A 115,343-nucleotide genomic window follows, 5' to 3' on the forward strand; every position below is an offset into this window, starting at 1 on the left:
CCTCGCTGCAAGGGATGGATACGACTGAGCGTGTCATTTATGTGGGCACTTTCAGTAAGGTCATGTACCCGGGGCTTGGGCTGGGTTACATGGTACTACCTGCTTCCCTGGCAGATGCTTTTCGCCGGGCCTCCACACGTTTAATGCGTGAGATTCATTACCCTTTACAAGCCGCTGTTGCAGATTTTATTGCCGACGGCGCCTTTCGGCAGCATATCCGGCGTTGTCGTCGCACTTATGAAGAGCGACAGTCATTATTGCGACAGTGTCTGCAACCTGCAGTTGATCGGGGGTTACGTTTGTCTGCAGGAAAGGCGGGTATGCATTTGCTGGCGACTCATGATGAAGGACTTGATGAGTCTGCTCTGATTAAGATGGGTAACGCACATAATGTACATTTATCACCGTATTCTTCCTACTTCATGGCTCCCTCGAATCCTCTCGATTCGGATTTACCTTTGGACTCTACGCCAGCCAAAACCGGCACAGGGTTAGTACTGGGTTACGCAGCCGCAGACGAGCAAGCACTGGAACAGGCCAGTCATTTGTTAAACCAATGGCTTAAGCAAACTGGCCGTTAATATGCTGGGCTTGAGAAATACTTTCAGGCTGGGTCGCACTGGCACAAAACCAGTGCTTTTTCCTGTGGGTTTGAGGATGGATCTGCTTCTACTTCAGATATTATTGCGCTGTTATCCCCATGACACGGGCTACAATCTCGTAGGAATGGAGTCTCGTATCCAGCGAGTAAGCATCGGATGAAATCATGAGTTCATCTACTCCCGTGCGTTCAATAACCTCATTCAGCCCCTGTCTGACTTGCGTCTCATCGCCAATAACGGCTGCGCCCAAAAACTGCCTGACATTGGCTTCTTCGATCGGAAGCCATTTCATTTCATCCACAGGGGGTTGCAATCGAATGGAACGTCCGCGGACAAGATTCAAGACACGCTGATATGACACGGTCGCATGGTAATGTGCCTGCTCTTCAGTATCAGCAGCAATTACCGGGATCGTCGCCATGGCATAGGGTGTTTCCAGATAAATGGACGGACGAAAGCGTTCGCGGTAAAGCTGGATCGCATCCATTAGATAAGCGGGAGAAAAATGGCTGGCATAGGCAAACGGTAAGCCCATCTGTGCCGCGAGATTGGCACTGAACAGGCTCGATCCCAACAACCACACAGGCACATTCGAATTCTGCCCCGGATAGGCATGAATACGTTGGGTTTCATAGGGTTCGCCGAGGTATTCAAGCAGCTCTTCCACTTGATCTGGAAAATCTTCCGCTGAACGTGGATCACGTCGCAGTGCTTTCATGGTTGTACCATCGGCACCGGGGGCTCGTCCCAAACCCAGATCAATTCTCCCCGGATAGAGCGTTTCGAGAGTACCGAACTGCTCGGCGATGACAAGAGGAGGGTGGTTAGGTAGCATGATGCCGCCACTACCTACTCGGATACGGGACGTATGGGAAGCCACATGGCCAATAAGAATAGAGGTGGCAGCACTCGCAATACCATCGATATTGTGATGTTCCGCTAACCAGAATCGGTGAAAGCCCAGGGCTTCGGTATGTTTTGCGAGCGAGACGCTATTGGTGAAGCTTTCAGCAAAGGAGCCCCGATCCCTGACGGGCGCAAGATCCAGTACTGAGACAGGAATATTGGACATGCTCAATGTTTCTCCGAAAGTGCGGTCGTCCATTGAGCGATATCAGGATGACTACTCTTCGCCATCTCCGCTTCTAATATGAACGACGCCGTCTATTTCACTCAGTTTGGTTGTCAATTGTGCCAGTGAACTCTTGCCACGCATATCCAAAGAGATGGAATACAACCGTTCACGTGATTCATCCGGTGGCTGATCCACGTTGACACGTTCAATAATAAAATTGAGATTTGAACACGTGGTCAGAATCTTGCCCAGCAGGCCCGGTTCGGTTCGATAAGTAATCGAAACCCGCAGGGGAAACCATTGGCCCTTTCCCTTGCGTAATGAGCGCACCAGCCGGGGGAAGAGCAACATGGCGACAAAGTGGCCGACGGTCACAAACAGCGCAATGCTGAACAGGCCAGCTCCGCAGGCCATCCCTACAGCAGAGGTAAACCAGACTGATGCTGCTGTTGTCAGGCCTTGCACAGCATCGCGTCGCATGAAGATAACACCCCCACCGATAAAACCGATGCCGGAGACAATCTGGGCCGCTACACGCGAAGGGTCCAGCGCAATATGATCGCTGAACAGCATGTCATTGAAGCCATATTTCGATACCAGCATGATCAATGCGGATGAAAAGCCGACAACAGTACAGGTACGTAGCCCCGCACTTTTATGATGCAATTCTCTTTCAAGACCGATCAGTGCGGATAGAAAGAAGGCGAGTGTGAGCGCAATCAATTGGACGCCCCATCCCATCTGGGTTGTTTCCATCTTTGACTCCAGAGGTGCCGTTAGTGCCATATGATCGACTGATCAGCAAAGATGATTCCTGTTCCTCTTCTGATACACCTTCATTCGAGTGTACCTTCTGTTTGAGTTGCTTTTTATCTGAAAAGGTCGTGGGAACAGTGCAGTGCGTGACTTGTAAGACCCGTAGGGTGTCAACGCTGATCAGTGGATGTTTGCATACCTAACTATGATTAGAACATGAATCGGATTTGGTTATTGTTTCTCAACACAAGCATAGCTTATCAAGTGTGGTGAGAGGGGCATACATTGTAAAAAAATCATTTTAGCATCCAAAACGATGACTGCTCACTAGAAAACGTACATCTCCATGTTCATTTAAATGTTTGGGGAAATGGTTTCATACTGGCGTGCCTGTGCTTTGACTAATCCATACCTCCGCGACCAACCCACGGTGCATCACCCGATGCTATTGATAAATTGGAATGCGTCGAGACGTTATATTCCTGCCGCAGCAATAAACAATCGAAAGCCGAGGGTGGATCATACATGGCATATGCGCAGAAAACCGAATAGCATTCCCATGAGCCATGAGCCATGAGCCATGAGCCATGAGCCATGAGCAATGAGCCATGCACGACTACTGATAAAATTCACCCTTGTGTGTTTATCTGAGTTGGACTTTCATCGAAAGAAGTGGTCGGGCAAAACAAAGATCGGAGCGAGAAAGGGGGAACGGGAAAAGCGATAAAAAAAGAGAGTATTGGGATATTATATTCAGTGCCGAGAAACAGGGTAGAAACACCAGCTGTTTCTCAGTATTCCCTTTTTGGGAAATGCCACTGCAATGAGAGTGACGCCTCACATGAAGGCAATTAGGGAAGTTCGTCGTTTGCAGGTTCATTGGCCGCGATAGCCGCTTTTCTTTTCTTGGCTGACCGGCTGACTTTGGCTGCACTTTCCCCGGGGATATCCTTGCGCTTGGCAGCGCCCCAATCCGCGGCATAGCTGTGATTCATTTGAGCGTAATCGAGCCGTTTGTCGATAAAGTAAAGTACGACCAGCTGAATTACCAGGACGGCTATGCAAATGCCGATACCCTCAATCATGTCGAAACCTCAGAAACGTGATGAATATGATAATAAGCACATGATGACAATATTCAGGCGAAATTGATACCCCTGCCACTGCCCCTTCACACCCTGATTCTTCAGCGTGACTTTATTTTTGTCATCTTTGATACCATATACGCCAGAAGTCTTACCGCAAATTGTATCGTAATGTGGTAAAAATACGTATATCAAGAGTATTGGCCCAATGAGCGTTTTTGGTGTTGGGAGTACAAACTCGTTTTTTTGAATACTGCTACCCACTGGATTTGTTTCGTTCGTATGACATCGTTCATATAGCGGGTGGTTTTTATCGGCATGGACTGTGGATTTATTCGCCCGGGTGGTAGTTTACCCACAACTGTTTGTACTACCATGAATCTCATACGATACTGGCGAAATCACGAATTTTTGGCCGGTTACCCTTGTTGGTGATGTATGTTGCAGTTGCTGACTTGGCAGGTAACGCAGTCAGGTGGAATGTATTGTTTTGACAGCTATAACCCCTGACCGCTTCACACGTAGCCAAGACTTACCGCCGGGATACGACGTAAAGGTCGCTATAAACGCTTAATCATCGCAGTGGTCTGATCTCTCATCAGGCCATTGGATCAAACCAGGAGACATAGATGACTACGCAGCTGGAAGGACTCAAAAAGTATTCCAAAGTGGTTGCTGATACAGGCGATCTGGATGCAATCAAGAAATATCAACCGGTTGATGCAACAACCAACCCTTCTCTTATCCTGAAAGCGTTCGATTTACCCGGATATCAGGAGTTGATTACCTCCACGATCAAGGAAGCGGCGTCTGAGGTTAGCGGTGAAGAGCAGGTGAGCCATATTGTTGATCGCCTCTCCGTAGCAATGGGGACTGAAATTTCCAAGATCGTTCCCGGCCGAGTTTCTACCGAGGTGGCTGCCAAGCTTTCCTACGACAAGGATGCGAGCATTGAAAAGGCCCGTAAACTGATCGGTCTGTATGAAAAAGCCGGTGTGTCCAAGGACAAAGTATTGATCAAACTGGCTTCTACCTGGGAAGGTATTCAGGCTGCCGAGCAGCTCGAAAAAGAAGGTATTCAGTGTAACCTGACGCTTCTTTTCAGTGATGCTCAGGCACGTGCATGTTTTGAAGCAGGTGTTTTCCTGATCTCACCTTTCGTTGGCCGTGTCACTGACTGGTACAAGAAAGAAACCGGCACCAAGGAATACTCTGTAGATGAAGATCCGGGTGTCAAATTCGTTCGTGGTGTAACCAAATATGCCGGTGAACGTGGTTATGAGACTATCGTAATGGGCGCCAGCTTCCGTAATACCGGGCAAATCCTTGGTTTGGCAGGCTGTAACCGTTTGACTATTTCTCCTCAGCTACTCGAAGAGCTCAGCTCAACGGAAGGCGATGTCACTAAAGGTATTCCTGATGTGACTAATAAGGTTGAACGTGGTCCTCGCTTGACTGAAGCTGAATTCCGCTGGCAGCACAGTGCTGATCCCATGGCCAATGACAAACTGGCCGAAGGTATCCGCAACTTTGCCAAGGATACTGACAAGCTCGAAGGGTTGATCAAGGAAAAACTGTAAGTCTTTCCTGTAATCTCAGAAAAAACCGGTCCTTATTGAGGGGCCGGTTTTTTTATGGATGACACTCTTTTTATTGGACTGAATGACATGGCCCGCCATATCCGTGATCCCGACCCGCTAGCGATTAAATGATACGGAGCGTATTCGTGGGGCGACGTTGTAAAAATTCTTTTTCGATATGACGTAGGCTCTGGCGCTGACAAGGATAATTCAGTCGAGCATATGCCTCTTCAATAGCCAGCCACTGGTAGTCATAGTGTTCTTCGTTCAGCGTGATTGTGGCATCCCTTTCAATATAAGAGACAAACACCGGCGCAACTGTAATGAGGTTTTTACGCTGCCGATAGTATTGTTCACAGATATCAGCCGTATAGAGATTGGTGAGGACAATCCCCGTTTCTTCCTGAGCTTCGCGTAGGGCTGTTTGCCATGCGTTTTCCCCTTCTTCCATTCCACCCGCCAAATGGGACCATTCTTTATCCAGGTGTCCCCCTTTCCGTTGTAAAAGCAATACTTGATGAGCCCCTTGGTAAAGGCGGACAAGATAGAGAACAATGGATGAACATCGAACGGGTATCGAATAGCTCACAGGTATCCCTTAAGGTTGAGAGTGATGAAATAATGTGCCAATTTTTTGCCATTTGTAAGTAAGTTTACGGATACAACTTTTGTTCAATACCTTTAATACCTGACATGTATCAAGCTGATGCGATTTTGAAGCTCTTGGTATCAGGATAAAAAACGCTGGTATTTGGTGTTTAAAAGATAATAAGCTCCGCACTAATGTTATCCTTACGGATTCGTCCAGCAACGTCAAAACCATTTGGTCAGGTCAAGGATGTAGCCTGAATGAATGGTCCCGCTTTCGTTGAATATGTGTAAAGGCAAGAAAATGAGTTCTTCCGCAGTAGGTAATTCCCCAAAGAAGGGGCTGAGTGGTTCCGCGCTGGTTGCTGTTATTTCTGTAGTGGCGGCATTGGGGGGATTACTGTTCGGTTATGACACCGGCATTATTGGCGTAGCCCTTCTTGGGTTGAAAAGCGAATTTACCATGAGCTCCTCTACGCAGGAGATTGTGACAGGTGCCATTATCTTTGGTGCTTTGATTGGCTGCTTTGGTACCGGGCCCATTTCAGACAGGATTGGGCGACGTATTACCACCTTCCTTGTCGGAGTGGTCTTTGCTGTCGGTTCTGTCATGTCTGCATTGGCACCTTCCATCGGCTTCCTGATCTTCGCGCGTTTGGTGCTTGGTCTTGCTGCGGGTAGTGCGACCCAAATCATTCCGGTTTACATCGCTGAAGTCACTCCCCCTGAACACCGCGGCAAAATGGTTGTCATGTTCCAGTTCATGGTGGTGTTTGGCATCAGTTTTGCCTACTTCTGGGGATATATGCTGGGGGACCAATGGCGTGTCATGTTCGCGCTGGGTGTAATCCCCGCTATTATCCTGATGCTGGGGATTATTCTATTGCCTGAAAGTCCCCGTTGGTTGTTAAGCAAGGGGCGTGTGCCCGCGGCTGAGAAAGTACTGTTGCGTGTACGCAAGACCCGCGAAGAGGCTGTAAACGAACTTCAGGAAATCGAAACCGTTGCCAATCGCCCACAGGGTACATGGAAAGACCTGACCAAGCCTTGGTTGCGCCCTGCGATCATCGTTGCAGCGGGTATGGCCATGTTCTCCCAGATCACGGGTAATAATGCCATTATCTATTATGCACCCACGATTCTGACGGATGCTGGCTTCGGTGATAAAGCCGCGATTCTGGCCACGGGCGGGGGCAGTATCCTGATGATTATCACAACCCTGCTAGGCTCCTGGATGGTCGACAAGGTAGGGCGTCGCCGTTATTTGTTAACCATGATCCCCGGCTCTATCATTGCGTTGATTGTCATGGGGGCCGTCTTCATGACCGGCACGGGGCATTTCTCACCGACCCAACAGATATTGATTGTGTTGTGCCTCGTGCTGTATCTGGCCTTCAATGTGGGAAGTTTCGGGGTTTGCCTATGGCTTATTATTTCCGAAGTATTCCCTCTTTTCATTCGTGGGAAAGGTGCGAGTCTGGGGGCCTTCAGCCATTGGACCTTTGATTTGCTGGTGAGCATGACGACTCTCAGCATGATCAATGCAATCGGGCTGTCCTATGCCATGTGGCTATATGCTGCAATATCCTTTATTGCCATGTTGTTTGTCTTCTTCCTTGTACCAGAGACAAATGGCCGTTCTCTGGAAGAGATCGAAAAAGCACTGCGTGACCATCACTTTTATCCCTTCAAAGAGAAGGAGTCCGCATAGTGTCTTTCGCTTCACCTGCTCCGTTGGTTTTGTCCATCCAGTCGCACGTGGCCTATGGTCACGTGGGTAACTCTGCTGCGGTTTTTCCGTTACAGCGGATGGGGATCGAAGTCATTCCTGTCAATACGGTGCAGTTCTCGAATCATACGGGTTACGGTGAGTTCAGGGGGGAAGTGTTTTCAGCCATTCATATTCAGGAAGTGATCGCCGGCTTACGTGCCCGAGGTGTTCTTGAACACTGTAGTGCAATCCTTTCCGGCTATCTGGGAGATGCGGGTACGGGTGAAGTGATTCTCGATGTGGCAAATGAGATTCGTCGTCATCAACCTAAAGCACTTTATCTCTGTGATCCCGTGATGGGGGATGTCGGTCGCGGGATGTTTGTCCGCCCCGGTATACCTGAATTCATGAAGCGCCGTGCCGTTCCTCATGCAAATATCATTACGCCAAATCAGTATGAATTCGAATATCTGGTAGGGCATTCCCTTGTTGATACAGAGGACGCGATACGAGCGGCGCGCCAGCTACTGGAGCAGGATAATGAACTTCAATGTGTAGTGATTACCAGCTTGGCAACGCCCGATGTTTCAGAAGAGCGTTTGCGTACCCTGGCAGTGAAACGTGATAGAGCCTATTACGTTGAAGCACCTCGTATTTCCCTTGAGCCTTTACCAAACGGAATGGGAGATACCTTTTCAGCCGTTTTCCTGGGTGATTATTTGCAGCATGGGAGTATTTCTTCCGCACTTCTTCATGCCACCGGGACCTTGACCGAACTGCTCCAACAGACCCGTGCCGGGAGTCGTGATTTGCCTTTGGTTGCTGCCCAGACACATCTCGTTGCGCCATCGAATCACTATACCTTGCAGCATATTGAGTAATATCACCGCTTAGGTGAATGGCGCCAATGGTAATATCGCCAGCATGACCATCGGTAGAACGCAAATATAGTCGCCTTGGGGAGCAATGTCCCTGAAAACTGCATCCAGCGGGCAACGATACTTTAAACCCAACTTCTCTTGTTGGGTTTTTTTATGGCCTGATTTTTATATTTCTAAAAAGAATATGGAGATCGCTTTTTATTTCTTAATTCCGAGGGAGAATACGCGTTTAATAGAAGGGGTGTTGATATTCCAACAGTTGATACTCCAATTGATATCCCACCCTGATATTTCAACAACAGGTATTCTATGAATTCATATGATGATCGGTATTTTGGCTTTGACGGTGCATCTCTTGCCCTGGATGCTGAAGTATCTCCCCCCACGGTCGGGTCACATCGTTCAGGTGCAGTCCTGGAGTTGAAAACTGCGCAAAATGGCTCTTCGCCACCCAGTATTCGTGCGACTGCCCTCGTTTTTGAGGACCCGCGTTCACGCGCTCTGGAAGAGCGTATCCGGCGTTTTGCCAAGAGCGATGCCAGTGTACTGATCATCGGGCAAACCGGCACAGGAAAAGAACTTGTTGCGCGTCATGTTCATGCTCACTCGGATCGCGCCAAAGGGCCTTTTGTTGCCATCAATTGCGCTGCACTGCCGGAATCATTGGCAGATGCAGAGTTGTTTGGGCATGAGAAAGGGGCCTTTACCGGAGCAACGGAAGCTCGACAGGGGTATTTCGAAGCGGCTCAGGGGGGAACACTGTTTCTGGATGAAATTGGGGATCTTAGCCTCCCCATGCAGATCAAGTTATTGAGAGTGCTTCAGGAACGGACGATTTTTCGGCTGGGTGCCCGTAAACCAAGGATGTTGGATGTTCGTATCATTGCCGCCACAAATGTGGATCTCGAACGGGCCGTTGCTTCCGGTCGATTCCGGGAAGACCTCTATTTCCGTATTAATGTCGCTCGTCTGGATGTTTTGCCTTTGGCGAAAAGACCACTGGATATCCCACCCCTGGTTGAGCACTTCCTGCAATTGTATGCACAGCGCAGCAATCTGCCGATACCCGAGTTGACGAATGAAGCAAAACAACGGCTCCAAACCTATAGCTGGCCCGGGAATATACGTGAGCTTGAGAATGCCATTCATCATGCCATGTTACTGGCACAGCATAATATCATTCAGCAGGATGACCTTATGTTGGCAGAGGGAGCTACGCCACGGGATGAACCTTCGCATGAGGATAATCTTGAATCCTTGCTTAATGGGATGATGGATCAGGCGAAAGCGACGGAGAGTCATTCTCTGGATGAGCAGTCCGAAAAAACGGGCATTTTCGAACATGTCATACAGCAAATGATTAGCCTTGCCATGAAACGCACGCGTGGTAACCAGGTTCAGGCAGCAAAATTATTGGGTATCAGTCGCAACACTTTACGTACGCATTTGACACGTTTTGGCTATTTACCATCTCCAACCAAGTAGCGGATATCTGAATATTGCTCAAAGCATGTTGTAGGGTCTGGTAAGGCAGTTTTAGTAATGCTGAAAAGAAGAATTGAGGTACATACTAAAGTATAGTAATCGTTATTTAATAACATGTCGCAAGTTTCCCAACTAAGCGTAGAATTCAGTTTCGTGCAAGAAATATGAAAAACAAGCGCAAAACAAAGAAACTGAAAACCACGCTAAATAAACTAAATAGTTGGGGACTATTCCGCATGCGAACACATGCTATCTGGCCGGTGAAAATACTGAGTATTATCGTATTTTTATTGGGATTAACACTTCTTGTCGGTGGGATTGATCTGATTTCTGCCGGTGGCTCCTGGTATTACGCAATATCAGGTATCTTCTTACTGGTATCAGCTATTCTGCTATGGGCTAACAAAAAATCTGGTGCCGTTATCTATGGCATCTTTTTTATTGGTACCCTCTTTTGGACATTGTATGAGTCCGGATTCAATATATGGGGTTGGATCCCCCGTGTCGGGTTGCCGGCTATATTGGCTCTATGGTTGGTACTTTGCCTTCCCCGGTTGGGGGCAGGTGTTAGCAAACGAATGACTGGTTCTCTTGTGGGAATCATCGTTATCTGCTTTGCGGTTGCCATTTATGCTGTCACTGGCACACAGTTCTCCTTCACTTCCGGTACACCTGCGCCCAATCAGCCGTTGGTCAATAATGGCACGACCACGACGAACCAGCCCGATAGTGACTGGCAGGAGTATGGCCGTGATGCCAATGGCACTCGTTTTTCTCCACTGAACCAGATTACGCCTAAAAACGTCACCCACTTGCAGGTGGCATGGGAATACCGTACCCATGACCTTCCTCCCAAGGATAAACCCAATAAGTGGGCGGAAGAGAATACGCCGATTAAAGTGGGCAATGGTCTTTTTGTTTGCTCAGCGACGGATGACGTCATTCGTCTGGACCCTGCAACAGGTCAACAGGTGTGGCGTTGGAATTCAGGCGTAAAATACGACAGTGTGCCTTATACAGCTGCTTGCCGAGGGTTGACCTATTTTACTTCCAAAGTCGTTCCTCAGGGGCAAATGTGTCATAACCGAATTCTGGTCGCTACGCTGGATGCACGACTGGCGGAAGTGGATGCCGAAACCGGTAAACCCTGTGACCAGTTCGGTAACCATGGTCAGGAAAGCGTTATGCAGGGTATTGGCGAGTCTGTTCCGGGCTGGTTGGCCATGAATGATGCGATGCCGATTGTAAACGGTGTGATTGTCACCAACCATGAAGTACTGGATGGTCAGGCTCGTTGGGCACCTTCCGGCGTCATTCGTGGTTGGGATGCTGAAACCGGTAAATTCCGTTGGGCCTGGGATGTCAATCGTCCTGATGACCATGGATTGCCGCCGGCAGGTAAAACCTACAGCCGTGGTACCCCTAACAGCTGGACCACCATGACGGCTGACCCCCAGTTGAATCTGGTCTATGTACCGACGGGTAATTCCGCGGGTGACTACTACAGTGCTGAACGTTCGCCACTGGAGAATAAGGTCAGCTCTTCTGTTGTCGCATTGGATGCTACTACTGGTCACGTACGTTGGGTTTTCCAGACAACTCACAAGGATGTATGGGACTACGACATGGGGTCACAGGTTACCCTGTTTGATTACCCCGGCCCAAACGGTACGTCTATTCCGGCAATGCTGGTACCGACAAAACGTGGAGAGAACTTCATTCTTGATCGTCGTAATGGTAAACCGCTGAGTCCTGTGGTTGAAAAAACGGCGCCTGCTGGGCATATCCCGGGCGATCCGCGTGCGCCGACTCAACCATTCTCTGTGGGTATGCCTCAGTTCCGCAAATTTGCTCGCATCACCGAGTCGAAAATGTGGGGGCTGACGCCTGTCGATCAGATGATGTGTCGTATCATGTTCCGTCATTCCAATTATGATGGTGACTTTACGGCACCTAGCCTTAAACGCCCATGGCTCGAGTATCCCAGCTATAACGGTGGTTCGGACTGGGGGAGCATCGCATACGACCCGCAGACAGGTATCATGGTAGGCAACTGGAACAACATGGTCTTCCGTGACCAGTTGGTGACGCGTGAGTACGCGGACAAAGCGCATATGTTTGCCATCAATGATCCGCGTTACCGTCCGGGTACAAGTAGTGCAGAAGGGGCCGGCGCTCAGGCCCAGACACCTTATGGTGTATTGGTGAGCCCATTCTATGCACCTTTCACCAAAATGCTGTGTGATGAACCGCCTTATGGAATGATCACTGCGGTTAACATGCATACGCATAAAGTGATCTGGCAGCATGCTCTGGGGACTGGTCAGTACAATGGTCCTTTCGGTATACCGACCCATACACCCGTTAATGTTGGTGTGCCCAACAATGGCGGTCCGATCATTACGGCTGGCGGTTTGATCTTTGTATCAGCGACGACTGACCGTGAGCTGCGCGCCTTTGATGTACGCACAGGCAAGGAAGTATGGCATTACGTGCTTCCCACAGGTGGTCAGGCAACGCCAATGACATATTCCGTGAATGGTCAGCAATACGTGGTCATAACAGCAGGAGGACACCACTTCATGGGGACTCCTCCGGGCGATTACGTTATCGCTTTCAAACTTCCTTCTCAGGGGGATGAACAAGGGAAATAAACAATAGAGTGCTCACTGGTGTCAGAATCGGGTTGGTGTAAAACCGGGCCTCGGTAAAGCATAGAGGGTACTCGTTGTTCCAAGTGTTAAACATTGCCGCAACCTTCATGTTAGAAGACATGGGTGTTGCGGCTTTTTTTATGTTCACGGCCAGGTCAGAAGCACTGTTTTCAACCCATGTGAAGGGAAGGTGCTGTTGTCTTTCCAACTCATGGAATGGCATTAGTTGAATATCCGACAGGAAGAAAAAGGATTCTTGAAAAATAACAATAAAAATCAAATAGTTATTATCTGGTTCGAAAATTGCTGTTCTCTGGTTATTGATAACACTGGTTGATATCACTTATTGGAGAGCCTTATGAGCACTGCAGACGCCAACGTTGAACAACCTGCTTTCACAAAACGTCCTCCTGCCAGGCGTATTGTTTCAGAAGAAGAGGCTATTCGTGTTGCCCATGAGCTGGCAGCAGAATTCAAAAAGGGAGCACAAGCCCGCGACCGCGATGCCCTTCAGCCAATAGCTGAACTGGATGCTTATTCTTCCAGTGGATTATGGGCGATTACAGTACCGAAGGAATATGGGGGTATTGGCGCTTCGTATGTCACTGTGGCACGCATTTTCGCCATCATCAGTGCAGCCGATTCTTCTCTGGGACAATTGCCTCAAAACCATTTCGGTTACGTCAATATCATCGAGGCGAATGGGTCTGATGCGCAGAAACGGGAGCTCTTCAGCCTTGTATTACAAGGGGCCAGAATCGGCAATGCACAGAGCGAAAAACGTAACGCACGTAATCAATCATCGCGGGCTCATGTGGGTATTTTCGAAACATTGATCACTCGGCTGGATTCACAGCGCTCACGTGTCGATGGCACAAAATTTTATTCGACCGGCGCGCTGTTTGCTGACCTTATACCCGTCCCTGCCACCAATAATGAGGGTGAGGTCGAAATTGCCTTTTTTGATGCCAATACTCCGGGGCTGACGGTTATCAATGATTGGAGTAGCTTCGGGCAGCGCACCACCTTTAGCGGTACTGTTGAGTTGGATGGTGCTGTTATCCCCAATCGCCGAGTATTGCCCGGCAAGATTCCCGATGATCTTTCACCCAATGGCCCGATTTCGCAATTGATGCAGGCTGCTATTGATCTCGGTATCGGGAATGCGGCACTGGAGGATACGTTGACTTATGTGCGGGAGCGTGCCCACCCATGGATAGATAGTGGTGTTGAGAAAGCGGTGGATGACCCCTTGTCGCTGTCGCTGATCGGGCGTCTGGATACACAGCGTGATGCTGCCGATGCACTGGTGGAACGTGCTGCACGTCGCATCGATGAAGCCCGCCGGACACCGAGTGAAAAGGCGTTGAATGAAGCCTCGGTAGCGATTGCCCGCTCCAAAATAGCCACCACTGAATATGCACTGGAGGCTGCTCAGCGATTGTTCGAATTGAGTGGCACCAGTTCCACGCTGGGCGAATTCGGCTATGACCGCCACTGGCGTAATGCGCGTGTACATACCTTACATGACCCTGTGCGCTGGAAATTCCATCTGTTAGGCAATTACCTGCTCAATGGTGTGCCTCCCAAACGCCACGCATGGAACTGAATGCAGTTACCAATAGAAGAACATTCAGGAGGGCATCATGGCGAATGAAATTCTGTTCAATGCATTTGACATGAATTGCATCGTACATCAATCACCGGGGCTGTGGCGGCATCCCCGGGACCACGCACGTGGTTATAAACGACTGGACTACTGGCTTGACTTGGCAAAGACCCTGGAAAGGGGGCGTTTTGATGCACTCTTTCTAGCTGATGTATTGGGCGTCTATGACGTTTATAAAGGCGGTCCTGAATCGGCGCTTAAAGGGGCGGTGCAAGTCCCGGTCAATGATCCATTGCCACTTGTATCCGCCATGTCAACGGTGACAGACCATCTGGGATTTGGTTTAACGGCTTCTCTTTCATTCGAACATCCGTATCCCTTTGCACGACGTCTTTCTACGCTGGACCATCTGACAGAAGGGCGTGTGGCCTGGAATATCGTGACTTCCTATCTGAATAGCGGGGCACTGAACATCGGGCAAAAAGCGCAATTGGATCATGACCAGCGCTATGACCTGGCGGAAGAGTATCTGGAGGTTTGCTACAAACTGTGGGAGGGCAGTTGGGAAGATGATGCGGTGGTCAATGATGCTGACCGTGGTATTTACACAGACCCTACCCGGGTACACGGCATCCATCATAAAGGGCGCCATTTTGAAGTGCCGGGGTTTCATTTGAGTGAACCTTCTCCTCAAAGAACACCGTTGCTGTTTCAGGCAGGCGCTTCCAAACGGGGAACCGCCTTCGCTGCGCAACATGCCGAATGTGTTTTTGTCTCAGCTCCCTCTAAAGTCGTCCTGCGTAAAGTAGTAGAAGGGCTACGGCATCAGGCTGAATTGGCAGGGCGTGATCCCCATGCCATCAAAATATTCAATCTGCATACTGTCATCGTCGATGAGACGGAAGAGAAAGCCGGGGCACGTCACAAGGACTATCTCCGATACGTAGATCTGGAGTCAGCACTGACCTTGTTCTCTGGCTGGACGGGGTTGGATATGTCGACATTCCCACCACAGGCCCCTTTGAAGCATGTCTCAACCAATGCAATTCAGTCAGCGATAGAAGCCTATTCGACAGCTGACCCCGGACGTGTGTGGACGCCGGAAGAGATTGCGCATTGGGTCGGTATCGGTGGGCAGGGCCCTTTAACGGTGGGTAGCGCCGAACAGGTGGCCGATGAATTGGAGGAGTGGGTGGCGGAGACGGGTATCGATGGTTTTAATTTTGCCTATGCCGTTACCCCTGAAACGTTCGAATCCATTGTTGACCTACTGGTGCCAGAGCTGACTCGACGTGGCCGCTACAAATCGCACTATCAGGACGGTACGCTGCGCCACAAGCTGTTTGGGGGCGGTGATCGTTTGCAGGCTCCCCATCCCGGGGCTGGGTACCGTTACCAGAGCTAACGTATAAATCGATAATACAAGGAGCTGTGCCCGTGTTCAGAGTGTCTCTATGGTCTACAAGGAAGTCCACTGTCACCTTCTTGCCCAAACATGTGATGGTGAAATCCACGAGAGGGGAAGATACAGAGATAGGGGGGAGGGGATACATCCCCACCGTTCTGGTACGGCGAGCCATCGTGGCCCTGAGCCTGTTGGCTGCCCCGCTGATGGCATGGCAGGCTTTTGCGTCTCCGCTCCGTTTGGCTATCAATAGTGATCCTACTGATAGTGCGATCTATGCGGCTGTTGCGGTTGCCAAAAAGGAAGGACTCAATGTTCAGGTGACTGAGCTGAACGATTGGGTGACCCCCAATACCGGGCTGGCGAATGGCGATTTTGACTTCAACTATTTTGAACACCGGCCTTTCCTTGCCAATGCGAACCAAAACCTTGGTTTACACCTTGTCCCGGTAGGCTTCGGTATTGAAGATAAAACCTGCCTGTATTCCAGTAAACATGCTACCGCCAGTCAGATTCCTGACGGTGCGCGTGCGGCGATAGCCGATGACCCGGTAAATGAATCGCGAGGGCTCTCGCTTTATCAACGGGCGGGGTTGATCACGCTTAAAAAATCCACAAAAGGGTTGGCATCATTGCAGGATATTGCCGCCAATCCCAGGCACCTCAAATTTGTTGAAATGCAGGGCCCCATGCTGGCACGTGCCATTTCGGATGTTGATATCGCTCAAAGCTACCCTATCTATGTCAAGGCCGCCGGGACGTTGGATCCAAGTCATTATCTGGTCTGCAGCGATGATAAGACGGGCAAGTATGCGCTGGTATTCGTTTCTCGGGAAGACAATCGTAATGACCCTCGCATTCAGAAATTCATTCACATTTACCAAACGGCACCGCAGGTGAGAGCCGCCCTTGATAAGGTATATGGCGATGCTTCCCTGTATGAGCTGGCCTGGCAGAAATATTCGTTGGACGCTTCACCTTCATCCTCTTCAGGAGGGCATCATGAGTAAACGTATTATCCTCAATGCCTTTGATATGACCTGTGTTAGCCATCAGGCTGCGGGTACCTGGCGTCATCCCAACAATCAGGCGTGGCGTTACAAGGATCTGGATTATTGGACCGAATTGGCGCAACTACTGGAACGCGGCGGATTCGATTCGCTCTTCATCGCCGATGTCGTGGGTGTCTACGATGTCTTCCGAGGGTCTGTTGCCGGTGCATTGGAGGATGCCGATCAGGTACCGGTCAATGATCCCTTTATGCAAATTTCGGCCATGGCTGCTGTTACCAGGCACTTGGGTTTTGGTGTTACGGCGGCCGTCACCTACGAACAGCCTTATTTGTTGGCCCGAAAATTCACTACACTGGACCACCTGACGAAGGGGCGTGTTGCGTGGAATGTGGTGACGTCCTACCTGAATAGTGCCGCTGTTAATTTGGGGCATCAACAACAGATTTCACATGACGAACGCTATAACATCGCTGATGAATTTCTCGATGTCACTTATAAGCTGTGGGAAGGCTCATGGGAAGATGGCGCCGTTATTCGCGATCGTGAGCGTGGTATTTTTACCGATCCCGGCAAAGTGCACCCTATTCATCATCAGGGCCACTACTATCAGGTGCCCGGTATCCATTTGTCGGAACCTTCTCCTCAGCGGACACCGGTGATTTTTCAGGCGGGAGCATCCTCTCGTGGGCGTGCTTTCGCTGCAAAGCATGCCGAAGGTATCTTCATTAGCCCCGCGACACCTGAACAGGCACGCGAGGTAACGCAGGATATACGCCAACGAGCCAACGCCGAAGGCAGACATGAAGGGGATATTCGGATATTTACCCTGTTAACCGTTATTACGGGCGAAAGTGATGCGGCAGCACAGGCCAAGTACGAAGAATATCAGCGCCTGGCCAGCGGCGAAGGTATGTTGACCTTCTATGGTGGTTGGACGGGGGTTGATTTTTCCACATTCGACCCGGACGAGCCTCTTGAAGCAATTGATAATGACAGTATTCGTTCCGTTCTGGAGTTGCTTGCCAAGGCAGATCCTGAGCGCCGCTGGACGGTTCGCGATATCGTTGAAAGGCGAAGTATCGGTGGCTTGGGGCCTGTGTTGGTCGGCGGGCCGCAAAGGGTGGCTGACGAACTTGAGCGTTGGGTCGATGTGGGCGGCGTAGACGGTTTCAATTTGGCCTATGCCATTACTCCGGGAACATTTGCTGATTTTATCGATTTCATTGTGCCGGAACTGAAACGCAGAGGGCGCGTACGCGATCAGTATACCTCGAATACATTGCGCGAAACGCTCTTGGATACGGACTCCCCAAAAGTCGCGGAAAGCCACCCCGCCGCACGTTATCGGGGGGCCTACGTAGGCAAGACCAGTGCAGCAGAAGGCACGCGCCCATCCGTTATTCTGGATAATTCGGCTAATGAAGGGGGCTTCCATGAGTGATCAGGACCAGTATCAAACGGCAGCAAAGGAAAATAGGGCTTATTCAGCTCACACGCCTTATTCGGATGAGGCATTGCTTTCGGAGTTCGCTCCCCTCTTTGAAAAAATAAAAGAGGGGCAGAAAGCTCGAGAGGAGGAGCGTCAACTACCCTATGAAGGTATTCAATGGCTGAAAGAGGCACGCTTCGGTGCTGTTAGAATTCCTCAGGAGTTCGGTGGGTTCGGTGCTACCATTCCCCAATTGGTACGCTTGTGGATCGCATTGGCGACAGCCGATTCAAATCTGACCCAAGCCTTGCGCGCGCATTTTGCTTTGGTTGAAGATTATCTGAACCGCCCCCCGAGTGAATATCGGGATCGCTGGCTTCGCCGCTTTGCTGAAGGAGATTTGGCGGGTAATGGCTGGAGTGAAATTGGCAATGCCAAAGTAGGTGAACTACAGACCAAAATATCATCCGACGGTGATGGCTGGCGTATCAATGGTGCCAAATACTACAGCACCGGTAGTATTTATGCGGACTGGATCGATGTGCTGGCTGATGATATCGAGGATGGTCATAAAGTGAACGCGGTGGTCTCCACTCACCAAACCGGGGTGACCCGCCGGGATGATTGGGACGGCTTCGGACAGCGCACCACAGGGACCGGTACGACGTTATTCGAAGATGCCTGGGTGGAGGGGGATGACCGTATTGATTTTACTGATAGATTCGTTTATCAGACGGCCTTCTATCAGTTGAATCTTGTCGCTGCACTCACGGGGGTAGGCAAAGCCATTGAGCGTGATGTCGCTCAGGAAGTGGCATCGCGTACGCGCGTTTACAGCCACGGTAACGCGGATCGGGTGGCGGATGATCCGCAAATTCTGCAAGTGGTTGGGCGTATTTCTGCACAGATATTCGCTGTGGAAGCGGCTGTTTTAAAAGCAGCTGAAGAATCTCAGCGCACCTATGAAGCGCAGGTGGCAGGGGATCTCTCAACCCGCGATAGCGCTAATATCGAAGCAGAGCTTTCTTCGGCGCGTGCGCAAATTGTAGCTGCTGATCACGTATTGAGCGCAGCAACGTCTCTTTTCAACGCGTTGGGCGCCTCTGCAACACGGGCCGACAAACAGCTGGATCGACATTGGCGAAATGCACGGACATTAGCGTCTCACAACCCCTTGATTTACAAGGAGCGCATTATTGGAGACTGGGTCGTGAACAAGCGTCTGGCCGACTCTTTCCGCTGGAGTATAGGTCAGGGCAAATAAGCTTGGCTCCTGGCCGGTGACTGCCTTTAAAGGTTCAGAACAAGGCTTTCAATGTAAACACGCAGGAAATGTAAAGCTATAGGGGGGAGCCCGATGAATAAGGCTCCCCTTTATTTTGGACGGTCGCATTGATTTCAGAAGAAACAGGTTTTGGAGGTCATGTTTCAAGGGGAGAATATCCAGAACAGCCTTTATTCAACACAGTTGTCCTTGCTAAAAGCCATTTTTGTCTTAAATCAATCTGTTGGTTGTATAGCCTTCTCCACGCTTATCTCTATACTATCATTCCCTGAAGAAAGAGCCCTAACCGGCTTGCTGTGTTTGCATGCGACTACACGAATGCAATGAATGACACATCCTTCTTCCAGCGTAATCAAAGCATGCACTATTCACGTAAATATATATTTTTTGCTCGTCGTGAAAGGGTATTTTAATTTTTCAATTTTGTAGAAATGCATATCCGTATTACAGTATCTGTCAGTGAAAAGGTGTGTATTTTCTTGAGTTTTTTGAATTTTTATCCGGACAATGAGGATATCCATGAGCCAACCCCGTATTGTGATCGTAGGTGGTGGTGCCGGTGGTATTGAACTGGCGACGCGGCTGGGGCGTAGTCTTGGCCGTCGTGGTAAGGCAGATATTACGCTGGTTGACCGTAACCCCATGCATATTTGGAAACCTCTGTTGCACGAAGTGGCGGTAGGGGCAATTGATACGGATATAGATCAGGTATCCTATCTTAGCCATTCACATGCCAACGGGTATCGTTTTCAGTTGGGGAGTCTGGATTCATTGGATCGCGAGGGGCAGCGCATTGGTCTGGCGCCCATTTACGATAACGATGGCGAGCTGATTCTGCCGGCGCGTTACGTTGACTATGACTATCTGGTGCTGGCTCTGGGCAGTATTTCGAATGATTTCGGCACCCCCGGGGTACGTGACAACTGCTTTATGCTCGATAGCCCTCAACAGGCCGAGAAATTCCGCCAGGAGATGCTGAATACCTTCCTGCGCAAGACATCCAACGTCTCGGGCAAGGAAGATGAAGAGCTATCGGTTGCGATTGTAGGGGCTGGTGCCACTGGGGTGGAGCTTTCTGCCGAACTCTTCAGTGCCATGGATATGTTGAGCAGTTACAACGGTCATGATTTCCCGCGCAGTCGTTTGCGTGTACATATCATTGAGGCCGCCCCCCGCATTCTTCCGGCGCTTGGGGAACGTATCAGTGAAAACGTGTATCGTCAGTTGGAAGCGCTGGGCGTTAAAATCCACACGAATACGATGGTCTCCAGTGCTGACGAGAAAGGCTTCGTTACGGCAGACGGTGAGCGTGTTGATGCGGATCTGATGGTATGGGCTGCGGGCGTGAAAGGGCCGGAGATTCTATCCAAACTGGGCTTGTCAACTCGACCGAATAACCAGATCAACGTTGAGCAATCGCTTGTCAGTGTAGATGATCCGCGTATTTTTGCGATTGGTGACTGCGCTGCCTGTCCGCAACCGGGTGATAAACTGGTGCCCCCTCGTGCGCAGTCTGCTCACCAGATGGCGAGTCAACTGGTCAAGAACCTCAAGAATGCAATAGCGGGTAAAGAGCTCGTACCTTATGTATATAAAGATATGGGGTCTCTGGTATCGCTCTCCCACTTCCAAACCTTTGGTAGCCTGATGAATGGCCGTTCATTGCGTGGCCTGTTTGTTGAAGGATGGGTCGCCAAGCTTTCCTACACGTCTCTTTATCGCATGCACCAGCTCGCCATTTACGGATGGCCTCGTACTGTAGCCAAAGTAATTGTGGATCGCCTGAACCGTTGGCTACGTCCGAAACTGAAATTGCACTGAGGCTGGCAAAAGTGTAGCGGATAAAAAGGGAGTGATGCCTGGGGGGAATAGCGGTTGAGAAGGGCTACCGCCTTTGTAAAAGGGTGTCAATGCGGGGTGTTGATGGAAAAAGTCGCTTTCTGACCATTGTCACGGAATAAAGGCTGTCATGCAGCCTTTCTAATGACTTCGTCATCTTGGCTCTTGGCTCTTGGCTCTTGGCTTTTCTATATAGCTTCGAAAAGCCATCAGGGCCTCAGAAGCTCAGCATCATAAAAATCTATCAGTGCCTTAAGACAAAGCGCCTGCCGGTATTACCCGACAGGCGCTTTTTCATGCTCAAGCATGCAAGAGGCAATGCTTAACGGTTTGGTGGGGCCATGAATTCAGGCCCAACCGGCTCTTTGATGTCACGTGTGAGCAGCTCATTGATCTCTTGTTTGTCCTGATCGCTCAGGCTCCAACCAAAGACACCCTTAATACCCTCAATTTGACCGGGTTTACGTGCACCCCAAAGCGCAACCATTGGGCCTTGATCCAATACCCAACGAATCGCCAGCTGAAGCACACTCTTGCCATGACGATCAGCAATGGGGCGTAGATCATCAACTGCTTTCAGATACTGTTCAAAGCGCGGAGACTGGAATTTAGGATCGTTGCTACGAAGATCCGAGTCGGGGAAGTGAGAATCTGCATTCATTTTCCCTGCCAGCAGGCCGCGGCATAATGCTCCATAGCCGAGTCCCACCAACCCATTACGTTCCATGTAGGGTAGGATTTCCGCTTCAATATCCCGTTCAAACAGATTGTAGGGAGGCTGCACCGTACTGAGCGGCGCATGTGCCTTGAAGCGATCCATTTGCTCAATTGAATAGTTGGAAACACCCAGGGCGCGTACTTTACCTTCCTTGACCAGTTGATTCAGCGTATCTGCGGTTTCTTCGATAGGCGTTTTTTCGTCAGGCCAATGAACCTGATAAAGGTCGATATAATCGGTTTTCAGTCGGCGCAGAGAGTCCTCGACTTCCTGACGAATACGCTCTGGGCGGCTGTCACGAAAAGGGGATTCATCTTTCCAGTTGAGACCAAGCTTGGTGGCAATAACCACCTGATCCCTTTTTCCTTCCAACGCCTTGCCAACGACCTCTTCGGAATGCCCAAAACCATAAACCGGAGCTGTGTCGATGAAATTGACACCCTCTTCCAGGGCACGGTGGATGGTACGGATTGAATTGTCATCATCCGGTCCACCCCACATCCAGCCGCCGATAGCCCAGGTTCCCAGAGCTACACGCGAAACCGGTGAAGAGATTCCTTTGATCTGAATGGTGTCGTTCGCCATATGGGTACCCCTTGTTTCGGTAAATGAAGAAACGCGCCAACGTTTGCCCTTGGCGTATCTTTGCTCACCCATATGTGGGCAAATCAGCTGTCAGCGAGTTTCTGTGTTCGTCTTCTTATTAACTTGTATCAGCGCCAAGCGAATTCAACCCCCTCTTGCTTATTTTATAGCCTACTTTTTAACGCCTGCTTTTGTTGAATGAGCCGGCGCGGGTTTTCTAAAGGGGACTCGGCCCTGATGTGCAGTCTGTCTTCACCCGGCAGGAAGAGAGGTTATATAAGCCGGCCAAGCAAATTGTTGAGTTGTTCCTGTTCCTGTTTTGAAAGCTTATCGAGGAAAAGTTGATCAATGTATCGAGCAACAGGTTTTGTCTCGTCTAATGCCTGTTTTCCTTCGTGAGTGAGGTGCACATAACTTTTCCGCCTGTCCATCTCATCTTTTACCCGATAAATCAGCTGACGTGCTTCCAGACGCCGTATGAGATCTGTCAGCGTCGCTTTGGTGACAACAGCCGGCTCTTGCAGGAGTGATTGTTCGACGCCATCGTTCTCTTCGATGGCAATCAATAAAGAAAATTGAGGTTTTGTCATATCCGGCAAGTGTTTATGCCACATGGCGGTGTGCGCCTGTATCAGACGTCTGATCTGATGGAAGGGGGTATGTTCCAGCATAGTGCGCATGCTTCCGATTAGCGAAAGAGTAATATTGTCATCATTGTTTCAAATAACAGGTAACAGGGGAGAGTGTACTGCTGTCTCTACCGTTTGTGGACATCTTATCCCTTTGGAGAGTAGACGTACGAATTGAAAAAGCATACTGTTCGTATACGAACTAAATAAACATCATAATCATCACTCACTGTTAATGCCCTTTTGTTTATCAGAACCGTTTTTGATGAATTTCGATGCCTTGAAGCTTTGAAATTCGTGCATCCATTCAGTTCTCTTGAGATCAACAGGCCTTTAGCAACCTGATAATTAAAGCGAGGACATCTCCATGAGTTATGACAGTCTCCGGGATTATCTGACAGCGCTGGATGAAGAAGGGCAACTCCTTCGTATTGAAGAAGAGGTCAAGGCCGAGCCGGATCTTGCCGCCGCTGCGAATGCAACAGGGAGAATAGGTGAAGATGCCCCCGCTCTCTATTTCAATCATATTGAAGGGTTCGAGAAAGCACAGGTGGCCTTGAATACGATCGGCTCCTGGAAAAATCACGCTATTGCCCTTGGTTTGCCGGCCAATACGTCTACCAAGGATCAGATATTCGAATTTATCAAACGTTGGGAAACCTTTCCTGTTGCGCCTGAATATCGCGAAAAGCCACCCTGGTCAGAAAATCAGCGTGAAGGGGACGATATCGATCTGTTCGATATTTTACCGCTTTTCCGCCTGAATGATGGCGATGGTGGATTTTATCTCGACAAGGCATGTGTTATTTCCCGTGACCCCACGGATCCAGAAAGTTTTGATAAACAAAATGTCGGTATATATCGGTTGGAGGTTAAAGGGAAACGTAAGCTTGGACTACAACCTGTCCCCATGCATGACATTGCCTTGCATCTACACAAGGCAGAAGAGAGGGGAGAGGATCTGCCCATCGCGATCAGTTTGGGGAACGATCCCATCATTACGCTGATGGGGGCTACTCCCCTTAAGTACGACCAATCCGAATATGAGATGGCGGGTGCACTTCGAGGTTCCAGCTATCCCATTGCCAAAGGGCCTCTTACCGGTTTTGACGTGCCCTGGGGGTCAGAAGTGTTACTCGAAGGGGTTATAGAAGCACGCCAACGTGAAATAGAGGGGCCTTTCGGTGAGTTTACCGGCCATTATTCAGGCGGCCGCCAAATGACAGTGGTGCGTATTGACCGCGTATCATTTAGAACCCATCCAATTTTTGAGTCGCTCTATCTGGGAATGCCCTGGACAGAGATCGACTATTTGATGGGGCCAGCCACCTGTGTTCCTTTATATCAGCAACTGAAAGCCGAGTTTCCAGAGGTACAGGCTGTCAATGCCATGTACACCCATGGCCTGTTAGCCATTATTTCAACCAGGAAACGGTATGGTGGATTTGCTCGCGCAGTGGGGCTGCGAGCGATGACAACACCTCATGGGCTAGGGTACGTAAAAATGGTCATTATGGTGGATGAGGATGTTGATCCTTTCAATCTGCCGCAAGTGATGTGGGCCTTGTCCTCAAAAGTAAACCCGGCGGGTGATTTGGTTCAGCTACCCAATATGTCTGTTCTGGAATTGGACCCCGGTTCCAGTCCGGCCGGGATTACCGACAAATTGGTGATCGATGCCACCACACCTGTGGCACCTGACAATCGTGGTCACTATAGCCAACCGGTCCACGACTTGCCTGAAACGTCCCAATGGGTTGAAAAACTGACGCGTATGATGGCGAATAAGGGATAAGGAGGAAGATATAATGCAGTGTCCACGTTGTGGTGATCATACAATAGAAGTATTGGCCGTTTCCCCCGTTAAAAATGTGTGGGAAGTTTATCAATGTCAACGTTGCCTTTATACGTGGCGTTCAACAGAGCCTGAACGGCGGACTTCGCGGGAGCATTATCCTGAAGAGTTCAAAATGACACAGGCGGATATTGATAATGCCCCGATAGTCCCATCCATTCCTTCACTTCTTCCTTAACGCTCTTTCTTCTCAGGATGAAATCAATCTGTTTCCGGGTTGATTTCATCCTTCTTGTTTTCTTCTCTGGCGCAAGTCGGGTCTGCGCGCATAAAATAGTCTCTTTCAGATGGTTGCTCCATTGGAGTAGCTACATCGCACGATCTACAGTTTTGGATATATGTTATGCGTTGGCAGGCAAGTGATGACTATGCTGCTGTCCCCATGCGTTCAGTCGGGCCGGTAAAAATCAAGGGAACCGAGGTAAATGCTGAGTTGCCACTCCCCATGGCAACCTACGAGACACCTCTTTGGCATTCCACCCATCGTGGAGCACTGGCCTGTAACAAGGCGGGCGGCATCAATGCAGTCGTAATGGATGACCGCATGACGCGCTCCGTCCTGCTTGAAGCGCCTGATATTATTGCTGCCCAACGCTTTGTTCAGGCACTTCCGGGTTATCGGCCTGACCTTGAAAAGGCAGTGGGGGAAACCAGCCGTTTTGCACGTTTGCTGGATATCCACACACAAGTAGTGGGAACGCTGATTTATATTCGTTTCGAATATCAGACAGGCGATGCCTCGGGCCATAACATGGCGACACTGGCATCCGATAATCTGATGAAATGGCTACTTGCGCGCCATAGTGAGCTTGGCTACGTCACGGTATCTGGCAACTATTGCTGTGATAAAAAGAATTCTGCCGTCAACGGCATTCTGGGGCGTGGCAAATACGTCATCGTGGATGTCTTGCTACCCAAAAGTACGGTGAAGCGTATTCTCAAGGCTGAACCTGAAGCCATAGTTAATCTAAACATCAAGAAGAACCTTATTGGTAGTATTATCTCCGGTGGTGTTCGTACAGCCAATGCTCACGTTGCCAATATGCTGTTGGGCTATTACCTGGCAACGGGGCAGGATGCCGCCAATATAGTGGAAGGATCACAGAGTATTGTGCATGCAGAAATGCGTGGTGAGGATCTGTACTTCTCCGTGACGCTCCCCAATCTGATCGTCGGTTCTGTGGGAAATGGCAAAGGGCTGGATTTCGTTCAGCATAATCTGGAAGCGCTTGGATGTACTGATCGTGATGTGGCGCCCGGCACCAATGCCAAACGATTGGCAGTCGGTGCGGCTGCCTGTGTACTCTGTGGTGAACTCTCCTTGTTGGCCGCGCAGTCAGTCCCCGGTGAGTTAATGAACAGCCATGTACAGTTGGAAAGAAAGTCCCCAGAGAAGGGCGAGTGAAGACAAGGAAAACAGGTTATGAAACTAGGTATTGAAGGCATGGCATTTGCCACGTCGCGCTATTCACTCGAACTCTCGGCATTGGCTGAAGCCCGGGGAATTGACCCGCGCAAATACGCAGTAGGGCTGGGCATTGATGCCATGTCGGTTGCTCCTCCCGATGAAGATATCATCACGCTTGGCGCCGCAGCAGCTGAAAAAGCGCTTGAAGGCATTGATCGGGAACAGATCGAAATGGTGCTGTTCGCGACTGAATCAGGCGTTGATCAATCGAAGGCTGCCAGTACTTTCGTACATGGATTACTGGGTTTGCCACGCCGTTGTCGGGTGATGGAACTCAAGCAGGCCTGCTATGCGGGAACGTTTTCCATGCAGTTGGCTCTTCCTTTTCTGATGATGAACCCAGACAAGAAAGTGTTGGTCATCGCCTCGGATATCGCCCGCTATGGGCTGGGCACCCCGGGGGAGCCCTCTCAGGGCTGTGCGGCTGTTGCGCTCGTACTCTCTGCTCAACCCCGTTTGATCGAATTCGATCGTGAATACGGTGTGGCTACCGATAATGTCATGGACTTCTGGCGTCCAAATTATTCGGATACCGCTTTTGTGGAAGGTAAGTACTCTTCACGGCTCTACCTGCAGATTCTGGAAGAAGTCTGGCAGCAGTACACAGAACAATCAGGCCGCTCTTTCGATGATATCCGCCACTTCTGCTATCACACGCCTGTACCTAAACTGGTCGAGAAAGCACATCAGAGCCTTGCTTCTTTGGCTGATAAGGGGCGAATCGATAAGGCGACCATGGAAGCTCAGCTGGGAGGCTCCCTGGATTATGGTCGTCAGCTGGGTAACAGTTATACGGCCACTCTGTTCATTGGGTTATGTGCCGTGCTGGACAAGAATGATGATCTGACAGGTGAACGTATAGGCTTCTATAGCTATGGTTCAGGCTGTATTGGTGAGTTCTTTACGGGTACGGTTCTTCCTGGGTATCAAGAGTATCTCCACACGGATTATCATCGCCGTCAAATCGATGAACGTGAGGTCATCGATGTGCCTACCTATGAAACATTCTTTGAAGCGCCGCGGTACGACATATCAGGTGACATCTCTATCCCGACGCATGCTACTGGCCCATTCCGTTTTGCGGGAACGGAACAGCATCGGCGGATTTATCAGCGTGTCACTGATGAATGATGCTCGAATGTGGGCGGTTAACAGTGCTTGCAGTGAGTACGGAGGTAAACCCATATTCACATGCAAATCATCATTGGCATGACAGCCCCATTGGGCTTGGACACACTATCTGGCACTTGAATAAAGGTTGACCAAAAAGTGGCTATAAAAGGCGCGCTCAAAGTACGACTACGCCTTTAAAGCAGGGCTGGCGCTTGTTGGTCACTGTTGTCAGCCACGTCGTCGGGTGATATGCAGCGGTAGGTATCAGGCAAAAGGGGGCAGGGCTGGTAGCCCTTTTTGCTGGATTCTTTGTACCAGCCACGTGCCTGCCGGGCCAAGCCCTCGCTGTCGATGCCAGCCGACTTCCAGCTCAATACTCTTTTCGATTCCCGGCGCACCGGGTGTGGCCAGATAAGGGTACGTGGGGGAGGAGGCTATAACGTGATCCGACATCATCGCCCAGCCTACACCATGCTTGACCAGCTCCAGCATGGCGAAATGGCTCTCTACCCACCAAAGGTCGCTTGAGATTCTCTCGCTATAGTGCAATGTACGCCTCCCGCGGGTGGCGACGATCAATTGTCGAAAGTGGGTGAGACGCTCATAGTCCACGGTGTGTTGCGCAAGTGGATGATTCTTCGCACAGACCAGTTTCAGTGGCACCAGGCCCACCCGGCGTGTTTCGATAACATCACCACTCTTGCCTTGTGGGCGCCACAGCACACCAATGTCCGCTTCCCCTTGCAAGATCATGTCACTGACATCGTCGAGTAGTGGAAAGAGCAACGTTACTTCAACACTGGGAAATTCCTGCGCAAACTCCGCCAGCAACCCTCCAATCAAATGTTCTGGATAAAATTCATCCAGCGCGACCTTTATTTGTGCTTCGACCCCTTGATCCAGCCTGTATGCGACACCCTGAAAATGCTCACGTTGCATTATTACCCGATGCGCTTCTTGCAACATACGCGTGCCTGATGCGGTCAATTGGGGGGTACGGCCGCTGCGGTCGAAAAGCTCAAAACCCAGCTCTATTTCCAGATGCGAAATTTGAGTACTGACATAGGATTGAGCACGTCCCATTTTTCTGGCAGCTGCCGAAAAAGAGCCACATTCCGCCGCGATGGTAAACGTATGAAGTTGTTCAAAGGTGAGGTTCATGGTGCTTTTTCATGAGTGGCGCGATCAGTAGGAAACCCCGGTTGATGAGAACATTTTTGATGGGTCCCTACGTTTGTATAGCGGTGCATCTAGTTGTTCGCGTCAATATTGGGTCTTGTGATTCTCAATGTATCTCAAAATGAGATGGATACAAACTTTTTATATCTCATTTCTTGTAGCAAAGTGCTTTTCAATCAGTGTTGCCACAGAGGTTTTGCTCTTGGGTAACAAAAGCAGCCTCTCTATTTTTGGCATGAATTTTGAGAAGGAGTCGTGTTATGCGTACCATGGCAGACCGCTTGCGGCATGCGATCCTGTTTGAAATATTCGGTTTGGTTCTGGTTGTGCTTTTTGGCCCTCTTTTGTTTGGAATAAGCGTAGAGCACATGGGCGTCGTCGCGATCATCAGTATCATCGTCGCCGCAGGTTGGAATTATATCTACAACCTTGTCTTCGATATGATGCTCAAGCATTATCAGCATAGCGTTCACAAAAAACTGTGGCAGCGCATTATTCATGCTGTCTTGTTTGAGCTTGGCCTTTTGGTGATTCTGCAGCCCCTCATTGCGTACTACTTGGGACAGAGCATGTTTGGGACGTTGTGGCTTACATTTTCCCTGGCTGTGTTTTATATGGTCTATGGTTTTGTGTACAACCTGATCTATGATCGTGTTTTCCCGGTCGTGGAGTAGTGCTTACGCCTCCTGGCGCATACTGGTGGGCTATGTCACCTATTCGCTCATCAGCACATGCTCGGCGCGCTATGAGTGGACAATGATTTTCATCAGACCGAAACTGTTGTCGATAAATGTAATTTGCGCCAAATAGATTTCAGTCATGATGTATAATATTGCTATAGTGGGTGCAGGTTGAATGAATAACCAACGCGGACCAGCCATTTATGGCATGTCCGTTTTTGATTGATCTATGGAGGGAATCATGATTCTTAATATCATTATCGGCATCATCATCGGATTGGTGGGCGGTTATTTCACACGTGGCGGCATTTCAACTGAAAAAGGTCAAATCAGTGTCGTTCAAGCATTCATTGCAATCATCACGACAGCTTTTCTGACCGCTGCGTTCCTGTGGAGCGGATGGGCCGGTATTCTGGCAATCATTGAGCTGGTCGTAGGCTACATTATTGCCAAAAAACTGGCGTCTTAAGCGCCGGTCACACCCTGATGCTGATACCACAGGGACGTTTATGACTTTCACAGCCAACGTTCATTGAGTGATCGCATTATTGGTTGATGAAAAACGGGGGAGTGATTTATTTCACTCCCCCGTTTTTATAGGCTGGCTGTCCTTCAGAAGTGCATGTTCAGGGCGTGTCCACTACAGCTAACGATTGCTCTCACTGGCAGAATATATGGGGTTAACTCGTCATATCGACATCACTTTCAGTCGGTTCAAACTTGACCACTAGCAAGAAAATGATCGGAATGATCGTTACCGGCGACACCACCCAAAACATATTCGTACCTATCGCAGCCTGCACCATGGGAAGAACGAATAGTGCCACCCCCGCCGCAATGCAGGTGAAGGCGCGCGCGAAGCCAACACCCGTTGCGCGGATGCCCGTTGGGTATGAGAGCGTCGGATATACCATCATCTGTGCACCAGGACCAAACCCCTCTGCGAATAACCACAACCCCAACAGGATCAATGCGATGATGGTTCCTGTTTGACTTTGAGGTTGCCCCACAATGGCCAATCCAATAAACGAGATAAACTGAAGGCCAAAGCCCACGATAGCGATTGATCGGGAGCGGCATTTCCATGCCAACCTCATCCCCAGAAAGGCGGCAGGTATACCGAATAGAGCCGTGAGCACCAACGAGGCTGTGATTGTTCCGAAGACGCCGACATGCAGAAATTCAGTCAGTCTCGAGGGCAGGAAAAAGTTGATCGCCGTATATTCGAAGGAGATACAAAAACTCATGACGGCCGCAACGATGGTTCTTTGCCGGTATGGCGGCTCAAACAACCGGTGTATTTCTACCTTTCTGGTCGGGATCGCTGAATGGGTGTTGGCCTCTTTTGGATATCCGGTTTCTTCAAGAGTACGTCTGCCTATGGCCTCTTCATGCTGTGGTGCGGCATGGGCCTCTATTCCATAGGAATGGGTCAGAATATCAGCCGCTTTATTGAAATCTCCCTGGTTGGCGGCCCACAGAGGCGATTCGTTCATGAATTTGCTGCGGACTGAAATAATGATCAGTGCCGGGACTGCTCCGAAAATAAGTGAAGCACGCCACAACCAGTCAATATGTTGAGCGGGGAGTAAAAAATAAAAGCAGAAAATGACTAAAAAGCAGGTCGTTGCCGCCAAATACCACATGGGGTTCCATGCGGCTAACCTGGATGCCTTGTTCCCTTTTCCACTGAATTTGGAAAATTCAGCCAGATAAGACATCGCTACGGGTAAATCTATACCCACCCCCAGGCCCATCAGGAAGCGCGCGACAATCAGTACCCAGACATCTGGTGCAAGCCCGGCAGCAATGGCAGAGACCACAAAAAAGGCCATATCTGCCATGAAGATGGAGTAACGCCCGAATTTGTCTGTCAACCAGCCGCCCAGCAGATTACCCACAAAAGTACCGACCACAATCGCGGAAGCAACGATACCGGTTAATACGGGGCCAAGATGAAATTCCTTTGCGACATCCTGCAAACCATACGAAAGTGTCGTGAGATCATAGGCATCCAGAAAAACGCCCCCCAAGGCCAGCAGGACAATCATTTTGGAGTAGTTGTTTCGTACGCCTCGTGAATTAATCAGATGGGCAACATCACTTGTTTTCGTGATAGGAATGGATGTCGCGGTCATGGGTATATCCGACACAACAAATAGCCTCTCATGAGATGAAATAAAGTTTCATTGTGAGACTGGAAAAATTTATCGCGAAATATTGATGCGGAATGTCGATATACGCGCTCACGTTGTGTCGTTATGCCTATTACGTGTTGAGGCTAACTCACGATTTCAAGGGCCATTCGCAAGGCACCCCGTTCACACTGGCATGTTTGTACCTGATCGGATCTCAGGAATATTATTTTGGTGAAAAGAATAGATGGGAAAGAAAGGAGGGAGGCAGGGAAAATCCCCTCGTTTTGGTACAGAGCAAATGCCGGAGCATTTGCTCTGCCATTTCATCACAGCCTGTAGACAGGCAGATTCAGGTAGGGCATAAGCTGTCTTGAAAGTGGCCTTTACGGGTACATTAGTTACCGCCGCCCGAAATTCGAATATTAATACCTGAGATGTAGCTTGCTTCATCACTCAGCAGAAAAGAGACAGCGCCGGCAATTTCTTCGACAGAACCATAGCGATGCATGGGAACGCTATTGATCATCTGTTCCGCAGTTTTTTCAGGATCTTCCGGGAAATACTGCGAGCCCGCCTGTGACTGCAATTCAACCTGACGCGTCCACATGTAAGCAGGACCAATAAGGCCCGGGCTCACTGCATTCACACGAATATTATGGGGCAATAAGTCTTTCGAAGCGGTTTCAGTCAAACCAATGACAGCAAATTTGGATGAGCAGTAAGCTGCCATATTGGGCACACCACCAACACCCGCCATGCTGGCAGTATTGACGATCGCACCCTGCTTTTGTTCCACCATATGGCTGGAAATGACCTTGAGTACGTTGAAGACACCGACCACATTGATGCTCATTACTTTTTCGAAATCTGCAGTGGGAAACTGATGAATGGGCTTGAAGTCCCCCTGATAGCCGGCATTGTTGAAAAGCAACTCAATACTACCGAAGGTTTCGATGACGGCATCCCGTGCTTTTTCAACCGAATGACAATCTGTGACATCACACACAAAGCCTTTTACTTTGGCGCCACTCTTTTTCAGCGCTTGAACGGCACTTTCCAATTTACCTCCATCGATATCGAGGAGAGCAATGGCAGCGCCTTCGGAGGCTAATCGTTTGGCTATTGCCTGCCCAATGTCTCCACCACCCCCTGTGATAACAGCCGTCTTGTTGGTGAAACGAAGGGAAGTACTCATTGTTTGGAATCCTTCTTGTCTATCTCTTGTCTATCTTGGGCGAGTGAAAATTTCTATCTGCCTGTGATTAACGCATGTTCAGAAAACGCTATAGCCACCATCAATCGTAACGATGGCACCCGTCATGAAGGTAGAGGCCTCACTGGCAAGGAATACGGCGAGGGGGCCCAGCTCTTGTGGATCACCTGCGCGTTGCATGGGGGTGTCTTCGATCCAGTAGCGCTTGAATTCAGGGTTATCAATAGGCGACATATCCGTCGCAATATATCCGGGAGCAATGGCGTTGACGCGAATATTGTAAGGGGCCCATTCTGCCGCCAATGAGCGCGTCAAATGGTGCACACCTGCCTTGGAGGCATTATAGGCAGGCTGCCATTGCGGGCGGTTAACGATATCGGCCGACATGGAACCGATATTGATAATCGCCCCATGCTTCTGTTCGATCATGCGTTTGCCTACTGCCTGAGCACAGAACCAGACACCATTCAGGTTCACATTGATGACTTCTGTGAAGCGCTCGGGGGTAATCTCGATAGAAGGCTCGTGGTAGCAGATGCCAGCATTGTTCACCAATATATCGATATTGCCTTCAATGTCATCAAGGGCTTTACTGATACCTTCAGGCGACGTTACATCCAATGAAATGGCGGATGCCGTGTGCCCGGCTTCCTGAAGGGCCTTGGCTGCCTGTTGGCTTCGTTCCAGATTACGCGCGGCAATGATGACACTGGCGCCTGCTTCTGCCAAAGCCCAACTGATGGCCTTGCCAATTCCCTGATTGCCACCTGTTACGATGGCTGTTTTCCCTTCAAGTTTGAAACTGTCCAGTACATTTTTGGTAGGCATGATGTAGTCTCGTTTACTGTGTTTTTAGAGTGTATGCATAGCTATGCAAAATAGGCAGTGAAAAAGGTTGCATCAATACACCAATGGTCGAACTGTCTGATTTCATATGAACTTTTTTGCGCCTTTGGCGTATATCAGTATCTTCATTTATAGATATAAATGATTTATAGATGTGGGTAATTTATAGATATGGCTGATCGCATCATGCCGCCCAGGATACATTGGTCCTGATATGTGACAGGACGAAACGATAAAATGACAATGAATGAATTTATGCCCCCAAAGACCGAGACCTGCTCATGAAAAAGAGACATCGTTTGGCGTCATCCTCGGATGTGGCTCGCTTGGCAGGTGTGTCTCAGTCCGCCGTTTCGCGTACTTTTTCAGCTCATGGAAGTGTGTCAGAAAAGACACGAGCACGAGTATTGGCGGCTGCCAGCCAATTGGATTATCGACCCAATGCCTTACCTGCCATCATGCAAGGGAAGGGCTCCAATATGGTAGCTGTTGTATTGGGTGGCATGCATAACCCTTTTTATGCGCGTGTTCTGGAGTCGTTAACCCAGCATTTGCAGCAACGGGGCCAGCAGGTACTCGTAACTCATGTAGAGAGCGATCACGCGCTGGATGGTGCAATCGAGCAGCTTATGCGCTATCGGGTCGACGCTATCGTCAGTGCCTTGGCTGTCATTACTCCAGAGATTGCTCAAGTGCTTTCTGCCACTCACATCCCGGTCGTGGCCTTCAATAACCTGCAAAACGCCCCCGGGGTCAGTTCAGTCAATTCAGATAATCATGCGGCAGGCCAACAGATAGCCCATTATTTTATCGAAAGAGGTCACCGGCACTTTTGTTTTATTCATGGCCCTGAAGGGAGTCCCGCAGAGCAATTGCGTTTTCAAGGATTTGCTCATGTAGTGAAAGAGTGTATGCCAATAGCGGAAAAGGGTACGACGTTAAGCGAGGCCTGGGGGCATTACGATTATGCGGGAGGGCAAGAGGCCATTCGCTCCCTGTGGGGGGCTGGGCAACGTCCCACCGCTATTTTCTGTGCCAATGATCTGATGGCCTTGGGCGTTATGGATACATTGCGTTATGACTTTGACGTTCATATCCCTGACGAGATAGCGATTGTCGGATATGACAATATTGAAAGTGCGGCCTGGAAAGCTTATGGACTCAGCAGCTTTGATCAGAATGTAGAGGCCATGGTCGAGGGTACACTGGCCCTTCTGGATGAGCATAATGATGGGGCACCCGGGCAAGTGCTGACGATACCTCCTGTCTTTCATGAACGAAAGAGTTCATGCTCTAATCAACAAGCGAGTAAAAGTATGCTTTAGAAATAACCTTGCCTTCACCTTGTGGCTTTTGCTGTTTTGGATGCGTGATCGTTTGGGGAAATAATGAATTGAAAAAGCCGCCTTTGAAAAGGCGGCTTTCTTGTTTGCAAGGTAACACGATATGTAAACGAGGGTGGGTTACTGTGACAGTTTGAATGCCACTACGCTATCGCCCAGTTTTGTCCCCAGACTGCCGTGCCCACCCGCAGCGACGACAATGTATTGGCTACCGTCTGCTCCTGTATACGTGGCTGGCGTCGCTTGCCCGCCCGCCGGAAGCTCGTGCTGGTAGAGCACTTTGCCGTTGTTCAGGTCATACACACGGAAGTAGTCATCCGCAGTCGCTGCCTGAATAAACAGGCCTCCCCGCGTAATGATGCCGCCACCATGTGCCACCATACCGACCGGGAAGCCAATGGGGAATCGACCTGGCAGGAAGGCCGTTTTCAGGTTTTTGGTTGTCCCGATACGACGATCCCAAACCACCTTGCCGGTTTTCAGGTTAACGCCAGCCAACGTACCCCACGGCGGTGCCTGACATGGAATACCCAACGGTGATGAGAACGGTGCTATTTTGATGGCATAGTGACCACCGAAGTTCTCGTTCCAGTATCCCTGTTTGGGTGTGGTAACAAGGCGACGATTTTCATCAGAGGCTTGCCTTGGCACAAGATGATAGTAATAAGCCAGGCGCACTGGTGCTGCGACCATAATTTGTCGAACAGGGTCGACGGCCACCGAGCCCCAGTTAAAGACACCGATATTACCCGGATTGATGATCGATCCATGTTCGGTGGACGGTGTCCACGGGTTACCATCGTACCGTGCTGATTTGAAGGTAATTCGGCATGACATTTGGTCGAAGGGCGTCATCCCCCACATGCTCGATTCCTTCAGCGGGTGTGGAATGAAACTCAAGGCAGACACAGGTTGTGACGAGGCATAGTGTTCCCCGGGAATGCCTTTGGTCGATGTCTTGTATTCATGGACCGGATAGATGGGTTGCCCCGTTAAACGATTCAATACGAAAACATTACCTGTCTTTGTAGGAAGCACCATGGCCGGTTGTGAATGCCCATCATAGGTAATATTCAACAATGATGGTTGGGATGGATTGTCACGATCCCACAAGTCATGATGTGAAGTCTGGAATGCCCATTTCATCTGGCCGGTCTGCAAGTCCAGGGCTACGATGGTGTCCCGCATTTTTTCTGTATTGCTGTTGGGATCACGATCAATACCGACTTCATCGGGTGAAGCATTGCCAAACGGGACGTAAACCAGATTGTTCTTGATATCCGCACTGAGAGTTGCCCAGGCGACAGGCGTGTCGTGGGGATAGGTGGCTCTATGGGCGAGTGGTGCTGTCTGATTAGGCTGGGAAGCATCAAAATTCCATACCAATTTGCCAGTATGAACGTTATAGGCACGGATGACGCCCGATGGGTTGCCACGTTGGTAACCATTATCCGTGACTGAGCCACCCACAATCACCAAATCACCTGCTACCAGTGGTGCTGCTGTTTCCATATAGGCATGTGGGCGTACCTGCCCCAGCCCGGCCAGCAGATCGACCTTCCCATGATTGCCAAAGTCTTCGCATGGCTTACCGGTATTGGCATCCAGTGCAATCAACTGTGGATGGGTGGCGGTGGTAGAAAAGATACGTTTGATACATTGGCCGCCATTTAACGCCGTGGAAGTAGCGGTATCCGACATGGGGGCCGAAGAGGATGCATCGGTCTGAGGGGATGTGCTTGCCTGTCCAGTAGGTGTATTCTCAGCGGCCTGATTCTGTCCTGTGGAAGCATTGGCATTGGCTGAATTGTCAGCCTGCGTTGGTTCCTGATAATAAGCGACACCGCGGCATGTCTGGTGCTGTTGGTCAATAGAGGGATCAGGCAAAGGGGAGTACTGCCACTTACGCTTGCCCGTATCAGGATCCAGTGCCACCACGCGTCCATGTGGCGTACATAAATACAAGCTGTTATTCACCTTGAGAGGCGTGGCTTCGAAAGTATATTCGGTGGCATCCTTTTGTGGATTGCGAAGATCGCCAGTGTGGTATTGCCACGCCACCTTCAAATGAGCAGCATTTTTCGTATTGATCTGATTCAGGCCTGAATAGCGCTGCCCCATATCGTTACCGCCATAGGCGACCCAATTGTTGTAATCCTGACCTGCGTCGCTTGTAGCCGTAGTCTCATCATTACCAAAACTTCCCTCAGTGGGGTAGGGATCATAGAAGCATAGCGCAATCACCATCACGAGCATGATGATGACTGTTCCCCCCAAAAAGGGATGAAAACCGCGATTAGACTGATGCAGGCGGTTCAGTGGCCTTGTCATCCACGGAAGAGCCAGCCAGAGCCCGATCAACGCGACAATATCCCCACGGGGAATCCATTGCCATTTATCGAAGCCCACTTCGTAGATAATCCATGCGAGTGTTATCCACATGAAGATCGCGTAAAGCGTTAAAACACTACGCTTTTTCAGCACCAAGAGTACCGCGCTGATAATAAAAGCCAGTCCCATCAGGACATAAAACGGTGACCCTCCGACCATAACCAGCCGGATAGCCATATAAAGTGTCGCTACCCCTAAAAGGAGCAGGATGACACTGGTTATCTTGTTAAGCATGTCGTGTCTCGACAGTGAGGGTTAGCGGAAAGATATTCTTGTATCAAATGGCACGTTATTACATATCATCGTGCTCCATAACTACTATAGGGCGTTATGATGCATGTCAGTATTATTCCAATGGATAGGGGACTTATTGGCTTTTTTATGAACGTATTTTGTTTCCCTGCCCTCAATGACATTCCTATTACATAGCAATGATTCACGATAACGATATTATAGGTATCCTCTCTGATGGCTATTGATATTCGTCGGCATGGAATGTTTGCAGTGATGATGAATGGAACGAGTATTACGTTATTTCATCACCCACTTTTCTTTGTTAACGTGAAATCAATACGTTGGTCTTGAATTTAGCGCTTCCGATAATTCATACAAAAACAAGAAGGATCGAATGAATGGCAATTGATATCAATGCAGCACGCCTGTGGGAAACTATTCTCGAAACAGCCCGGGTCGGGGGTACCGATGAAGGGGGAGTAAGACGACTGGCCCTTTCACAGGAAGATAAAACTATTCGCGATTGGTTTTGTGCTGAATGTGAAAAGCTTGGCGCTCATGTGGAGGTGGATACGTTGGGCACTATTTTCGCCCATTACCCCGGCCGCTCGTCCGATGCCAAGCCTGTCGCAATGGGCAGCCATCTGGATACTCAACCCACGGGTGGCAAGTTCGATGGCATTTTGGGTGTGCTTGCCGGGCTTGAAGTGTTACGTACATTGAGCGAAAACAACATTACGCCCGAAAAGCCCATTGTTCTGGTGGACTGGACCAATGAAGAAGGTGCGCGATTTGCGCCCTCCATGGGGTCATCGGCAGCGTTTGCGAACGTATTGCCGGTTGAGGAGATTCTTTCGGCAAAAGACCGCAACGGCATTACCTTCGAAGAGGCGCTGGAAGAGATAGGCTATCGTGGGGATTTACCCTTGGGAAAAGTTGAATTCGATTCCATGTTCGAGCTTCATATAGAACAAGGCCCCATTCTTGAAGCCGAGGAGACAACCATTGGCATCGTGACCGGTGCGCAGGGTATGCGGTGGTATGACATTTCCATTAAGGGGATGGCTGCTCATGCAGGGACAACCCCCATGCATCTTCGCAGGGATGCCTTCATGACAGCGGCAGAGCTTTCCCTTGAGCTCCGGCGAATGGCATTGGATGCAGGGGCCAACGTCACCATTGGTGAGTTTTCGATCCCACATGCGTCACGTAATGTTATCCCCGGTGAGGTTAACCTGACGCTGGATATTCGCCACCCCGAAGAAGCGGTACTAAACAGGCTTGAACAGGCTCTCGACAAACTGTGCTCATCAGAGATTACTGCCACCACCGATGTTACGGTCAGGCGTATCCTGGATAGTGCACCCATTGTATTTGATGAAACCTGTATCGATCTGGTTGAACAAGCCATCGAACAACGCCAGTTTTCTTCACGACGTATATTATCTGGAGCCGGGCATGACTCAGTGAATATTTCCCGAATTGCGCCCACCGTCATGATCTTCGTACCTTGCATGAAGGGGATCAGCCACAATCCAGCAGAATCCATAACGGCTGAAGATGCGGCGGCAGGGGCTCAGGTATTACTGGATGCAGTGTTGTTACGGGCGGGTATATAGTGCTTTTATAGATGGGCTACGTAGAGGAGGCTACTGCGAACCGCTAATAAAAAAGCTGAGTGAACGTAGAGCCAAGTATGTGAACCATTTTCTTCAAAGGATACACACATGGGCGATTTGATGTTATCGCCCCGTGGTTCACACAGAAAGGCTGTGCAGCTGAATGCCCAAAGGGGGCTGGCAGAATATTGTTTTGACAGCCCTCATTTACTGAAGCCTTAAGCGCCCGGCCTAAGGTTTTTTGAACGTGTGCCTCTGTTCGAAGAGGTAATCAGGCTACACCTGATCCGTGAGAAAAGGGACTTCTTTCTATTCCCTTCCTATTTCCCACCACAGTTTATCCAGTGGGTAATAGCGGTCATGTTCTTGTTTCGATTTCTCAATATCGATCTTCCAGGGTTTTTCCAGAATATAGTGGATGTTTTTTACCTCTTCCTGATGCCATATTTTGGGATGTTGGAACATCAGTGTTTTCAGCGCATTGTAAATATAGGGAAGAGGTAACCAGCGCTCGGAAAAGACTTCATTGAGAAAGTCCTGTTCGGCGAAGGGGTACTTTTTCAAGTCATCGATGGCGGCCAGTTTTTCCTCAAACATTTGCAATACAGCATTATCGGGTTCGAGTACCAGAAAACCACCATTCAGATAGAGATCCAGAGAAGCAGGTGGTTGCTCCCCCCGTTCCTGCCAGGTGTAATGACAATGCTCTGGGTTCCAGTCAGCGGGGTAGCTCTTCAGCTTTCTTGGATTACAACGACAGGCATGGCAAGCCGCTATGGTGTTATCCCCAAAATCCAGCGTAAAAAGCTCATCCATATTTTGTAGCACTAACATATCCGCATCCAGAAAGACCACGCGTTGGTAGTCGGTCAATCCCCAGATACGAAGTTTGTTCCAGACTTCACCGAATTGAGGCAGCGCATAATGCTGTGTCAGTTCGGCTTGTGGCGCCAAATGTTCGACAGGATGAACAATACAACCATCCTGTACCAGAGCATCGCGGACGTCCTGTTCAACGTTGCTTGTCACCATAACGACCAATGGCCATTGGGTGCCGCTTTTTTGCAGGGAGCGATGGAGAGCTTTCACACCGACGAGATAGCTCGGCTGTGTCAGCAAAGTGACCCATGCGAACATATGAGTAGCATCCTTCAGGTAATAAGAATTGTGATGAAAAAGCAGACGTGATGGCTGATGAAGTTTCGTATGCTTGCCAATGAGAAACTACGTTAGCAAACATACTCTCATTTTCCTAATGCAGACGACTGTTGTTCGTGACGGTTGTCTTTTCTTGAAACGATTCCTTATCTATACGCCTACATTGCGACAAGGGATGTGCTATACATAGCTGCATGCTGATGATTCGAATGCATATGCAAGAGAGAAGAGGGCCTTCAGAGCGTGTAGGCCCATACAGATATCATCTACATGAACGCAAAGTGGCTTTTGGACCTATCGAAAGCGCTTATATAGCCTTGATGCAATGGCAGACCACCTCGGTTATTATCCGCGCTCGTCAATAGTGTGGTAAGGCGAAATGACAATGAGCGGGATATTCAACATAGTCTTTTGAGGTAATTGCCTCCCGTTTGAACGTTCCAATAGGGGCGTATGCGCCGCACACTACAAGGGATAAATCCGGATGTTCTCTCCGGATGAGTACCGCCTTCCAAAAAAGGATACAGATGAACAGCCAGCGACTGGGTATGATTGAAAAGATCGGTTATGGCATGGGGGATGCTGGCTGCAACATTGTGGGCGGCGCTGTTTTCCTGTTCCTGAATTATTATTACACCGATGTCTATGGACTAACGGCATCCTCTGTAGCCCTCGTTTGGCTGGGGGTCAGAGTACTTGAAGCCGTCTCCGATCCTGTCATTGGCATGTTGGCTGATCGAACGCATAGCCGTTGGGGTAAATTCAGGCCTTATATTCTATTCTTTGCATTTCCATACGCGGTGCTCTGTGTATTGATGTTCACAGTGCCTGCTGTTAGTTATAGCGGGAAGGTGATCTATGCCTTCGCGACCTATTTATTAATGTCAATTACCTATTCCTTCATCAATATTCCCTATACCTCGTTGGGAAGTGCCATCAGTTATGACCCGCAGGATCGTGTCGCCTGTCAATCCTACCGCTTCATGGGCGTGGGGGTGGCTACACTGATTCTGACGATCAGCCTGTTACCGATGGTGCAATGGTTGGGAAAGGGCGATCAGGCCATGGGGTATCACCGGGCTGTTTGCATCCTGACTTGCATCGGGTTCGTTTTGTTAGTGTCTTGTTTCGCACTGGTGAAAGAACGTGTGACTCCCGTCCATTCAGATAAACATCATCGCTTGCGGGATGATTTAAAGCTGGTACTCAAGAATGATCAGTGGGTAAAGACGGTGTTGCTGACGTTTATCAATGTGCTTCCCGGTTTTATCCGCATGGCAGCTGCACTTTATTTTCTGAAATACGTCGTTAAAGCAGACGATACCTTCACGACGATATTCATGAGTATCGGTGTGGTGGGAATGATTATCGGGAGTGCTCTTGCGAAACCCTTGAGTGATCGTTTCTGCAAATTGAACATCTTTTTCTGGATCAGTATTTTTCTGTTTGTCTGGTCGGCCGGGATGTTTTTTATTGACCCTGAGCAGCGTCTTCTGCTGACAGTGGCATATTTTATTCTGAATCTGGTGCATCAGATTGCTCAGCCACTGGACTGGGCAATTATGTCTGATGTGGATGATTACAGCGAATGGCGTTCGGGTAAACGCTTAACCGGGATTACCTTCGCTTGTAATTTTCTCGCATTGAAAATGGGGTTGGCGTTGTCGGGAACACTGGTGAGTTCTGTATTGGCCTGGAGCCATTATCACGCTGACCAGCCTGATCAGACCGCTACCACGCTGATCGTGATAAAGGTCGTATTTTTGGTATTGCCAGCCATTACCTATCTGATGACAGCAGGGTGTGTGAAGTTGTTGCGGGTTGATCGTGCAATGATGGATAGGGTGACGGAAGAGCTTTCCAAGCATAGGGAGAGGGGTAGGGAAGTGGTGGCGGGTTGAGTTGGGGTGTTTTTGCCGACCTTGGAACTACCCTTCAAACTGATTGATAAGCGTCTTTTCCCGAAGATCTAGGTAAAAGTATAAAAAATACAATTAAAAAATATCCACTCAAGTGAATGCCATGGAAGAGATAACGTCGAGTGATTTAAAAACCATCCTTCACTCTAAACGCGCACAAATCTATTACCTTCAGCATTGTAGAGTGCTTGTTAATGGTGGGCGGGTTGAATATGTCACAGATGAAGGTGCCCGTTCTCTTTACTGGAATATTCCAATTGCCAATACCACCTCTCTTTTGTTGGGTACAGGTACATCCATCACCCAAGCGGCTATGCGTGAATTAGCCAAGGCCGGAGTTCTGGTTGGTTTTTGTGGCGGGGGAGGAACGCCTCTTTTTTCAGCGACTGAAGTCGAAGTAGATGTTGCCTGGTTAACGCCACAAAGTGAATATCGGCCTACAGAGTATTTACAACGCTGGGTAAATTTTTGGTTTGAAGACCATTTGCGATTGGAAGCCGCTCGAACATTTCAATTAAAAAGATTAGATAATATCGAAGCTCGGTGGACGCACCGTGACCTGACTGATATGGGGTTCAATATCGATAAGGCCTTTCTGAAGCGTACTCTGGATATTCATCGTGAGGCGATCACCGCTGCACCCAATACTACTGACCTATTGTTGTTTGAAGCTCGGTTAACCAAAACGTTATTCAAGCTTGCCGTTAATGCTGTGGGCTATGGTGAGTTCAAGAGAGCCAAACATGGTAGCGGTGCGGATTCAGCCAATCGTTTTCTGGATCACGGCAATTATCTGGCTTATGGCCTTGCCGCTACTGCCACCTGGGTTTTGGGAATACCACATGGCTTGGCTGTCCTTCATGGTAAAACAAGGCGCGGTGGACTGGTTTTTGATGTTGCTGATCTGGTCAAGGATGCGGTGATCCTGCCACTGGCGTTTATATCTGCCATGAAAGGAGATGAAGAGCGCGAATTCCGGCAAGCTTGCATTGATCAGTTGACGCGTACGGAATCGCTGGATTTCATGATCGATACCTTGAAGGAGACATCCACGGCATTGGGGATACAAAAAGCATGAATGTGCTCTTGATTTCCCAGTGTAATAAAAATGCGCTCAAAGAAACTCGTCGTATCCTGGACCAATTTGCAGAGCGTTGTGGTGACAAAGTGTGGCAAACGGCCATTACATCCGAAGGTCTGACTACTCTACGCAAGTTATTACGTAAACGTGCGAGAAAAAATACCGCTGTTGCCTGCCATTGGATAAAGGGAAGAAACCGCAGTGAGCTTTTGTGGATTGTCGGTAACGCAGCCCAGTTCAATGATAAGGGAACCGTACCCACCAATATGACACGCCGCAATATTGTGCGATCCGATGATGAAAATGATTGGCACAGTGGGCAGTTGATTCAATTGCTGACGACCTTGGCTGCTCTTTTTCATGACATGGGGAAGGCGAGCAAAGCCTTCCAAAGCCGACTGCTGGGGCATCTTGAAGGACGTAATCTTTACCGTCATGAATGGGTGTCGTTACGTTTGTTTGAAGCCTTTGTTGGAACGGATGATGATGATAGTTGGCTGACCCGTCTTGAAAATCTGACGCCTGAAGATGACGAATGGATAACATTACTCAAGCGCGATGGTATAGATAGCCTCAAAGAGCAGGATCTTTATCCATTTGCAAATTTACCGCCTTTGGCTGCAGCGATCGGATGGCTTATCTTGAGTCACCATCGTTTACCTGCCTTGCCTGTCAGGGATGATAATTTACAACAAAAATGGGTGGGTGCTCGTACTAGTCTGAATACAGGCAATATACCCGAACTTCCCATGGATATTTCTGCCGGATGGAATGAACGTGTTGAAGAAAAGCCTGGGAATGAAGTAATACCCTACTGGCAATTTCCTGATGGATTGCCCATGTTCATGGACGCTTGGCAAACCCGTGCGCGACGTGCAGCACGACAACTGAAGTCACTCCATCACCCCATATTACCGATGGCATCTCCTTATGTTATGCACCTTTCGCGTATGGCATTGATGCTGGCTGACCATCATTACTCAAGCCTGACGAATGAAGGGCGACTTCGTGGGCCGTGGTCGAGCCGCCTGTTCGCTAATACGGATTGTTATAAAGAGCGCTGTCAGTCATTGGATGAACACCTGCTGGGTGTTACCAGAACGGTGGGCGACATTGTACACCGTATGCCTGACATGGTTCGTAGCCTTCCGCGTATTGCGCGTCACAAGGGCTTTAGTCAGCGTAGCAAGGATTCTCGTTTCCGCTGGCAGGATAAAGCCTTCGATTTGGCTACAAGCTTGAGAAGCTGTAGTCATGATCATGGCTTTTTCGGTATCAACATGGCATCCACCGGTTGTGGGAAGACTATTGCCAATGGCCGGATTATGTATGCACTGAATGACCCTGAGATCGGGGCCCGTTTTTCAATAGCGTTAGGGCTGAGAACGCTGACATTACAAACCGGGCAAGCCTACCGAGACAAGCTGGGTCTTGATAGTGATGACATGGCTATTCGCGTGGGTGGGAGTGCTGTACGTTCATTGTATGAGCATGCTCAGTCCACATGGAATGGCTCTGAGTCGAGGGAGGCATTGCTTGATGAGCAAAGCCACGTACTTTTCGATGGACAACTGGGTGAACATCCGCTGTTGTCACGAGCAGTGCGTGATCCAGATTCACGGTCGTTGTTAAGTGCCCCAGTTCTGGTTTGTACTATCGATCATTTGATGCCTGCTACAGAGAGCCTGCGAGGAGGCTCTCAGATTGTGCCCATGCTGCGCTTGATGTCGAGCGATTTGATATTGGATGAGCCCGACGATTTTGGGCTTGAGGATATCCCCGGGCTCACACGCCTTGTGTATTGGGCAGGCATGCTCGGATCACGGATACTTTTATCGTCGGCAACTCTGCCCCCAACCATGCTACAAGGCTTGTTCTCGGCCTATCACGAGGGTAGAGCCGAGTATCAACGCCACAGGGGAGTCCCGGGTATTCCAGTCGCACCGTGCTGTGCGTGGTTTGATGAGTATGGCTGTTCACAGGTGCAATGTGCAGATAGTGCGGCATTCACAAGTGCACATGACGCCTTCGCCCAAGAGCGCGCTGCCAGACTGCAAAAACAGGATGTCTTGCGTAGTGCGTATCTCGCCTCACTCGTATCGTCTTCTTCCCGCGCTAAAGATATTACTCATGCCTTGGGGCATGTATTACTGACGCAATCCAAAGCATTACATGACAACCATCATTCCATTGACCCTGTCAGTGGAAAGCGTGTTAGTTTCGGGTTGGTCAGAATGGCGAATATCGAACCTCTAGTGGATCTTGCACAGTGGTTATATCGATCAGAGCGCTTGAGCAATTTCCACATCCATCTCTGTGTTTACCATTCCCAATTTCCTCTATTACTCAGGTCTCGACTTGAATCCACGCTTGATCATGTGCTGGATCGGCATGATGAATATGCTGTATTTGATTTCCCTGATATTCGCCAGCGCATTGATCAGTGCGATATGCAGGATCAATTATTTATTGTATTGGGCTCTCCGGTAACAGAAGTAGGGCGTGATCATGATTATGACTGGGCGCTGGTTGAGCCTTCATCCATGCGTTCGATTATTCAGTTGGCGGGGCGTGTCAGGCGACATCGCCACACTGCAGTATCGACACCCAATATTGCGCTCTTGTCCACAAACATTCGGCACCTGAAAAAGTCAATGCCGGCTTTTTATCGCCCGGGGTTCGAATCGGAACCGTTATTGGCGTCATATCAGTTGGAGTCGCTGCTTAGAGAAGAAGAGTATACCTGTATAGATTCACGCCCCAGACTCATTCCTGCTGAGCCGTTAACCCCAACTCAGCGGCTGGCTGATCTGGAACATTCGCAATTGGGGCAGTTAATGATTGAAGGATACAAGGTAGAAACGACAGGAAGACAGCGGAAACGAAGAGGTGAGCCAAAGCGGAAGCGTTTGGGGGCTTACCTTTTCTTTAGACCGGCAAGTTTGACACTTTCTGCCTTGGCCACTCAGCAGCAACCCTTCCGCCGGGATGATCTGGCAGAAGACGAGTTTGTATTGTTACCCGATGAGGACGAAGAAAATTACTCTTTTCTACGCATTAATTATTGTTCTGGGAAAGCAGAGCCGATTCATGCCGAGAGTCAATTTACCCGTATTTCCGATGAGTCCTTGAAACATCCTGACATCACCCCCTGGAACGAAACCGATTATATGGATGCCCTTGAAGATCAGGCCTCTGCTATGGGGATGTCTCTCTTGCAATGTGCTTCACGCTTTGGACGGATAAGCCTGAAGAGTGAATATGCCCGACATGGATGGTACTTCCACCCAGCGTTGGGGTTTGTTGGCAATAAGTGAAAAGCCGACCATAGGGCCGGCTTGAGAGGGCTACCTGTGCGGTAGCGGATGAGGGTTTACCCTTAAGAACATATATTTCTAAGCAACCTATACGGTTGAATGGACATGGCAAAAAGATTCCAGGAGATGTTATGCCCGAACCTGCCCCACCTTCATCATTGCGTGAAGCCATCGAAGGCTTCATCCATGAGCGTTTTTCAGCCAAGGCGGAAAAGCTATCCCCTGATGATCCCCAATATCTGAAACTTCAACAGCAATATGAGCCTCAAGCCTGGCTGGCAGACGCTGCCAAGCGTGTATCTCAATTGCAGGTCGTAACACATTCGCTAAAAGCCATTCATTCTGATGCCAAGGGGACCAACCTCTATGTTGATCCATCGGTATTGGATCAGGCCGGATTAGTGGGGAGTCATTGCCTTCCATCTAACTTCGGTGCAGATGTTGTGGGAGACGCAAAAGTACTTTATGTGTACAAGTTTCTCAAAACTGTTTGGGAAGAGAAAAGTCTATTGGAACGAGCGCTGGAAAACGATGAAGAATTGATTCAAGCGCTCAGTCATGATTCCGATCAAGCCAGTGAGTGGGTTAAGTCATTCGCCGGTATCATGGATGCGAAAAGGATTAAAAGCTCCCACACGAAAGGGAAACAGATGTATTGGCTGGTGGGGGATGAACCCACCAATGATCAGGAATATCGGATATTGGCTCCTCTTTATTCGACCGCTTTAATTCATTCTGTACACGCCAATATTAGTGAATCACGTTTCGGCGAAGATGCAAAAAACGGTAGAAAAGCGCGTAAGGATGGCAAATATTTTGATGGAAGCTATACGGATTATCCGCGTTTGGCTCTTCAGAAACTGGGTGGAGCTAACCCGCAAAATGTATCTCAATTAAATAGTGAACGCGGAGGGCAAAACTATCTATTGGCTTCCCTTCCTCCTGAATGGCAATCCCGCCATGTGTATGCCCCCATGCGTGATGCCTTTCAAAGTTTTGGTAGACGCCCCATGGTGTGGCGGGCATTGAATGAACTGGTGCGCCTTCTGGAGCGCGCGACTATCAGCAATATGCATATTCGTGATGCTCGCGATGATTGGGTTGCCATATTGGTGGATGAACTGATGTTATTCACTTTTGACATTCATGGGCTGGCACCGGGTTGGAGCAATGATGAAAAATGTGAATTGGTACCCGCTGAACAATATTGGCTGGATCCCGGGCGTGCTCTGCATGATGTGGAATTCAGAGAAGCCCGGAATCAGTCCGACTGGCATTCCAAGGTAAGTTTACGTGCGGCCAATTGGTTGAATGAACGAATGAACAAGTTGAGCTCGCTTGGTTTCGGCGATGCAGAGCATAAGCATTGGAGTAAGGAGTTTTCTCACATTATCACCGCTTTCCGGCGTCAACTTGATGATCTGGAGGAAGTATTGATCACTGAGGAAGAGGAGCTGGACGATGTTCAAGATTGATCACTTATTGGTACTCCCCAGGCTCTACATCCAAAACGCTAATATCATATCGAGCCCTATGACGTGGGGCTTCCCTGCCATGAGTGCCTTTGTGGGTTTTATGCACGCGTTGGAGAGAAAGCTACCGGATGATATTGGCCTTGTCTTTAATGAAATTGGTGTGGTTTGCCACCGTATCGAACCACAAGTGACCACTGGCACTTTTGTGAAAGGGTTCCATCTTACACGCAACCCAGTTGATAAATCGGGGAACGCCTCCGCTATCGTTGAGGAAGGGCGGGCTCATCTTTGTATCTCCCTATTGATTAGTGTTGGAGCGCAGGAGGGGAGCGATGACCTTCGCTTGGAAGAACGGCGCCAACAACTTGCCGACCAGATTCATGAGTTGGTTCAGGGAATGCGTATTGCAGGGGGAAGCGTCCTGCCGGTAGCGAATCCGAAAAGTAAACGATCTCGCCCAAAATTGGTTAGTTTTGACAGTGACGAATACGAAAAACGAGCACATGCGTGGCGCGTTCTCAAGCGCCAATTATTACCGGGATTCGCTTTGGTACTACGTGATGATGCGCTGCAACAACATACGGCAGCTCTCAAGTTGGAAAAGAGCTCAGCCACAGCGCTGGATGCCTGGTTGGATTTGTCTCGGTTGAACCATGAATGCCAGCGGGTAAGCGTGGAGACTGATGACGGGGATACGCGGGAACGGATTGAATGGACGGTTCGTAGGCCATTTGGCGGATGGTTAGTGCCGATTCCTGTTGGCTATGGTGCGATTTCGCCGCTCTATGGTCCGGGTGAGGTCGATAAGGCTCGCGATAACAGTACGTCTTTTCAGTTTGTTGAAACACTTCATTCCATTGGTGAGTGGGTAAGTCCTCATCGAATAAAAGATCCGTCCCAACTTCTTTGGTTTGTCGAGAACGAATTGGATCGCGGTATTTATCGCTTAAACAATACATAGTCTGACGCACTTAATTGATTTACTTCCAGGGGAATAACCTATGTCGACTAACGATAAGCCACTCAAAACAGCCTCTGTACTTGCCTTTGAACGTAAACTTGACCCTTCCGATGCACGTTTCAGCGCCGGATACTGGAATGACCGCGGCGCCTACACAAGCTGGCCAGCTGTGCCTGTACGGGAAAAGTCTGTTAGAGGAACCATTTCCAATCGCCTGAATGCCAAGAATCCAGACCCGGCAAAGCTGGATGCAGAAGTCGAAAAACCCAACCTGCAAACGGTTGATGTAGCCACCTTGCCGCACGATGCAGACACCTTGGCTGTTCATTTCACACTACGTATTCTTCCCGGTACAGGCCAGCCTTCTGCCTGTAACAATGCAGACTATCAGGCCAAGTTGAGCCAGACGGTGAATGGCTATATCAATGAAATTGGCTTTAATGAATTGGCGCACCGCTATGCATGTAACCTCGCGAATGGCCGTTTCCTTTGGCGTAATCGTATAGGCGCCGAGTCTATTGAGGTGATCGTGAGCCAGTCGCTTCAGGGGGAAGCAAAGCAGCAGTGGCGTTTCAATGCACAGGATTTGTCGCTCCGTGACTTTAATGGTAATGAGGATACCCGTGCCTTGGGAGCTCTTATCGAAAAAGCACTCACTGGGCAGCATTATTTATTATTGGATGTTGTAGCATTCGTACGTATTGGTGAAGGGCAGGAAGTATTTCCATCGCAGGAACTGATTCTGGAACGCTCCCGTGGAGACAAGAGCAAGACGCTTTATCGAATCGGGGAAGAGAATGCAGCGGCGATTCACTCCCAGAAAATTGGCAATGCGCTGAGAACCATTGATACATGGTATCCCCAACCGGAGAATAATGACGAGTTGGGGCCCATTGCAGTCGAGCCCTATGGATCAGTTACCACGCTCGGCTCGGCTTTCCGCCAGCCTAAACAGAAAATGGACTTCTATAACCTGCTGGATAACTGGATTTTGAAGGATAAGGTTCCCTCTGTAGAGCAGCAGCATTTTGTTATGGCCGTTCTGGTTCGAGGTGGTGTCTTTGGTGAAGCGGGGTAACTCATGGATCACTACCTGGATATCCGAATACTTCCAGATCCTGACTTCGTTGAAGGGACATTGATGGGAGTACTTTATTCCAAGCTTCACCGAGCCCTGTTTGATCTTGATGCTGACGATATTGGTATCAGCTTGCCGGATCACCGCACGGGTATCAAGGCGAGGACTCCCGGCAACCGATTGCGAGTGCATGGTCGACGTGAGCGACTTGAAGAATTGATGAATATGCCTTGGTACTTTGGGATGAGAGATCATATTCATGTGGGCGAGCTCAACCTCGTCCCTTCATCAGTGAGCTATCGCACGGTATCGAGACGTCAATTCAATACAGGTAGCCCTAGTAGAGTCAGACGTTTAGCCAAGCGCCATAATCTGGATATTGATGAAGCTCGGAAGTTGCTGGAAACACCCGCATCACGGAAGATCCCTTTGCCTTTTCTGCAAGTGCCGAGCCGATCAACCCGACAGCGTTTTGCCCTCTTTATAGAGCATGGTGAAGTACTCGAGAACCCACTCCATGGGAAATTCAATCACTACGGTTTGAGTCGTGAGGCGACAATTCCCTGGTTTTGACCCTTTTTTTGACGTGTGAAAAATATCCCCTTTTATCAATAGGTTATAAATTGGCTGGTAAAAAGGGGAAAAGTCATAATAAAGGGTATTTCTATTTGTTAGTCAAAGAGTTACTGTTTTTTCGTTCTAGTGAGCTGCCGCACAGGCAGCTTAGAAAAGCCAGTAATCGGAAAATTGACATCGATAATCGTGAGCTGCCGCACAGGCAGCTTAGAAATTGGCCGCCTACCAATAATCATCTAACTCTCGGTGAGCTGCCGCACAGGCAGCTTAGAAATTGCCAGTTTCAAGATCACGCCAGCGTTTAATGTGAGCTGCCGCACAGGCAGCTTAGAAAGTAGCGTGAATTGTTTGCAGGCACTGTTTGCAGTGAGCTGCCGCACAGGCAGCTTAGAAAGCCGGATAACGCCGTGGCGTACTACACATTTTGTGAGCTGCCGCACAGGCAGCTTAGAAAGTTATCGCTCCCCATTTTCGGCTTGCGTGATTGTGAGCTGCCGCACAGGCAGCTTAGAAACAGTTGGCACCATCGTATATCTCAGTCCAACGGTGAGCTGCCGCACAGGCAGCTTAGAAAGACACGCTGACCATAAGCCAGGTGGTCACTTTGTGAGCTGCCGCACAGGCAGCTTAGAAACTGGGTAATCAACACCTGTGCGCCGGATTCTTAGTGAGCTGCCGCACAGGCAGCTTAGAAATTGATCGGCATACTGGTTGGCTGATTTTAGGGGTGAGCTGCCGCACAGGCAGCTTAGAAAGCACAGCTGGTCTACAAGGCGCACCTACGGACGTGAGCTGCCGCACAGGCAGCTTAGAAAACCGCTCCCGGCAGCTGCAACAATTTTTTGTCGTGAGCTGCCGCACAGGCAGCTTAGAAATTTACCTTCGAAAGCTACACCCGTACTGCACAGTGAGCTGCCGCACAGGCAGCTTAGAAAAATGGAAACGGTGTCTGCCTCGTTTGCAACACGTGAGCTGCCGCACAGGCAGCTTAGAAACACTGAAATCCGCTAATCAGTACGCGGATCAGGTGAGCTGCCGCACAGGCAGCTTAGAAAAGCTCAATACCGAAGATACTGCAAAGCCTGAAGTGAGCTGCCGCACAGGCAGCTTAGAAAACTTAACTGCTAAAGCAATGCTTGACGGTCTCGTGAGCTGCCGCACAGGCAGCTTAGAAAAGCTCGTTGCTGCGATCATTGAGTGACTCCACGTGAGCTGCCGCACAGGCAGCTTAGAAACTCCCAAGAATCACGAGCCTTTCAAGTGTTATGTGAGCTGCCGCACAGGCAGCTTAGAAAATCGATCAGATAAACGCCTAGCACATCTGGAAGTGAGCTGCCGCACAGGCAGCTTAGAAATGTACTTCGAAGGTGTGGGAGGCTCTGACCGCGTGAGCTGCCGCACAGGCAGCTTAGAAATTCCAGCTCGGCCAAGATGATGATGGTAATGGGGGAGCTGCCGCACAGGCAGCTTAGAAAGCGCTCTCCACGCCCACGCTCACGGCGCAAGTGTGAGCTGCCGCACAGGCAGCTTAGAAAATTAGAATCATGAGTAAACGTTAAACAAAAAAGTGAGCTGCCGCACAGGCAGCTTAGAAAACGTTACCCGATCAGAAAAATATTGCATGATTGTGAGCTGCCGCACAGGCAGCTTAGAAAGGAGAGTACCAGCGCGCAAAGCGGCAATAGTAGTGAGCTGCCGCACAGGCAGCTTAGAAAGGGCAGCAGTAATGACGCCTATTGGGCATTACGTGAGCTGCCGCACAGGCAGCTTAGAAAAACGCGAATACAGCACATCTGAAACTGTATCTGTGAGCTGCCGCACAGGCAGTAAGGTTGAGCAACCAGATTTATTCATCTAAAAAACAAAAAAAGAGATCACGCTTTCACATGATCTCTTTCAAAAAACTTGGTAGCGGGGGCTGGATTTGAACCAACGACCTTCGGGTTATGAGCCCGACGAGCTACCAGACTGCTCCACCCCGCATCAGTGGATGTGCATACTACGCGCTGATGGTACAAACGTCAAGATCCAGGGAAAATAAAGTTCGTAAAGTCACCATGTTACGCTGCACTTGAATATAAAAATTGTTACCCTAGCCCTTACGTATGTGAGTCTGAGCTTTGGCGCTTGCAATGCGATGCCTTTATCAAGATGCAGTTATAAAGACATCATCATAAAGACGTTGTCACAAAATAGTGTGATGAGATGTTTTTATGGCTTTGCGGCTGTACAAGAGCTGATACACTCATACTCTAACAAGAGACAGGATGAGTTTACCCCAAGTGTGGAGCAATCAATGAGCGTAGAGCTGGATGCTGAGTCCGCCGCTTTTACCTTTAAGGGTGGCATGCTACCCATGACGGTACTTGAGCTGGCGACCAGTGACATTGCGCATATCGAAGCGCAATTAACAGGCAAGATCAGTCAGGCACCAGCTTTTTTCCAGCATACACCGGTGGTGTTGGGGGTTGAGCGCTGCCAGGGAGAGCCATTGGCGCTGGATCAACTCTGCGCGATGCTACGTCAGCATAAATTGCTACCTGTTGCAGTAAGAGGTGGTAATGATGATGTCAAACAATCTGCCTGGGCGCTGGGACTGGGATGGTTCCCACCGAATGAAGCGCGTACTCCAGCCATGGCTGAGCCGGTCGAGCAAGTGATTCCGGCCTCTCGGCGTGAAGAAGCCTCGCCCTCCCGTGAAGCACATGGTGCACGAGTATTCCGGGGTACAGTGCGCTCGGGGCAGCAATTAAGCTCACCCGAAGGGGATCTGATCGTTGTGGGTGCTGTTAATGCGGGGGCAGAGGTGCTTGCGGCAGGCAGTATTCATATCTATGGTGCCCTGCGTGGGCGCGCACTGGCAGGCATTCATGGGAATCTGGATGCCGCTGTATTTTGCCAGGAGCTGGAAGCCGAGTTATTGGCGGTTGCCGGTAACTATAAACGTTTGGAAGATATTCCGAGAGAGCTGATTGGGCGCAGTGTTCAAGTTCATATGGTGGACGATCAGCTCGACATCAGTGCTTTTGAAGAGTAAATGCGAACGCTTGTCAATGGTCATAATGCACGGCAACGCTTGACGCTTGGATACATAAATTAACCATTTATGCTCAACAAAAGCATTAATAATGTATACAGAGTCGTGAATTACTTGGACAATTGATAAAATGGATCTATAACTGGCTATAGCTAAATTAAAAAGCAGCTATTTGGTCATAAGCGTTCTGGATTAGCCCTGATTATAGGGCAATCACGAATCGATTTAGCAGCATCCAACGGGATTTCTCTTTCGAATCCTATCAGGGCCCTCGGCAAAGATGCCGGTCGCGGCCATGAGTCATGAATAGCGTCATACAGGAATCTAACCTTGGCCAAGATATTAGTAGTTACATCGGGAAAGGGCGGTGTTGGCAAGACCACCAGTGCAGCAGCAATCGCTACCGGGTTGGCTCAGCGCGGTAAAAAGACGGTAGTCATCGACTTCGACGTGGGGTTACGTAACCTGGACCTCATCATGGGGTGCGAGCGTCGTGTCGTTTATGACTTGATCAACGTCATTCAGGGGGAAGCCGGTCTTTCACAGGCATTGATTCGCGACAAGAGAATCGAGAATCTGTACATTCTTCCTGCGTCCCAGACGCGTGACAAGGATGCGCTGACGCTTGAAGGCGTCGAGCGAGTGCTTGAAACACTGGATGAAGATGGATTCGATTACATTGTTTGCGATTCACCTGCAGGGATCGAACGTGGTGCACAACTGGCCATGTATTTCGCTGATGAAGCTGTGGTAGTGACTAACCCCGAAGTCTCATCAGTACGTGACTCTGACCGCATTTTGGGGCTGTTGAGCTCTAAAACCCGTCGTGCTGAAAATGGCAAGGACCCGGTTCGTGAGTATCTGCTGATCACCCGTTATTCGCCTAACCGTGTAACTAGCGGTGACATGCTGAATCTTGATGATATTCAGGAAATCCTCTCTATTCCTCTGGTTGGGTTGATTCCTGAATCTGAAGCAGTATTGCGTGCCTCCAACCAGGGTGTTCCTGTCACCCATGATCTGGACAGTGACGCGGGGCAAGCCTATTCGGATACAGTTGATCGTCTGCTGGGTGAAGATAAACCCTTGCGTTTCCACGAAGAACAGAAGCGTGGATTCCTGAGCCGTATGTTCGGGGGAGGTCGTCGGTGAGACTGCTGGATTTCTTTCGTGGTGAGAACAAGAAGACAGCGTCTGTTGCCAAAGAGCGCCTTCAGATTATCGTCGCGCATCAGCGGGGACAACGTGGTCAGCCCGATTACATGCCGATGCTTGAGCGTGAGCTGCTGGAAGTGATTCGTCGGTATGTTGAAGTGGATCGTGATGCCATCAGCATCAATCTGGATCGAGATGCGGACTGCTCTGTTCTTGAGCTGAATGTCACGCTGCCTAATCAGGAAGATTAGGTAAACGTTTCCAAAGGATTCTAAAAATCAGGAGCAGGCTTTATTCTGTTCTCTCGTTGCCGATAAGTAAGGTATTCGCGATGCCTGCTTGTCGGCTTCGTCGTATTTGATACTCTTCATTTTTGTATTTCATCCAAGGCAGGTAGCGCTCGTGTCTGATATCAGTTTTCTTTTCCATGATTATGAAACCTTTGGAACGGATCCCAAGCGAGATCGCCCGGCCCAGTTTGCAGCTATCCGTACCGATGCCGAATTTAATGTTATTGGTGAGCCCGAGACACTGTATTGCCGTCAGGCCGAGGACTATTTACCACATCCACAAGCATGTCTGATTACGGGTATTACCCCGCAAACGGCTAATCGACGCGGTTTGCCAGAGGTTGAATTCGCACAGCGTATCAATGAATTGATGAGTGTGCCCGGCACCTGCTCGTTGGGTTACAACACGTTGCGTTTCGATGATGAAGTGACGCGGTTCATGCTTTATCGAAACCTGTTCGATCCTTATGCCCGTGAGTGGCAGAACGGCAATTCACGTTGGGATTTGATCGATGCTGTACGAGCCTTTTATGCGTTGAGGCCTGAGGGTATCCAGTGGCCGATGCGTGAAGATATCAATGGTAATAAGGTACCCAGTTTCAAATTGGATCAACTGACGGTTGTCAATGGTATTGAACATGGGGATGCGCACGATGCGACGGCGGATGTGTATGCCACCATCGAGATAGCGAAGTTGTTACGCACTACCAATCGCAAGTTCTTCGATTATCTACTGGCACTGCGCAATAAACATCGTGTCAATGAGCTGTTGGATATTGGCGCGCGTAAACCGATGGTTCATATATCGCGCCGTTATCCTGCTGCGAGTGGCTGTTGTTCATTGATTGTTCCGCTGGCTCGGCATTCAACCAATCCCAATGCGGTGATTGTGATGGATCTCACGGTTGACCCTCAACCCTTGATCGATTTATCGGTCGATGAGATCAGGTCTCGCTTGTTTGTGAGTCGTGAAGAGCTGGCAGAAGGCACAACCCGCATTCCCCTCAAATTGGTACATGTAAACCGTAGTCCAGTGGTGCTTCCCATCAAGGCGCTTGATGACGCGGCAGCAAAACGTTTGCATATTGATAAAGCACAGGCTCAACAGCACTGGCAAAGGTTGGTTCAGGCCGATGGTCTGGCTGAAAAGGTGGCGGCTGTCTTTAATGAAGGAAATCCGCCTTCCTCCAATGATCCTGACCTGATGCTTTACTCGGGAAACTTTTTCTCCTCTGCCGATAAACGTGCCATGGCTGAAGTGCACAAGTATGCAGGCTGGGATCTGGTCGGGTTGAATGTGCCCTTTCAAGATCCACGTTTGGAAGAGATGCTCTTTAGGTTACGGGCACGTAGTTATCCCGAGACACTGGAGGGTGAAGAGCGCGAGCGGTGGGATGCAATGCGTTGGGAGCGTTTCAATTCACCGGAGCTTTCTTCACTGACACTGCAAGGTTTTGCTCGTGAAATTGAGCGCCTGAATCAGGAAGTACAGGATGATAAAAAGCGCGCATTACTGGAAGAGTTGGTAATGCATGTAGAAGCGATTATGCCTGCGCAGGCGTTTGAATAACCCTATAAATGTAATCGGCCGTCAGTAGGGTGTAATAACAAAGGGAGCCTTGTGTGCTCCTTTTGTTATATAAAAGTTTGTTTTTAAAAGTGTTTCATTGGCGTGCTATTTTAAGCGTACTTCTGTCGATCCGTAGGCTGATATAGTGTGATATCAAGATTGTGATGGCTGATGGGTGAAGTAGGCTACCCCATGATGATTGATCATGCAGACTCCGAGTGTTCAACGGATGATACCGTACTGCCTTCCGATGAAGGTTCAGGATCATGGGTAATGAGTAGGGAAGGCGAGCGAATCAATTCTTCCCACGCTGATTGGACCTCTTTGGTATCAATGGTTTTGAGCGCGTCGTATAGCTGATATGGCAAATCGAACCCAATGTTGCCCAGTTCCAGCAACTGGGTCTGTTTGTCGGCTAATTCGCTCAAACTATCCTGACGCTGAAACCATTGTTGCACGACTGCTTTCCTGGCGAATTCCAGTTGTTCGTATGTGAGTGTTTGTAGTTGCCTTGTCATTAGTGCCATGAAGTCCAGCATCTGCTCGTTCAACGTATTGCTGGGGAAGTCGGATGATTCGATGAGCATTAATAATCCAGCTCTTGAGAAAACCGGATAATATTCAGCATTAACGACGTAGCCCAATTGTCGGTTAGTTCGCATGATGGTGTAAAAATTGGCTTGTATAAGCTGTTCAATCAATCTGGTTAACGCGCGCGATCGTAAATCCGTCTGTGGTGGCTGAAAATAAAGCAGTGCAGCGGAATCGGTGTATCCTTTCAGTGTCGGTTGCAGATGTATTTGTGAAGCGGGTAAGCTTACCGCTTCCAATACAGGAATATTTTTTAAAGGTACGCTTGGCTTTAAGCGCTTGTGTAATGTATTTGCTGTATGTATGACTGATTCCGATGTCACGTTTCCAATAGCTAATACCTGTACGTGTAGAGAGTTCAGCCATGCCCTTCTGAACTGCTCAAGCTCTTTTGGCTTCAGACTCTTGAGTTCAGCCAAAACGACTTTGTCTTCATCCCTATATGGGTTTAGCCTACGATCCAGCTCGCCAAGTAAAGCATTGTAGAGTTGTGGCTTTACCTTACCCTCTATTGACTGCCTATAGGCCGCCCGTGCTTCCTCGAATCCTGAGGGTGTGACAGGGGTGTTGATCAATGCATCCGTGAAGGTCGTGATGAGTTGTGATGAGCGGTCATTCCATACAGAGAAGGAGGTGGCGATACCGTCTCTATCTGTCCCGATATTCATGAATTGCAGCGCAAGTTGGGCGGGATGGTTATTTTTTTCCAGCGTTTGATTCAACCATTGCACCAACAGGGCAGTGAGCGCTCTATCATGTGGTGAGCGATGCGTATTCGGATTCATGAAACGGATACGCCATTCCACACGGGGTGAGTGGTAGTGATTGTCCCCTTGATACCAGACATCCATGCCTTCTTGATTGATCAACCGGCGAGGGCGGTAATCCTGTACTGACAGCATCGTAAGCCGTTGTGGGATAAATTTATTCTGCTTCGGTAAATTGAGGGGCGTAATGTGTGTGCCTTGTGGCCATTGTTGGACCTTCTCCCACCGGTAGCCTACATGATATCGGGGCGAATAATGCGCCACTTCAACATTCGGCCCATTGTAGAGTTGAAGCATGTTTTCAGGTGTTAGATATCGCATGAATGTCGCCAGGGACTCTGCTGTTGTGGTATGGCTTCTTAACGTTGTGATATTGATTTCACTTGCTGGTGTATAGGAAAGTGTGCTGCTCAGCTCACTGGCTGTCTCCATATCACTGTGTGGTTGATATAAGGAAAAATGGAGTGCGGCCAAGCGCGCATTTTCTGCATTTCGTGATGAAGTCACAGAGTGCGTTTGGATCAGTTCCATGTAGTCGAAGAATGTCGTGCGAATGTCATCAATGTGAGTAATGCCTTCTTCTGTCAATTGAAAGTCGACATACATTAATGCTTGTTGTTTGTCTCTCACGGGAAGATCAACGTCCAGCTGTGATACCCAGCCTTTTTCCATTAAACGAGTTGTAAGCGTACCTTCCCCCTGATGACTGATCAGTGCACGGACAAAGTCGTACGGCACATGTTGCGGTTGTGACGTGGGGTCGGGAATCGGGAAATAGAAAACAAGATGATGACTTCCTGTCTCTGATTCGATGCTCATGCGTGCAGGTAGCCTGTCAGGAGAAAGAATAGGGGGGAATGGGGCGCGTTTGGGAAGATGATGATTCGGTATTTCTGCAAAATATCGTTTCGCATACGCTGTCATTTCTTCCAGTGTATGAGCGCTCATGATGACCAACTGCATTCTATTGGCACTGTAATGCTGTTTGAAGAATTGCTTTAAAGCCTTCTTGAGGTGCGAGGGTGAACCGCTCAACGTGGTCATATCACCTACCACGGATTGAGTGATGGGGTGCTTCCTTGAGCTTGCCTGCCATAGGGCATCGTAGAAACGATAACTGTTATCACTAAAGGAAAGCTCGTACTCGGACTTCACTGCGAACCGTTCACGTTCAATGAAGTGTTCGCTCAACAGCGGAGCGATGAAAAAACGAGAGAAACGCGCCAAGGCTCCAGATAGGCCATCTCGAGCCACTTCAAGTCGATAATTAGTACGATCAAAGTCGGTATAGGCGTTATCGCGTCCGCCATATGCATGAATATAATCGCTAAACTCGGATGCTTCGGGATAGTGATCGTTTCCTAAAAACAGCATATGTTCGAGGAAATGTGCGAGCCCCGACTTGTTCGTTGGCTCATCGGCACTTCCTGCCTCAACATTCATGGCGACAGCGCTTTTCTCTGCGGTAGGGTCTCTGACCAATAGAACCTTTAGTCCATTTTGCAATGTCAAATAACGGTATTCACGTGGATCATTTGCGCTTTTATGTATGTAGGGGGATGCTATATCCATCGGAGGAAGAGCAAGCATGTTCCCCTCCGCAAAGGGTGGGATTGAAGATCCCGCATCCTGAATATCTTCAGCGCTCACATATGGAGGAGCAAAGCAGCTTGCCAGGTAGATGCCCAGTCCGCCCAGTAAAAGGCGAAGACTATAAAAGAAAATAGGGTTAATTGAGCTGGTCATGCATATACCCGTAACAGAGCCGCGGTAGCTTCTAACAGTTAGCTTCAAACAGTTGGCCCCAGGTAGTTGGTTTCTGACAGGCGGCACCCCTAGGGAGTGCTTTCAGGAGCTCACTGTTGGAAAGAGTTGCTGTAGTAACTATTGAAAAAAGGAGAAAGAGGGAAGGAGCTAGTGCTGCTTGTGGCACCCATCCGTATTTGAATGGTGCGTTATAGCAGATACATCTTTACGTAACCTAAAGCGAAACTTGCTTCTTCGGCGTGTCAAATGACTATGGTCACTTTTTCTTTTCAGGCTTTTCATTTGGTAACACTTGCTTTGCGCCGTGCGCTTGCGGGAACGGTTCTTCATATAGAGAACAACATTTATCGCCCAATGGTAATTGGGGCTTTTCGATTACGTCGAACCTGTATACCGGGTCAGCTCGTCTATCAATGATGATTGTCTTGTCGACGAATTTGTGCTGAATAAATTCTTTTTGAATATGGAATAAACGTTAAAAGAGATTGTATCTTGCGTTTCGTTTGTGTATCTATATGATACTGAACACTGTTTTTTAAATTTGCATTTTCATTGATAATCGGGAGAAAGCCATGGCACGACCGCGTCAGCGAGCACCTGAAGAGCTGCATGCGCAGGTGATGGCGGCGTGTGATGAATGGTTGCAAACGCAACCTGTTCAAACACTTTCCCTGCGTTCGATTGCCCGCTCACTAGGGTGTGCTCCCAGTACATTGCTCAAGCTCTATGGCAGCTTCAATAATTTGCTACAGTTTGTGAATGTCGATACGCTCAAATTACTCAGTGAAGGTATTGAAAGCAGTACGGACGCCAGCCCCGAAGAACGTATGGGGGTGTTGGCACATAGTTACTGGAATTTTGCCAAGCATCATCCTCATCGCTGGCAGTTGCTATTTGAATTTCCGTTGGCGCAGGAAGGGGAACTTGATCAACGTCAGAATTCAGCAATCGAGGCCCTGTTTATCCGGGTGGAAGCGACACTCAAGGAGCTTCGTCCCGAATTAAGCAGCCGTGATGCGAACCGTTTGGCACGTACCTTGTGGGGAAGTGTGCATGGTTTGGTTCAACTTGGCATGACTGAACGTCTGGGCGTTTTTGAAGGGCAGCCGGTCAAGGTGGAGGTCCTCCTTGATCAATTGATCGCCATGACGCTCGCGGCGCTCGGAAATCGCACGTTGATTTAATGAAGAAAAGGCCTTTTCCTGTACCTTCCTCTGAAGGCTTGATGCAATCACGCTTTTTTGCCCCTTTTTTCTGGGCTCAAGCGGCCAGTGCGTTCAACGACAATTTTTTCAAGCAAATTCTGCTGCTGTCGGTTACCTATGTGGCTGTTCCTGACAAGGGGTGGAATGCCGGATTTGTTAATAATCTGGCAGCAGCCCTCTTTATCCTACCCTTCTTGCTCTTCTCGGCGACCGGTGGGGTACTGGCTGACAGCATGGAGAAAACCCGTCTGATTCGCCTTCTAAAATGGGTAGAACTGGTTGCCATGTGCCTGGCCGCGGGAATGCTTCTGATTCACGCTTATATCCCTCTATTGGCGCTGTTGTTGGTAGCGGGTATTCAGGCAGCCCTCTTTGGTCCCGTCAAATACGCCATACTCCCCCAGCATGTGCCGGGTGGATTGCTGGTGAGTGCCAATGCCTGGATCGAGATGGGGACATTCCTTGCCATCCTGTTGGGTACGCTCCTCGCTGGAGGGCTGTTTTCCTCATCAGAGGGGGCCTCCCTCCTTATGGGCGGAGGAATGATCGTTGTTTCCCTAATGGGACTTCTGGCGGCCTATCGCATTCCTGAAGCACCGCCAATACATTACAGCCCTTTAAAATGGCAACCTTTCAAGCAAAGTGTGGATGTCATGCGTTCGGTTTGGGAGCAGCCGCTCCTTTTTCGCGCAGTGCTGGGTATTAGTCTCTTTTGGTTATTGGGAACCAGCTATCTCACCCAGCTGCCTCTTTGGGCCGCAACAATTGCGCATGGTGACAGCGCGACAGTCAGCTTCATGCTGGCGGCATTCGCACTGGGTATCGGTGTTGGGGCACTTTGGTGCTCACGGCTTTCCGCAGGACGTACCGAGGTCGGGATTGTCCCCTTCGGTGCTTTGATTATTGGTTTTGCCGGTTTTGATTTTGCGCATCATAACGCCTTCATTCATAACGATCATATTCGTGCCCTGAGTGAGTTATTGGGGCATTGGCGTATCTGGTGGTGCTTTATTGATTTAGCACTCGTGGGTGTGGGTGGGGGGCTCTATATCATTCCGCTCTATATGATCCTGCAAACGCGTAGTGCCTATTACGAACGTTCACGCATTATTGCCGCCAATAACATCATGAATGCTCTCTTCATGATTTTGGCGACAGGCCTTGGTGTGTTGGTATTAAGCATTATGGGGGCCTCAATCAATGTCTTTTTTTCATTGATTGCGTTTATTGCGTGGGTAATATGTGCGGTTATTGTGGTCAATAATCCGCGTCCCGGTATCCGTATTTGCATGTTTATTGCGTTAAGGTGCTGCTATCGGTTGCGCCTTACCGGGCGGCAGAATATCCCGTCGGAAGGCGCTGCGCTTGTTGTATGCAACCACGTGAGCTATATGGACGCCCTTTTGCTGGGGGGGACCAGCCCGCGATTGCTGCGTTTCATGATGGATGCACCAGCCTATGAATCACCCTGGTTGAATTGGTTCTGCCGTTTGGCGGGGGCCATTCCGGTAGACTTGTCAAAACGCAATCCCAAAGATGTGCGTCGAGCGCTCAATGAAGTCAGTGCAGCCCTGCGTAATGGTGACGTGGTGATGGTATTCCCTGAGGGAAGGTTAACGCGCGATGGCGAGGTGGGGGACTTCAGACGCGGGATTGAAAAGATGTTGGCTCAGGATCCGGTGCCCGTGATCCCGGCTGCCACCAGCGGGTTATGGGGATCATGGGGTTCTTACAAGGCCGGCAAACCTTTCATGCGCTGGCCAACACGCTTGAGGCGACGCGTACGCATCGGCTTTGGTGCTCCCATAGACCCGCGTACACTGGATCGGTTCGAGCTTAGGCGGCGTGTCATTGAGTTGAAAAAAGAGTTGGGCGGCGGCAAATAGCGGTTATAACTGTTTCAAAGCTTAATAGGGGAGCGAAACAACCACTTTCAAACCGCCCAACTCACTATCATCCAGCACTAGTTGCCCTTGATAATAGCTAATTACCTGTTCAACGATTCCCAGTCCCAAACCATGTCCAGCTACCCGCTCATCCAGCCGTGTTCCCCGATTCAGTACACCTTCACGCTGGGCCTGTGGAATACCCGGGCCATCATCTTCTACTTCAATCGTTAAGTGATCGCGATGATCACAAAGGCGGATCACCACACGGGAGTGCGCCCATTTTCCGGCATTGTCGATCAGGTTACCCAATACTTCCAGCATATCTTCATGTTCCCACGGGAGGGTAGATGGAATGTTGTTCAGGAAGTGATTGAAGGTGATATGCGGATAGAGTTCCTGCAGTGTTGTGAGCAGTTCGGGAAGTGCATCATCCGGTTTGAATTTCGTTTTTGAAGACGAGTCGCGTGTATCCAGCCGTGCGCGCTGTAGCTCACGTTCTACCAGTCGATGAATTTCATTTAACCGTTCACTCAATGTTGTCCGTATTTCAGGTAACGCATCCAATTCACGACGGGCAATGACGGCTTCCATCACCGCAATGGGCGTTTTCAGCGCATGTCCCAGGTTACTAGTACCATCCCGTGACCGGTTCACCACATGTTCGATACGCTCAAGCTGGTGATTGAGCTCAGAGACAACCGGAGCGATCTCTTCTGGAACACGTGTCTCGATCTTCATCCGGCTTCCATCATTCAGCTGAGTAAGCTCCTGTCGAACACGCTGAAGAGGGCGTAGGCCGATACGAATGACTTGCTGTTGCACAAAGACCAACAGCAATGCCATGGCCCCTCCCAGTAGCCAAATTGACATGCGTAGCCAGTTTAGGCGCGCAGACACGGCGGTATAGTCGAGTGCAGTAGTCACATCAATTTGATGGCCATGGCGGGTAAACTTGCCCCGCCACACCAGCAGCTGCTGTTTTTCAGGCCCCGGGTGCAGTTTATGTGAAAGCCCATAGCCCAGTATGGGAAGCCGTTGATCCCAAAGTGAACGAGAACGAATCTCTCGATGGCCATCTATTCGAATACAATAGTAATAGCCGGAATAGACTCGATTGTAGGCATCCATGAAGGGAATGACGCCCGCATAATGATCCGATTGGGTGTCCAGCAATTCAGTCGTGACACCCACAGCGGCATCCTGCAGGCGTTCCCCCAGATAGCCGCGTATGGCATGGTCAAAGAGAAGAACGCTCCCATGCGCAAGCAAGAGCATGACCGCCAGCCCGGCGATCAGAAGCCCCAAACCGAGACGACGTGTGAGTGAGATCACTCGGCGACGGGCTCGGTATTACCGCCGAAACGATATCCCTGGCCGCGCTGCGTGACGATAATGCTGCGCCCCAGCTTCTGGCGAAGGTGGTTGATATGCACTTCGACCACATTTGGATTTCGTTCGTGTTCGCTATCGTAGAGATGATCCAGCAGCCTGTCCTTGGGGATGACATGTTCCGGATGTAGCATCATATAGCGCAAGATCGAGAATTCCGCGCGCGTCAGGCTTACAGGTTCCGGATGGGATATGGTCGATACGCACTGGCTGGCTTCATCCAGAATGACACCCGATACCGACAGACGGGGAGTCGGATGTTGTCCATGACGGCGGCGCATAAGCCCTTGCAGACGGAGTAGAAGTTCATCCGGATGGAAGGGTTTCGGCACATAATCATCCGCGCCGGCACGCAGACCGGTAATGCGCTCGCTCCAACTCGAACGTGCCGTCAGAATCAGTACTGGGGTGTCCAGCCCCTTGGCTCGCCACTCTTCCAGTAGCTGCATACCCGGGCGACCGGGCAGCCCAAGGTCAAGGACGATAGCATCAAAGGAAATGTTGGTGGCCATAATGGCGGCATCGCGCCCATCAGTACACCAGTCGACTGCATATCCATGCTGGCTGAAGAGAGAATTCAACTCGTCAGCAAGAGGAACGTTATCTTCCACCAATAATAAACGCATCTCGTAACTTCCTGTTTATTGCCTGATCAACTCGCCTGTAGCTGCATCGATAAGCACATCATGGACCTGGTCTTTTGCATCCAGTATCTCTAAAAGGTAGACATAACGTAGGTGGCAGCGTTTCAACGACGCCTCTAGCATTTTGTCGGATAATGCCATATGCGCTCTTTCGAGCACTTTCTCCAGTGGGAGAATATTTCCATTTTGCGTAAGCTGTAATGCCTCATTCTGATTCAGGAAAAGATAGTGCGCGTTGCTCTTTATGTCCTGGGCTCCCACCGTATACGAGGCAAGAAAAAAGCACAGCCCTGTAATGCACGGGATGGGTCGCCAGGGCAACATCGATAGCGGCATATGACACTCCTTCCATTGACAACAATTTTGGACATAAGTGTCCGAAGGAAAGAGGCCTTGTATGTGCTTCGACTATTACCTAGAAAACGCGGCAATAGGCATGTGCGATCAGGTTTTCCTTCAATTCGGTTACCTCAATGCAATAGTCGCCCAAATGCAATGAGACAGGCCCCTGAGGAATGGTTTCCAGTGTTTCGGTAATCAATCCATTCAGGGTACGTGGCCCCTCTGTGGGTAAGTGCCAGCCCAGTAATCGATTGATTTCCTTGAGCGACATCCTGCCCTCAATGAGATACCCGGCTTTGTAAGGCTTCAGCTCACCGCTGGATGGTTGTGTCTGGGAGGTGAAATCGCCCACGATCTCTTCCAGAATATCCTCAAGCGTCGCCATGCCGACTACATCGCCGTACTCATCTACCACTATGGCCAGGCGTTTGTGCTGGGTCTGGAAGTAGTGGAGCTGAGTGTGCAACTGTGTCGATTCCGGAACGAAATAGGGTTCCGAGACAACATCTTTCACGTTCTTTTTCAAATCACCGGGCGTACCCAACAATTCAGCCAGTTTCCGGCAATGCAGAATGCCGACAATATTATTGATATCGCCTTCGTATACAGGAAAGCGTGTATGTTTCATGTGCAAGAGCTGATGGCGAATCGTCTCTTCATCATCATGCAAATCAATGCCTTCCACATCATGACGATTGATCATGATGTCATTGATGGTCGTCTTGTTCAGGTCGATGATCGACATCAGCATGGCTCGGTGACGGGAAGGAATCAGGCTTCCTGCTTCCCCGACAACGGTTCTCAGCTCCTCCGGTGACAGCGCTGATTCATCCGGCTTGATCTTGCCGAGCCCACACATCTTCAACAGCGCATTTGAAATGCCATTGACCATAATGACCAGCGGTTTGCAGATGCTAAGCATGGGGGCCAATACGCGTGCACAAGGATATGACACGCGCTCGGGCTGCACGGCGGCCCATGTCTTGGGAATCACTTCCCCGAAGATCAGCATCACGACGGTCAAGACAATCGTTGCGATAACGGGCGCCGAACTGCCTGACACAAAACGCATGACGAGTACCGTCGCCAATGAGGCAGCAAGGTTACTCACCAACGTATTGCCTATCAAAATCACGCCGAGCAGCCTGTCAGGTTGCTTGATCAGTGAAAGCACTCGCGCCGCCGCTTTGTTCCCCTTCTTTGCCAAGTGGTTCAGGCGATACCGGTTGACGGCCATCATGCCTATTTCGGAAAAGGAGAAAAACGCACAGGCAGCAATCAACAAAATGACGTAGAGCGTTAGTAGTGGTGTTCCGCTCATGCTGCAACTCCCTCACTGAGGCAGGAAGCAGCAGTTGTTGTCGTGATGTGCCAGTCAGGCCCATACATGTTCATTGGCATTATTTCCTCACAATGCGATGTTTTAAGGGGGCTGCACTTTCGGGTCAAGTAAATGCCCGTAATCTTAAGGCTGAATAAATATTCATGATGTTATGTGCAGAGGTTTTGGCATATAAATGCAGCGTATTCAGGGCTGCCATAATCATTAATGATATTGGCTATTGAACGAAAAGCAGTTGACTACTGATAAAGATCAACAAAATGACCGCAACGCCGATAAGTGTCCAATAGACCGCTTGTCGACCACGCCAGCCTTTGTAGCGGCGCCAGATCAGTAAGCCGGCGAAGATCACCCATGCGAGCAGGGAAAGTAGTGCCTTGGAGGTAGAAAAATGCCCCGGAAAGTCAGGGTCAAATACCGCGCCGGACACAATAGAAATCGTCAGGAAGATGATGCCCAGCCCCAATAGCGCTGAAAGCAGGTTTTCCATGCGTGTCAATGGGGGTAAAACCTGAATGATGCCACGGAATTTACCGCTTTTCAGTGCGCGATATTGAAGCGCTATCAGACATGCTTGTGCAGCGGCAATGGCAAATAGGGCGAATGCGAGTATTGAGCCGGCAATATGCGCCAGCACACCTATAGGATACTGGCTGTAATTCAGCGAAGCCGGCAGCGCGATCTGTGCAAGTAGGCAAATGGCGCTCAGTGGCAGTAATACGGAAGAGGCCGCAATCAAGGGAACGAACAAACTGGTCAAGAGCAAAAGCAGTGTGGTGAGCCAGCACACCAGGCTCAAGGCTTCGAGTATCCCCAGATTCAGAAAGCCATGATGATGATAGACCATAAGGTAAATGACGATGCCGTGAAAGAAGGTGCCGGCAAGCCCTGATATACGAATCAGGGCCGGATGAGGTTCTGAGGTCCGCATCAGCACACACGCCTGCCATATGCCGCTTGTCAAATAAAGCAGCAGGGCGATGAGAGCAAAAGGTAGCGCATGGCTGAACGTCATCACGGTCTCGCAAAGGGCAGTAAACGAAGGGGGAGCCTCGATGTATCATATGTTCCGGCAAAGAGTCGCTATGCCGTGAAGTCAAACAGAAGTCTTGACCTATTATAAACATTTGCTGGCAGATCTTCGAGGTTATGGATGGAGTAAGGCGCCTGTAGTGGTTATAATGCTGCGTCTATAGTTTTATGAATTTATTTGCGGTTTGATCCGCCCTGTTTTTACTGGGTGTGTTGATAACGGCACATCCTCGGGAGAACTTCATGTTCGAGAGTTTGTCCGATCGTTTATCGAAGACTCTTCGTAGTATAACGGGCCAGGCCCGCCTCACTGAAGAAAATGTGAGCGAAACCCTGCGCGAAGTGCGTCGTGCCCTGCTGGAGGCCGATGTTGCCCTGCCAGTCGTTAAGGCGTTTGTTGAACGTGTGCGTGAACGTGCTGTTGGGCAGGAAGTATCCAAAAGCCTGTCGCCCGGGCAACAGTTCGTCAAGATCGTACGTGATGAGCTGGAAGCGGTCATGGGTGAGGGGAACGCTCCTCTTGACCTTAAGCATCCGCCATCTGTCATCCTGATGGCGGGCTTGCAGGGGGCGGGTAAAACCACCACTGTGGCCAAGTTGGGCCGCTTCCTGCGTGAGCGCGAGAAGAAAAAGGTATTGGTAGTGTCTGCTGACGTTTATCGTCCGGCGGCCATAGATCAGCTGGAGCGTCTTGCTGAAGAGGTAGGCGTTGATTTCTTCCCCTCCAATTCACAGCAAAAGCCGGTCGATATTGCTGAAGCAGCCATTCAGCATGCGAAAATCCAGTTCTACGATGTTGTGCTGGTCGATACCGCCGGTCGTTTGCACGTTGATGAAGAGATGATGTCGGAGATCAAGGATCTCCACAAAGCGATTCATCCGGCAGAAACCCTGTTCGTTGTTGACTCAATGACTGGTCAGGATGCGGCGAATACGGCCAAGGCCTTCCATGATGCGTTGCCGCTGACAGGTGTGGTACTGACCAAGGCTGATGGTGATGCACGTGGCGGTGCGGCACTTTCCGTACGTTATCTGACCGGCAAACCGATCAAGTTCATCGGTGTGGGTGAGAAAACCGACGCCCTTGAGCCCTTCCATCCGGACCGCGTCGCTTCACGTATTCTGGGTATGGGGGATGTGCTCAGCCTGATCGAGGAAGCCGAGCGTACGGTTGACAAGAAAAAAGCAGCCAAACTCAGCAAGAAAATCAAGAAAGGTCAGGGGTTCGATCTGGAAGATTTTCGTGACCAGCTGCAACAGCTCAAGAACATGGGCGGAATGGGCAAACTGCTGGATAAATTGCCCGGAATGGGGCAAATGGCTGAAGTAGCCCAAAGCAAGAATGCAGAGAAAGAATTTGGCCGTCTGGAAGCCATGATCAATTCCATGACCCCTGCAGAGCGCCGTAAGCCCGAAATTATCACAGGTTCCCGCAAGCGTCGTATCTGCGCAGGTTCGGGGACGCAGGTACCGGATCTTAATCGTCTTCTGAAACAGCATAAACAGATGCAGAAGATGATGAAGAAGATGAAAAATGGCGGTATGCAAAAAATGATGCGTGGTATGGGCGGTATGTTTGGCGGCGGTGCGGGAGGCCCCGGAGGCATGGGGGGTGCCGGTGGTATGGGCGGCGGTTTCCCTCGCCGCTAAGCGCTTCATGCTACACTATCAAGTGTTAATTGAAAGAAATATCAGGCTTTGATGTTTTCAGAGCTTGATTTTTCCCGTAGAATATCGCGTCTTCGAGGTGGCTGCGCGTAAAATGCAGCCAGCGGTAGCTGTTTCGGCTGATGCGAAAGCATATAACGAAGCAGTTCAGGGTACGTACTAGGGTAAGTAGCAGTACCACAGCGTACAGTTCGGGTTTTTGGCATGTGCTGGAAGCCTGCTTTATCGAATTAGCTAGAGAGATTTTACGATGGTTACCATTCGTCTGGCACGAGGCGGCGCCAAAAAACGCCCCTTCTATCATCTGACAGTGACTGATTCACGTGTTGCACGTGATGGTCGTTTCATCGAGCGTCTGGGATTCTTCAATCCTGTAGCACGCGGTGGTGAAGAACGTCTTCGCATCGATCTGGATCGTCTGGCCTACTGGGAATCCCAGGGCGCACAGCTTTCCGATCGTGTAGCCGAGCTGGCCAAGGCTGCTCGCAAAACAGCTGCATAAGCAGCGCGTCCCTCTATAAGGGAAACCGTTATACCCAAGGGTGATCTTCCAGAAAGGGCTGTATTGTGAGTATCAGGCACGCTGTTACAACCGAACATGATGAAAGTCGTGTCATTATGGGCAAACTAACCAGCCCATACGGTGTTAAAGGGTGGCTGAAAGTGTTCTCCCATACCAGTCCCATGGAAGGCATTCTTGATTACACTCATTGGAGTGTTGAGAAGAACGGTACAGTCAATCGTTACAAGGTGCTACAGGGACGCCGTCAGGGCAAGGGGCTAGTGGCCCAGCTTGAAGGTGTATCTGACCGCGATGCTGCCGAGGCATTGAGTGGTGCGACCATTCTGTTGGAAAAAGAGGAATTGCCTTCTCTTGAAGAAGATGAATTCTACTGGCATCAACTGGAAGGTCTGAAGGTAGTGACCCTGGATGGCGTTGTTTTGGGGCAGGTGGATCATCTGTTCGAAACGGGGGCCAATGACGTTTTGGTTGTACGTGGTGGAGAAGGCGGTAAAGAGCACTTGTTGCCCTATCTACCTGATCAGGTGATTCAGCGAATCGATCTGGACACGCAGGAAATGGTTGTTGATTGGGACCCTGAGTTTTAGGCGTTTCCCGAGTACCTACTATTGGGTATATCAATTCAATAATCAGCTTCTTTTATCGTATGGGGTGTCAGCTAGAGCATGTCGGATGCCGATATACAAGGGAATAAAGAGGGTGCTTCGTCGCTTCATATCGGCGTAGTGACACTATTCCCTGAAATGTTTGCGGCATTGACTGAGTATGGTGTCAGTGGTCGAGCGGTGCGGGAGGGTATCCTCTCGATTGACTACTGGAATCCTCGCGAATATGCTACCGACCGCCATCGTACCGTCGATGATCGCCCCTATGGGGGTGGCCCAGGTATGTTGATGAAAGTCGATACTTTGCGACAGGCCATTCATGATGCCCGATCCGCGTTGACTCGGGAAGGCGTGCCTCCCAGAGTCATCTACCTCTCCCCACAGGGGCGTCCGCTGGATCAGCAAGGCGTTACCCATTTGGCAAGCGCCGGTAACCTGGTGCTTGTTGCGGGTCGGTATGAAGGGATCGATGAGCGCGTCATCGAGAGTGACATTGATGAGCAATGGTCCATTGGTGACTACGTGCTTAGTGGTGGGGAGCTACCCGCCATGGTGTTGATCGATTCAGTCTCTCGCCTGGTGCCCGGTGTATTGGGTCATGAGCTTTCAGCCGTAGAGGATTCCTTTACGGATGGCTTGCTCGATTGCCCACATTACACACGACCTGAAGAGGTTGATGGCAAGCAGGTACCTGCAGTTCTTCTTAGTGGTAATCACGGTGCCATTCGGCGCTGGCGGTTGAAGCAATCACTTGGGCGTACCTGGCGTTTTCGCCCTGATATGCTCGAAACGCGGACGTTGACGGTCGAAGAGCAATCGCTTCTCGATGAGTACGTAAGCGAATACGTTATCGAAAAGGATAACGGCGGTGTGCCAACCTCATAGAAGGCCCTTGGCATGTCATCCACACTACGATCCCCGCGTTTTATCGCCGGGGTCACAGAGTCGCAAGACTCGATAAAGGAATTGAGAACATGAGTAATCGTAATAAAGTGATCCAGGCGATCGAAGCGGAACAAATGAGCAAGGAAATCCCTTCATTTGCACCTGGTGATACTGTTGTTGTTCAGGTCAAGGTTGTTGAAGGGACCCGTGAGCGTCTTCAGGCATTCGAAGGCGTTGTTATCGGCAAGCGTAATCGTGGTCTGAACTCTGCATTCACCGTTCGTAAAATCTCTCACGGTGTGGGTGTAGAGCGTACTTTCCAGACTTACAGCCCGCTGGTTGATAGCATCTCTGTCAAGCGTCGTGGTGATGTTCGTCAAGCCAAACTTTACTACTTGCGTGAACTCAGTGGTAAGGCTGCTCGTATCAAGGAAAAATTGTCTTAATCGGACTTTCCTGACGCATCAGTCTGTATTGACTGTAGTGCGAGCCAACGAAACCCCGCGCCTGCTCAAGGTTGCGGGGTTTCGTTTTTGTGGTGAATGGCGAACTGAAAATTCTCATCCCAGAGTAAATTTTCAATAATATGGGTTCTGAGCGGAATAGGTGTCGAATGAACGAAAGTGTGTCTCTTATCGATAATTTCATCGATACGCTATGGCTGGAACGCGGTTCCAGTGAGCATACACTCGAAGCCTATCGCCGCGATCTTCTTTTGTGGAGCAGGTTTCTTGGCGAACCATCTAAACTGCTGACACCGCCTGAATCAGCTCTGGATACATTACTCGTTCAACGTAAACATCAGGGCTATAGTCCCAGGAGCGACGCTCGTTTACTCTCCAGCCTGCGCCGTTTTTATCGTTGGGCCCTGCTGGAGCAATTGATCGAGGCCGATCCGATTAGCCATGTTCAGGCTATTCCTCTAAAAGCGTTGCTTCCAAAAACCTTGGATGAACAGGATGTTGATCGTTTGCTGGAGGCACCCGATACAGATACCGCACTGGGATTACGTGACCGTGCAATGTTGGAAATCCTTTATGCATGTGGGTTACGTGTTACTGAGCTGGTATCGTTGCGTCTGGACAGTCTGAATCTGCGGCAGGGCGTTGTGCGTGTACTGGGTAAAGGAAACAAGGAGCGACTTGTCCCACTGGGCGAGGAGGCTGTCGATTGGCTCGAACGTTATATTCGTGAAGGCCGTGGCGAGCTGATGAGTGATATTACCCGGCCACCCCTTTTCCCCGGTCGTCATGATGACTTCATGACACGGCAGACCTTCTGGTATCGTATAAAAAGTCATGCCAAAACAGCGGGCATCGAGAAGCCCCTGTCTCCCCATACATTGCGTCATGCATTTGCGACGCATTTACTGGATCATGGGGCCAATTTGCGCGTGGTACAGGAACTATTGGGGCATCAGGATCTTTCCACTACCCAAATATACACGCACGTGGCCCAGCGCCGATTGGAAGAGCTTCATCATACACATCATCCGCGCGGATAATATAATACGGTGGAGAAATACGCCTGTGGATAAAGTGAGTTATGTACAACGGTTGGGTGCCCGAATTTGAATTCACCAAAAATTTAGCGATGTTTTTTCAGTTAGAATTAGGGGCAATTTGATATCCTTTGCTTCTTGTATTTCTAGGCTTGTAATGAATACCCTTATCAGATTATTCGGCTTGTCGGTGCATCGGGAGTAACCCATGTTTCATGCGCATCATATAAACAATACATACGGTCGTCCGCAGCATTTATTGTGGTATGTTTACCTATTGGCAATCGTTGCTCTGATGTGTCTCACATCCCCTGCATATGCCCAGCCGCTCGCTCAGATCAAGGTGGATGGTCAGGTCGTGAAAGTGGAGGACATGTCGTCCACGCCCGTCCCCGGCTTATATCGTTTGCGTCTGGCCGGAGGGACAGTTGTCTATTCGGATGCCGATGCGCATTACTTGCTTACTGGGGATATGTATGAAAATACTGCCATGGGGTTGGTTAATCTGAGTGATATACGGGCGCGTCAGGAGCGCAAGGAAGCGCTGGCAAAACTGTCGCCACAGCATTTTGTGGATTTCCGCTCAGCCAATGGTGTTAAAGGCAGTGTCATTGTTTTCACTGATGTCACATGTACTTATTGTCAGGCATTCCATAACGATGTTCCCTCACTTAATCAACAGGGGGTTGAGGTCCGTTATCTACCCTATCCGCGAGCCGGAGAGGGGTCTCCCGCAGCCGCTGAAATGGCACAAGTGTGGTGTAGTCGTAATCCACAGGAAAGTCTGAATAATGCGATTGACGGGCAGGCGCCCAATACTCCATCGGGGAAATGTACGGCGCTGGTGAATCAGAGTTATGAGCTAGGCAAGCGGATGGGCGTCAAGGGAACACCCACAATCATTTATGCGGATGGTACCTTGCAAAATGGCTATCTCTCTCAAGCCCAGCTGATCCAGCAGGTCAAACAGCATCAATAAAAGGTGTTGTTGGTGGTGTTATGAAGAATTTTTTATCAGGTGACTCTTTTTGACTAGGTCTTGCGGCCATTAGTGTGTAACGTGGTCAGTCATGCTATCCATTCATTGAATGCTATTTATTTAAAGCTAATGATTGAAAGAGTTGGGAATAATGTGGAAACCAAGGGTATGTCAATGAGTTCCTTGCAGCCTGTACGTGTAGGTATTTGTGGGTTGGGTACGGTTGGAGGCGGTACCTTCAACGTGTTGCAACGTAACAGAGATGAAATTACACGGCGTGCGGGGCGGCCGGTGATTGTGACCCAGGTGGGCGCGCGAAGTGATAATCCTGCGTGCCAACTCGGCGATACACCTGTGACACGAGACATCTTTGATGTGGTACGTAACCCCGACATCGATGTCGTTGTTGAATCCATTGGCGGTTACGATGTTGCTCGTAAGCTTGTGCTTGAAGCGATTGCGCAGGGCAAGCATGTTGTGACAGCCAACAAGGCGCTGATAGCTGTACATGGTGAGGAAATCTTTTCGGCTGCGAAGGCGAAAGGGGTTATTGTTGCCTATGAGGCTGCTGTTGCGGGAGGGGTCCCTATCGTCAAGGCTCTGCGCGAGGGGCTAGGGGCGAATCGCGTTCAGTGGTTGGCGGGTATCATTAATGGTACCGGTAACTTCATTCTCACCCACATGAGGGACGAAGGGCGTGACTTCGCGGATGTACTTTCCGAAGCACAAGCGCTAGGGTATGCAGAAGCTGATCCGACCTTTGATGTTGAAGGGATCGATGCCGCACACAAATTGACCATTCTGGCCTCTATTGCCTTTGGCGTGCCTCTCCAGTTCGACAAGGCTTATACAGAAGGTATTTCCGCTATCACCCCGGAGGATATTCGTCAGGCTGACCAACTGGGCTATATCATCAAACACCTGGGGATTGCCCGTCGCCGTGAGAACGGTGTTGAATTACGCGTGCATCCCACGTTGATTCCCAAACCCTCGATGATGGCTAATGTGAGCGGTGTAAAAAATGCCATCGAAGTCATGGGCGATGCCGTAGGTCGAACACTGTATTACGGCGCTGGTGCAGGGGCAGAAGCTACCGCATCGGCTGTAATTGCAGACTTGCTTGATGTCGCTCGCGACATGTCTACCGAGCCTCAATATCGCATGCCTTACCTGGCCTTCAATGATATCTGGGAGACATCTTCAACGCTTCCTGTACTTCCCATTGATGAAGTGGTCACTGCCTATTATCTCCGTCTGCTGGTGAATGATCGCCCCGGCGTATTGGCACGTATTGCAGATATCCTTGCGCATCAGGATATTAGTATTGAATCACTTGTGCAGCACGAAGCCAGTGAAAAAGGGCACTCTTCACTGATTATTCTGACGCATGAAGTGAAGGAGTCCGGCATGAATCTTGCGATCGAACAGCTGGAAAATCGGGATGAAATTCTGGGCAAGATTGTTCGCATTCGCGTAGAACAGGCTGAAGACGAATAATATTGGTCATGCAGGCGTTATCCACGCCTTCGGTTATTACATTTTACAGGAATGATGAAGAAGCCCGGTGAGCCTGAATGAGCTGACCTGCTTCTTCTTATAAGAGGCATTCAGGAAATATCATGCGCTATATCAGTACTCGGGGAAAAGCACCCGCGCTCGATTTTGAAGAAGTTGTTCTAACTGGGCTTGCCAATGATGGTGGTCTTTACGTTCCTGAAGAGCTTCCTCAAATCACGCATGAAGATTTGATTGAATTCGAAGGCCTTTCCTATGCGGAAATTGCCTATCGAGTCATGTTGCCTTTCGTTGATGGTGCCATTGAAGATGATGTGTTCAAGCAGATTGTGGAAGAGAGCTACGCAACATTTCACCACGATGCTGTTGTGCCGCTGAAACAGTTATCCAGCAATCATTTCCTGTTGGAGCTTTTCCACGGCCCAACCCTGGCCTTCAAGGATGTTGCGCTCCAGTTACTGGGGCGACTGCTGGATTATTTCCTTACACGACGTGATGAACGTGCTGTTGTCATGGGGGCCACCTCGGGCGACACGGGTTCTGCAGCGATCGAAGGTTGTCGTCATAGTGAACAGCTCGACATCTTCATTTTGCATCCATATGAGCGTGTTTCCGAAGTTCAGCGTCGCCAGATGACAACGGTGCTGGACAAAAATGTATTCAATTTGGCAATCGAAGGTAACTTCGATGATTGTCAGGCCATTGTGAAGGGCAGCTTTGCTGACCAGAAGTTTCTGAAAGGTGCTCGACTGGTCGCCGTCAACTCAATTAACTGGGCGCGCATCATGGCTCAAACGGCCTATTATGTTGCTGCCGCTGTTGCTTTGGGCGCATCGCACCGCGAAGTGAGCTTTACCGTACCGTCTGCCAATTTCGGTAATATTTTTGCCGGTTTCCTTGCGCGGGAAATGGGGGTGCCTGTCAAACAGTTCGTCATTGCAACCAATGCCAATGACATTCTTCACCGTGTTATCAGTAACAACGATTTCTCCAAACGTGAATTGCTTGCCACGCTGGCGCCTTCCATGGATATCGTCGTGTCATCGAACTTCGAACGTCTGTTGTTCTTTGCCTATGACCGTGATGCCAACGCCGTTGCCGAATTGCTCGAACGTTTCCAGCATTCACCTACTACATTGGCAGAAGCGCCATTGGAAAAACTGAGGACACTGTTCTCCAGTGCCAGCGTCAGTGATGAAGAAATCCTCGAAACCATTCGCGATGCGCACGAGCGTACCGGTGAATTGCTTGATCCTCATACGGCAACAGGCTATTTCGCGGCAGAGCGTTGCAACCGGTATCCCAACGTTCCGATGATCACGCTGGCGACGGCACATCCTGCCAAGTTTGCCGAAGCTGTTGTCAAGGCAGGGTTCACACAGGTACCCCTTCCTGCAGCAATGAGTGATCTTTTGAGCCGCGAAGAGCGCTACACCATTCTGCCGGCATCGCTTGACGATGTGCAGTCCTTTGTGGCGGAGTCGCGTCATTCATAATGTCTGAACTGCTTTCTGTTGCACCTGGGCAGTCTGACGGGAAGACTCCCTTTGTTGCACCTACACCGCAGTGTGTTCCTCGCCCACGTCACCCGGTTATCGAGGAAAAGGCGAGGGCATTGGGGCTCACGCCACTGCAGTCCAGAATACTGGCAGGTCGATTGGATGAATCGAGTGATGCATTGGAAGCGCTGGTTCATCCCAGCCTAACGTCGTTGATAGCGCCTTCACGCCTGAAAGATGCTCAACGGGCTGCCGAACGAATTGCCGATGCGGTTGCATCGGGTGAAACCATTGGCATCCTGACCGATTATGATGTGGATGGTATTACCTCCCACGTAGTGATCCTGCGTACGTTGGTTGAGCTTTTTGGTGTCCCGAAATCACGCATTCATAGCCTGATTGGTCACCGTATCAATGATGGTTACGGAATCTCGCGGCCACTGGTTGAACGCATTCTTTCGCTGCCTTCGCGCCCCGGGCTGGTGATCAGCGCGGATTGTGGTTCATCGGATGAAGATCGTATTGCCCTCCTGAAAGCAGGGGGCATCGACGTTATCGTGACTGACCACCATGCCGTACCAGTCGAAGGGCCGCCCACTTCAGCCTATGCAGTGGTTAATCCATCCCGTCTTGATTGTGACTACCCTGATACCACGATCGCCGGGTGTATGGTGTCCTGGCTGGTGATGTCACATGCACGTGGTTTACTGGTCGAGATGGGTGTTCTTCCTGCCAGTACACCCAAGCTTTCTGCATGGCTTTCCTATGTAGCTCTGGGAACGGTGGCGGATTGTGTCTGCCTGGGTGATAGCGCTATTAATCGTGCCGTGGTCACGTATGGTCTTAAGTTGATAAACAGGATGGATGCCGCCTGTTGGCGTACCATGGCAGAAATGCTGGGGAAAGAAAGCTTGCCCTTTACGGCTGAGACACTGGGTTTTCAGATGGGGCCGCGTATCAACGCCCGCTCACGGTTGGATGATCCTTATGCCGCCCTGCATTTCATGCTGGCTGAAACAGATGCTGTAGCACGCAGCAAGCTGGATATTCTTGATCAGGATAATCAGTCCCGCAAGGCCATTGAAGCCGAGATGACAGAAGATGCCAAACGGCTTGCACTGTCTGCGCTCAAGCGTGATGCACCGGTTATCGTGGTCTATCTCCCACAGGGGCATGCAGGTGTGCAGGGTATTGTTGCGTCGCGTCTCGTACAAGCCTATGGACGCCCCTGTTTTATTCTCACGCCTGCCGTTGCGGAAGGGCAGCTTTCTGGTTCAGGTCGGTCAATTCCGGGCGTGCATCTAAGAGATGCACTGGAGTATGTCCATCAACGTGTACCGGATGCCATGGAACGCTTTGGTGGGCATTCAGGAGCTGCTGGGCTAACCCTTCATCAGGTGTGGGTGGATGCCTTTATTCAGAATATTGAAGCGGCGGTTGCCGAGCAATTGAAGGGAAAAGCGCTTCGCCCGATCATTTTGACCGATGGAGAGCTCCCCGTGTCCAGCCTCGATTTAAATCTGCTGGATGAACTGGATGCTCTAGCGCCTTATGGTCGTGAATTTGAGCCGCCAGTGTTTCACAATACATTTGAAGTGGTGAATGCACGGTTGGTGGGTAATGAGCAAACCCATTTGATGCTGGAATTAGCCATGGAAGGGCGCCATGTACGTGGTATCTGGTTTCGGGCCGTGGCAGCAGGTGAGTCCGCTCCTGTCTCAGCAGGAGATCATGTGCTGTGTGCCTATAAACCCGCACGTAATCGGTTTAGGGGCCGGGAATCCCTTCAGTTGTTAATCGAGTATGCTGAAATAGCGCACTAGTCTGTGCCTATCAATTCACACTGATTGATTCGTGTCTGTTAGTAGCACTTATTGCTTTATTTCTAAAATACTGAATATCTAAAAAAAGACCTGGAAGATGCCCATGAGAGATGCATGCTTCCAGGTCTTTTTTGTTATTCACCTTCAAGTGCAGAGTCATCTGTCAGCGGATGAGACGAACATCATGCGCTTTCCATATCAGAAGTTATAACGCACCATCAGGGCTGCCGTGTTGTGATTGAAGAGGTCTTTACCATGTGTAAAACCGTCATTCTGTACAACACCCTTGGTGTCATCCAGCCACATATAATCCAGTGCCACAATCAGCGTATTGTTTAGCCAGATTGTCGCCGCCTCAAGAATCTTGCGGTTGACACTATTATGGCGATGACTGTCGTTGACATAACGGCTGTATTCACCTTCCAGCTGAAGATCACCTGCACCGGCAATCAACTTGGGCCAGGTGTAGCTCACATAGTTATCCCAGTTGGTATAGGTATCGCCTGAGAGATCAACCAGATTACGTGATTTTCCCATAACACTGGAAAGGTACCAGTTGCCGGGTGTCCAATTGATCGCCACTTCCCAGTTATTGGTCTTGAGTTTTTTATGGTTGGCTGAAGCTGGAAGTTGTAAGGCTGCGTGGTCATAAGCAGCGCCCAATGTCAGATCATCGGTGAGTTTGTAGTTTGCACCGACCTGCGCCATGTATTTACGTTTGATATTGCCATCCAGTGTGCGGCCGGCGTAGGTAGCACCCGCTGGAGTGGATTTGACGCGGGTGCCATACAGTGCCCCCAAACTCCATTTGCCCAGATTGACTTCATATTTCAATGCATTGTCAACGCGTTGTCCATTCAGGCTGTTACCGTTCCCATATCCTTGCATCCAGGCTTGGGAGGTATAGTCGGTATAGTCCCAGGGTTGGTCTGTATAGACGTCCGCAAAATCATAAAGGACCGAATTCTGACGGCCAAAGGAGAGCGCACCATAGTCTGGATGAGTGACAGAAATAAAGCGATAACGGTTAAAGTGATTATCATTTTTATGTGTGGTGAAAAGAGGATCCACACCTTCTTCCCAACGGCCCAGTACTGTCCAGTCATTCGCGAATTTATGTTGGTATACGACATTGACACGCGTACCGGCATTGTACATATGACTTTTGGAACCACCGCCGGAGTGCCATTCATAATCATAGGCAACACGGCCACTGATACTGAAGGCATCGGTACCATTATCGAAAAGAGTATAGGCGGAAGCATGATCCACTGTACTCAGCAATGTGACACCCAAAGCGGCGGCCAAAAGCCCTTTTTTCAGCTGAGGGCTCTTGGTTTCGTTATTGAATCTGGAATGTTGCATGTGCTGTTCCCATTGAGTACTTGTCGAAGGTGCAAGGCGACTTAACAGAGATTGTGCACAGAAAACATCAAAGCGAAACAGTGACAGATTGAGTCATTCCCTGCAGGGGATGGATTAATTCAAATTGCCGGATGCTTGTAATTATTATTTTCTGTGCGTTTTTATAATGCTTGTTGTCGTTGGAGAAACCGTTAGTTGAACAGTTGACTCATCATGAGCCGGAGAATTACGAATAAGTGTTAGAAGGTGATTTATACCTGAAATAGACATGAAGTCCACCCCATCCGGGTAAAAAAACATGCTTCTCATAGAACTTTATTTCATGTATCCACACATGACCGGAATATATTGATAATGCCACACATTGTATATTCGTTATTCGACTTATAGATATTGCGTAAAAAAGTGTGGTAGGACAAAAGATAGAAGTCGTCTCAGCGCTTATATCCCGAGGTATCAATCGCCGTCCAGTACAATGAGCGTGTCATCACTCAAACGGCAAGAACAGAAGGAATGCGCCGCCACACATTCTTCGAATACCTTATCGTGTTTTCAACACACACGAAAATGAAGCAATGTGCAGCGATCGTCAACCTGTTATGACACTACTGAAAAATCACGGTTTTACTGTGGGAGAGGAAAACGCGGTGTTCAATATGATATTTAACTGCTCTGCGCAGAGCCAGTGTTTCTGTTGAACGACCCACCACCACGAGATCCGATGGCTTGTGAGTGTGATCAACGCGCTGGACTTCCTGTTCGATAATGGGCCCTTCATCAAGATCTGCCGTGACATAATGGGCAGTTGCCCCAATAACTTTTACGCCGCGCGCGAATGCCTGATGGTAAGGGCGAGCCCCCTTGAACCCGGGTAGGAACGAATGATGGATATTGATTGCTCGCCCAGCCAAATGCTGACACAAATTGTCTGACAGAATCTGCATATAGCGCGCCAATACCACTAATTCCGTGTCTGTCTCACGGATAATGTCCAGAAGCGCAGCTTCCTGCTGTGACTTGGTTTCCGGGGTAATCGGCTGATAGACGAAGCGGATACCTTCGCGTTCCACCATGGGGCGCAGGTCAAGGTGGTTAGAGACAACGGCGGTGATCTCCATGTTCAACTCTTTCTTGCGGTGGTGGTACAGTAGATCCGACAAGCAGTGATCCGATTTGCTGACCATGATCAGCACTTTCATCGGCTGTTGTGCATCCAGGATCTTCCACCGCATCTCGAAGCGTTTGGCGATGGGCTCGAACTCGCCACGCATTTTGTCGATGGCTGCATGTTGCGGTGAGTTGAAGCGGAAGCGCGCTCTTAGAAAGAACTGACCAATATCTTCATCATCATATTGAGCCATTTCGCTGATATAACAGTCATGCTCGCTCAGGAATGTGGTGATTGCCGCAAGAAGCCCCGAACTGGCGGGGCACGCTACCGTAAAAATGTAATCCTTATCGGTGTGTGTGCTTTCAGCGGAAAGGGACATGTCATCAAACTCTTATGGCATAAAATGGAATGGCAATAGTATAAAGGATACATGCATGCCTGATGATGATTTTTTGTCTGAATCCGGCTGCTGCCACTGGCATCCTGTTTGTCAGGAACTATTCTAGTCATTTACACAACACGTGTTCGATATTCTGCGGAAGGATGTTTCATTGCAGACCATTATTCCAGAAAAGCTGAAAGCCGAGGGGCTTGCCTCTGCGGCCTTGTTGCCGGTTAATCTTTCTGTAAAAGCAGGTGAGTCTCTGGCAGTTGTTGGGCCTTCCGGTGTGGGTAAAAGCACGTTGCTTCGTGCATTGGCTGATCTTCAACCTCATCAGGGAGAGGTCTGGCTGGAAGGGCGCCCTCAGAGCCAATACAGTGCGCCCGAATGGCGCAAGCGGGTCATGTATGTATCCAGTGAGGCAGGCTGGTGGGCGGACCGTATCATCGATCATTTCCCCGTGGAGGAAGCTTCATTACATACTGATATGCAGCGTTTGGGCCTGTCATCGTCATTGTGCCGAGCTGTTCCTGAGCGGCTATCCACCGGGGAACGGCAGAGATTTTCCCTACTGCGTGCCTTGTATCATGCGCCAGAGGTTCTCCTTCTGGACGAACCTACCTCGGCACTGGATGAGGCTTCTACCCTGGCTGTTGAGGCAATGCTGAAAGCGTGGGTCCAGCAGGGGCACGCCTTGATCATGGCCAGTCATGATACTCAACAGGTGAAGCGGTTGGCGGATAATGTACTGACATTGAACAAAAGGCATGAAGACCAAAAAGCATAAGGACCAAAAGCGTGAAAGATAACAATAAGCGGGGCAATCAGGCATGAATGGTTATCACGTCATGCTGGGGCCAATGGATCTGATTTTTGCTGCTATCCTGATTGTTGCCGCTGGTGGTATTTCCATGGTGTTGTCGTTGGGGATTCATAAATCCCTTTACGTAAGCGCAATACGCATGATTATTCAGCTGCTACTGGTGGGCTATATTCTTGGTTATGTATTTCATCAAGGGTCGCCTTTACTGGTAGGTATCGTGTTGCTGGTGATGTTGGGTGCTGCCAGTTATGAGATCGCGGCACGTCAGGAAAACCGTAAAACCCGCCGTTATGGCCTGAATTTCATGATACTGACGGTATCCTCTGTGGGGGTGGGCGCCATAGGTCTGGTCGGGCTGCTATCCGCGGGGGCTCCTCATGTATTGGACGCGCAGCATATTATTCCCATGTTTGGCGTTATCTTGGGCTCTTCCATGAACTCGACTGCACTGGCATTGAATGCGTATACGCGGCAAATTGTTCAACAGTCACGTGTGATCGAAACACGCCTTGCTATGGGCGAGAATTTTCGTCAGTCCACCGCTGATATTGTGAAGAGTGCCGCCGTAAGTGGTGCCATTCCGCTGGTGAATCAGATGGCCGGCGCGGGGTTAATTACGTTGCCGGGAATCATGAGCGGCCAGCTGCTGGTCGGGCAATCGCCTGTTCAGGCGGCGTTCTATCAGATTTTTCTCATGGCACTGCTCGCACTTGTCTCCGTTATTTGTGTCACACTGGTGATTACGGTTTTTTCCCGCAGGGTGAGTGATCACCGTCAACGTTTAAGGCTGGATCGAATTCTTGATTTTGACTGACTCGTATCCATCCCTTTAATCCATCCTCTCAAGAAAGGAGTAGGGAATATGGCTGAAAGTCTTGATGGAAAAATTGTCGCTGTGACGGGTGCGTCGACAGGTATCGGCCTGCAGGTCGCAAAGTTGCTGGCAAGTGAAGGTGCCACCGTCTATCTGCTCGGTCGTCCATCCGCGCGTCTGGATCAGGCCGTTGAGAGTCTGGGAGGACAAGGCCACAAATGTGCACTGGACTTTGCCGATAACCTCCAAATCGAGCAGGCGATTGATTCGATCGTGCATGCGCATCAGCGGTTGGATATCCTGATTGCGAATGCCGGTTCCTTTATTGATGGCGATGTTTTGGACAATGACCCTGATGCATGGGACAAAATGCTCGACATCAACGTGAATGCCACCATGAAGGTCATTCGTGCCGCTATCCGCCACATGAAAGACCAGGAAAGTGGTGACATCGTGGTGACCAGTTCTATCGCGGGGGCGGTAGACATCGTAGAGTCGCCGGTTTACGCCGCATCCAAACATGCGATCCAAAGCTTTGTCCATACCACTCGCGCGCAATATGCCAAGTATGGTATTCGGATGGGCGCTGTTTTGCCCGGGCCTGTTGAAACGCCTCTGTTGGATGATTGGGACAAGGAGCGTCTGGAAAAAGTCAGGGCTTCCGGTACGTTAACGCCAGAGGATATCGCTGAATCCATGCATTTTATGCTGACACGCCCACGCCATGTAGTGATCCGTGACCTGGTTATTCTGCCGAGCAAAACGGATCGCTTCTGATAAAAGCATGTCCCCTTTTATTCATCCGGGCGCAAGAAACTGATTGATGATCGAGTCTGGGTGAATAGTGTGGAGATATCAGGGCTTCGCGATGCCAGTTTTTCCAGTCCGCTGTGGTGCCAGATAATAATGCGAATCGTTATTTTGGAATCGGGCTATGGGGAGTAGGGTATTGTTCTACAATGCTGAGGAAGTTACTGATAACCGGTAGCGGTGTTTCTTCCCTCATGATCAATGCAACCTCGGATTTATAATGCCCCTGGGATAAAGGAATATAGCGTACGCCTTCGAAATTGAGGTTATGCAGGGAGTTGGGGACCAGCGAAATCCCCAGCCCGGTATTCACGAGGCTGACCACCGTGGCTAAATGCGGGGAGGTCTGAATCACGTTGGGAACGATACCTCCACCATCGGTAAAGATATGCCCGAGTGTCGCCATCCAGCCTGCGCTTTCATGGGCTGCTGTGGTCACGAAGGTTTCTCCTGCCAGATCCACCGGGTCCAGATTGGTTTTATGTGCAAAGCGATGGTGCGCGGGAACAGCCACCAGAATACTTTCATCAATACGCTGGATTATTTTGAGGCCCGCGGGATGGCTGGGAAGCGGAAGACGTGCAAAACCGGCATCAAGTGAGTGATCCATCAAACGTTTGATCTGCGCCTTGACGCTGAGCTCTTCCAATGACAGCTCAACCTCGGGATAGGCCTGACGAAAGCGTGAAATTATCCAGGGCATGCGCTTGCCAAAGGGGGCCGAGCCAACAAACCCGATACGTAACATCCCTGAATGCCCGAGCGCAGCCTGCCTTCCGACCGCCTCGGCATGTTCAATCTGTGCCACTGCACGCCGTGCTTCCACAAGGAAACTTTGGCCCGCGGCCGTCAGCTCTACATGACGTTTCGTGCGCACAAACAGGAGTGTGCCCAGATTGTCTTCCAATGCCTTGATCTGTGCTGAAAGCGCAGGTTGTACGATGTTCAGCCGGGCAGCCGCTCGGCCGAAATGAAGTTCCTCTGCCAGCACGACAAAATAGCGGAAAGTACGTGATTCGATAGCCATGTATTTCCAATAATCAGAAAAATTGATCAATTCAGCGGGAAATATTATTGTTATTTTTTAATTGAATCAATTACAACATGGCACTTGGTCAATCAACTCTCCAATCGTTCAGGTGTTCAAGGAGCACTTTTTTCGTGAAAAAGGCAACTGCCTCGTCAGACTCCGCAAATACACCCGGCCCATCAGCAAAATCAACAGAATCCTCCTCTGTTACAAAAGGGGGCATATCTTCAGGCAAGGCTACTCATAAAACCTACCGTTTTCAGGTCTTCTGCTTTGTTGGCGGTATCCTTTTGATCCTGTTGATCGCATGGCTAAGCAGCTATGTGGTCGCTTATACCTCCGATGCCTATATGGATACCAATGTTGTCGCTGTTGCGCCGCAGGTATCGGGTAAAGTGGATCACGTTTTTGTCCACGATAATCAGCCGATCATGGCCGGAGAGCTTCTTTTTACGCTTGATCCTACGCCTTATCAGATTCAACTGAGCCATGCTCGGGGGGAATATCAGAGTGCCTCTGCCCAATTGGCGATTGATCGTTCCACTATTGATAGCATTCAAGCGGAATACCGGCAGAATCAGGCTGCATTGCATTTGGCCAATCTGACGTTACAACGTAATCAGACGCTTGAAAGCCATGGTGCCTATTCACGCCAAAGCCTGGATCGGGCCAGTGCAGCCCAACAGGAAGCGCAAGCGACTGCCAGCCAGACGCAGGCGCAACTTGCCCAGGCCAAAGCAACATTACAGCTGCATCAGGCAGAGGTGAATACGGCGCAATCCAATCTACATTATGCGCAGTGGCGTCTTGATCAAACACGTGTTCATGCAACGGTGGATGGTCACGTGACCAATCTGACGCTGGAACAGGGAGATCTGGTCAGCCCTGATCAGGGTGTCCTTGCGCTGGTGGCGGGTAATAATTGGCATGTGCTGGCCAATTACAAGGAATATCTGATTCGCCACCTGCAGCCGGGGCATACCGTATGGGTCTGGTTGGATGCGGCACCCTGGCATCTATATCGTGGTCATGTTGAAGGGATCGCGCACGCCATCTCCCGGCAGAAAAAAAATGGCAAGCTGGTTCCTTATGTTTCTCCAACAGTGGATTGGATTCGGCTTTCTCGTCGTATCCCTGTCAGAATTGTGCTTGATCATCCTCCGAAAGCGCTTTACTCCGGTTCTGATGCACGTGTAATAGCGGTCTACTGATGCGTCGCTTGTATCGTCATCTTCGTCCAGTACCCTCTGCCTTTTGGCGAGAGATCCGTGCGTTGGAGTTACGTGGCGATCGTTTCAATTTTGCATCGTGGCGCGCAGCTTCTGTTCTGCTGGCCATTACCATTGCAACGCTTTTGCAATTGGATAATCTGGTGTGGGCGGCTTTCAGCGGTTTCATGGTCATGCGTACCGAGCTGAACGTCTCTGTTCTCCGCGGAATCAACCGTATTATAGGGACGATGTGTGGTGCGTTGGTCGGGTTGCTGGGGGCACTCGTTTCAGCGAATCACCCTGTTGTGCTGATGGCGATTCTGTTTTTTGTGAGCTGGATCACCCTTATGTACACGTTTTTCAGCCGCTTTTCCTATGCATGGTTATTCTTTTATCTGACCGTCAGTATGGTGTTGACCTGTGCGTTGACGGATCCGAATGACATCATCTTCTTTGCGGGAACACGGGCTGCCGAGATCACGATTGGTACGCTCTGCAGTCTGTTGATCTGTGCCTTGCGTGCCAAAACGCTGCCTCGCCCCATACTAAGACAATCGACGGTAGGCCGTGCATTCAACCCTATATTTGTCTTCAATGAAATGTGGTTGGAGCGCTATTGGATTCTGGTAGGGTATGCAGCTCGCGTCGGTATTGCCGTCGCTTTGCAACCGTTACTGATTGCTCTCTTCTCCGATAGCTCGGCCGCACTCCAACAGTCGCTGACTACTGTGTTCGTTGTCATGATGACGGCATCGGATAACATCTATAAGGGGCAGCCCTCTTTTTTACACAGCAGGATTGTCTTTCGTATCGTGGGGTGTATTGCGGGGAGCCTTTTCGGCATTTTGCTGCTTTCCCTTTTCGAGCAAAATTTTCTGGTGCTTTTGATCTTTACCCCGTTAGGGATTTTGATTGGCTCTCAAATAGAAAATGGCGAAGAGAAAATTGGCTATATCGGGACTCAGTTTGCGCTGGGTTTTCTGATGACCTATATCCAAGGTGCATCACCTGCCACTTCGCTGACACCGGGGCTGGAACGTCTTGTCGGTATCCTGTATGGGTCTGTTACTGCCTATGTGGTGATCGAGTGCTGGCCGCTGGGGCTTTCCTTGCTGAAATACAAAGAGCGCCATCCTCATCACTTTCATCATTATCACCACACACACTTACGGCGCTTAAGACGTCATCGCCGTTATTTGCATCTTCTACACAGAAAACGAAACAGAAACACCTGACACAGAAGGAAAGCGCCTATTGTTGCGTTTCCTTCCATGCCAGCGCTCTTGATCCGTGGACGCCCACTACCCGCCGTTCATGCGGTTATTTGCCGATGATGTTCGCCGTGGGTGAGCTCTCCTCATCTTCAAGCGATACTTAAGCCGCGCTTTCTCAACAGAGGTTCTATCTCCTGATCCTTCCCATAAAAACGCCGGAACAGGACCTTCGGATCTTCGCTCCCCCCGCGTGACAGGAATCCATCGCGCAATAGGCGGCCGTTTTCCCGGGTCAGGCCACCATGGTTGGCAATCCACTCTTCAATATCGGCATCCAGTACCTCAGCCCAGACATAACTATAATAACCCGCACCATAACCGCCCATGATATGGCTGAAATAGGGCGTGTGATAACGGGGTGGCACTGGATCATACTGGATGCCTGCCTGAACCAGTGCCTCTTGCTCCTGTCTGGAGACAGCAGAAGCCTCCGGTGTTTCCCCCGAGTGACGCTGATGCCAATACTGATCTATCACAGTAGCACCAAGATATTCGGTGATCGCAAATCCCTGATTGAAACGTTCGGCTGACTTCATTTTTTCGAGCAGGGCGTCCGGGATAGGCTCTCCTGTTTGATAGTGCTTTGCATAATGCTTCAGTACATCTGGCCATTTCGCCCACATTTCATTGAATTGTGAAGGAAATTCGACAAAATCCGTGGGTACGTTGGTGCCAGAAAAATACGGGTACGTGACATCAGAAAGCATGCCGTGAAGTGCATGACCGAATTCATGAAACAGGGTGGTTACTTCGTCCCAATCCAGTAACACAGGCTTGCCTTCGGCCGGCTTTATAATGTTCAGATGATTGGCTACAACAGGTTTGTTATCCAACAGAGTAGACTGATCCACATAGCTGTTCATCCATGCGCCACCATGTTTTGATGGCCGCGCAAAAGGATCAAACAGGAACAGAGCAATTGGCGCCCCGTCCTCATCAAAGACATCATAGAGGGTTGTGTCAGGATGATAGCGCGGTAAGTCATGGCGTTGCTTGAAGGTCAAGCCGTACAAGACCTGTGCTGCATAAAAGGCGCCGTTCTCCAACACATTGTTGAGCTCGAAGTAGGGTTTGACCTCTGCTTCATCCAATGCGTATTTTTCCAGCCGTAATTTCTCTGCGTAGAAGTCCCAATCCCAGGCCTGCAGAGTAAAGCGCGCTTCACCTTTTTGATCCTGTTCCCGATCAATCAGTGCCTGTAGCTCAGCGGCTTCCTGCTGGGCATTCTTAACTGCAGGGGGGACCAACTGATTCAACAGGGTATTGACGGCTTGCGCACTCCCCGCCATTTGATTTTCCAGCTCATAATCAGCATGTGTGTCGTAGCCTAGCAAGTCAGCCCGTTGAGCCCTTAGCGTGAAGGTTTCCGCGATAATGGCCGTGTTATCCCACTGATTGCCGCGTTGTCCGCGGATTTCCGAAGCCTGATATACCCGTTTGCGTAGGTCACGGTTTTTCAGCTGTTTGATGATAGGCTGACCGGTCGTATTCACCAACGTCAGCAAATAGTGGCCTTCATACCCTTTGGCTGCAGCTGCATGAGCGGCCGCGGTGATCTGTTCCTCGGTCAACCCCTCCAGCTCGTTAGCCGTGTCTATCAGTACTGCTGCATCGTTTACTTCAGCCAATACATTTTGTTCGAATTCCGTTGCGAGGCTCGCCAGACGTGTATTAATGCTCTTCAACTGTGACTTTTTTTCGTCATCCAATTGAGCACCGGCGCGTACACGTTGCTTGTAGTACTCCTCCAGTAAACGTAGGCTTTCTGCATCAAGATCCAGTTCATCACGCTGTTGATAAAGGGTATTGATACGGTCGAAAAGCGCTGTATCAAGGCTCAGCGTGTCAAAGTGCGCCACAATTCGAGGAGAATACTGTGCTTCAAGTTTTTGAAGCGCTGCATTGGTGTGGGCTCCTGTCAGGTTGAAAAAAACAGCCAGTACCTGACGCAAGACAAGTCCGGATTTTTCCAGTGGCACAATGGTATTTTCAAATGTGGGGGCATCTGATTGCTGTGCAATTGCTTTCACTTCTTCAAGCTGAGCGGCCATACCCGTTTCAAGGGCTTCACTGAAATGTGCTTCCTGTATACGGTCAAAAGGGGGGTAGTGGAAGTCCAGCGTACTGATAGTCAACAAGGGATTGTCAGACGGTTCGGCTGGCGTGTCCTGATTGGAAGACGTGTGAGGTGTGGATAAGGGAGAAGATGACTCTGTCATGGGAAGGTCCTGATGAACATTGTTTTTTTAATGAGTACGCCTGAAAACCATGGCTCGTATGTTATGGCTCCAGTGGCGATCCTGATTCCATGGTATCCCACTTTTCAGGAATGAAAAAACGGCCATTTAAGCCTTATTGTATTGAATCTCCCTGATCTGAAAGAATGCTCTAAATAAAAGCGCCCACGTTATCTGTTGAAACAGGACGTGGGCGCACTTTCTACACAACAACCGTTATAAAGAGCGGTGTTTAAAGAAAAAGGGGAGTAAACACGTGCCGCTATAGATCCTTGTCGTAGACACGATAGGTTTTATACACCTTTCCACCGATGGCCTTGATGATACCATTCATGCCAGCGTTATCTTCGAGAATCCAGGACATCTCTATCTCTTGCACGCCACGGGCTGCCAGATTGTCCAGCAATTTACTGATAATCAGGAAGGAGAGTGCCGGGCCGAGTGTATTATGAAATTTCTTCTTCACTCCCATTAGAGGGACACGCGCACTTTTCGGGAATTTGACTTTCAGATTCCACAGTAGCTTGGCCCATCCCAGTGGAAGCAGGCTGCCGTTAAAGTTTTTGATGACTTCGTTCAGGTTAGGGAGGGCTACGATGAACGCGGCGGGCTCGCCATTGACTTCGGCAATCTGAATCAAGTCAGAGGCAATCAATAATTTCAGCGTTTGGCCCAGATCCTTGAACTCTTCTTCCGTAAACGGCACAAAGCCCCAGTTGTCGGACCATGCGTCATTGAAGAGATCACGCAAGGTGATCAATTCCTGATCGAATTTGCTCTTGTCCAGTGGGCGAACAGTAATGGTTTCGGGGGCTTTATCCAACAACCATTGCATGACGCGGGGCTTTTCAAATTCATCGGTTTTGACGATATAAGCGAGCAGATCCTTGCTTTTCGCATAACCACACTCTTCAACACGCTTACCGAAATACGCTTTGGCATGTCCCATCATGAACATCGGGTCTGTATCGAAGCCATCGATCAGCAAACCCACTTCATCGTTGGTGGAGAGATTGAAAGGCCCGCGCGCGCGCGTAACGCCCTCGGCCTTCAACCATGCTTCTGCAGTGGAGAACAATGCCTTGAAAGTATCCAGATTATCTTCAGCATCAATCATCCCGAAAAAGCCGGTATTATCCTGATGCTTCTCCAGTGAAAGCGGATCTACCTGAGCCGTGATACGGCCGACCGGTGTATTACCCCGCCAGGCAATCCATGCATTCCAACGTGCATGTTCGAAGTAAGGATTGGTTTTTTTGGACAGATGAAGGCGTCGCTCGATATCAAGCGGAGGCACCCAATTCGGGTCGCCCTTGAAAATAGTCTTGGGTATCTGGATAAAAGTTTTCAGATCACTTTTATTTTCGACCGGGGTAATGCGTAGTTCGTTTGATCCGTTCAAGAGTGATCTCCACAATGATTGAGCGGTATGGCGCTTGTTGTCCCGATAACCGGGAGTAAGCCTTGGCTTAACCAATCCGCATCAATAGGTTGTAAGGTCGTTATGCGATGCTCTGACACAAGTGTTCTGTGTAACAGCAATACTGAGTTGCCTTATTATAAGCATGTATATTAAATAATGCTTAGATTTTCACCTTCCGATGGCTCAGAAGGTGAATTCAGCGTTCATTTGTCGGTTACCTTGGGCGCAGGGTAGCCACGGGCCACCATCAGCTTTGTAATATTCGCTTTTACATCGGCAAGCACTTCATCCAGAGGACGATTGGTATCCACATCTACCGTAGGGGCTCCCGCATAGGTGAGCTTAGGGGTAACGTCGATCTTGCGTTTCAGCGATTCAGGCGAGTGATCCGGTTTACGCGCCAATGCAGTGTCCAGATCTACGTGGAGTTTGATCACCAGGTCAGGCTTGAAACTGGCCATCCATTTGAAAACTCGCTTTTCTCTGTTGGCGAGGCGCTTGACCAGGCAACTCCCTTCATTACTATCGGAAAAGCCGGGGCCATCAAAGGCTTTGTGAATATCCGCCTGCGGGAAACGGTCCGCCAGAATAATATAGCCTTCTTTCCTTAATTGAAGCATGCGTTTAAAGCGGCGGATGCGTCGAATGGTAAACGCTGAAATGACCAATGCGGCAAAGAGGCTCGGTTGTTTCCCTTCACCCAGTTTCCTGTTTGCTTTGTCGGTTTGTTTGTTGAGCGATTTGCCCAGCAGTTTTCCGACGACGGGGAGGTTCGCAAGAGCCCTGCCGACATTGCCTGACTGCTTGCCCAAGTGCACAGGGGCTGTTTTCCCAAACTGTTCCATCCACTGGGCAATGTGTTCGGAGACGGTCGATTTACCTGAACCATCCGAGCCAATAATGGCAATGACAGGAGGCGTGCGATTGTGCATAACCAAATGAAATCCTGAATCCTGAGAGGTATAAGGCAGCGGTGGCTGCCCCGGAAAAATGTAATGGTAACATTATAGGGCGTTTTTCGAGCAGGTGAATGCCTTGACCGATGGCTTTTCCTGTTGTGGAGACGCTTTAGATATCCCTGCGTTCTTGATGTCGCGCGGCGTTCTCCTTAAAATGTGTCGATTACGATCTTGATCGAGAACAGCCATTGTCTTCTTTTCTTTCCAACGCCAGTTCCGCCACTCCTGTGCTTGCCAGTCTTGAGCCAAAGGATTCGGATGATGCATCGAGTCTTCAGCCTGCAGATTCATCATGTGCACAACCTTCTCACAAGGCGACGTCTGCACCTGTCAAGTCTACTTCCCATAATTCATCATCCATCAATGTAGTGGCTGTCACCGGATGCGATGGGTCGGGAAAATCGACCCTTGCTCATAGCCTTGTGGATGCGCTTGGGAAGAACCAGCAGGTTGAATTCATGTATCTGGGGCAATCTTCTGGCAAAATTGGTGACTGGATCGGTGAACTTCCGATTATCGGCAAGGCCTTCAAGCGTTTTTTGGTGGGTAAATCGAAAAATGTGCACGACAAGCCTGCTTCCGTGCCAGATGTCGCGACTGCGACAGTGATCTTTTTGCTCTCCTGTTGGCGCGCCTTCAAGTTCTTCAACATGTTGGAGAAAAGCAAAAAAGGGACCTTGATCGTGACCGATCGGTATCCTCAGGATCAGGTGCCCGGTTTCCGTTTCGATGGTGCCCAACTGGCCAAAACGGAAGGGGGTAATGCTTACGTGCGCCAGTTAAGGACATGGGAAAAGGGGATGTACACCCGTATGGCGAACCATTTGCCGTTGCTGGTCATTCGCCTGGATATTGATGTGGAGACGGCCTTTTCCCGCAAGCCGGATCACTCGAAAGAAGCACTGGCACAGAAAATCGCTGTTTATCCACAGTTACACTTCAGTGGCGCCGATATTCTTGATCTCGATGGCAGGGACCCAGCCAGTCAGGTACTGAATGAGTCCCTAAAAGCAATCGAAGCACGTCAAACGGCTCGTTAACTATTTTATCTTGTCACTTTTATCTGGTTTTCATCGTTGTCTGCCCGACGCGTTAATGATGTGATCCGTGGTGGATGGTTGGGTATCCCATAGGATGGATGCCTGACGCCTTGAAAGATGTGTACCGAGCCCTCGTTATAATGCATGGGGCAGCGCAGGCTGCCTCGTTACCAGAATTGATTGTTAATGAACATACCCAACCAAGTTTCTCATCAGACGATTGATAACCTTATCGCTGTCGTGGGATGCGATGGCACAGGCAAATCGACCCTCACTCATGATCTGGTCCGGATATTGGGCAAGGAGCGTCCAACAGAGTGGCGTTATCTCGGGCTTATTTCGGGAGAGTCGGGTGAAAAGATCAGGGAGCTTCCGCTGATCGGCCCCTGGCTTGAGCGTCGTCTTGCCAAAAAAAGTGAAAAAGAGCAGAGCATGCGTAACAAGACACCCGTTGCCTGGGCGTCTGTGATCATGTATGGCTTTTCCCTCTGGCGGAAGTCGAATCTGAAGAAAGTATGCACGCTGGCAAACGGCGGCACCCTGGTGATCAGTGACCGGTATCCGCAGGCGGAAGTTTCCGGCTTTCACTTCGATGGGCCGGGGATTGGTATCGAGCGTGCTCCCAGTGGGCTGATCCATACACTGGCTGAAAAAGAGGTCGCGCTTTATCAGGAGATGGCGCAAACGCTGCCACGCATGATTATTCGTCTTGATATTGATATTGAAACGGCGTATTCACGCAAGCCGGATCATGACTACACTGAACTCAGTGACAAGATCGAAGTCATGCAAAAGTTACATTATAACGGTGCTCATATTGTCGATATTGACGCGCGTGCGCCTTATAATGAGGTATTGGAAAAGGCGTTGGCAGCCATACATCAGTCCTTTTCTGCCCCTGGCGCTACAACTGTTCAAGAATAATGGCGTGTTTGTCCGCAAGGCGACAGGTGGTTTTCATTCAGGGGAACTTTTAATTCAGGGGAACAAGGTATGTCCAGTAGTAACGAGAATCCCTCTTTCTTGCGCCGGATGTTAATCAAGGGCGGCAAGCACTTTCTGCGTTGGAATGGCGAATTTCAGACTCGCCACTCCCTTATTTCAACCGGCCCCAGCATCGATAATTCCGAATTTGAGTGGGTGCCTCGGTTAGAGGAATCCTGGCCGGTAATTCGTGAAGAGCTGGATCACATCCTTGAACATCCAGAGGATATTCCGTCTTTCCACCAGATATCACCTGATCAGAAGCGTATTTCCAAAGGGGATAACTGGAAAACCTTCGGTTTCTATGTGTACGGTAATCGCGTGGATGAAAACTGTGCTGTTTGTCCACGTACAGCCGCCATTCTGGATTCATTGCCGGGGTTGCGTACAGCGATGTTCTCGATCCTTAAGCCCCATTACCACATTGAACCCCACAAAGGGCCTACCCGTGCTGTGGTGCGTGCTCACCTTGGGCTCAAGATTCCTCAGGACTGGGAAAAGGTCTGGATTCGGGTTGATAACGAAATCCTGCACTGGCATGAGGGTAAAGTGATTCTGTTTGATGACTCCTATGAGCACGAAGTCCGTAACGATACTGACGAATTCCGCGCCGTGTTGTTCATGGACTTCGACCGGCCGATGGATAAAGTAGGTACCGTCGTCAATAACCTGTTGATGTCGTTGATCAAGGCGAGCCCCTACGTTAAGCAGCCGCTGAAGAACATGAGCCAGTGGAACAAAGGCCATAAAAAAGAGGATTGACGCTTTCGCTCTCTCCCTGAACAGGTAGTATTCAGGTTTTTGCCCATCAGCGCCCCTGCGGGGGCGTTATTTGTGCCGTGGCAATATTTTTTAGTAGCGATGTTGTTTAGTAGCAATGTTGTTCAGTTTGCTGATAACACGATCTCTTTGAGTAGTCAGAGCATCGTGGAGCAAGATCGATAATCGATATTCCTTGATCAAGTAGAAATAATGACGATGAAACAGACCAACTCAGGCTTCGCCCGTTTACGTTATTCGATCCGTTATTCGTGCTATGGCCTGAAGGCGGGGTGGCTGCATGAGGAATCTTTCCGGCTGGAAGCGATTCTCTGTATTGTGCTGTTTCCGTTTTCTTTCTGGTTGGCAGAGAGCCTAATGCAGTGGCTTGTTCTGATCTTTTGCATGCTGCAATTATTGATCGTTGAGTTATTGAATTCAGCGGTTGAGGCCACGGTTGATCGGATCAGTGAAGAGCACCATCCTCTCTCCGGGCGTGCCAAGGATTTTGGTGCGGCGGCGGTTATGCTTAGTACGATTCTTGCTATTCTGCCCTGGCTGGCCTTTCTTGTACATCGCCTGTTCTGGTAAGCCTGTGAAAATAAATACGCGGCGTTAGTGTCGTCATTCAATCATGGAAACGCTTTCACCAAGCGGAAGCGAGCCACTTCACCTTTTTTGTTGTCACCTTTTCTGTTGTCACCTTTTATATTGCCATCCTGACTACTGTTATCCTGACTATTGCCACCTTCCTTACCGCTATTTTCGTTCGTGATAACGGATTCCATAAACATGTCCAATGGGCGACACCATAAACCGTATTCCCCATAAAGAGCACGGTAAACAACCAGTGGCTCTTCTGTTTCACTATGGCGTGCAACGTCAAGCACTTCATAGTAAGCCCCTTTGTAGTGCTGATAAATACCGCGGACAGGGTGAGTGGTCATGCGTAACCTCCAGTGAATATTGACGTTTTCAGGCGTCTGCAAAGCGGGTCAGTCGCTCGATGGCATGCGCAGCGGCGGCAAATCCAAAACTACCCGTTGTGAAGGTGGCCGCGCCATAGCCCGATGTACAGTCCATTCGTGTGGCTTCACCCCGTGCAGGTTTGTTCAGGGAGACAGTACCATCGGGTGATGGATAACGTCGCGCTTCATCCGAGGTAATGCAGGTCACCTTGAATTTGCGTTTTGGATCACGTGGAAAGCCATGTTCCTGCCGCAGATTACGGCGTAATTTAGCGAGTAGGGCGTCATGGGTCGTATGCGCCAAATCACATCGTTGGATACGGGTAGGATCAATCAGCCCCCCAGCACCGCCAGTCACAGTGATATCGATTCCCATCTTCACGCAGGCGGCAATGAGCGCTGTTTTCGCACTTATCGAGTCAATGGCATCGATAACATGGTCGAATTTGTTTGAGATATGTTGATCCACGTTGTGGGGTGTGACAAACGCGGCAATAGCATTGATTTCGAGACGCGGATTGATGAGATGCATACGCTCAGCCAGCACTTCCACTTTGGGCCTGCCAATTTGCCCATCCAGGGCAGGCAGTTGGCGGTTAATGTTGGTGACGCATACGTCATCAAGGTCGATCAATGTAAGACGGCCAATCCCGCTTCGTGCCAGTGCTTCTACCGCCCAGCTACCAACACCCCCCACACCAATTACGGCAACATGAGACTGCTGCAGGCATTCGAGAGATGAGCGCCCAATCAAACGGGTGATGCCATTGAAGCGATTGGCAGTATCGGGATTCAGTACAGGTTGGGAAGCAGGGGGCTGTACTTGGGGATCAGTGGGATTGATAGCCTGGGCAGCCGAGTGCGTGGGTTGATCGTCAGACACATCCGGATGCGCATTGATGGTTGTATCAGATGGAGAAAAAGGGCTCATGGCTTGTCACATACCGTTGAATTCGAACGACATTGCAGTGCATGTCAGATATACAAACATGTCTATACGGAAAGGTATTGCAATGTGCTTTATAGTGAAATATTTGGAAAATCAGGGGTTAGCATCCAACGTCACGCTGCGTGCCGGTAAATGGTTTTGCCAACCGAAATCGTTCATTAATGCCATGAAGTCATCTTCCGGCGGAGCCGTTGCGGAGACTAACTGACTCGTTATCGGGTGCGTGAAGCGAAGCATGGTGGCCGCCAGTAAAAGCCGGGCACTGCTCGGAAAATCCACAAAATAGTGCTGCTTGAAATAGCGGTTATGCACGCCTTTCCCATGCTTGGCATCTCCAATGATCGGATGCCCGATATGGCTCAAATGTCGCCTGATCTGATGACGACGCCCGGTAAGCGGGCGAGCGGCTACCAATGAATAGCGGCTGGTCGGATAACGATCCACGCAAACAGGCAGTTCGACAGTTTCAAGCCTTCGTAGCATCGTGGTGGCGGCCATGGCTGGATTTTCCGCTTTTGGTCGCAGGCCATCTTCTTCACGCAGTGCGATTTCGACCTGCACTGTTTCAGGCGCATAGCCTCTGACCACGGCTAGATAATGCTTTTCCACCTGATGGTTACGCCACTGCTGGCTGAGCTGGCTGGCGACATCGTTGGATAATGCAAACACCATGATGCCAGAAGTAGGGCGATCCAGCCGATGTACCGGATAAACTCGCTGACCGATTTGATCACGCAGTTCCTGCAATAAAATACGCGGTGCATGCCTGTCCAGTGCACTCCGGTGCACCAGCACCCCAGCCGGTTTGTTGACGAGCACCAGTGCGCTGTCCTGATAAAGTACATCGAGTACTGCCATGTCTTGCTGCCGCGGTTACTTTCTTTTTTCTCATCTATAGGGAGTCATTAATAATGAGTCGTGAGTAGTGAGACGAAAGCAGGGTGTCTGTAACGTAAGGTTAGAGCGCGTATTTTCCTCTCTTTTCGGAGGTTTGTCATCCTCGAACGTGGTCATGTTCACAATAATAACAGTGATACGTTCGTTACGTTGCAAAAGTCCGGAGAATCAGCCGCCAATGTGGCATAATACTGGCCTTTTTCATGTCTCCCCATCGCATCGTGATGATGTGACTTTATCCAGTGACAGCCCAACGAATCTGAGCGGTGTATATCATGAGTGGTTCTTCTTCCAAGGAAAAACCGGCTTATTTAGCCTCTAACGAACATACGACCGAGCCAAAACCCTATCCTCCTCGCCCTTTCAAGGCACGCGGTAGTTTTGTGACCCGTTGTGAAGATTGTCGTTTGCCCGCGCTTAATTGCCTCTGCCCCTACCGCGTTGAAGCGAAATCCACGATTCGCTTTTGGCTTGTTCTACATGATCTCGAATGGAAGAAGCCTACTAATACAGGGCGTCTGATCAAGGATTGCTTGCCGCATACGGAATTGTTCCATTGGTCTCGAACCGAGCCGGACCCACGTTTGTTGGCACATTTGAACGATCCGCGTTTCCAACCCTTCCTTGTTTTTCCGGATGACCAGCCCGATTACATGCATCGCGTTGTCAAAGGGCCGATAAAGGATAATGTGGAAGAAGGGCGTATTCCTGTGTTTATCATCTTGGACGGTACATGGCGGCAGGCCCGGCGCATGTTCAGGCATAGCCCGTATCTGGACAGGCTTCCGATTGTTTCATTACGAACGGAGCGTTTGACGCGTTATCGACTCAGGACGCCAGCCTCTGCGCAGCATCTCTGCACAGCGGAGGTGGCGGCAGAATTATTGAAGCAAGGTGGGGAAACAACTGCCGCTGATATACTGGATGACTATTTTGATGTTTTTAATGAAAGCTATGCGGCCAGCCGCGTGCATCGGGTCATTGATACGCCCACGCCTGCGATGAAAAGACAGCTGATGCGTCAGGATGGCATCGTCGAGTGATCGGCATTTTATGCAGCAAATATATAAAATGGAGATTCTGAGAAGATGGCGTTTGCGATTGGGGCTAACTTTTACCGAATGATACGATAACGACATCGAAGAAAGGGAAAAATAACGTGTGGCTCTCATCTTGATGATATTTTCTATTGAGGAGAGTGAGACACGATCATCACATTTCACAGGAAGGAACGGATATGTCTATCGCCATTGTGGCTCTTTTCAAGGTACGCCCTGAATATGCAGAAGAAACTGAAAAGGCATTACGTAAACTGGTCGAGTTTTCAGTCAATGATGTAGGGAATGAGTTCTACTCTTTGCAGCAGGATCAACATGATGTCACGAAATTTTATATGTTGGAGCGCTGGGCATCGCAGGAAGCACTGGATAAACATGAGCAGCAATCCCACTTTGTCGATTTTATCAACAAGTACAAGGACACGTTCGAGACGCTGGAGATCACCAAGCTGAATACACTGGTCTAGAGCATAAAAAAGAACGGGCTTGCCACATGGATGGACAAGCCCGTTCTTTTTGTATCAGCTTCCCTGAGGAAGTAAACCGCTTGAGCTTACTTGCCGCGAGCGCCGATACCACCGAAACGGCGTTTGAACTGTGCTGCACGACCTTCTGTACCCACATTACGCTGCTTGCCGGTGTAGAAAGGATGCGATGCAGAAGAAACATCGAGTCTGACCAGCGGGTATTCCTGGCCTTCATAATCGATGGTTTCTGTAGTTTCGATAGTAGAACCGATAACGAAATAGGTATCAGCGTTGGTATCGTAAAATACGACTTTGCGATACTCGGGATGGATGCCTTCACGCATGGGAATGTCCTCCAACGTTATAACAGTCAAACCGCAGATAACTGATGAGCCGGATGTCAGACGGTAAACTGACGAAAGAGGGGACAACAGAATCGCGATGATTTAAGGATGCGTAGAATAACAGTAAGTGGCGGGGAATATAACCCCTCCACATCGTAACTGCGCTCTCTATGTTACGCATATGTTACTTTATAACTTCACCGTCTTCAAGATGGGGCTAATCCCCTACCGGGGGCATGTGCTAGTGGATATGTCCCTTGATATGAAGGCTTTTTTCCACTGCTCGCAGGTCCTTTTTGTCGGTGATCAATACCACTAGCCTGTCACCATCTTCCAACCGTAGACTTTTCTTGCCAAAGAGTACTTCATCACCGCGCACAATGGCCCCTATCGCGGCGGTATCGGGCAAGCCCAGCTCACTAATGGTTTTACCTACAACACGCGAGTGATGTGAGTCTTCATGTATGATCAGCTCGATGGCTTCAGCTGCACCACGTCTGAGTGCCTGAACGTTGACAATTTCACCTTGCCGCAAATAGGCCAGTAGACCACTGATGGTGGCCTGCTCGGGTGAAATGGCAATGTCGATCTCACGCCCTTGCACCAAATCGACGTAAGCGGTGTTGTTGATCAGCGCGAGTACTTTACGTGCTCCCATCCGCTTGGCCAGCATGGAGGACATGACGTTGACTTCATCATCATTGGTCAAGGCACAGTAGATGTCACATTCGTCGATATTTTCATCGGAAAGCAAACGTTTGGACGTGACCGACCCGTGCAGAATGACGGTATCATCGAACTTTTCGGCCAGCTCTTCACAACGTCGTAGATCCTGTTCCACCAGCTTGACCCGGTGAGAAGGTTCCAGAGATTGCGCCAGTTTTTCGCCGATACGTCCGCCACCGGCAATCATGACATGCCGAACATTACGATCACCGCGGCGAAGGCGAGTCATGACCGAGCGGATGTCCTTGCGCGCGGCAAAAAAGAGGAGCTCGTCATAAGGCTCGATGACCGTTTTCCCATCTGGAATGATGGTTTTGTTCTTGCGATAGATGGAGCATACCCAGCTGTTGATCTTGTCGGGGTTCTCGTGCAGTGATTTCAGTTCGCACCCGACCAGTGGCCCATCGGGATACACCTTCATGGCCACCATTTGCACCATGCCATCGGCGAAATCCAGTACCTGAAGAGCACCAGGATATTCAATCAGGCGGCGAATCTGCGTCGTAACCACCTGTTCAGGGCTGATCAGAACGTCAATGGGAATTGCACCCGGATTGAAAAGTTCCTTGCGTGCGAGGTATTCACTTGAACGGACGCGTGCGATTTTGGTTGGCGTATTGAAAAGTGAATAAGCGACCTGACACGCCACCATGTTGAGTTCGTCATTGTTGGTGACGGCGACCAACATGTCAGCGCTGTCACAACCTGCCTCTGCCAATGTAGAAGGGTAGGAGGCATGTCCATTCAAAATACTGATTTCCGTGCGGTTATGCAGGTCATGCAGGCGCGCGGAGTCTGTATCAATGACAGTGATGTCGTTATCTTCACTGGCGAGGTGTTGTGCCAGCGTTGCCCCGACCTGGCCGGCCCCAAGGATCAGTATTTTCATGTCAGAGTGTTTCCAGTGTGGCGGACTCGTGAATCACCATCTGCCATGGCGACGAGCGCTGGCGATACGGGTAATCCAGGCACAGTAGGAATGTGATTCAGGCCAGAACGTGCAAATGTTATGGGCTTGTTCGTGCCTATGTCATCTTTTCGGGGGAATGAGTTCATCGGACTCGGGGCTCACGGTCAATTATTAAAGCATTGTCCTGCGACAAACCTTGTGACGCTATCTATTCTTCATGGGCGCCTATTGTAAGGCCATGCCACCCTGCCATTGCAATAGCGGAGGCTCTTCATACAGGTTTCTATTAATGATGATGGATTCTACTACTGACTGTTTTTCATGAATGAATATAGAAGGGAATTGGATGGGACGCGAGCAGTAGTCAGTCGCGTAGTGTACTGAAGAAAGGGCGTTTATCCTGTGTTTTGATGATAAACGCCGTGTATAAATGAATGGATTACCGGCCTATACCGTATGCTTCTGCGGTATAGCTACCGTTGGGCAGGAGGGTTTTCCCCGAAGGGCGCCGATGATGAATGCAATGAAGGGGACGGCTGCCAGGGCGATACTGATCTCTATACTCCCACCCGTGACCATGGTGAACCGATCCAGTACCAACCATAAACAGGTAAGCAACATGATCCCGGCCATGTTGGGGGCAATGCGGGTATGCCACTGTTTTCCTTTTACCAGGGCGGGGTTTTGTTTGAAAAAGCGCAGCACAGCCAGGGTTGTCAGCAACATGAGTAGAACGATGCCAAGTGTCGATATCCCTGCCATATAGCCAAACACCTGCACCAGCGGATTCAGTTTGAAAAGTACACAGGCACACATGATAACGACGGCCGTGATGGTTTGCACCAAAGAGGCAAATGAAGGTGAGTGATGATGGTGGTGAATGTGTGAAAGTTTAACGGGAAGGGAGCCCTGCTTGCTCAGATTCAGTTTGTAACGGGTGAGTACATTGTGAAAGCTGAGTACGCAGGCAAACAGGCTGGTAAGCAGCAATACTTGCATGCTGTCACGTACCACCGATCCCGCGTAGACTTGCGCGGTATCCATGATCAGGTTGGCATTGCCATCCAGCGTCTGCTGCGCCACGCTACCGACCTGATTTACGCCGTTGCCTATTACCAGTGCCCAGGTTGAAAAGGTATAGAAGACGCCAATAATAATGACGGCCAAATAGGTAGCCTTGGGGATGGTGACTTCAGGGTGGCGCGCTTCATCACGGAAGACAGCCGTGGCTTCAAAGCCGATAAACCCTGTCATGGCAAAAAGAATGGCGACACCGAGTCCGCCGTTTAGCAGGGCTTCATGGGGCGTGAAGGAATCTGCATTGATACCGTGCGCGCCGCCATGCCAGAGTACGGCAAGGTCAGTCACCATTACCACAGCGATCTCGAGTACCAATGCAATGCCCAGGAAGCGCGAGCTAAGATCAATATGCCGATAGCCAAGGAAAGCCACAAGGGCAATTGAAGCAAACGTATATACCCACCACGGAATCAGCGGGCCCCCCAATACATGATGGACGAAATCATTGACTGCCCATCCCATGTAACCGTAAATCCCCGCCTGAATAGCGGTGTAAGTGACCAATGCGAGAAAGGCAGTGCCTAAGCCCATGCGCTGCCCCAGTCCTAACGTAACGTAGGAGAAGAAAGCCCCCGCTTCCTTGACGTGTGGGGTCATGGTGACGAAGCCGACGGCAAACATCAGCATGACAATCGAGGCAATCACGAAGCCTACGGGAGCACCTGCACCATTCCCCGAAGCAAAGATGATAGGCGCATTCCCTCCCACTACCGTTAAAGGGGCCGCTGCTGCGATCACCATAAACACAATACTACCAGTGCCAAGACTGCCTTTGAGTCGGGTTTGCGTATGGTTATCTTTTGATAAATCAGCCATGGTGAGCCTCCACGAAATCCATGAGGAGAGCATTGGTAAAGCCAATGCCCTGTTATCCTCTTTGCGAGGTATTTCGTGAAAGATGCAATTTCCTTGCCGAGAAGGAAGAAATGGCTGGATATCGTTCAAATCATCAATGAAAAGCGCAGTTTTGTTTGAGTGCTAACCTGTACGAAACAACGACTGCCTTAGATCTGAAAGGTACGGATTTTGGTCCTGTGCAGCCTGTACTGTATCCGCGTCTATCTCTGCAAAAATAAGGGCTTCTCCTTTCTCGGGTGCCATGGCGGAGACACTGCTACTGGGGGTGGCAACCACACTTTTTCCCACGTATTCAAGCTCACCATCACGCCCTTGTTGGTTGGCATAGGCGATATAGATCTGATTTTCCCATGCGCGAGTGGGGATCAGTAGGGAGTTGACGTGGCTAAAGGGCTGCATCTGTGCGGTAGGTACACAGATCAACTGTGCACCGGCCAATGCCGCTGCACGTACATTTTCGGGAAATTCGACGTCATAACAGATCATCATGGCGATTTTTACGCCTTTATATGCCACGACGGGTGAAAGCGTATCACCCGCAGTGAACATTTCGCGATCCAGCGCACCAAAAAGGTGTGTTTTGTGGTAACGCGCCAGTAGATGACCATTATCGTCAATTAAATGAGCGGCATTAAAACAGTGTGCCGAACCAGTTTTTGGCTCGCACCATTCAGGCCCGCCCACTACCAGCCCGATATGATATTCACGGGCGATGCTACGCGCTTGTTCCAGAGGTGATTGTCTGGCAAGGGATTGGGCTGAGTCGCCGATATTGTATCCCGTGATGAACATCTCCGGCGTAATAAGGAGTTCTGCACCCTGTTCTACAGCCTGCTTTGCAGCCGTGGCCAGGCGTTGGTAATTCTCTTCAACGTTGCAAGGGGTACTCAGGGCTTGCCAAACCGCTATTTTCATACAAAACCGCTCATTTATTGAGTGATACGAATAGATATGTGAGGCTGAGTGTCATCTGCAATGGATTCGTAATGAACCTGTATTTAAGAGACACAGTAAATTTCCCTTCATTCTGTACGAGTGACCCAAAGGGGTGCCCTGACCGACTGCAAATACATGGGAGTGGCAGGTCAGGGTACCCCATCGGTCATTACCAGCTTGTGCTAACGACAATAGGAGTGTAGTAGCCGGGGGCTGGGCCTCGAGCCCCCAATCAGTTGCGGCGATCAGTCCAGTTTCAGGCCTACTTTCAGTGAAACCTGCCAGTGAGCTACCTTACCGTTTTCGATATGGCCTCGTGTACTGGTCACTTCGAACCATTGCAGGCTGTGTAGGCTTTGGCTGGCTTTGCTTATGGCCGTATTGATAGCATCCTCGATACTCACAGTAGAGGAACCTGTCAATTCGATGGATTTGTAGACATTGTCACTCATGGCAAACTCCTTGATAAAACGTAGATATTCATATGTGAATGTTCATACGTGAACGGTGTTGCTGGTGTATAAAAAGGCTGTTGTTCTCTTACGCCTGTACCTGTCTTCCTGAAAAACAGGCGGTTAACCTCTGAAGCCTGACTGTTCAAGCATGCTTTTATTCTTCAAAGCTATATTCAGGCGAACATGCCACAGGAAAATTAACAGACCGAGCAATAAAACATACCTTGTGAATAGCATGGTGAAGCTCGGATGCTTTTTCAATGACTTTACTCATATCGCTATCGCCTTTTCTTATTACAATTTGAGGCTTTAGCTCAGCGTTTATGAATCGACCCGCACCGCCTCTTTCAACTTCACCCTGTGCTTCAGGAGAATCCTGATAAGCGGTAACGACAATACCTGCCTCTGAAGCATAGTGTAAAAACCACAACATATGACATGCCGACAACGCGGATAACAGTAAATCCTCTGGATTCATTTTATGAGGATCGCCACCCAACAGAGGATCGTTGGAGCAATGGATAATGGGCTTCCCCTCAATGGCAATATCCCAATGCCTGTCGTATTCATGATAATGAGTGGTACCTGCACCGCGATTGCCTGTCCAGCGAATGTGTGAAATATAGGCGTGTGATTTCATTTGTTCGATTTTATCCGTTCTTTAACAGTGGGCAGATGGCTAATCTTCAATGATACTCACCCCCAGTTTTTCCAGTGCTTCACGGGTTTTGGTATTTGATTCCGATGTTACCGGGCGCGTATAGGACCACAGGAAGTGAACGTTGAAGCCCGCTGCGACGGCATCTTCTGCACTCCACAAGACGCAGACATCCCGTGCTAACCCGCATAGGTAGAGATCAGTGATGTTCTGCTCTTTCAACCAACCCGCCAGCCCTGTGGTGGGGCGCGTTCCGTTCGGCCCCGGGTTGTGTCTGAAAGCGCTGTAGGAGTCCACTTGGGGATCGCTTCCCTTGCGTACAACAAGATCTACCTCTGCCCAGTCGATATCGGGATGTAACGCAGCTCCGGTCGAATTCTGCAGGCAGTGTGGTGGCCAAAGCACCTGTTTATTCCCATACAAAGGAATGGTATCGAAAGGTTGATGCCCCGGATGTTGGCTCACGAAAGAAACATGATTGCGTGGATGCCAGTCTTGCGTTGCCACCACGTGGCGGAATGCATGGGAAGACAGCAATGTATTGATCAGGGGAACAAGCTCATCACCGTGTTCGCACGCAAGCGAGCCTCCCGGCATGAAGTCGGGCTGAACGTCGATGACAAGAAGGGCACTGTTTTCAATGGACTGTGGAATGATAGAAGCCATGGGTAAACAACTCGCTGACATTAAAGTGGTAAATGGGGTGGCGACGCTACGTTTATATGGGTGGTTTATCCTGGTGTAGTTTGCAGGTTCAGAAGAATTATCGACAAAAGCTGAGAATTCTTTAGCAAAAAAACCGATTTTCACCTAAAAATATAAAAATATTGACAAGAAATTGCATTTTTGCTCTTGGAAAAAGTCTGTATACGTTTTACGCTTGCAATGCATTAAAAGAATTTGCGTTTTTCGGTGTTTACTGGTGCCAATGCACCCTCACAATACCTGATTTGAAGATGGGAAGAGGCCGGCCGGTAGCTTTTGTCTATTTGGCCTTCTCTGCTATGCGAGCAGATCGGGCGGTCATTTGCTATTTATAAATAGAAGCAGCATTGCACACCGCTACTATCTTCACCGCGGACATTAGTACAACTTTTTCCGGTGGCATACATGCGTACACGAAAAGTACCTTATATAAGTGATATTCATTGCCTGTTGGGTTCTACCCTGCGGGATTCAACGAGTCAGCGTACGGGCACTGTTGTTGGTATTAATCAACATTCAGAGCGGGCCTTTATTGAAGTGCGTTGGGATGATGAGCAGCGTATCGAACGTGTTGATGTAACGCTTGAACAGCTTAACCAGCTTATTCAGCATTGCCGTGCACGTGCGGATGAGCTAAAGGCTTCTTCTGCGGATGCTCAGGCGAAAAGCTCGCGTGTCTCTACTCATCAAGAGATGGAGCATCAGCCATCGCTTGAGGAAACACGCCGGCGCGCTTAATAGCGGTGCTGGTTGGGTTACGCTTTATAGTCTTATTGAATTTTCTCTGTACTTGAAAGCACAGGGTATCTCTGTGTCTGGCATATACGAATGCATAATGGTTTGCCTCTCCCGTTGCTTGCGATACGTCTGCCTGCGTTGTTCTATCCCTAGTGATTGATGAATCGATTCTTCATTTTGAGCTTCCCCTCAATTGATGGCCTTCTACATATTCCTGCCTATAATTATTCAGCAAACGCCTTAATAGCCACATCATTGGTAATTTCCTTAATTACTGATACCTCTTCCTGATAATGACAGGAAAGCATTTATGTAGCAGGGGCGATGGATTTTCTGGTGAGGAAGGTTTATTACGCTGCGCTACTTGTTTAATAAAATACGCTATTTGGCTGGATCTCTGTACTGATACCGGAGCAGGAGCGCCTAATCAGCCGGCCATGTATTTTTGTAGCATTGGTCGTATCGTATGCCGCTTGGAAGGGTACGTGTTTCAGCAATGAAGAAGTATAGATGCCGCGGGTGCAGCACGCACCCATGGTGGGGCCATGTACGTGCTGCGACGAAGGGGGTTAGTCAGGTAAATTCAGCACTTGCCTGGCGAGTGCGATCATTTTCGGATCACCCGTATTTTTGGCACGAATATCGGATAACTTCACAACGGGAAGCCAGCGGTCTTCTGTATCGGGTTTGGTCTCCGTCATTTTCATGACGATGTTCATGGGTTTCAAGCCAACGTCATTGGTAAAGTTCGTACCAATCCCAAAAGACATACCGATCCTGCCGCTACAGGCACTGACAATACGGTCCACTTTTTCCGGATCCAACGCATCCGAGAAGACGATAGTCTTGGTTTGCGGAGGAATACCCAAATGTACGTAATGGGCGATCGCCTGTTCCGCAAAGGCGATGGGGTCACCACTGTCATGACGCAGGCCATCAAAGAGCTTGGCAAGCATCTTGTCGAAACTCTGGAAGAATGAATGTGTTGTGAAGGTATCGGTCAGAGCAATCCCCAGATCGCCACGATAAACATCGACCCAGTTATTGAGCGAGACACGATTGGCCACCTTGAAGCCATAGTGAGCAGCATGGAACATGAACCACTCATGGGCATGTGTACCCAGCGGTTTCACACCATGCTTATAAGCGAGATAAACGTTACTGGTACCAACAAACGTGGGCCCTCCATATTGTTTGAGGACTTCAACGATTTTATCGTGCAATTCGAAACTGTAACGGCGACGGGTACCGAATTCTGCGATGCGAATACCCAGCTGGCGGTAGTGTTCGATCTTGTTGCGCGTGTTTTCGAGAACGACTTCATCCTCGTAGCGATTCTCATTGGCCAGTTTGAACCAAATCTCACTAATGAGGGAGAGCAGTGGAACTTCCCAAAGGATATTGCGGTACCACAAGCCATCGACTCTGACTTCCAGTTCATCCCCGTGCTGTTCGATAGAGACCTCGTTTGGATCGAAGCGGAAGCCTCGCAGGAAGTCAATATAAGTGGGGGGAAGATAAGGGCAGGTTCGTTCAAGAAAGGCCTGTTCATCCCTCGAGAGGGAGAGCGTTGCCATCTGGTCCACGGCTTCACGAAGCGCTACACCAAATCCTTCAGGGAAACGATGGTCTCCTCGGTTGATGAAGGCATAACGCGCGCGTGCTTGCGGGAATAGCTTGATAACCGCGTTCTGCATCGTGAATTTGTAGAAGTCGTTATCGAGAATCGACGTAAGCATAAACCGTGAAAAACCTCTTCGAATTCCGTCAATAAAGGCTATTAATGGGGGCAGTATCAATAACGGCCGTTCATGGAGATGATCCACAAGGGCAATATTGACGCAACTGATGAATGGGTGATACCCCAATGATATTGAGTAGGAAATAGTAGCACGCTCTTGCACACTTTATGCGTATCGAAGGGCAAAAAATATCAGTGCCACCCTCGACCTTCGTCTAATTATATCCCGCAAGTGATACAAAGAGCCTGATATGATCAGCCACAGCTGTAGCGCTTTGTTTCATCAGGTCGTAAGGTACTTATAAGCGAGGAGTCGTCAGTATTGTATCGTATCGATTGTTAAAGAAGGCGCGTTGAGGAGCATAGTGGGCAATTTACTTCCCGAACGGAGATAAGTTCGTTTTCCATGATTCATGATGAATGTGTCTATAGGGCCTGTATGGGTTCTATTTTCTGCCTATCCACCCGCATGCTTTGGAGTCTCAAAGTATAAAGACATCAAGGATATCGTGATGATTTCCCCCTCAGTGAGTAAAACTACAGCTTTCAATGTGTCGTCCCTCGATCTGAAAAAGATTGATGCGGCTGAGTGGGATGCCCTATTGCCCGAACACAACCCCTTTGCCTCGCATGCCTTTTTGTTGGCACTGGAAGAGAGTGGTGCCGTGTCAGCCAGGACCGGCTGGTGGCCTGCTCATGCGGGTGTGTGGGAAGGGGAGCAGTTAGTGGCAGCATTGCCTTGTTACGTTAAGAGCCATTCATGGGGAGAATACGTATTCGACTGGCAATGGGCAGATGCCTGGGAGCAGGCGGGTGGTGATTACTACCCGAAAATGGTAAGTGCCATTCCTTTTACCCCTTCCAGTGGACCACGCCTGTTACATGCTGCGGATATCGACATCACCGACGTGGTTGATGTGCTGATTCCCTGGCTTGAAGCGCGTTGTGGCTCCGGTTGGCACCTTCTTTTTCCACAGGCAAACGAGGAACAGGCATGGCTTGATGCTTGGCCACAGCTGCTGCAACGGCGTTCTGTTCAATATCACTGGCATAATCGGGGCTATCGTGATTTTGACGATTTCCTCTCGCATTTCACTTCCAGGCGACGCAAAGAGGTGCGTCGTGAGCGCAGGAAAGTGGCTGAACAGGGGTTTACATTACGGTGCTTGAGTGGGAACGATATCGATATGGCAGCCCTCAGGCATTTCTATCGGTGCTATCAGATTACATATCTTGAGCGAGGGCAAACCGGTTACTTGCCCTTTTCATTTTTTGAACGAGTGTGTGAATGGATGCCTCAGCATATTTCACTGGTACAGGCGCTGCATCCACAAGGCCAACTGCTTGATGGAGAGCGTGGTGCGCTATCGGAAGGTGTCTCTGGTGAGGGGGCCTTGGGGGCAACGCCTGTTGCAGCTGCCTTGTTTTTTCATGATGACCATCAGCTTTATGGCCGCTATTGGGGGAGTGAGGTGGCGGCGGATAGCCTGCACTTTGAGGTGTGCTACTACCAGGGTATCGAACTGGCAATCGAACGTGGGTATCGCCTTTTTGACCCCGGTACTCAAGGGGAGCACAAGATCCCACGCGGGTTCGAGCCGCGATTCACCTATTCGGCGCACTGGATTTCTGCCCCTCAGCTACGAATGGCGATCGATGACTTTCTTCAGGAAGAGCATCGTTATATTGAACGTCGTTTGATGGAAGCAGCGGCCCTCCTGCCTTTCAAACAAGAAGCGTTTTGAATGTAATTTAACCATAACTTAAAATTAACCTTGGTTAACTAATTTTTGTTTCCACCATAATTGAAGTGTGGTTAATTTGTGTTTTCTGTTCCTCACTGTGAGTGATTGACGAGAAACACACATGTTCAAGATAAGTGCTTTTTGCCGTAGTTTTTCCACTTTTATGCTGATGACTTCCCACGTGGGAAGGCGCTGTTTTTCGCCGTTTATGGCGATGACATCAGCCTGTTATAACCGTTATTCCCATGCGGGTTATACTGCCCATCCATCTTCCTCCTCAGTAGCGGGTGATACACAGGGCAAATCATCATGGGCCTACCGTGGACGGTTAAATACGATTTTAGTCATCAGCTGCCTGTCATTGCTATTCACGTCTTCGGTATGGGCCGCGGTTGCAGACGCTCAAGCCGCACAGTCAACAATCGAGCAGCCTCGACGCAAGGTGGTCGCCACCACGTTTACTGTCATTCAGGATATGGCGCGAAATGTAGCCGGTGATTTATGGGAAGTTGTTTCCATTACGCCCCCCAATGCTGAAATACACGAGTATGAGCCTTCCCCGAAAGATATTCTCAAGGCGCGTCAGGCAGATCTTTTGCTGTGGAACGGCCTGGGGCTGGAACGCTGGTTTGAACGTTTCTACACCCACATGGATCACATCCCCGTAGCAGTACTTTCCAAGGGCCTGGCACCGATGCCCCTTGTGAAAGGGCCATATAAAGGTGAACCAAATCCCCATGGCTGGATCTCGCCGGCCAATGCGGCTATCTACATTGACAATATTCAACAGGCGCTGACAGGACAGGACCCGGCTCATGCGGAGGTCTATCGGCGTAATGCCACGGCTTACAAGGCACGCATTGCTCGTTTGAATGCGCCGATTGCTCAGCGACTTTCGAGGATTCCCGCTCAGCAGCGTAAATTGACGACATGCGAAGGCGCATTTTCTTATCTGGCGCGTGATTATGATGTCGGCGAACTCTATTTGTGGGCGGTGAATTCAGAGCAGGAGGGGACGCCTCAGCAGATTCGCAACGTGGTGGATACTGTCCGCAAGGATCATATTCCAGTCGTGTTCTGTGAAAGTACAGTGAGTCCGCGTGCAATGAAGCAGGTTGCCAGGGAAACTCATACGCACTTTGGGGGCGTGCTCTATGTTGATTCGCTCTCATCAAAGGATGGGCCCGTCCCTACCTATGAACGTCTTTTGGCACACAATGCAAAAACCATTCTGGAGGGCTTCGATGTTCATGAAAGCGAGTGATACTGCGGCTACAAAAGCCCATGCCCCCCTTGGTCCGGAAACATCTTCGCCCATGATCGATGTACAGGATCTCAATGTGATCTATCCGGGGGGAAATCACGTTCTGCGTCACGTAGGTTTTAGCCTCGGTGCGGGCAGTATTTGTGCCGTGCTGGGCACGAATGGGTGTGGTAAATCAACACTGTGCAATTCACTCATGGGATTTCAAAATATTACCCAGGGGCGCATCCGGCTGATGGGGCATTCCATTCGGGACGCACAACGTCGCCATCTGGTGGCTTATGTCCCGCAAAGTGAAATGATTGACTGGGATTTCCCCGTTTCTGTCTACGATGTGGTGATGATGGGCAGGCAAGGCCAAATGAATCTTTTGCGTCGCCCCATGATCAGGGATGAGGTGTTGGTGCGCGAAAGCCTGGATCGTGTGGATATGCTGCCTTACCTCAATCGGCAGATCGGTGCGCTCTCGGGTGGGCAGAAAAAACGTGTGTTTCTTGCCCGTGCATTGGCTCAAAAAGCGCGTCTGATGGTATTGGATGAGCCCTTTACAGGTGTAGATGTGACGACTGAAAAAGTCATCCTGAGAATTCTGGATGAAGAACGTCAGCAGGGGGTGGGGAGCCTGGTGGTAACGCATAACCTGACGTTGGTGCCAGAATACACAGACCACGTACTGATGCTCAACCGAAACGTTATCGCATTCGGTAAAACGGAGTATACCTTCACCCCCGATAATCTGATGGCGACCTTCGGTGGCATGATGGCGCCCTTGCTCAATCTGTTCGGTATGACATCCCGGGACGTTACGGCAAGGGAATCTGAAGAACAACCGGATCTGTTTACCGATACTTCGCCTCGGTATACCTCCCATCATGTTGCAAACACTGAATATGTAAAGGCAAAAGGGATAAGCACTGAGAATGCTGCTTTTGTGAATGAGCAACATGCAAAAGGGAGCGACTACGCATGATCTCGCTCATTGAACCATTTGAGTATGCCTTTTTTGTCAGAGCACTTTGGGTGGCTGGTGTGATAGGCATCGTGTGTGGCGTACTCTCTTGTTTTATCACATTGAAAGGGTGGTCACTGCTGGGCGATGCGCTCTCTCATGCGGTGGTTCCGGGGGTTGTCATTGCCAACCTCTTCGCATGGCCATTCGCGCTGGGCGCATTTATTGCCGGTATGTTGGCAGCGTTGGGGATTGGTTTGGTTCGGCGTATCTCTGGTTTACCCGGTGATGCAGTGATTGGGGTTATTCTTACCGGTTTCTTTGCGCTGGGCATGGTGCTGATATCGCTTTTCCCCAGCATGATCTCGTTAACCACGGTTCTGTTTGGCAATCTACTGGGTATCACGGCAGCGGATGCACTCCAAATGCTTATTATCGCCTTGAGTGTTGGGGCAATCGTGTTTCTTTGCTGGAAAGATTTATTGCTCTACACCTTCGATGAGGCACAGGCCCGTATGGTGGGGCTGAACGTGCGTTGGCTCTATAGCCTGATGCTGATGTTGGTGGCTGCCGTAAGCGTAGCGGCGCTGCAGGCTGTGGGAGCGATACTGGTCATGTCACTCATGGTAACCCCGGGGGCAACCGCCTATCTCCTGACCCAACGGTTTGCAGGCATGCTATGGATTGCACCATTGCTTGGCGGTGGTTTGGCCGTCGCGGGTGTGTACATCAGCTATTTCCTCGATGTCTCTGCGGGAGGGTGTATCGTACTGTTACAGGGAGGTGCATTTCTTGTTGCGTTACTACTTGGCGGCCGTCGTGTGCGAGCGTTATCGGCCCTCGATGATGCTGGCATAAAGGCACCGTATAAGCCCACAGGAGGGCAGGCATAATGTCGCTCTTCACGTATTTGCCAGCGTCACGCTTATGGCAGCTCTTCATTGAGCCTTTTTCAATTGATTTCATGTGGCAGGCCCTTTGGCTAGGAAGCTTCACGGCGGTTGTCTGTGCGCTATTGTCGTCCTTTGTTATTCGGCAGGGGTGGTCCCTGCTCGGTGATGCTGTCTCCCATGCCGTATTACCCGGCATCATTCTGGCGCACTGGCTCGCTATCCCTCTGCTGGTAGGTGCCTTGATAAGCGGACTTGGATGCATCATGCTCACAGGCTTTATTGATGCGCGCACCCGTGTGAAGTCGGATGCACTGTTGGGTGTCAGCTATACCACATTTTTGGCGCTTGGCCTTGTTTTGATGAGCCTGTATCCCAGCAGCGTGCATTTCACTCATGTGTTATTGGGTAACCTCCTCGGGATTACGACTGAGGCGCGTCATCAGCTGTTAATGGCGGGGGGGATAGCACTCTTATGCCTGATACTTCGCTTCAGGGATCTCAAACTGTTTTGTTTTGATCCGCGTCATGCACGTGCAATTGGGCTGAATGTAGTTCTTCTGCGCTATCTGTTGCTGGCCTGCCTTGGCCTAACGACGGTTGCAGCATTGCAGGCGGTAGGGCTGGTGCAGGCAATTGCCATGCTGGTGGCGCCGGGATGCATTGCGGCATTGGTTTCCCGCCACTTTACACGCGGTATGCTGCTTTCGGCTGTGATCGCCGTGTTATCTGTGTGGTGGGGGCTGGTGATCGCCTTTGCTGTAGATATCGCCCCGGGCGGCTGTATCGTGCTGGTGCAGGCCCTCTTCTTCCTGTTGATCCTGGGTGGCGTTATGTTCAAGCGTTCATTGAGGAAGGGTATCAGCCAACGTACATTTCATTCAGCGGACGTCACAATGTCATAAGCACTCTCTCACTCTCTATTGTATGTACTTCATTATTGTCGTAATTGTCGTACTTCGTTCCACGTAGTACATCACCCTTATGGTTACCCCATTAACCGGCCGACCTGCTGTTCTCACTAGCCCGCTCTCAACGGCCTGTTATTAATGTTCGGTTATCGATGTTTATGCAGAATGTCTGAATTGACGGTTCGGTTTGGGGTAGCCACGATAATTGAAGATGATTGCTCTTGAGATTGATCGTTTTTGAGAATGATGGTGCTTAAGCTATGGCGGAAATATCATGCTGCTGCTATTGCGACATTTTCGATCAGCGCTTGCAGCAGGGGAGAGTCTTCATTTTTACGCCATGAAAAATAGAGGTCAGTATTGCCGGTTTCCCCCAGGTCATGCACCTTGATCGCGCTGCGGTCCTTAATCGTATTCAAATAGGTTTCCGGTACCCAAGCAGCCCCTGTGCCTCCACTTACACAGGCTAGAATGACATGGTAGGACTCCATTTCGATCACATTGGGCGATACCAGTCCACCTTCTCTTAGCCACTCATCCAGCTTCAACCGATAGGAACAGTTACGCTGAAAACCGTAGATATCCAGCCCTTCAAGCTCGCTGGAGCGGGTAATGGTCGGTTGATGTGTATCTGTCACCAATACCAGTCGCTCACTGTAGGCATACTGGCTAATAATACCGTCCGCATTGATCGGACCATCATTGAGCACGACATCCAACCGTTTATTCACCAGCTCATCACGCAGTATTTCGGAAGGTGCTTGTCTCACAAACAGGCGTGATTTCGGAAAATGCTCGCGTACCTTGCCAATGGCCGTCGGTAAATAGGTATCCAGCGCCACATCCAGAGCTCCCAGGGAAATATGATCACTTTGTTTTGATTCATGCATCATTCGCTGGATGCGGTCAAACATGGCGATTAATTGATCGACCTGATGCAGTAATCGTTCACCAGCCGGCGATAGCGTCAGACGATTCCTGATCCGCAGGAAAAGTGGTTGCTCAAATGCTTCTTCCAATTGATGAATGCGTGTCGTGATACTGGACGGCGCACGATGCAATTGCTTGGCTGCCGCTGTCACAGACCCTGTGTGGGCGACTGCCTGAAATGTTCTTAATTGATTGATATCCATATCGTTCTAAATATCCAAATATATTATTTGAAACTTTCAAATTCATAAAACTATAGTGTGCTTCTATACTGCCTGTAAACCTGAATAAACACCCATGCATCGACGATTCAGAATGCTGTTGTCAAAGCATGAAAAATGATGGTGTGAG

General features: G+C 49.8%; 94 protein-coding genes, 1 tRNA gene, 2 pseudogenes and 1 CRISPR repeat array (1 of these 98 only partly in view). Of the genes and pseudogenes, 60 read left to right on the forward strand and 37 right to left on the reverse strand.

Annotated features, from left to right (window positions below; translation table 11 throughout):
• Nucleotides 1-581, forward strand: partial view of a MocR-like pyridoxine biosynthesis transcription factor PdxR gene (pdxR, locus tag LMG33818_RS09700; RefSeq protein WP_442323184.1) — the end only. The gene continues 1,060 nt to the left of window position 1, outside the view; 581 of the gene's 1,641 nt are visible here — the last part of the coding sequence; the start codon falls outside the window, past its left edge; the stop codon is at nt 579-581.
• Nucleotides 582-681: 100 nt separating this feature from the next.
• On the opposite strand, the gene LMG33818_RS09705 is transcribed toward pdxR, so the two are convergent.
• The 3 genes from LMG33818_RS09705 to LMG33818_RS09715 form a co-directional block, all read right to left on the reverse strand.
• On the reverse strand, nt 682-1,674 hold the full coding sequence (locus LMG33818_RS09705; protein ID WP_442323185.1) for an LLM class flavin-dependent oxidoreductase: 993 nt from the start codon (nt 1,672-1,674) through the stop codon (nt 682-684).
• 51 nt (nt 1,675-1,725) lie between these two features.
• Nucleotides 1,726-2,433, reverse strand: a complete 708-nt coding sequence (locus tag LMG33818_RS09710) for an MgtC/SapB family protein (protein ID WP_442323186.1) — start codon at nt 2,431-2,433, stop codon at nt 1,726-1,728.
• Nucleotides 2,434-3,284: 851 nt separating this feature from the next.
• Nucleotides 3,285-3,518 carry a hypothetical protein gene (locus LMG33818_RS09715; protein ID WP_442323187.1) on the reverse strand — a complete coding sequence of 78 codons (234 nt, stop codon included), beginning with the start codon at nt 3,516-3,518 and terminating at the stop codon, nt 3,285-3,287.
• Nucleotides 3,519-4,147: 629 nt separating this feature from the next.
• On the opposite strand from LMG33818_RS09715, the gene tal reads away from it, so the two are divergent.
• Complete coding sequence (gene tal / locus LMG33818_RS09720; RefSeq protein WP_442323188.1) at nt 4,148-5,098, forward strand: transaldolase; 951 nt, start codon at nt 4,148-4,150, stop codon at nt 5,096-5,098.
• A 124-nt stretch (nt 5,099-5,222) separates the two neighbouring features.
• On the opposite strand, the gene LMG33818_RS09725 is transcribed toward tal, so the two are convergent.
• Nucleotides 5,223-5,687 carry an NUDIX hydrolase gene (locus LMG33818_RS09725; protein ID WP_442323189.1) on the reverse strand — a complete coding sequence of 155 codons (465 nt, stop codon included), beginning with the start codon at nt 5,685-5,687 and terminating at the stop codon, nt 5,223-5,225.
• A 303-nt stretch (nt 5,688-5,990) separates the two neighbouring features.
• Here LMG33818_RS09725 and LMG33818_RS09730 point away from each other — a divergent pair, with 303 nt between their 5' ends.
• The 10 genes from LMG33818_RS09730 to LMG33818_RS09775 all read left to right on the forward strand — a co-directional run bounded on the left by LMG33818_RS09730 (nt 5,991) and on the right by LMG33818_RS09775 (nt 20,979).
• Nucleotides 5,991-7,397 carry a sugar porter family MFS transporter gene (locus tag LMG33818_RS09730; protein ID WP_442323190.1) on the forward strand — a complete coding sequence of 469 codons (1,407 nt, stop codon included), beginning with the start codon at nt 5,991-5,993 and terminating at the stop codon, nt 7,395-7,397.
• Entirely contained in the window at nt 7,397-8,278 is an 882-nt protein-coding gene (pdxY, locus tag LMG33818_RS09735; protein WP_442323191.1) for a pyridoxal kinase PdxY, read from the forward strand. The genes LMG33818_RS09730 and pdxY overlap by 1 nt, the downstream gene beginning before the upstream one ends.
• Nucleotides 8,279-8,587: 309 nt before the next feature.
• Nucleotides 8,588-9,763 (forward strand): sigma-54 interaction domain-containing protein, encoded by a 1,176-nt coding sequence (locus LMG33818_RS09740; RefSeq protein ID WP_442323192.1) that lies wholly within the window; start codon nt 8,588-8,590, stop codon nt 9,761-9,763.
• A gap of 236 nt (nt 9,764-9,999) precedes the next feature.
• Entirely contained in the window at nt 10,000-12,417 is a 2,418-nt protein-coding gene (locus LMG33818_RS09745) for a membrane-bound PQQ-dependent dehydrogenase, glucose/quinate/shikimate family (RefSeq protein ID WP_442323193.1), read from the forward strand.
• 358 nt (nt 12,418-12,775) lie between these two features.
• Nucleotides 12,776-14,026 carry an SfnB family sulfur acquisition oxidoreductase gene (locus LMG33818_RS09750; RefSeq protein WP_442323194.1) on the forward strand — a complete coding sequence of 417 codons (1,251 nt, stop codon included), beginning with the start codon at nt 12,776-12,778 and terminating at the stop codon, nt 14,024-14,026.
• Nucleotides 14,027-14,063: 37 nt separating this feature from the next.
• Nucleotides 14,064-15,431, forward strand: coding sequence for an LLM class flavin-dependent oxidoreductase (locus LMG33818_RS09755; RefSeq protein WP_442323195.1), 1,368 nt, complete (start codon nt 14,064-14,066; stop codon nt 15,429-15,431).
• Nucleotides 15,432-15,463: 32 nt separating this feature from the next.
• The gene (locus LMG33818_RS09760; RefSeq protein ID WP_442323196.1) at nt 15,464-16,441 is read left to right on the forward strand and encodes a MetQ/NlpA family ABC transporter substrate-binding protein; all 978 of its coding nucleotides are present in this window, start codon (nt 15,464-15,466) and stop codon (nt 16,439-16,441) included.
• A complete protein-coding gene (locus LMG33818_RS09765; RefSeq protein ID WP_442323197.1) occupies nt 16,434-17,885 on the forward strand; it encodes an LLM class flavin-dependent oxidoreductase in 1,452 nt (483 codons plus the stop codon). The genes LMG33818_RS09760 and LMG33818_RS09765 overlap by 8 nt, the downstream gene beginning before the upstream one ends.
• The gene (locus LMG33818_RS09770) at nt 17,878-19,137 is read left to right on the forward strand and encodes an acyl-CoA dehydrogenase family protein (RefSeq protein ID WP_442323198.1); all 1,260 of its coding nucleotides are present in this window, start codon (nt 17,878-17,880) and stop codon (nt 19,135-19,137) included. The genes LMG33818_RS09765 and LMG33818_RS09770 overlap by 8 nt, the downstream gene beginning before the upstream one ends.
• 540 nt (nt 19,138-19,677) lie before the next feature.
• On the forward strand, nt 19,678-20,979 hold the full coding sequence (locus LMG33818_RS09775) for an NAD(P)/FAD-dependent oxidoreductase (RefSeq protein WP_442323199.1): 1,302 nt from the start codon (nt 19,678-19,680) through the stop codon (nt 20,977-20,979).
• A 340-nt stretch (nt 20,980-21,319) separates the two neighbouring features.
• Here the strand turns inward: LMG33818_RS09775 and LMG33818_RS09780 are convergent, their stop codons facing one another.
• The gene (locus LMG33818_RS09780) at nt 21,320-22,300 is read right to left on the reverse strand and encodes an aldo/keto reductase (RefSeq protein WP_442323200.1); all 981 of its coding nucleotides are present in this window, start codon (nt 22,298-22,300) and stop codon (nt 21,320-21,322) included.
• A 272-nt stretch (nt 22,301-22,572) separates the two neighbouring features.
• Nucleotides 22,573-22,914 carry a MarR family winged helix-turn-helix transcriptional regulator gene (locus tag LMG33818_RS09785; protein ID WP_442323201.1) on the reverse strand — a complete coding sequence of 114 codons (342 nt, stop codon included), beginning with the start codon at nt 22,912-22,914 and terminating at the stop codon, nt 22,573-22,575.
• Nucleotides 22,915-23,296: 382 nt separating this feature from the next.
• Between LMG33818_RS09785 and LMG33818_RS09790 the strand changes: the two genes are divergently transcribed.
• From LMG33818_RS09790 to LMG33818_RS09805, 4 genes are all read left to right on the forward strand, one after another.
• Nucleotides 23,297-24,724 (forward strand): non-oxidative hydroxyarylic acid decarboxylases subunit C, encoded by a 1,428-nt coding sequence (locus tag LMG33818_RS09790; RefSeq protein ID WP_442323202.1) that lies wholly within the window; start codon nt 23,297-23,299, stop codon nt 24,722-24,724.
• Nucleotides 24,725-24,737: 13 nt separating this feature from the next.
• The gene (locus LMG33818_RS09795) at nt 24,738-24,962 is read left to right on the forward strand and encodes a non-oxidative hydroxyarylic acid decarboxylases subunit D (protein ID WP_442323203.1); all 225 of its coding nucleotides are present in this window, start codon (nt 24,738-24,740) and stop codon (nt 24,960-24,962) included.
• A gap of 165 nt (nt 24,963-25,127) precedes the next feature.
• Entirely contained in the window at nt 25,128-26,189 is a 1,062-nt protein-coding gene (locus LMG33818_RS09800) for a hydroxymethylglutaryl-coenzyme A reductase family protein (protein ID WP_442323204.1), read from the forward strand.
• Between the two features lie 18 nt (nt 26,190-26,207).
• Complete coding sequence (locus LMG33818_RS09805; RefSeq protein ID WP_442323205.1) at nt 26,208-27,383, forward strand: hydroxymethylglutaryl-CoA synthase; 1,176 nt, start codon at nt 26,208-26,210, stop codon at nt 27,381-27,383.
• Nucleotides 27,384-27,629: 246 nt separating this feature from the next.
• Here LMG33818_RS09805 and LMG33818_RS09810 read toward each other — a convergent pair whose 3' ends face one another.
• Nucleotides 27,630-28,526: a LysR family transcriptional regulator gene (locus LMG33818_RS09810; protein ID WP_442323206.1), complete on the reverse strand. Its 897-nt coding sequence runs from the start codon at nt 28,524-28,526 to the stop codon at nt 27,630-27,632.
• Between the two features lie 278 nt (nt 28,527-28,804).
• Here LMG33818_RS09810 and LMG33818_RS09815 point away from each other — a divergent pair, with 278 nt between their 5' ends.
• Both LMG33818_RS09815 and LMG33818_RS09820 read left to right on the forward strand, forming a co-directional pair.
• Nucleotides 28,805-29,218, forward strand: a complete 414-nt coding sequence (locus tag LMG33818_RS09815; protein WP_442323207.1) for a PACE efflux transporter — start codon at nt 28,805-28,807, stop codon at nt 29,216-29,218.
• 247 nt (nt 29,219-29,465) lie between these two features.
• Entirely contained in the window at nt 29,466-29,693 is a 228-nt protein-coding gene (locus LMG33818_RS09820) for a hypothetical protein (RefSeq protein ID WP_442323208.1), read from the forward strand.
• A gap of 211 nt (nt 29,694-29,904) precedes the next feature.
• Here the strand turns inward: LMG33818_RS09820 and LMG33818_RS09825 are convergent, their stop codons facing one another.
• The 3 genes from LMG33818_RS09825 to LMG33818_RS09835 form a co-directional block, all read right to left on the reverse strand.
• Nucleotides 29,905-31,362: an MFS transporter gene (locus tag LMG33818_RS09825; protein ID WP_442323209.1), complete on the reverse strand. Its 1,458-nt coding sequence runs from the start codon at nt 31,360-31,362 to the stop codon at nt 29,905-29,907.
• A 394-nt stretch (nt 31,363-31,756) separates the two neighbouring features.
• Nucleotides 31,757-32,557, reverse strand: a complete 801-nt coding sequence (locus LMG33818_RS09830) for an SDR family NAD(P)-dependent oxidoreductase (RefSeq protein WP_442323210.1) — start codon at nt 32,555-32,557, stop codon at nt 31,757-31,759.
• A gap of 78 nt (nt 32,558-32,635) precedes the next feature.
• Nucleotides 32,636-33,403: an SDR family NAD(P)-dependent oxidoreductase gene (locus LMG33818_RS09835; RefSeq protein WP_442323211.1), complete on the reverse strand. Its 768-nt coding sequence runs from the start codon at nt 33,401-33,403 to the stop codon at nt 32,636-32,638.
• A 299-nt stretch (nt 33,404-33,702) separates the two neighbouring features.
• Here LMG33818_RS09835 and LMG33818_RS09840 point away from each other — a divergent pair, with 299 nt between their 5' ends.
• Complete coding sequence (locus LMG33818_RS09840) at nt 33,703-34,746, forward strand: LacI family DNA-binding transcriptional regulator (RefSeq protein ID WP_442323212.1); 1,044 nt, start codon at nt 33,703-33,705, stop codon at nt 34,744-34,746.
• Nucleotides 34,747-34,884: 138 nt separating this feature from the next.
• Here the strand turns inward: LMG33818_RS09840 and LMG33818_RS09845 are convergent, their stop codons facing one another.
• Nucleotides 34,885-37,389 (reverse strand): membrane-bound PQQ-dependent dehydrogenase, glucose/quinate/shikimate family, encoded by a 2,505-nt coding sequence (locus tag LMG33818_RS09845; RefSeq protein WP_442323213.1) that lies wholly within the window; start codon nt 37,387-37,389, stop codon nt 34,885-34,887.
• Between the two features lie 398 nt (nt 37,390-37,787).
• Here LMG33818_RS09845 and LMG33818_RS09850 point away from each other — a divergent pair, with 398 nt between their 5' ends.
• On the forward strand, nt 37,788-39,008 hold the full coding sequence (locus LMG33818_RS09850) for a M20 family metallo-hydrolase (RefSeq protein ID WP_442323214.1): 1,221 nt from the start codon (nt 37,788-37,790) through the stop codon (nt 39,006-39,008).
• A gap of 309 nt (nt 39,009-39,317) precedes the next feature.
• Here the strand turns inward: LMG33818_RS09850 and LMG33818_RS09855 are convergent, their stop codons facing one another.
• Nucleotides 39,318-40,145: a glycosyltransferase family 8 protein gene (locus LMG33818_RS09855; RefSeq protein ID WP_442323215.1), complete on the reverse strand. Its 828-nt coding sequence runs from the start codon at nt 40,143-40,145 to the stop codon at nt 39,318-39,320.
• Between the two features lie 548 nt (nt 40,146-40,693).
• Between LMG33818_RS09855 and LMG33818_RS09860 the strand changes: the two genes are divergently transcribed.
• The 7 genes from LMG33818_RS09860 to cas6f all read left to right on the forward strand — a co-directional run bounded on the left by LMG33818_RS09860 (nt 40,694) and on the right by cas6f (nt 50,570).
• Nucleotides 40,694-42,067, forward strand: a complete 1,374-nt coding sequence (locus LMG33818_RS09860; protein ID WP_442323216.1) for an MFS transporter — start codon at nt 40,694-40,696, stop codon at nt 42,065-42,067.
• 121 nt (nt 42,068-42,188) lie between these two features.
• Nucleotides 42,189-43,163, forward strand: coding sequence for a type I-F CRISPR-associated endonuclease Cas1f (cas1f, locus tag LMG33818_RS09865; protein ID WP_442323217.1), 975 nt, complete (start codon nt 42,189-42,191; stop codon nt 43,161-43,163).
• Complete coding sequence (cas3f, locus tag LMG33818_RS09870) at nt 43,160-46,483, forward strand: type I-F CRISPR-associated helicase Cas3f (protein WP_442323218.1); 3,324 nt, start codon at nt 43,160-43,162, stop codon at nt 46,481-46,483. The genes cas1f and cas3f overlap by 4 nt, the downstream gene beginning before the upstream one ends.
• A gap of 131 nt (nt 46,484-46,614) precedes the next feature.
• Nucleotides 46,615-47,958 carry a type I-F CRISPR-associated protein Csy1 gene (csy1, locus tag LMG33818_RS09875; RefSeq protein ID WP_442323219.1) on the forward strand — a complete coding sequence of 448 codons (1,344 nt, stop codon included), beginning with the start codon at nt 46,615-46,617 and terminating at the stop codon, nt 47,956-47,958.
• Nucleotides 47,945-48,919: a type I-F CRISPR-associated protein Csy2 gene (gene csy2, locus LMG33818_RS09880; RefSeq protein WP_442323220.1), complete on the forward strand. Its 975-nt coding sequence runs from the start codon at nt 47,945-47,947 to the stop codon at nt 48,917-48,919. Before csy1 ends, csy2 begins: the two co-directional genes overlap by 14 nt.
• A 40-nt stretch (nt 48,920-48,959) precedes the next feature.
• Nucleotides 48,960-49,997 carry a type I-F CRISPR-associated protein Csy3 gene (gene csy3, locus LMG33818_RS09885; protein ID WP_442323221.1) on the forward strand — a complete coding sequence of 346 codons (1,038 nt, stop codon included), beginning with the start codon at nt 48,960-48,962 and terminating at the stop codon, nt 49,995-49,997.
• A 3-nt stretch (nt 49,998-50,000) separates the two neighbouring features.
• A complete protein-coding gene (gene cas6f, locus LMG33818_RS09890; RefSeq protein ID WP_442323222.1) occupies nt 50,001-50,570 on the forward strand; it encodes a type I-F CRISPR-associated endoribonuclease Cas6/Csy4 in 570 nt (189 codons plus the stop codon).
• A 129-nt stretch (nt 50,571-50,699) separates the two neighbouring features.
• A CRISPR array of direct repeats spans nt 50,700-52,348; the repeat unit is 28 nt; unit sequence GTGAGCTGCCGCACAGGCAGCTTAGAAA.
• 131 nt (nt 52,349-52,479) lie between these two features.
• On the opposite strand, the gene LMG33818_RS09895 is transcribed toward cas6f, so the two are convergent.
• A tRNA-Met gene (locus LMG33818_RS09895) sits at nt 52,480-52,556 on the reverse strand.
• Between the two features lie 313 nt (nt 52,557-52,869).
• On the opposite strand from LMG33818_RS09895, the gene minC reads away from it, so the two are divergent.
• The 4 genes from minC to sbcB all read left to right on the forward strand — a co-directional run bounded on the left by minC (nt 52,870) and on the right by sbcB (nt 56,625).
• Nucleotides 52,870-53,610: a septum site-determining protein MinC gene (gene minC / locus LMG33818_RS09900; RefSeq protein WP_442323223.1), complete on the forward strand. Its 741-nt coding sequence runs from the start codon at nt 52,870-52,872 to the stop codon at nt 53,608-53,610.
• A 330-nt stretch (nt 53,611-53,940) separates the two neighbouring features.
• Nucleotides 53,941-54,762 carry a septum site-determining protein MinD gene (minD, locus tag LMG33818_RS09905; RefSeq protein WP_442323224.1) on the forward strand — a complete coding sequence of 274 codons (822 nt, stop codon included), beginning with the start codon at nt 53,941-53,943 and terminating at the stop codon, nt 54,760-54,762.
• Entirely contained in the window at nt 54,759-55,016 is a 258-nt protein-coding gene (gene minE, locus LMG33818_RS09910) for a cell division topological specificity factor MinE (protein ID WP_442323225.1), read from the forward strand. Before minD ends, minE begins: the two co-directional genes overlap by 4 nt.
• A 151-nt stretch (nt 55,017-55,167) precedes the next feature.
• A complete protein-coding gene (gene sbcB / locus LMG33818_RS09915; RefSeq protein WP_442323226.1) occupies nt 55,168-56,625 on the forward strand; it encodes an exodeoxyribonuclease I in 1,458 nt (485 codons plus the stop codon).
• Nucleotides 56,626-56,828: 203 nt separating this feature from the next.
• Here the strand turns inward: sbcB and LMG33818_RS09920 are convergent, their stop codons facing one another.
• Nucleotides 56,829-59,729: an insulinase family protein gene (locus tag LMG33818_RS09920; protein WP_442323227.1), complete on the reverse strand. Its 2,901-nt coding sequence runs from the start codon at nt 59,727-59,729 to the stop codon at nt 56,829-56,831.
• 593 nt (nt 59,730-60,322) lie between these two features.
• On the opposite strand from LMG33818_RS09920, the gene LMG33818_RS09925 reads away from it, so the two are divergent.
• Together LMG33818_RS09925 and LMG33818_RS09930 are read left to right on the forward strand one after the other, a co-directional pair.
• Nucleotides 60,323-60,934, forward strand: coding sequence for a TetR/AcrR family transcriptional regulator (locus LMG33818_RS09925; RefSeq protein ID WP_442323228.1), 612 nt, complete (start codon nt 60,323-60,325; stop codon nt 60,932-60,934).
• A 41-nt stretch (nt 60,935-60,975) separates the two neighbouring features.
• Nucleotides 60,976-62,841 carry an MFS transporter gene (locus LMG33818_RS09930; RefSeq protein WP_442323229.1) on the forward strand — a complete coding sequence of 622 codons (1,866 nt, stop codon included), beginning with the start codon at nt 60,976-60,978 and terminating at the stop codon, nt 62,839-62,841.
• A 21-nt stretch (nt 62,842-62,862) separates the two neighbouring features.
• Here the strand turns inward: LMG33818_RS09930 and LMG33818_RS09935 are convergent, their stop codons facing one another.
• The 5 genes from LMG33818_RS09935 to LMG33818_RS09955 form a co-directional block, all read right to left on the reverse strand.
• The gene (locus tag LMG33818_RS09935; protein WP_442323230.1) at nt 62,863-64,176 is read right to left on the reverse strand and encodes a sensor histidine kinase; all 1,314 of its coding nucleotides are present in this window, start codon (nt 64,174-64,176) and stop codon (nt 62,863-62,865) included.
• Nucleotides 64,173-64,859, reverse strand: coding sequence for a response regulator transcription factor (locus LMG33818_RS09940; protein WP_442323231.1), 687 nt, complete (start codon nt 64,857-64,859; stop codon nt 64,173-64,175). Before LMG33818_RS09940 ends, LMG33818_RS09935 begins: the two co-directional genes overlap by 4 nt.
• 15 nt (nt 64,860-64,874) lie before the next feature.
• Nucleotides 64,875-65,213, reverse strand: a complete 339-nt coding sequence (locus LMG33818_RS09945; protein WP_442323232.1) for a PepSY domain-containing protein — start codon at nt 65,211-65,213, stop codon at nt 64,875-64,877.
• A 79-nt stretch (nt 65,214-65,292) separates the two neighbouring features.
• Complete coding sequence (locus tag LMG33818_RS09950; protein ID WP_442323233.1) at nt 65,293-66,540, reverse strand: HlyC/CorC family transporter; 1,248 nt, start codon at nt 66,538-66,540, stop codon at nt 65,293-65,295.
• A gap of 238 nt (nt 66,541-66,778) precedes the next feature.
• The gene (locus LMG33818_RS09955; RefSeq protein ID WP_442323234.1) at nt 66,779-67,492 is read right to left on the reverse strand and encodes a cytochrome C assembly family protein; all 714 of its coding nucleotides are present in this window, start codon (nt 67,490-67,492) and stop codon (nt 66,779-66,781) included.
• A gap of 344 nt (nt 67,493-67,836) precedes the next feature.
• Between LMG33818_RS09955 and ffh the strand changes: the two genes are divergently transcribed.
• From ffh to recJ, 10 genes are all read left to right on the forward strand, one after another.
• The gene (ffh, locus tag LMG33818_RS09960; RefSeq protein ID WP_442323235.1) at nt 67,837-69,243 is read left to right on the forward strand and encodes a signal recognition particle protein; all 1,407 of its coding nucleotides are present in this window, start codon (nt 67,837-67,839) and stop codon (nt 69,241-69,243) included.
• Between the two features lie 268 nt (nt 69,244-69,511).
• Entirely contained in the window at nt 69,512-69,763 is a 252-nt protein-coding gene (gene rpsP, locus LMG33818_RS09965; RefSeq protein ID WP_442323236.1) for a 30S ribosomal protein S16, read from the forward strand.
• Nucleotides 69,764-69,879: 116 nt separating this feature from the next.
• Nucleotides 69,880-70,371: a ribosome maturation factor RimM gene (gene rimM, locus LMG33818_RS09970; protein WP_442323334.1), complete on the forward strand. Its 492-nt coding sequence runs from the start codon at nt 69,880-69,882 to the stop codon at nt 70,369-70,371.
• 78 nt (nt 70,372-70,449) lie between these two features.
• On the forward strand, nt 70,450-71,274 hold the full coding sequence (gene trmD, locus LMG33818_RS09975; RefSeq protein WP_442323237.1) for a tRNA (guanosine(37)-N1)-methyltransferase TrmD: 825 nt from the start codon (nt 70,450-70,452) through the stop codon (nt 71,272-71,274).
• An 89-nt stretch (nt 71,275-71,363) separates the two neighbouring features.
• Entirely contained in the window at nt 71,364-71,720 is a 357-nt protein-coding gene (rplS, locus tag LMG33818_RS09980) for a 50S ribosomal protein L19 (protein ID WP_442323238.1), read from the forward strand.
• Between the two features lie 179 nt (nt 71,721-71,899).
• Complete coding sequence (gene xerD, locus LMG33818_RS09985; RefSeq protein ID WP_442323335.1) at nt 71,900-72,778, forward strand: site-specific tyrosine recombinase XerD; 879 nt, start codon at nt 71,900-71,902, stop codon at nt 72,776-72,778.
• Between the two features lie 205 nt (nt 72,779-72,983).
• Nucleotides 72,984-73,754, forward strand: a complete 771-nt coding sequence (locus LMG33818_RS09990; protein ID WP_442323239.1) for a DsbC family protein — start codon at nt 72,984-72,986, stop codon at nt 73,752-73,754.
• A 183-nt stretch (nt 73,755-73,937) separates the two neighbouring features.
• Entirely contained in the window at nt 73,938-75,251 is a 1,314-nt protein-coding gene (locus LMG33818_RS09995; protein ID WP_442323336.1) for a homoserine dehydrogenase, read from the forward strand.
• A gap of 122 nt (nt 75,252-75,373) precedes the next feature.
• The gene (thrC, locus tag LMG33818_RS10000) at nt 75,374-76,765 is read left to right on the forward strand and encodes a threonine synthase (RefSeq protein ID WP_442323240.1); all 1,392 of its coding nucleotides are present in this window, start codon (nt 75,374-75,376) and stop codon (nt 76,763-76,765) included.
• Complete coding sequence (recJ, locus tag LMG33818_RS10005) at nt 76,765-78,591, forward strand: single-stranded-DNA-specific exonuclease RecJ (protein ID WP_442323241.1); 1,827 nt, start codon at nt 76,765-76,767, stop codon at nt 78,589-78,591. Before thrC ends, recJ begins: the two co-directional genes overlap by 1 nt.
• A gap of 198 nt (nt 78,592-78,789) precedes the next feature.
• Here the strand turns inward: recJ and LMG33818_RS10010 are convergent, their stop codons facing one another.
• Both LMG33818_RS10010 and purU read right to left on the reverse strand, forming a co-directional pair.
• Nucleotides 78,790-79,956, reverse strand: coding sequence for a porin (locus tag LMG33818_RS10010; protein WP_442323242.1), 1,167 nt, complete (start codon nt 79,954-79,956; stop codon nt 78,790-78,792).
• Nucleotides 79,957-80,561: 605 nt separating this feature from the next.
• Nucleotides 80,562-81,446 carry a formyltetrahydrofolate deformylase gene (purU, locus tag LMG33818_RS10015; protein WP_442323243.1) on the reverse strand — a complete coding sequence of 295 codons (885 nt, stop codon included), beginning with the start codon at nt 81,444-81,446 and terminating at the stop codon, nt 80,562-80,564.
• A gap of 172 nt (nt 81,447-81,618) precedes the next feature.
• Here purU and LMG33818_RS10020 point away from each other — a divergent pair, with 172 nt between their 5' ends.
• Genes LMG33818_RS10020 through LMG33818_RS10030 form a run of 3 tightly spaced genes read left to right on the forward strand, consistent with a single transcriptional unit; the run spans nt 81,619 to nt 83,863 of the window.
• The gene (locus tag LMG33818_RS10020) at nt 81,619-82,236 is read left to right on the forward strand and encodes an ABC transporter ATP-binding protein (RefSeq protein WP_442323244.1); all 618 of its coding nucleotides are present in this window, start codon (nt 81,619-81,621) and stop codon (nt 82,234-82,236) included.
• Nucleotides 82,237-82,279: 43 nt separating this feature from the next.
• Nucleotides 82,280-83,086, forward strand: coding sequence for an ABC transporter permease (locus LMG33818_RS10025; RefSeq protein WP_442323245.1), 807 nt, complete (start codon nt 82,280-82,282; stop codon nt 83,084-83,086).
• A gap of 48 nt (nt 83,087-83,134) precedes the next feature.
• Nucleotides 83,135-83,863 carry an SDR family oxidoreductase gene (locus LMG33818_RS10030; RefSeq protein WP_442323246.1) on the forward strand — a complete coding sequence of 243 codons (729 nt, stop codon included), beginning with the start codon at nt 83,135-83,137 and terminating at the stop codon, nt 83,861-83,863.
• A gap of 139 nt (nt 83,864-84,002) precedes the next feature.
• On the opposite strand, the gene LMG33818_RS10035 is transcribed toward LMG33818_RS10030, so the two are convergent.
• Nucleotides 84,003-84,923 (reverse strand): LysR substrate-binding domain-containing protein, encoded by a 921-nt coding sequence (locus tag LMG33818_RS10035; protein ID WP_442323247.1) that lies wholly within the window; start codon nt 84,921-84,923, stop codon nt 84,003-84,005.
• A 134-nt stretch (nt 84,924-85,057) separates the two neighbouring features.
• Between LMG33818_RS10035 and LMG33818_RS10040 the strand changes: the two genes are divergently transcribed.
• Complete coding sequence (locus tag LMG33818_RS10040; RefSeq protein ID WP_442323248.1) at nt 85,058-86,137, forward strand: HlyD family secretion protein; 1,080 nt, start codon at nt 85,058-85,060, stop codon at nt 86,135-86,137.
• On the forward strand, nt 86,137-87,372 hold the full coding sequence (locus LMG33818_RS10045; protein WP_442323249.1) for an FUSC family protein: 1,236 nt from the start codon (nt 86,137-86,139) through the stop codon (nt 87,370-87,372). The genes LMG33818_RS10040 and LMG33818_RS10045 overlap by 1 nt, the downstream gene beginning before the upstream one ends.
• Nucleotides 87,373-87,500: 128 nt before the next feature.
• On the opposite strand, the gene LMG33818_RS10050 is transcribed toward LMG33818_RS10045, so the two are convergent.
• The 3 genes from LMG33818_RS10050 to LMG33818_RS10060 all read right to left on the reverse strand — a co-directional run bounded on the left by LMG33818_RS10050 (nt 87,501) and on the right by LMG33818_RS10060 (nt 92,003).
• Complete coding sequence (locus LMG33818_RS10050) at nt 87,501-89,630, reverse strand: M3 family metallopeptidase (protein WP_442323250.1); 2,130 nt, start codon at nt 89,628-89,630, stop codon at nt 87,501-87,503.
• A 280-nt stretch (nt 89,631-89,910) separates the two neighbouring features.
• Nucleotides 89,911-91,050, reverse strand: a complete 1,140-nt coding sequence (locus LMG33818_RS10055) for a hypothetical protein (protein ID WP_442323251.1) — start codon at nt 91,048-91,050, stop codon at nt 89,911-89,913.
• 224 nt (nt 91,051-91,274) lie between these two features.
• Nucleotides 91,275-92,003 carry a nucleoside/nucleotide kinase family protein gene (locus LMG33818_RS10060; protein WP_442323252.1) on the reverse strand — a complete coding sequence of 243 codons (729 nt, stop codon included), beginning with the start codon at nt 92,001-92,003 and terminating at the stop codon, nt 91,275-91,277.
• Nucleotides 92,004-92,218: 215 nt separating this feature from the next.
• On the opposite strand from LMG33818_RS10060, the gene LMG33818_RS10065 reads away from it, so the two are divergent.
• The 4 genes from LMG33818_RS10065 to LMG33818_RS10080 all read left to right on the forward strand — a co-directional run bounded on the left by LMG33818_RS10065 (nt 92,219) and on the right by LMG33818_RS10080 (nt 95,404).
• Nucleotides 92,219-93,070 (forward strand): nucleoside/nucleotide kinase family protein, encoded by an 852-nt coding sequence (locus LMG33818_RS10065; RefSeq protein WP_442323253.1) that lies wholly within the window; start codon nt 92,219-92,221, stop codon nt 93,068-93,070.
• Nucleotides 93,071-93,256: 186 nt separating this feature from the next.
• Nucleotides 93,257-93,994, forward strand: coding sequence for a nucleoside/nucleotide kinase family protein (locus LMG33818_RS10070; RefSeq protein ID WP_442323254.1), 738 nt, complete (start codon nt 93,257-93,259; stop codon nt 93,992-93,994).
• 69 nt (nt 93,995-94,063) lie between these two features.
• Nucleotides 94,064-94,816 (forward strand): aspartyl/asparaginyl beta-hydroxylase domain-containing protein, encoded by a 753-nt coding sequence (locus LMG33818_RS10075; protein WP_442323255.1) that lies wholly within the window; start codon nt 94,064-94,066, stop codon nt 94,814-94,816.
• A gap of 210 nt (nt 94,817-95,026) precedes the next feature.
• Nucleotides 95,027-95,404, forward strand: a complete 378-nt coding sequence (locus tag LMG33818_RS10080) for a diacylglycerol kinase (protein WP_442323256.1) — start codon at nt 95,027-95,029, stop codon at nt 95,402-95,404.
• A 185-nt stretch (nt 95,405-95,589) separates the two neighbouring features.
• Here the strand turns inward: LMG33818_RS10080 and LMG33818_RS10085 are convergent.
• The 3 genes and pseudogenes from LMG33818_RS10085 to LMG33818_RS10095 all read right to left on the reverse strand — a co-directional run.
• A pseudogene (locus LMG33818_RS10085) lies at nt 95,590-95,760 on the reverse strand (DUF1653 domain-containing protein); the annotation flags it as partial.
• A gap of 28 nt (nt 95,761-95,788) precedes the next feature.
• Nucleotides 95,789-96,712, reverse strand: a complete 924-nt coding sequence (gene tcdA, locus LMG33818_RS10090) for a tRNA cyclic N6-threonylcarbamoyladenosine(37) synthase TcdA (RefSeq protein WP_442323257.1) — start codon at nt 96,710-96,712, stop codon at nt 95,789-95,791.
• Between the two features lie 111 nt (nt 96,713-96,823).
• Complete coding sequence (locus tag LMG33818_RS10095; protein WP_442323258.1) at nt 96,824-97,588, reverse strand: pseudouridine synthase; 765 nt, start codon at nt 97,586-97,588, stop codon at nt 96,824-96,826.
• 314 nt (nt 97,589-97,902) lie between these two features.
• Between LMG33818_RS10095 and LMG33818_RS10100 the strand changes: the two genes are divergently transcribed.
• Complete coding sequence (locus tag LMG33818_RS10100) at nt 97,903-98,670, forward strand: tRNA-uridine aminocarboxypropyltransferase (protein WP_442323259.1); 768 nt, start codon at nt 97,903-97,905, stop codon at nt 98,668-98,670.
• Nucleotides 98,671-98,864: 194 nt separating this feature from the next.
• The gene (locus LMG33818_RS10105) at nt 98,865-99,152 is read left to right on the forward strand and encodes a putative quinol monooxygenase (protein ID WP_442323260.1); all 288 of its coding nucleotides are present in this window, start codon (nt 98,865-98,867) and stop codon (nt 99,150-99,152) included.
• 86 nt (nt 99,153-99,238) lie between these two features.
• Here the strand turns inward: LMG33818_RS10105 and LMG33818_RS10110 are convergent, their stop codons facing one another.
• From LMG33818_RS10110 to pncA, 7 genes and pseudogenes are all read right to left on the reverse strand, one after another.
• On the reverse strand, nt 99,239-99,496 hold the full coding sequence (locus tag LMG33818_RS10110) for a type B 50S ribosomal protein L31 (RefSeq protein ID WP_442323261.1): 258 nt from the start codon (nt 99,494-99,496) through the stop codon (nt 99,239-99,241).
• Nucleotides 99,497-99,737: 241 nt separating this feature from the next.
• Nucleotides 99,738-101,114, reverse strand: a pseudogene (gene trkA / locus LMG33818_RS10115) (Trk system potassium transporter TrkA); the annotation flags it as partial.
• A 465-nt stretch (nt 101,115-101,579) separates the two neighbouring features.
• Nucleotides 101,580-103,028 carry an APC family permease gene (locus LMG33818_RS10120; protein WP_442323262.1) on the reverse strand — a complete coding sequence of 483 codons (1,449 nt, stop codon included), beginning with the start codon at nt 103,026-103,028 and terminating at the stop codon, nt 101,580-101,582.
• A 162-nt stretch (nt 103,029-103,190) separates the two neighbouring features.
• Nucleotides 103,191-103,985, reverse strand: a complete 795-nt coding sequence (locus tag LMG33818_RS10125; protein WP_442323263.1) for a carbon-nitrogen hydrolase family protein — start codon at nt 103,983-103,985, stop codon at nt 103,191-103,193.
• 266 nt (nt 103,986-104,251) lie between these two features.
• Nucleotides 104,252-104,458, reverse strand: coding sequence for a dodecin (locus tag LMG33818_RS10130; protein WP_442323264.1), 207 nt, complete (start codon nt 104,456-104,458; stop codon nt 104,252-104,254).
• 157 nt (nt 104,459-104,615) lie between these two features.
• Nucleotides 104,616-105,101 carry an OsmC family protein gene (locus LMG33818_RS10135; RefSeq protein ID WP_442323265.1) on the reverse strand — a complete coding sequence of 162 codons (486 nt, stop codon included), beginning with the start codon at nt 105,099-105,101 and terminating at the stop codon, nt 104,616-104,618.
• Nucleotides 105,102-105,140: 39 nt separating this feature from the next.
• A complete protein-coding gene (gene pncA / locus LMG33818_RS10140) occupies nt 105,141-105,785 on the reverse strand; it encodes a bifunctional nicotinamidase/pyrazinamidase (protein WP_442323266.1) in 645 nt (214 codons plus the stop codon).
• Between the two features lie 444 nt (nt 105,786-106,229).
• Here pncA and LMG33818_RS10145 point away from each other — a divergent pair, with 444 nt between their 5' ends.
• Nucleotides 106,230-106,562: a hypothetical protein gene (locus LMG33818_RS10145; RefSeq protein ID WP_442323267.1), complete on the forward strand. Its 333-nt coding sequence runs from the start codon at nt 106,230-106,232 to the stop codon at nt 106,560-106,562.
• Between the two features lie 569 nt (nt 106,563-107,131).
• Here LMG33818_RS10145 and pncB read toward each other — a convergent pair.
• Nucleotides 107,132-108,301, reverse strand: coding sequence for a nicotinate phosphoribosyltransferase (gene pncB / locus LMG33818_RS10150; RefSeq protein WP_442323268.1), 1,170 nt, complete (start codon nt 108,299-108,301; stop codon nt 107,132-107,134).
• A 514-nt stretch (nt 108,302-108,815) separates the two neighbouring features.
• On the opposite strand from pncB, the gene LMG33818_RS10155 reads away from it, so the two are divergent.
• The 5 genes from LMG33818_RS10155 to LMG33818_RS10175 all read left to right on the forward strand — a co-directional run bounded on the left by LMG33818_RS10155 (nt 108,816) and on the right by LMG33818_RS10175 (nt 114,056).
• Nucleotides 108,816-110,048, forward strand: coding sequence for a GNAT family N-acetyltransferase (locus LMG33818_RS10155; protein WP_442323269.1), 1,233 nt, complete (start codon nt 108,816-108,818; stop codon nt 110,046-110,048).
• Nucleotides 110,049-110,169: 121 nt separating this feature from the next.
• Nucleotides 110,170-111,312, forward strand: a complete 1,143-nt coding sequence (locus tag LMG33818_RS10160) for a metal ABC transporter substrate-binding protein (protein ID WP_442323270.1) — start codon at nt 110,170-110,172, stop codon at nt 111,310-111,312.
• A complete protein-coding gene (locus tag LMG33818_RS10165; RefSeq protein WP_442323271.1) occupies nt 111,293-112,282 on the forward strand; it encodes a metal ABC transporter ATP-binding protein in 990 nt (329 codons plus the stop codon). Before LMG33818_RS10160 ends, LMG33818_RS10165 begins: the two co-directional genes overlap by 20 nt.
• Nucleotides 112,279-113,154, forward strand: coding sequence for a metal ABC transporter permease (locus LMG33818_RS10170; RefSeq protein ID WP_442323272.1), 876 nt, complete (start codon nt 112,279-112,281; stop codon nt 113,152-113,154). The genes LMG33818_RS10165 and LMG33818_RS10170 overlap by 4 nt, the downstream gene beginning before the upstream one ends.
• The gene (locus tag LMG33818_RS10175) at nt 113,154-114,056 is read left to right on the forward strand and encodes a metal ABC transporter permease (protein ID WP_442323273.1); all 903 of its coding nucleotides are present in this window, start codon (nt 113,154-113,156) and stop codon (nt 114,054-114,056) included. The genes LMG33818_RS10170 and LMG33818_RS10175 overlap by 1 nt, the downstream gene beginning before the upstream one ends.
• A 278-nt stretch (nt 114,057-114,334) precedes the next feature.
• Here the strand turns inward: LMG33818_RS10175 and LMG33818_RS10180 are convergent, their stop codons facing one another.
• On the reverse strand, nt 114,335-115,195 hold the full coding sequence (locus LMG33818_RS10180) for a LysR family transcriptional regulator (protein WP_442323274.1): 861 nt from the start codon (nt 115,193-115,195) through the stop codon (nt 114,335-114,337).
• Nucleotides 115,196-115,343 lie beyond the last annotated feature (148 nt).

It is taken from the genome of Cernens ardua, from assembly GCF_051251085.1.
GTDB lineage: Bacteria > Pseudomonadota > Gammaproteobacteria > Pseudomonadales > Halomonadaceae > Cernens > Cernens ardua.

Excerpts from the sequence above, each read along its gene's own strand:
- LMG33818_RS09705 (WP_442323185.1), bottom strand. The coding sequence starts at position 1,674 with ATGTCCAATATTCCTGTCTCAGTACTGGATCTTGCGCCCGTCAGGGAT.
- LMG33818_RS09710 (WP_442323186.1), bottom strand. The coding sequence starts at position 2,433 with ATGGAAACAACCCAGATGGGATGGGGCGTCCAATTGATTGCGCTCACA.
- LMG33818_RS09715 (WP_442323187.1), bottom strand. The coding sequence starts at position 3,518 with ATGATTGAGGGTATCGGCATTTGCATAGCCGTCCTGGTAATTCAGCTG.
- tal (WP_442323188.1), top strand. The coding sequence starts at position 4,148 with ATGACTACGCAGCTGGAAGGACTCAAAAAGTATTCCAAAGTGGTTGCT.
- LMG33818_RS09730 (WP_442323190.1), top strand. The coding sequence starts at position 5,991 with ATGAGTTCTTCCGCAGTAGGTAATTCCCCAAAGAAGGGGCTGAGTGGT.
- LMG33818_RS09740 (WP_442323192.1), top strand. The coding sequence starts at position 8,588 with ATGAATTCATATGATGATCGGTATTTTGGCTTTGACGGTGCATCTCTT.
- LMG33818_RS09745 (WP_442323193.1), top strand. The coding sequence starts at position 10,000 with ATGCGAACACATGCTATCTGGCCGGTGAAAATACTGAGTATTATCGTA.
- LMG33818_RS09750 (WP_442323194.1), top strand. The coding sequence starts at position 12,776 with ATGAGCACTGCAGACGCCAACGTTGAACAACCTGCTTTCACAAAACGT.
- LMG33818_RS09755 (WP_442323195.1), top strand. The coding sequence starts at position 14,064 with ATGGCGAATGAAATTCTGTTCAATGCATTTGACATGAATTGCATCGTA.
- LMG33818_RS09765 (WP_442323197.1), top strand. The coding sequence starts at position 16,434 with ATGAGTAAACGTATTATCCTCAATGCCTTTGATATGACCTGTGTTAGC.
- LMG33818_RS09770 (WP_442323198.1), top strand. The coding sequence starts at position 17,878 with ATGAGTGATCAGGACCAGTATCAAACGGCAGCAAAGGAAAATAGGGCT.
- LMG33818_RS09775 (WP_442323199.1), top strand. The coding sequence starts at position 19,678 with ATGAGCCAACCCCGTATTGTGATCGTAGGTGGTGGTGCCGGTGGTATT.
- LMG33818_RS09780 (WP_442323200.1), bottom strand. The coding sequence starts at position 22,300 with ATGGCGAACGACACCATTCAGATCAAAGGAATCTCTTCACCGGTTTCG.
- LMG33818_RS09785 (WP_442323201.1), bottom strand. The coding sequence starts at position 22,914 with ATGTGGCATAAACACTTGCCGGATATGACAAAACCTCAATTTTCTTTA.
- LMG33818_RS09790 (WP_442323202.1), top strand. The coding sequence starts at position 23,297 with ATGAGTTATGACAGTCTCCGGGATTATCTGACAGCGCTGGATGAAGAA.
- LMG33818_RS09795 (WP_442323203.1), top strand. The coding sequence starts at position 24,738 with ATGCAGTGTCCACGTTGTGGTGATCATACAATAGAAGTATTGGCCGTT.
- LMG33818_RS09800 (WP_442323204.1), top strand. The coding sequence starts at position 25,128 with ATGCGTTGGCAGGCAAGTGATGACTATGCTGCTGTCCCCATGCGTTCA.
- LMG33818_RS09805 (WP_442323205.1), top strand. The coding sequence starts at position 26,208 with ATGAAACTAGGTATTGAAGGCATGGCATTTGCCACGTCGCGCTATTCA.
- LMG33818_RS09810 (WP_442323206.1), bottom strand. The coding sequence starts at position 28,526 with ATGAACCTCACCTTTGAACAACTTCATACGTTTACCATCGCGGCGGAA.
- LMG33818_RS09815 (WP_442323207.1), top strand. The coding sequence starts at position 28,805 with ATGCGTACCATGGCAGACCGCTTGCGGCATGCGATCCTGTTTGAAATA.
- LMG33818_RS09820 (WP_442323208.1), top strand. The coding sequence starts at position 29,466 with ATGATTCTTAATATCATTATCGGCATCATCATCGGATTGGTGGGCGGT.
- LMG33818_RS09825 (WP_442323209.1), bottom strand. The coding sequence starts at position 31,362 with ATGACCGCGACATCCATTCCTATCACGAAAACAAGTGATGTTGCCCAT.
- LMG33818_RS09830 (WP_442323210.1), bottom strand. The coding sequence starts at position 32,557 with ATGAGTACTTCCCTTCGTTTCACCAACAAGACGGCTGTTATCACAGGG.
- LMG33818_RS09835 (WP_442323211.1), bottom strand. The coding sequence starts at position 33,403 with ATGCCTACCAAAAATGTACTGGACAGTTTCAAACTTGAAGGGAAAACA.
- LMG33818_RS09840 (WP_442323212.1), top strand. The coding sequence starts at position 33,703 with ATGAAAAAGAGACATCGTTTGGCGTCATCCTCGGATGTGGCTCGCTTG.
- LMG33818_RS09845 (WP_442323213.1), bottom strand. The coding sequence starts at position 37,389 with ATGCTTAACAAGATAACCAGTGTCATCCTGCTCCTTTTAGGGGTAGCG.
- LMG33818_RS09850 (WP_442323214.1), top strand. The coding sequence starts at position 37,788 with ATGGCAATTGATATCAATGCAGCACGCCTGTGGGAAACTATTCTCGAA.
- LMG33818_RS09855 (WP_442323215.1), bottom strand. The coding sequence starts at position 40,145 with ATGTTCGCATGGGTCACTTTGCTGACACAGCCGAGCTATCTCGTCGGT.
- LMG33818_RS09860 (WP_442323216.1), top strand. The coding sequence starts at position 40,694 with ATGAACAGCCAGCGACTGGGTATGATTGAAAAGATCGGTTATGGCATG.
- cas1f (WP_442323217.1), top strand. The coding sequence starts at position 42,189 with ATGGAAGAGATAACGTCGAGTGATTTAAAAACCATCCTTCACTCTAAA.
- cas3f (WP_442323218.1), top strand. The coding sequence starts at position 43,160 with ATGAATGTGCTCTTGATTTCCCAGTGTAATAAAAATGCGCTCAAAGAA.
- csy1 (WP_442323219.1), top strand. The coding sequence starts at position 46,615 with ATGCCCGAACCTGCCCCACCTTCATCATTGCGTGAAGCCATCGAAGGC.
- csy2 (WP_442323220.1), top strand. The coding sequence starts at position 47,945 with ATGTTCAAGATTGATCACTTATTGGTACTCCCCAGGCTCTACATCCAA.
- csy3 (WP_442323221.1), top strand. The coding sequence starts at position 48,960 with ATGTCGACTAACGATAAGCCACTCAAAACAGCCTCTGTACTTGCCTTT.
- cas6f (WP_442323222.1), top strand. The coding sequence starts at position 50,001 with ATGGATCACTACCTGGATATCCGAATACTTCCAGATCCTGACTTCGTT.
- minC (WP_442323223.1), top strand. The coding sequence starts at position 52,870 with ATGAGCGTAGAGCTGGATGCTGAGTCCGCCGCTTTTACCTTTAAGGGT.
- LMG33818_RS09920 (WP_442323227.1), bottom strand. The coding sequence starts at position 59,729 with ATGACCAGCTCAATTAACCCTATTTTCTTTTATAGTCTTCGCCTTTTA.
- LMG33818_RS09925 (WP_442323228.1), top strand. The coding sequence starts at position 60,323 with ATGGCACGACCGCGTCAGCGAGCACCTGAAGAGCTGCATGCGCAGGTG.
- LMG33818_RS09930 (WP_442323229.1), top strand. The coding sequence starts at position 60,976 with ATGCAATCACGCTTTTTTGCCCCTTTTTTCTGGGCTCAAGCGGCCAGT.
- LMG33818_RS09940 (WP_442323231.1), bottom strand. The coding sequence starts at position 64,859 with ATGCGTTTATTATTGGTGGAAGATAACGTTCCTCTTGCTGACGAGTTG.
- LMG33818_RS09945 (WP_442323232.1), bottom strand. The coding sequence starts at position 65,213 with ATGCCGCTATCGATGTTGCCCTGGCGACCCATCCCGTGCATTACAGGG.
- LMG33818_RS09950 (WP_442323233.1), bottom strand. The coding sequence starts at position 66,540 with ATGAGCGGAACACCACTACTAACGCTCTACGTCATTTTGTTGATTGCT.
- LMG33818_RS09955 (WP_442323234.1), bottom strand. The coding sequence starts at position 67,492 with ATGCGGACCTCAGAACCTCATCCGGCCCTGATTCGTATATCAGGGCTT.
- ffh (WP_442323235.1), top strand. The coding sequence starts at position 67,837 with ATGTTCGAGAGTTTGTCCGATCGTTTATCGAAGACTCTTCGTAGTATA.
- rpsP (WP_442323236.1), top strand. The coding sequence starts at position 69,512 with ATGGTTACCATTCGTCTGGCACGAGGCGGCGCCAAAAAACGCCCCTTC.
- rimM (WP_442323334.1), top strand. The coding sequence starts at position 69,880 with ATGGGCAAACTAACCAGCCCATACGGTGTTAAAGGGTGGCTGAAAGTG.
- trmD (WP_442323237.1), top strand. The coding sequence starts at position 70,450 with ATGTCGGATGCCGATATACAAGGGAATAAAGAGGGTGCTTCGTCGCTT.
- rplS (WP_442323238.1), top strand. The coding sequence starts at position 71,364 with ATGAGTAATCGTAATAAAGTGATCCAGGCGATCGAAGCGGAACAAATG.
- LMG33818_RS09990 (WP_442323239.1), top strand. The coding sequence starts at position 72,984 with ATGTTTCATGCGCATCATATAAACAATACATACGGTCGTCCGCAGCAT.
- thrC (WP_442323240.1), top strand. The coding sequence starts at position 75,374 with ATGCGCTATATCAGTACTCGGGGAAAAGCACCCGCGCTCGATTTTGAA.
- recJ (WP_442323241.1), top strand. The coding sequence starts at position 76,765 with ATGTCTGAACTGCTTTCTGTTGCACCTGGGCAGTCTGACGGGAAGACT.
- LMG33818_RS10010 (WP_442323242.1), bottom strand. The coding sequence starts at position 79,956 with ATGCAACATTCCAGATTCAATAACGAAACCAAGAGCCCTCAGCTGAAA.
- purU (WP_442323243.1), bottom strand. The coding sequence starts at position 81,446 with ATGTCCCTTTCCGCTGAAAGCACACACACCGATAAGGATTACATTTTT.
- LMG33818_RS10025 (WP_442323245.1), top strand. The coding sequence starts at position 82,280 with ATGAATGGTTATCACGTCATGCTGGGGCCAATGGATCTGATTTTTGCT.
- LMG33818_RS10030 (WP_442323246.1), top strand. The coding sequence starts at position 83,135 with ATGGCTGAAAGTCTTGATGGAAAAATTGTCGCTGTGACGGGTGCGTCG.
- LMG33818_RS10035 (WP_442323247.1), bottom strand. The coding sequence starts at position 84,923 with ATGGCTATCGAATCACGTACTTTCCGCTATTTTGTCGTGCTGGCAGAG.
- LMG33818_RS10045 (WP_442323249.1), top strand. The coding sequence starts at position 86,137 with ATGCGTCGCTTGTATCGTCATCTTCGTCCAGTACCCTCTGCCTTTTGG.
- LMG33818_RS10050 (WP_442323250.1), bottom strand. The coding sequence starts at position 89,630 with ATGACAGAGTCATCTTCTCCCTTATCCACACCTCACACGTCTTCCAAT.
- LMG33818_RS10060 (WP_442323252.1), bottom strand. The coding sequence starts at position 92,003 with ATGCACAATCGCACGCCTCCTGTCATTGCCATTATTGGCTCGGATGGT.
- LMG33818_RS10070 (WP_442323254.1), top strand. The coding sequence starts at position 93,257 with ATGAACATACCCAACCAAGTTTCTCATCAGACGATTGATAACCTTATC.
- LMG33818_RS10075 (WP_442323255.1), top strand. The coding sequence starts at position 94,064 with ATGTCCAGTAGTAACGAGAATCCCTCTTTCTTGCGCCGGATGTTAATC.
- LMG33818_RS10080 (WP_442323256.1), top strand. The coding sequence starts at position 95,027 with ATGACGATGAAACAGACCAACTCAGGCTTCGCCCGTTTACGTTATTCG.
- tcdA (WP_442323257.1), bottom strand. The coding sequence starts at position 96,712 with ATGAGCCCTTTTTCTCCATCTGATACAACCATCAATGCGCATCCGGAT.
- LMG33818_RS10095 (WP_442323258.1), bottom strand. The coding sequence starts at position 97,588 with ATGGCAGTACTCGATGTACTTTATCAGGACAGCGCACTGGTGCTCGTC.
- LMG33818_RS10100 (WP_442323259.1), top strand. The coding sequence starts at position 97,903 with ATGAGTGGTTCTTCTTCCAAGGAAAAACCGGCTTATTTAGCCTCTAAC.
- LMG33818_RS10105 (WP_442323260.1), top strand. The coding sequence starts at position 98,865 with ATGTCTATCGCCATTGTGGCTCTTTTCAAGGTACGCCCTGAATATGCA.
- LMG33818_RS10110 (WP_442323261.1), bottom strand. The coding sequence starts at position 99,496 with ATGCGTGAAGGCATCCATCCCGAGTATCGCAAAGTCGTATTTTACGAT.
- LMG33818_RS10120 (WP_442323262.1), bottom strand. The coding sequence starts at position 103,028 with ATGGCTGATTTATCAAAAGATAACCATACGCAAACCCGACTCAAAGGC.
- LMG33818_RS10125 (WP_442323263.1), bottom strand. The coding sequence starts at position 103,985 with ATGAAAATAGCGGTTTGGCAAGCCCTGAGTACCCCTTGCAACGTTGAA.
- LMG33818_RS10130 (WP_442323264.1), bottom strand. The coding sequence starts at position 104,458 with ATGAGTGACAATGTCTACAAATCCATCGAATTGACAGGTTCCTCTACT.
- LMG33818_RS10135 (WP_442323265.1), bottom strand. The coding sequence starts at position 105,101 with ATGAAATCACACGCCTATATTTCACACATTCGCTGGACAGGCAATCGC.
- pncA (WP_442323266.1), bottom strand. The coding sequence starts at position 105,785 with ATGGCTTCTATCATTCCACAGTCCATTGAAAACAGTGCCCTTCTTGTC.
- LMG33818_RS10145 (WP_442323267.1), top strand. The coding sequence starts at position 106,230 with ATGCGTACACGAAAAGTACCTTATATAAGTGATATTCATTGCCTGTTG.
- pncB (WP_442323268.1), bottom strand. The coding sequence starts at position 108,301 with ATGCTTACGTCGATTCTCGATAACGACTTCTACAAATTCACGATGCAG.
- LMG33818_RS10155 (WP_442323269.1), top strand. The coding sequence starts at position 108,816 with ATGATTTCCCCCTCAGTGAGTAAAACTACAGCTTTCAATGTGTCGTCC.
- LMG33818_RS10160 (WP_442323270.1), top strand. The coding sequence starts at position 110,170 with ATGTTCAAGATAAGTGCTTTTTGCCGTAGTTTTTCCACTTTTATGCTG.
- LMG33818_RS10165 (WP_442323271.1), top strand. The coding sequence starts at position 111,293 with ATGTTCATGAAAGCGAGTGATACTGCGGCTACAAAAGCCCATGCCCCC.
- LMG33818_RS10170 (WP_442323272.1), top strand. The coding sequence starts at position 112,279 with ATGATCTCGCTCATTGAACCATTTGAGTATGCCTTTTTTGTCAGAGCA.
- LMG33818_RS10175 (WP_442323273.1), top strand. The coding sequence starts at position 113,154 with ATGTCGCTCTTCACGTATTTGCCAGCGTCACGCTTATGGCAGCTCTTC.
- LMG33818_RS10180 (WP_442323274.1), bottom strand. The coding sequence starts at position 115,195 with ATGGATATCAATCAATTAAGAACATTTCAGGCAGTCGCCCACACAGGG.